Source organism: Streptomyces sp. NPDC056169 (assembly GCF_042268445.1).
Classification (GTDB): Bacteria; Actinomycetota; Actinomycetes; order Streptomycetales; family Streptomycetaceae; genus Streptomyces.
In genome coordinates, this window is sequence record NZ_JBHJUO010000002.1 from 81,314 (window position 1) to 196,656 (window position 115,343).

General features: G+C 72.5%; 72 protein-coding genes. 40 read left to right on the forward strand and 32 right to left on the reverse strand.

Annotated elements, in window-relative coordinates; genetic code table 11:
• Positions 1-137: 137 nt before the first annotated feature.
• On the reverse strand, positions 138-1,424 hold the full coding sequence (locus tag ACFC0G_RS03085) for a helix-turn-helix domain-containing protein (RefSeq protein WP_376396309.1): 1,287 nt from the start codon (positions 1,422-1,424) through the stop codon (positions 138-140).
• A 222-nt stretch (positions 1,425-1,646) separates the two neighbouring features.
• Positions 1,647-2,435: a thioesterase II family protein gene (locus tag ACFC0G_RS03090; protein WP_376396312.1), complete on the reverse strand. Its 789-nt coding sequence runs from the start codon at positions 2,433-2,435 to the stop codon at positions 1,647-1,649.
• Between the two features lie 430 nt (positions 2,436-2,865).
• Here ACFC0G_RS03090 and ACFC0G_RS03095 point away from each other — a divergent pair, with 430 nt between their 5' ends.
• Together ACFC0G_RS03095 and ACFC0G_RS03100 are read left to right on the forward strand one after the other, a co-directional pair.
• Positions 2,866-3,024, forward strand: a complete 159-nt coding sequence (locus ACFC0G_RS03095) for a hypothetical protein (protein WP_376396314.1) — start codon at positions 2,866-2,868, stop codon at positions 3,022-3,024.
• Positions 3,025-3,128: 104 nt separating this feature from the next.
• Positions 3,129-3,281 carry a hypothetical protein gene (locus tag ACFC0G_RS03100; protein ID WP_376396317.1) on the forward strand — a complete coding sequence of 51 codons (153 nt, stop codon included), beginning with the start codon at positions 3,129-3,131 and terminating at the stop codon, positions 3,279-3,281.
• 45 nt (positions 3,282-3,326) lie between these two features.
• Here ACFC0G_RS03100 and ACFC0G_RS03105 read toward each other — a convergent pair whose 3' ends face one another.
• The 3 genes from ACFC0G_RS03105 to ACFC0G_RS03115 form a co-directional block, all read right to left on the reverse strand.
• Complete coding sequence (locus ACFC0G_RS03105; RefSeq protein WP_376396320.1) at positions 3,327-6,371, reverse strand: BTAD domain-containing putative transcriptional regulator; 3,045 nt, start codon at positions 6,369-6,371, stop codon at positions 3,327-3,329.
• Positions 6,372-6,865: 494 nt separating this feature from the next.
• Positions 6,866-7,594 carry an ATP-dependent endonuclease gene (locus ACFC0G_RS03110; protein WP_376396323.1) on the reverse strand — a complete coding sequence of 243 codons (729 nt, stop codon included), beginning with the start codon at positions 7,592-7,594 and terminating at the stop codon, positions 6,866-6,868.
• Between the two features lie 95 nt (positions 7,595-7,689).
• Positions 7,690-8,196: an AAA family ATPase gene (locus ACFC0G_RS03115; RefSeq protein ID WP_376396326.1), complete on the reverse strand. Its 507-nt coding sequence runs from the start codon at positions 8,194-8,196 to the stop codon at positions 7,690-7,692.
• Positions 8,197-8,538: 342 nt separating this feature from the next.
• Between ACFC0G_RS03115 and ACFC0G_RS03120 the strand changes: the two genes are divergently transcribed.
• Positions 8,539-9,906: an MFS transporter gene (locus ACFC0G_RS03120; RefSeq protein WP_376396329.1), complete on the forward strand. Its 1,368-nt coding sequence runs from the start codon at positions 8,539-8,541 to the stop codon at positions 9,904-9,906.
• Positions 9,907-9,966: 60 nt separating this feature from the next.
• On the opposite strand, the gene ACFC0G_RS03125 is transcribed toward ACFC0G_RS03120, so the two are convergent.
• The 6 genes from ACFC0G_RS03125 to ACFC0G_RS03150 form a co-directional block, all read right to left on the reverse strand.
• Positions 9,967-11,859 carry a helix-turn-helix domain-containing protein gene (locus tag ACFC0G_RS03125; protein WP_376396331.1) on the reverse strand — a complete coding sequence of 631 codons (1,893 nt, stop codon included), beginning with the start codon at positions 11,857-11,859 and terminating at the stop codon, positions 9,967-9,969.
• Between the two features lie 80 nt (positions 11,860-11,939).
• Positions 11,940-12,767: a 3-hydroxybutyrate dehydrogenase gene (locus ACFC0G_RS03130; protein WP_376396334.1), complete on the reverse strand. Its 828-nt coding sequence runs from the start codon at positions 12,765-12,767 to the stop codon at positions 11,940-11,942.
• Between the two features lie 55 nt (positions 12,768-12,822).
• Positions 12,823-13,305 (reverse strand): NUDIX domain-containing protein, encoded by a 483-nt coding sequence (locus ACFC0G_RS03135; RefSeq protein WP_376396336.1) that lies wholly within the window; start codon positions 13,303-13,305, stop codon positions 12,823-12,825.
• Positions 13,306-13,334: 29 nt separating this feature from the next.
• A complete protein-coding gene (gene lnt / locus ACFC0G_RS03140; protein ID WP_376396339.1) occupies positions 13,335-14,939 on the reverse strand; it encodes an apolipoprotein N-acyltransferase in 1,605 nt (534 codons plus the stop codon).
• Between the two features lie 187 nt (positions 14,940-15,126).
• Positions 15,127-15,693, reverse strand: coding sequence for a hypothetical protein (locus ACFC0G_RS03145; RefSeq protein ID WP_376396342.1), 567 nt, complete (start codon positions 15,691-15,693; stop codon positions 15,127-15,129).
• 62 nt (positions 15,694-15,755) lie between these two features.
• A complete protein-coding gene (locus ACFC0G_RS03150) occupies positions 15,756-16,550 on the reverse strand; it encodes a glutamate racemase (protein WP_376396344.1) in 795 nt (264 codons plus the stop codon).
• 58 nt (positions 16,551-16,608) lie between these two features.
• Here ACFC0G_RS03150 and ACFC0G_RS03155 point away from each other — a divergent pair, with 58 nt between their 5' ends.
• From ACFC0G_RS03155 to ACFC0G_RS03185, 7 genes are all read left to right on the forward strand, one after another.
• On the forward strand, positions 16,609-18,018 hold the full coding sequence (locus ACFC0G_RS03155) for a glycosyltransferase (RefSeq protein ID WP_376396347.1): 1,410 nt from the start codon (positions 16,609-16,611) through the stop codon (positions 18,016-18,018).
• Between the two features lie 378 nt (positions 18,019-18,396).
• Positions 18,397-20,718 carry a tetratricopeptide repeat protein gene (locus ACFC0G_RS03160; RefSeq protein ID WP_376396349.1) on the forward strand — a complete coding sequence of 774 codons (2,322 nt, stop codon included), beginning with the start codon at positions 18,397-18,399 and terminating at the stop codon, positions 20,716-20,718.
• A gap of 203 nt (positions 20,719-20,921) precedes the next feature.
• The gene (locus ACFC0G_RS03165; protein ID WP_376396352.1) at positions 20,922-22,184 is read left to right on the forward strand and encodes an Nramp family divalent metal transporter; all 1,263 of its coding nucleotides are present in this window, start codon (positions 20,922-20,924) and stop codon (positions 22,182-22,184) included.
• A gap of 193 nt (positions 22,185-22,377) precedes the next feature.
• On the forward strand, positions 22,378-23,103 hold the full coding sequence (locus ACFC0G_RS03170; protein WP_376396355.1) for a LuxR C-terminal-related transcriptional regulator: 726 nt from the start codon (positions 22,378-22,380) through the stop codon (positions 23,101-23,103).
• 250 nt (positions 23,104-23,353) lie between these two features.
• Positions 23,354-24,145: a BTAD domain-containing putative transcriptional regulator gene (locus ACFC0G_RS03175; RefSeq protein ID WP_376396358.1), complete on the forward strand. Its 792-nt coding sequence runs from the start codon at positions 23,354-23,356 to the stop codon at positions 24,143-24,145.
• A gap of 231 nt (positions 24,146-24,376) precedes the next feature.
• A complete protein-coding gene (locus ACFC0G_RS03180; RefSeq protein ID WP_376396361.1) occupies positions 24,377-25,330 on the forward strand; it encodes a ribonucleotide-diphosphate reductase subunit beta in 954 nt (317 codons plus the stop codon).
• A 3-nt stretch (positions 25,331-25,333) separates the two neighbouring features.
• Positions 25,334-25,801, forward strand: coding sequence for a hypothetical protein (locus tag ACFC0G_RS03185; protein ID WP_376396364.1), 468 nt, complete (start codon positions 25,334-25,336; stop codon positions 25,799-25,801).
• A gap of 135 nt (positions 25,802-25,936) precedes the next feature.
• Here the strand turns inward: ACFC0G_RS03185 and ACFC0G_RS03190 are convergent, their stop codons facing one another.
• Complete coding sequence (locus ACFC0G_RS03190; RefSeq protein WP_376396367.1) at positions 25,937-26,461, reverse strand: flavin reductase family protein; 525 nt, start codon at positions 26,459-26,461, stop codon at positions 25,937-25,939.
• Positions 26,462-26,683: 222 nt separating this feature from the next.
• Here ACFC0G_RS03190 and ACFC0G_RS03195 point away from each other — a divergent pair, with 222 nt between their 5' ends.
• Positions 26,684-27,871, forward strand: coding sequence for an acyl-CoA dehydrogenase family protein (locus ACFC0G_RS03195; RefSeq protein ID WP_376396370.1), 1,188 nt, complete (start codon positions 26,684-26,686; stop codon positions 27,869-27,871).
• A gap of 193 nt (positions 27,872-28,064) precedes the next feature.
• Here ACFC0G_RS03195 and ACFC0G_RS03200 read toward each other — a convergent pair whose 3' ends face one another.
• Positions 28,065-28,460 (reverse strand): YybH family protein, encoded by a 396-nt coding sequence (locus tag ACFC0G_RS03200; RefSeq protein WP_376396373.1) that lies wholly within the window; start codon positions 28,458-28,460, stop codon positions 28,065-28,067.
• 248 nt (positions 28,461-28,708) lie between these two features.
• On the opposite strand from ACFC0G_RS03200, the gene ACFC0G_RS03205 reads away from it, so the two are divergent.
• The 6 genes from ACFC0G_RS03205 to ACFC0G_RS03230 are packed head-to-tail and all read left to right on the forward strand — an operon-like array spanning position 28,709 to position 69,615.
• Complete coding sequence (locus tag ACFC0G_RS03205; RefSeq protein ID WP_376396376.1) at positions 28,709-30,310, forward strand: aspartate aminotransferase family protein; 1,602 nt, start codon at positions 28,709-28,711, stop codon at positions 30,308-30,310.
• Positions 30,311-30,363: 53 nt separating this feature from the next.
• Complete coding sequence (locus ACFC0G_RS03210; RefSeq protein ID WP_376396379.1) at positions 30,364-31,692, forward strand: PucR family transcriptional regulator; 1,329 nt, start codon at positions 30,364-30,366, stop codon at positions 31,690-31,692.
• Between the two features lie 53 nt (positions 31,693-31,745).
• Positions 31,746-40,412 (forward strand): type I polyketide synthase, encoded by an 8,667-nt coding sequence (locus tag ACFC0G_RS03215; protein WP_376396382.1) that lies wholly within the window; start codon positions 31,746-31,748, stop codon positions 40,410-40,412.
• Positions 40,413-40,440: 28 nt separating this feature from the next.
• Positions 40,441-51,306, forward strand: a complete 10,866-nt coding sequence (locus ACFC0G_RS03220; RefSeq protein WP_376396385.1) for an SDR family NAD(P)-dependent oxidoreductase — start codon at positions 40,441-40,443, stop codon at positions 51,304-51,306.
• A gap of 4 nt (positions 51,307-51,310) precedes the next feature.
• Positions 51,311-63,169, forward strand: coding sequence for an SDR family NAD(P)-dependent oxidoreductase (locus ACFC0G_RS03225; protein WP_376396388.1), 11,859 nt, complete (start codon positions 51,311-51,313; stop codon positions 63,167-63,169).
• A complete protein-coding gene (locus ACFC0G_RS03230; protein ID WP_376396391.1) occupies positions 63,166-69,615 on the forward strand; it encodes a type I polyketide synthase in 6,450 nt (2,149 codons plus the stop codon). Before ACFC0G_RS03225 ends, ACFC0G_RS03230 begins: the two co-directional genes overlap by 4 nt.
• A gap of 150 nt (positions 69,616-69,765) precedes the next feature.
• Here the strand turns inward: ACFC0G_RS03230 and ACFC0G_RS03235 are convergent, their stop codons facing one another.
• Positions 69,766-70,722, reverse strand: a complete 957-nt coding sequence (locus ACFC0G_RS03235) for an AraC family transcriptional regulator (RefSeq protein ID WP_376396394.1) — start codon at positions 70,720-70,722, stop codon at positions 69,766-69,768.
• Positions 70,723-70,803: 81 nt separating this feature from the next.
• On the opposite strand from ACFC0G_RS03235, the gene ACFC0G_RS03240 reads away from it, so the two are divergent.
• From ACFC0G_RS03240 to ACFC0G_RS03275, 8 genes are all read left to right on the forward strand, one after another.
• Entirely contained in the window at positions 70,804-71,649 is an 846-nt protein-coding gene (locus ACFC0G_RS03240) for an NAD(P)H-binding protein (protein ID WP_376396397.1), read from the forward strand.
• A gap of 373 nt (positions 71,650-72,022) precedes the next feature.
• The gene (locus ACFC0G_RS03245) at positions 72,023-73,510 is read left to right on the forward strand and encodes a flavin monoamine oxidase family protein (protein WP_376396399.1); all 1,488 of its coding nucleotides are present in this window, start codon (positions 72,023-72,025) and stop codon (positions 73,508-73,510) included.
• A gap of 231 nt (positions 73,511-73,741) precedes the next feature.
• Positions 73,742-75,322: a methylmalonyl-CoA mutase gene (locus ACFC0G_RS03250; RefSeq protein ID WP_376396402.1), complete on the forward strand. Its 1,581-nt coding sequence runs from the start codon at positions 73,742-73,744 to the stop codon at positions 75,320-75,322.
• A gap of 40 nt (positions 75,323-75,362) precedes the next feature.
• Positions 75,363-75,575 (forward strand): DUF5988 family protein, encoded by a 213-nt coding sequence (locus ACFC0G_RS03255; protein ID WP_376396405.1) that lies wholly within the window; start codon positions 75,363-75,365, stop codon positions 75,573-75,575.
• Between the two features lie 322 nt (positions 75,576-75,897).
• Complete coding sequence (locus ACFC0G_RS03260) at positions 75,898-76,410, forward strand: DUF6643 family protein (protein WP_376396408.1); 513 nt, start codon at positions 75,898-75,900, stop codon at positions 76,408-76,410.
• A 53-nt stretch (positions 76,411-76,463) separates the two neighbouring features.
• Positions 76,464-77,288 carry an MOSC domain-containing protein gene (locus tag ACFC0G_RS03265; protein ID WP_376396411.1) on the forward strand — a complete coding sequence of 275 codons (825 nt, stop codon included), beginning with the start codon at positions 76,464-76,466 and terminating at the stop codon, positions 77,286-77,288.
• Positions 77,289-77,378: 90 nt separating this feature from the next.
• A complete protein-coding gene (locus ACFC0G_RS03270; RefSeq protein ID WP_376396414.1) occupies positions 77,379-77,987 on the forward strand; it encodes a hypothetical protein in 609 nt (202 codons plus the stop codon).
• Positions 77,988-78,161: 174 nt separating this feature from the next.
• The gene (locus ACFC0G_RS03275) at positions 78,162-80,567 is read left to right on the forward strand and encodes a right-handed parallel beta-helix repeat-containing protein (protein ID WP_376396416.1); all 2,406 of its coding nucleotides are present in this window, start codon (positions 78,162-78,164) and stop codon (positions 80,565-80,567) included.
• On the opposite strand, the gene ACFC0G_RS03280 is transcribed toward ACFC0G_RS03275, so the two are convergent.
• On the reverse strand, positions 80,537-82,966 hold the full coding sequence (locus ACFC0G_RS03280) for a hypothetical protein (RefSeq protein WP_376396419.1): 2,430 nt from the start codon (positions 82,964-82,966) through the stop codon (positions 80,537-80,539). The two genes, ACFC0G_RS03275 and ACFC0G_RS03280, sit on opposite strands and share 31 nt — an antisense overlap.
• A 145-nt stretch (positions 82,967-83,111) precedes the next feature.
• On the opposite strand from ACFC0G_RS03280, the gene ACFC0G_RS03285 reads away from it, so the two are divergent.
• Together ACFC0G_RS03285 and ACFC0G_RS03290 are read left to right on the forward strand one after the other, a co-directional pair.
• On the forward strand, positions 83,112-83,939 hold the full coding sequence (locus ACFC0G_RS03285; protein ID WP_376396422.1) for a DeoR/GlpR family DNA-binding transcription regulator: 828 nt from the start codon (positions 83,112-83,114) through the stop codon (positions 83,937-83,939).
• On the forward strand, positions 83,936-84,373 hold the full coding sequence (locus ACFC0G_RS03290; RefSeq protein WP_376396425.1) for an SRPBCC family protein: 438 nt from the start codon (positions 83,936-83,938) through the stop codon (positions 84,371-84,373). Before ACFC0G_RS03285 ends, ACFC0G_RS03290 begins: the two co-directional genes overlap by 4 nt.
• A gap of 148 nt (positions 84,374-84,521) precedes the next feature.
• Here ACFC0G_RS03290 and bla read toward each other — a convergent pair whose 3' ends face one another.
• Positions 84,522-85,487, reverse strand: coding sequence for a class A beta-lactamase (bla, locus tag ACFC0G_RS03295; RefSeq protein WP_376396428.1), 966 nt, complete (start codon positions 85,485-85,487; stop codon positions 84,522-84,524).
• A gap of 135 nt (positions 85,488-85,622) precedes the next feature.
• Here bla and ACFC0G_RS03300 point away from each other — a divergent pair, with 135 nt between their 5' ends.
• Positions 85,623-86,123: an SRPBCC family protein gene (locus tag ACFC0G_RS03300; protein ID WP_376396432.1), complete on the forward strand. Its 501-nt coding sequence runs from the start codon at positions 85,623-85,625 to the stop codon at positions 86,121-86,123.
• Here ACFC0G_RS03300 and ACFC0G_RS03305 read toward each other — a convergent pair.
• Positions 86,083-87,213 carry a PLP-dependent cysteine synthase family protein gene (locus tag ACFC0G_RS03305; protein ID WP_376396435.1) on the reverse strand — a complete coding sequence of 377 codons (1,131 nt, stop codon included), beginning with the start codon at positions 87,211-87,213 and terminating at the stop codon, positions 86,083-86,085. The genes ACFC0G_RS03300 and ACFC0G_RS03305 overlap by 41 nt on opposite strands.
• A gap of 173 nt (positions 87,214-87,386) precedes the next feature.
• Here ACFC0G_RS03305 and ACFC0G_RS03310 point away from each other — a divergent pair, with 173 nt between their 5' ends.
• Together ACFC0G_RS03310 and ACFC0G_RS03315 are read left to right on the forward strand one after the other, a co-directional pair.
• A complete protein-coding gene (locus tag ACFC0G_RS03310; protein WP_376396438.1) occupies positions 87,387-87,695 on the forward strand; it encodes a hypothetical protein in 309 nt (102 codons plus the stop codon).
• A gap of 209 nt (positions 87,696-87,904) precedes the next feature.
• Entirely contained in the window at positions 87,905-88,558 is a 654-nt protein-coding gene (locus ACFC0G_RS03315; protein ID WP_376396440.1) for an ATP-binding protein, read from the forward strand.
• A gap of 138 nt (positions 88,559-88,696) precedes the next feature.
• On the opposite strand, the gene ACFC0G_RS03320 is transcribed toward ACFC0G_RS03315, so the two are convergent.
• The 3 genes from ACFC0G_RS03320 to ACFC0G_RS03330 are packed head-to-tail and all read right to left on the reverse strand — an operon-like array spanning position 88,697 to position 92,429.
• Positions 88,697-91,264, reverse strand: coding sequence for an FtsX-like permease family protein (locus ACFC0G_RS03320; RefSeq protein ID WP_376396443.1), 2,568 nt, complete (start codon positions 91,262-91,264; stop codon positions 88,697-88,699).
• Complete coding sequence (locus ACFC0G_RS03325; protein ID WP_376396446.1) at positions 91,261-92,145, reverse strand: ABC transporter ATP-binding protein; 885 nt, start codon at positions 92,143-92,145, stop codon at positions 91,261-91,263. The genes ACFC0G_RS03320 and ACFC0G_RS03325 overlap by 4 nt, the downstream gene beginning before the upstream one ends.
• Complete coding sequence (locus ACFC0G_RS03330; RefSeq protein WP_376396449.1) at positions 92,142-92,429, reverse strand: SHOCT domain-containing protein; 288 nt, start codon at positions 92,427-92,429, stop codon at positions 92,142-92,144. The genes ACFC0G_RS03325 and ACFC0G_RS03330 overlap by 4 nt, the downstream gene beginning before the upstream one ends.
• 157 nt (positions 92,430-92,586) lie before the next feature.
• Between ACFC0G_RS03330 and ACFC0G_RS03335 the strand changes: the two genes are divergently transcribed.
• Positions 92,587-93,171, forward strand: a complete 585-nt coding sequence (locus tag ACFC0G_RS03335; protein ID WP_376396451.1) for a TetR/AcrR family transcriptional regulator — start codon at positions 92,587-92,589, stop codon at positions 93,169-93,171.
• A gap of 105 nt (positions 93,172-93,276) precedes the next feature.
• Positions 93,277-93,912, forward strand: coding sequence for a DUF4865 family protein (locus ACFC0G_RS03340; RefSeq protein WP_376396453.1), 636 nt, complete (start codon positions 93,277-93,279; stop codon positions 93,910-93,912).
• A gap of 7 nt (positions 93,913-93,919) precedes the next feature.
• Here the strand turns inward: ACFC0G_RS03340 and ACFC0G_RS03345 are convergent, their stop codons facing one another.
• The 3 genes from ACFC0G_RS03345 to ACFC0G_RS03355 all read right to left on the reverse strand — a co-directional run bounded on the left by ACFC0G_RS03345 (position 93,920) and on the right by ACFC0G_RS03355 (position 96,647).
• The gene (locus ACFC0G_RS03345; RefSeq protein ID WP_376396456.1) at positions 93,920-94,690 is read right to left on the reverse strand and encodes an SAM-dependent methyltransferase; all 771 of its coding nucleotides are present in this window, start codon (positions 94,688-94,690) and stop codon (positions 93,920-93,922) included.
• A 112-nt stretch (positions 94,691-94,802) separates the two neighbouring features.
• A complete protein-coding gene (locus tag ACFC0G_RS03350) occupies positions 94,803-95,306 on the reverse strand; it encodes a GNAT family N-acetyltransferase (RefSeq protein WP_376396459.1) in 504 nt (167 codons plus the stop codon).
• Positions 95,307-95,420: 114 nt separating this feature from the next.
• Positions 95,421-96,647 carry an ROK family protein gene (locus ACFC0G_RS03355; protein ID WP_376396462.1) on the reverse strand — a complete coding sequence of 409 codons (1,227 nt, stop codon included), beginning with the start codon at positions 96,645-96,647 and terminating at the stop codon, positions 95,421-95,423.
• A 265-nt stretch (positions 96,648-96,912) separates the two neighbouring features.
• Between ACFC0G_RS03355 and ACFC0G_RS03360 the strand changes: the two genes are divergently transcribed.
• Together ACFC0G_RS03360 and ACFC0G_RS03365 are read left to right on the forward strand one after the other, a co-directional pair.
• A complete protein-coding gene (locus ACFC0G_RS03360; protein WP_376396465.1) occupies positions 96,913-98,169 on the forward strand; it encodes an MFS transporter in 1,257 nt (418 codons plus the stop codon).
• A 61-nt stretch (positions 98,170-98,230) separates the two neighbouring features.
• A complete protein-coding gene (locus ACFC0G_RS03365; RefSeq protein ID WP_376396468.1) occupies positions 98,231-98,977 on the forward strand; it encodes a maleylpyruvate isomerase family mycothiol-dependent enzyme in 747 nt (248 codons plus the stop codon).
• A gap of 85 nt (positions 98,978-99,062) precedes the next feature.
• Here the strand turns inward: ACFC0G_RS03365 and ACFC0G_RS03370 are convergent, their stop codons facing one another.
• Positions 99,063-99,461 (reverse strand): MarR family winged helix-turn-helix transcriptional regulator, encoded by a 399-nt coding sequence (locus tag ACFC0G_RS03370; RefSeq protein WP_376396471.1) that lies wholly within the window; start codon positions 99,459-99,461, stop codon positions 99,063-99,065.
• An 87-nt stretch (positions 99,462-99,548) separates the two neighbouring features.
• Between ACFC0G_RS03370 and ACFC0G_RS03375 the strand changes: the two genes are divergently transcribed.
• Complete coding sequence (locus ACFC0G_RS03375; RefSeq protein WP_376396474.1) at positions 99,549-101,039, forward strand: MFS transporter; 1,491 nt, start codon at positions 99,549-99,551, stop codon at positions 101,037-101,039.
• A gap of 186 nt (positions 101,040-101,225) precedes the next feature.
• Here the strand turns inward: ACFC0G_RS03375 and ACFC0G_RS03380 are convergent, their stop codons facing one another.
• The 3 genes from ACFC0G_RS03380 to ACFC0G_RS03390 form a co-directional block, all read right to left on the reverse strand.
• A complete protein-coding gene (locus ACFC0G_RS03380; RefSeq protein ID WP_376396477.1) occupies positions 101,226-101,891 on the reverse strand; it encodes a response regulator in 666 nt (221 codons plus the stop codon).
• Positions 101,888-103,165: a sensor histidine kinase gene (locus ACFC0G_RS03385; protein ID WP_376396480.1), complete on the reverse strand. Its 1,278-nt coding sequence runs from the start codon at positions 103,163-103,165 to the stop codon at positions 101,888-101,890. Before ACFC0G_RS03385 ends, ACFC0G_RS03380 begins: the two co-directional genes overlap by 4 nt.
• 97 nt (positions 103,166-103,262) lie before the next feature.
• A complete protein-coding gene (locus tag ACFC0G_RS03390; RefSeq protein ID WP_376396483.1) occupies positions 103,263-103,958 on the reverse strand; it encodes a TetR/AcrR family transcriptional regulator in 696 nt (231 codons plus the stop codon).
• A 138-nt stretch (positions 103,959-104,096) separates the two neighbouring features.
• Here ACFC0G_RS03390 and ACFC0G_RS03395 point away from each other — a divergent pair, with 138 nt between their 5' ends.
• Positions 104,097-104,576, forward strand: a complete 480-nt coding sequence (locus ACFC0G_RS03395; protein WP_376396486.1) for a nitroreductase family deazaflavin-dependent oxidoreductase — start codon at positions 104,097-104,099, stop codon at positions 104,574-104,576.
• 90 nt (positions 104,577-104,666) lie between these two features.
• Here the strand turns inward: ACFC0G_RS03395 and ACFC0G_RS03400 are convergent, their stop codons facing one another.
• On the reverse strand, positions 104,667-106,124 hold the full coding sequence (locus tag ACFC0G_RS03400; RefSeq protein WP_376397259.1) for a geranylgeranyl reductase family protein: 1,458 nt from the start codon (positions 106,122-106,124) through the stop codon (positions 104,667-104,669).
• A gap of 282 nt (positions 106,125-106,406) precedes the next feature.
• Here ACFC0G_RS03400 and ACFC0G_RS03405 point away from each other — a divergent pair, with 282 nt between their 5' ends.
• A complete protein-coding gene (locus tag ACFC0G_RS03405; RefSeq protein ID WP_376396489.1) occupies positions 106,407-107,771 on the forward strand; it encodes a dipeptidase in 1,365 nt (454 codons plus the stop codon).
• Positions 107,772-107,888: 117 nt separating this feature from the next.
• Entirely contained in the window at positions 107,889-108,395 is a 507-nt protein-coding gene (locus ACFC0G_RS03410) for a MarR family winged helix-turn-helix transcriptional regulator (protein WP_376396492.1), read from the forward strand.
• Between the two features lie 48 nt (positions 108,396-108,443).
• On the opposite strand, the gene ACFC0G_RS03415 is transcribed toward ACFC0G_RS03410, so the two are convergent.
• Positions 108,444-108,809, reverse strand: a complete 366-nt coding sequence (locus ACFC0G_RS03415; protein WP_376396495.1) for a YybH family protein — start codon at positions 108,807-108,809, stop codon at positions 108,444-108,446.
• Between the two features lie 98 nt (positions 108,810-108,907).
• Here ACFC0G_RS03415 and ACFC0G_RS03420 point away from each other — a divergent pair, with 98 nt between their 5' ends.
• Positions 108,908-109,798, forward strand: a complete 891-nt coding sequence (locus ACFC0G_RS03420; RefSeq protein ID WP_376396498.1) for a LysR family transcriptional regulator — start codon at positions 108,908-108,910, stop codon at positions 109,796-109,798.
• Positions 109,799-109,839: 41 nt separating this feature from the next.
• Here the strand turns inward: ACFC0G_RS03420 and ACFC0G_RS03425 are convergent, their stop codons facing one another.
• Positions 109,840-110,883 carry an NUDIX domain-containing protein gene (locus ACFC0G_RS03425; protein ID WP_376396501.1) on the reverse strand — a complete coding sequence of 348 codons (1,044 nt, stop codon included), beginning with the start codon at positions 110,881-110,883 and terminating at the stop codon, positions 109,840-109,842.
• 99 nt (positions 110,884-110,982) lie between these two features.
• Positions 110,983-111,975 (reverse strand): ROK family protein, encoded by a 993-nt coding sequence (locus ACFC0G_RS03430; RefSeq protein WP_376396504.1) that lies wholly within the window; start codon positions 111,973-111,975, stop codon positions 110,983-110,985.
• A 225-nt stretch (positions 111,976-112,200) separates the two neighbouring features.
• Between ACFC0G_RS03430 and ACFC0G_RS03435 the strand changes: the two genes are divergently transcribed.
• Complete coding sequence (locus ACFC0G_RS03435) at positions 112,201-113,256, forward strand: LacI family DNA-binding transcriptional regulator (RefSeq protein WP_376396507.1); 1,056 nt, start codon at positions 112,201-112,203, stop codon at positions 113,254-113,256.
• Between the two features lie 117 nt (positions 113,257-113,373).
• On the opposite strand, the gene ACFC0G_RS03440 is transcribed toward ACFC0G_RS03435, so the two are convergent.
• Positions 113,374-115,263, reverse strand: a complete 1,890-nt coding sequence (locus tag ACFC0G_RS03440; protein ID WP_376396510.1) for a protein kinase — start codon at positions 115,261-115,263, stop codon at positions 113,374-113,376.
• Between the last annotated feature and the right edge of the window lie 80 nt (positions 115,264-115,343).

The following is a 115,343-nucleotide window of genomic DNA, read 5'->3' on the forward strand; positions in this document are numbered from 1 at the left end:
CTTCGCCCTCGGCGCCGCCACCGTCCTGCCCGTAGGCCTCGCCGACCGGGCGCGGGGCGCCGCCCGCGGGCCCGGGGTCGCGGGCGGCGCCCCCCGGGGGGGCCCCCCCCCCCACGGGGCCATGGTCCTGCGGGGGCTCACCCGCTCAGCGCCAGGGCCTGTTCCTCCGCGACGGATCTGAGGGGCTCCGCGGCCGGCGCTGCCGCCAGGAAGGCGTGGACGTGCCGCAGCATGCGGTACTCGTACCGGCTCCCCCGGTCCACCTGAAGGAGGGAGGAGTCGACCAGCTCGGAGAGCATGTCGATCGCTGCCGTGTCCCAGGCCTCCTTGCCTGCGGCCCCCCGGCCGTCCGCGGCGAGGACCTGGGCCGCGGGGAGCCGGGCCAGACCGGCCAGGAAGTCCCGCTGACGTTCGTCCAGCAGGTTCAGGCTCCAGCGGACGCTGGCCTCGACCGACTGCTGGTGGGGCAGCATCGAGTGGTCCGCCGAGCCGAGCAGCCTCCGCGCACGGCTGTCGGAGCGCAGCGTGGGCAGCGACACCATCCGCAGCCGCTGGGCCGCGAACTCGACCAGCCGGGGCAGCAGATCCAGGTCCTGGCACAGCTCGCCGAGCTGTGCGCGTTCACCGGACAGGTCCAGCGTCGGGCAGACCCTCTTCAGTCTTTCCAGCAGCAGTTCCACCGCCGCCTCCACCGTCAGCGACGGGATCTCCCAGAGGGTGACCCCGCTCCACCGCGGAGGGCGGCGGGAGGTGATGAGTATGCGCAGCTGTGGATGGCCGGCGATCAACCGGTCCACCAGCCGGTCCGTGGTTCTCGGCAGGTGCTCGGTGTTGTCGAGTACCAGCAGCAGGCGCCGTCCGGTGTCCGGCGTCCCGTCGTCGAGCAGCCCCTCGACGGCTCCCCACGCCAGCTCCATGACCGAGTCGAGGTCCAGGTCCTGTTCCGAGGGGATTCGGCCCATCTCGGCGACGGCCACGCCGTCGGCGAACAGGCGGCAGACCTTTTCGGCGACCGCCTGGGCCACCCGCGACTTGCCGACTCCGCCGGGTCCGGTCAGCACGGTCACCTGATTGTCAGTCACCAGTTCCGCTATTTGCCGCACTTCGCTCTCCCGCCCGATCATCGGTGTGCGCGGCGGTTTCGGCCCTCGCCAGACGCCCTTGCCGGGGCTGACCATGTGCATCCATTCGGCGACGGCGGAGGAGGACGAGTCCGCGCCGTCGGCGGGCAACGCCTGCAATTCCTGGCGCAGGCCGGGGTCGAGAACGGCGAGGAGCATGTCGACGGAGCTGCGGCGCGGCTTGACGATCTGCCCGCGTTCCAGATTCCTGATGGTCCGGACACTGATTCCCGACAGCACGGAGAGTTCCTCCTGCGTGTATCCGCGCATCAGACGCAAACGGACCAGTGCGTTGTTGGACATGTCAGTTCCCCCAGTTCCCTTCGTGCGGCGTTGCCGCAGGCTTCCGGCAGCGGGACGCACCAGCGGGTGCGTCGGCAAGGGGAGTATCCGTCCGACCGTTCCCGTTCGCCTCCCGCGGGGATACCGAAAGGGGCCATTCGGGGAATGGCCCCTCGCCGCGCCGCGGGGAACACCCTGCGACGCGGCGTGCGACTGCTTCGTCCGGCCGCTTCAGCTGTGTGCTCAGCTGTGTGCGGGCTCCCTCCCGGGCCGGACTGCCGCCGGGCCGGTGGGAAGCAGTCGGCCGATCGCGGCCATCATCGCCCCGGGATCGGCGTACGGATATCCGTGGTCGCCCGGAAGCGTCGTGACGGTGAACTCCCCGGCGGCGCAACGCTCCCAGTGCGGCAGGGCATCGGGCGGCGTGACCAGGTCGTCGGCCCCGCCGAAGGCGTACAGCGGAGTGTCGATCCGCGTCGGTTGCGGCACGAGGTAGGACTCCGCGTAGCCGAGGTCCATCCGTACGGCCCGGGTGACCTCCGTCAGGAACGCAGGGTAGTCCAGCAACTCGGCGGGCAGCCCTCCGTTGTCGGACAGCCAGGTGAGCAGGGTCCGTTCGTCGCTGTGGGCGAGCCTGCGACGCGGCGGCACCTGGGGAGCCCGGGTGCCGGAGATCAGGGCGGCCAGTGGGGCGCGCACGTGGTCCCGTTCGGCCCGTACGGCAACCTCGTAGGCGAGCATTCCGCCGAAGCTGTGCCCGAACAGCAGGTACGGCATGTCGAGTTCGGGGCGCAGCCCCTCGTAGAGCGCGTCAGCCAGGGCGCCCATGCCCACCGGCATCCGTTCGCGGGCCCGGGTGCCCCGCTCCGGGAGTTCGACCGGAGCCAGTTCGACACCGTCCGGGAGGTGCGCGCGCCAGCTGGAGAACGCACCGGCTCCACCACCGGACTGCGGTATGCAGATCAGCCGTACCCGCGGCGTTCCGGCGCGGCACCTGCCGGTGATCCAGCGACTCTGGGGCTCAGGTCTCATGCTTTCGGCTCCCTGTTCCTTCTCCTGCTCGGGACGACCGCACCGGCGGTCCGGGACAGGAGCCTCCCAGTGCGGGACGGCGGGCCGCCAGGACAGAGAGGGGCAACTCAACGGCAAATGGCGGCTGTTGTAGGCGAGGTAACGCCGAGGGAGAGAAACGGTATGGCGTGCGGAGATCCTTCCACCCGGAAAAACGTTCACGGAGGAGTACCACATGACACATCCCACGCCCCCTCGCGATGACGGGCTGGTGGAGATCGAACTGAGCGATGTCCTAAGGGAATTCGCGGCGACGGAGCGATGCTCCCGGAGCTCCGCGGCCTTCCGTAGGACCGAAGGCGCCGAGCCCGGCAGAAGATTCACCATCGAGACCATGACCACGGACGGCATGCACCGCGTTGTCGCACTCCGGTCCGAGGATTGTGTGCCTGTGACCGGGGAGGACCGGGCCGTGCTGCGGTCCACGGTCACGGCTCTGCTCGATCTCACCGACCATCAGGAAGGAGCGGCACGGACCGAGGTGACCCTGTCGGCGCACGGCCCCCGCATCGCGGCGTGCTTCCTCGAAGGAGGTCACAAGACCCACTGAATCTCCGGGGGAACGGGGGCGGGAACCGCACAGGAACCGTTCGGGAAGCCCTTCGGCGAATGTCTGTCTCGTCAGCAGGACACCAAGCGGGGGGAAGCGGAATCATGGGACGCAATCTGACGGGACTCATCGCGGTGGCCATGACGGTACTGGTTCTCGGCACGGCGGCCGCGGTGGAGTCCGGTGCGTCGGACGGGCCGGGGAAGGGATACCACGTCATCGCCGAGGACAAGGGACCCACCGCTGTCAGGGTGTGAACTCCGCCCGAAGTCCGCACTCCGCCGCACCCTGCTCCGGTGCGGTCAGCTCCTGCGGCAGGACCCGGGAATCCCCAGTTCCGCGAACAACTCCTCGGCGGACCTGCGATGTTCGTCGGCTGTGCGTCCGTCGCCCAGTGCCCCGGCCGCCTCGGCCATGCCCGCCAGCGCGTACGCCTCCTCGGCCCGGTAGCCGACCGAGGAGGCGAGTTCGTACGCGCGGCGGTGCACGGTCAGCGCCTCGTCGTACTGGTGGTTCCTGCGGAGCAGGCGCGCGACCAGGTTCTCCACCTTGGCCCTGCGGAGCGGGGAAAGGCTCTGCCGGACAAGGGCCCGGGCCTGCTCCGTGAACTCGGACTCCTGCCGGGAGCGGCCGAGCCGGTGGGCACTCTCGGCCGACAGGGCCAGGACCAGGGCCACCTGCCCCGGCTCCCGCGTGCCGTCGCACAGCTCCCGCGCACGCGCCAGCCGTACCTCGGCCTCGGCGTACTCTTCGAGGCCGAAGTGGGCGAAGGCCAGATCGGTGAGCGCCACCAGTTCGTTCTCGTGCTGCTCCAGTTGCCCCGTGAGTTCGACGGCCCGCAGGGCCGCTTCGACGGCCTCGCGGTAACGGCCCCACTGCTCGTACAACGCGCTCAGAATGGTGAGGCTCTCGGCCTCGGCCCGGACGGAGCCCAGCTCCCTTTCCGTCGCGATCGCCTCCTGGAGGTCGGCGAGCGCCTCGGGGAAGCGTCCGAGGAGACTATTGTACAGACCCAGCGTGCTTCCGCAGTGGGCTTCCGTGTGCCGGTCTCCGAGAAGCTGGGCCACCTTGCGCCCCTCCTCGGCCACCTCGATGCCCTCCGCGAAGCGGCCGAGCTTCCAGCAGGCGACGCCCAGGTTGGACAGGGCCACACCCAAGAGAGCCAGGTCGTTGAGGCGACGGGCCGCGGCGACCGCGGTCCGGCTCAGATCCGCGAACTCCTCAAGAGAGCCACGTGCGTTGAGCTGGAACGACAGATTGCGTGCCAGGCAGGCCGCATGCCGGTCGTACCCGCGTGCCTCGGCCAGGCCGACGGTGGCGAGCAAAGTGGTGTGCTCCCGCACGAACCACGCCCCGGCCTGGGCGGCACTGTGGATGTCGGGCAGTTCGGTGGGAGCCTCGGACACCCCGGTGGGCCGCCGCCGACGGCCGGGGAAGAGGAACTCGCACGACACCTCGGTCGCCGCGAGGTAGTAGTCGAGGAGCCGCCCGACCGATGTGGCGTCCTCCTCCTCGGTCGTCCCGCAGAGCAGGCCCCGGGCGAAGGCGCGCACCAGATCGTGCAGGCTGTAGAGGCCCATCTCCGGTTGCTGCAGCAGGTGGACGTCCAACAGGAACTCCAGGACGTCCTCGGCCTCCCGGGTGGCCAGACCCAGCAGCGCCGCTGCCGAGCAGAGGTCGATGTCGCCCCCCGGGTGCAGCGCGAGGACCCGGAAGGCGGTACGGCACTCCTCGTTCAGCGCCTGGTAGGAGAGTCGCAGGGTGGCGGCGACGCTGCGCTCGCCGAGACTCAGCTCGTCCAGCCTGCGGGTCTCGTCACGAAGCCGGTCGGTCAGGTACTGCACGGTCCAACGGGGCCGGTTGTGCAGCCGGGCGGCCGCGATGCGCAGGGCCAGCGGCAGGTGCCCGCAGAGCTGGGCGAGTTCCCTGGCGGCCTCGGGTTCCGCGGCGACCCGGTGTGCGCCCACCGTCTCGGCGACCAGGGCGGCGCTCTCGTCCGGGGCCAGCACGTCGACGGATATCCACTTCGCTCCGTCCAGGTCGACCAGCCGCGCACGGCTGGTCACGATGGCCAGGCAGCCGGGCGACGTGGGCAGCAGGGGGACGACGCCGGCGGCGTCCGGTGCGTTGTCGAGCAGGAGCAGCACCCGCTTTCCCGCAAGAGTGGACCGCCACAGCGCTGTGCGGCCCGGCACGTCCTCCGGGATGCTCCCTCCCGGCACATCCAGTGACCGCAGCAGGATGTCGAGTGCGGTGCCCACGGTGACGGGCAGCTCTCCGGGGGTGTGGCCGCGCAGGTCGATGTGCAGCTGTCCGTCCGGGTGGGCGGCTGCGAGCCGGTAGGCGGCTCGTACGGCCAAGGAGGTCTTGCCGCTGCCGCCCATGCCGTCGATCGCCACGATCCGGCTGCGGTCGTCCGCCTCGTGCGCGCACGCCAGCAGTTCTCTCAGCTCCCGCTCGCGCCCGGTGAAGTCCGCCAGGTCGTACGGCAGGTCGCAGGGCACCCGGTGCGCGGTGGGAGGGGTGACGGCCGGAGTCACTGCCGGAGGGGAGACGGGAGCGGCAAGTTCCGGGCTCTCCCGGAGGATGCCCTCATGGAGCCGGGTCAGCTCCGGTCCGGGGTCGATACCGAGCTCCTCGGCCAGTAACTCGCGGACGGCGCCGTACTCCCCCAGCGCCTCGGCCTGCCTGCCCGACCGGTACAGCGCGAGCATGAGCTGTGCCCGGAAGGCTTCCCGCAGCGGATGGCTGGTGACCAGCTCCCGCAGTTCGACCACCAGCATCGATGCCTCGCCCAGGCGCAGCCGGAGATCGAAGTACCTCTCCGCCGCGGCCAGCCGCCCCTCTTCGAGTGCTACCGCCGAGGCGTCGACAACAGGGCCGCCCTGTCCGGAGAGCACCGAGCCCCTCCACAGCGCGAGGGCCGCGTTCAGTGCCTCGACCGCGTCGGCGGGCGCTCCCGCCGCCGACGCCAGCCTGGCGTCGTGGACCCGCGCCTCGAACTCGCACAGGTCCAGTTGGGGCACCGACACCACGGCGCGGTAGCCCGGCCCGTCGGTGACCAGCACACTGCTGCCTTGAGGAATCCGCCGGCGCAGGTCGGCGACGGCCTTGCGCACCTGATGCGCGGCGGTCGCCGGAGGCTCCTCGTCCCAGACACCGGCCACCAGACGGGAGACGGGCAGTACTTTGCCGTGCTCCAGGAGCAGCATGACGAGCACGCGCTCCTGAATCGCTCCGCCGAGCCGCAGCCGGTTCCCGTCCGTCCACACCTCCAACGGCCCGCAGATGTTGAAGCGCAACAGTCTCTCGTCCGGTTCGGTCCCTGTGGATTCCGATTCCGTCATCCGTAGCCCCCCACGTACCCCATGGTTAGCTGGATGATAGACGCCGCGATCACGCTTGGATACGCAACGTGAAACCGGAGTCGCGCAGGCCTCTGGCAGGACTACCTCCCCTCGTCGAGTGCACGGCCCGGAGGAGATGTCACCGGCTCCAAAGGCGCTGACAGACCGCTGTTTGATGCCTCTGTACGCACCGGGGCCGCGGCCTTACGAGGGGTCTGGCGGGGAGCTGTCCGGCTGCCCCCGGGGGGGCATGGGGTGTGGGAAAGGACGCAAACCCCTTGAGTGGCAGACGTCCAGCCCTGGGCGAGAAGTGCCAGTTTGAGACCGACCAGGCTCGTCTTACCGGAGCCCGGCGCTGCCTGCAGGTCCATGGTGTGGAGGCTCTGGAGGAAGTCCCATTGCTCCTGGTGCGGGAGGGTGAGCCCCATCTCGGCCGCGACCGTCTCGGCCTTGTCCTTGGACAGCGTGTCCGGCGTCAGAGGCAGTTCCATGACTCACGCCGCTCCACAGAGGTAGCCGAACGCGTCGCGCAGGTATGGGGGGAGGTTATCTCGGGCGAGGGACCTCGGCGTGAGCAGCTGGGAGGCGAGGTGCGGGCTGTGTGTGGTGGGGACGACCTGGACCCTCGGGTCACCGGCGCTCGCCCCACCTGCTGCCCGATCGAGCAGCAGATCCATCACGCGTGTCTGCGGGTGAATGTGCGCCTCGGGTTCCTCAATCAGAAGCAGCGGAGCCACATTGTTGTTGCCCAGCAGCAGGAGTTCGGCTGCCATGAACATCGCGTTGGTGTATCCGAGCCCGCGACGGGTCCATTCCGGCTCGCCACTCGCAAGCCCGAGTTCGAGACGCTGCAGAGCGCGGGAGAGAGTGGCATCCCCGGCGACCCCGATCTCGCCTTGGAGGACGTCGCTTCCGATGGAGAACTTCTCCAGGTACCCCTTGTTGATGTCCTCCAGGGCATCCTTCACGGCCCTGTTGGAGCGGATGTGGTGCTTGGCACGGCGCAGGATGCCGACCAGCGTGCTGGCCGAGTCGTCACCGGCTGCGAAATCGTCCGTGCCCTCGGCCTTCATCGTGGGATATCCGGCAAGGATCTGCGACAGCCGGGAACCCCGGCCGGCCCGCAGCTCCCCCTCGGCGTCACGAAGCGGGCGAAGGTGCGTCGCCTTCAAGTGCTCCCGCGCCTTGCCGTCCAGCGTGGGCCCATCGCCATTCGGCCCCATACGAGTCGTGACCGAAACGCGATGTGGGGGCAAGGAATCCAGCAACTCGGCCCTGAAGCTGATGTACAGCGACGACGTTCCCTGCGCGTCGGTGGTCAGATGCTCGAGGAAAATTCCCTGCTCCTCCTCCGAGAGCTCCTGGAAGCGACAGGTGATCGTGAAGAAGTCCGCGCGCGCCCGCCTGACCCAACGTGGAAATCGTCTTTGGTGACGCGGTAGAAATCCGCGGCTGTCGTCAGGAGGCACAACCGAACGGCGTCGACGACGGCCGTCTTCCCGGCGTCGTTCTCGCCCAGGAGAACGGTTACACCGGGCGCCAGGTCTAGTTCGAGCGCATCTCCCGCATCCTCGGGCGAGCTCCGGGCACCGAAGATACGGAAGTTCTCAGCCGTCAGCGTGGCCAGATACATGGCACCCCCACCGAAGGGCAAGTGCCACAGGTGGGCACCGGCGCATCCCCCGCGCCCCACTCCCCAGCTGTGCGCGGCTATTCGGGAAATCGTACGACTCGAACCAGCCTCCGCGGACGGCTGTCCGACCCACGGCACCGGCAGCGTCACGCATGGGGGATCGCAACCTACGACCGGCCTTGGCGCATCCATCGGAACCCGGTCTGTCGCAGATGTCCGAGTTCAACGCTGCGTAGTCAGCACCAAGTCAGCACGGGAGCGGTCGGCAGGGGTGCTGACATGGGATTTCAGTCAGCACCAAACCAGCACGGGAGCCAGCACCGCACCACCAAAACGTGCCCGATCAGCGCAACCCGGACAGCCCCCACGACCGGCTTCTCGCGGGCCTTCGGCGAGTCGCAACAGCAGGCCATGGAGGCCGGGCGCATGCGGAAGCGTCGAACTATGGTGTCCCACCACATACGCCTCTGACCTGCGTCTTCTTACGGTGTGGCGACACGAAAACGTCCCCGTACCTGCCTGGAAGTGGTGCACATGGCCGCCGCAACACCCTCCCCGACGCCACCCAACTCCCTCAAGAAGATCGTCGCCGCCAGCCTCATCGGGACCACCATCGAGTGGTACGACTTCTTCCTGTACGGGTCCGCCGCGGCGCTCGTGTTCAACAAGTTGTTCTTCCCCGAGTCCGATCCGCTGGTCGGGACCCTGCTGTCCTTCCTGACGTACGCGGTCGGGTTCGCCGCCCGGCCGCTCGGGGCGCTGGTGTTCGGGCACTACGGGGACCGGCTCGGGCGGAAGAAGCTGCTCGTGCTGAGCCTGCTCCTGATGGGTGGGGCGACGTTCGCGATCGGGCTGCTCCCCACCCACGCGACCGTCGGCTCCGCCGCTCCGGTGCTGCTGACCGTCCTGCGCCTCGTGCAGGGGTTCGCGCTCGGTGGCGAGTGGGGCGGGGCCGTGCTCCTCGTGTCCGAGCACGGGGACGCGAAGCGGCGCGGGTTCTGGGCCTCGTGGCCGCAGACCGGGGCGCCGGCCGGGCAGTTGCTCGCGACCGGTGTGCTGTCCGCGCTCACCGCGCTGCTCTCGGACGCCGCCTTCGCCTCCTGGGGCTGGCGCGTTCCGTTCCTGCTCTCCGGCGTCCTCGTGATCGTCGGGCTCTGGATCCGGCTCTCCGTCGACGAGTCGCCCGTCTTCAAGGCCGCGCTCGCCGCCGCCGAGGAGCGCAAGGCCGTTGCCGGGCAGGCCGAGAAGACGCCGCTGGTCGCGGTCCTGCGCCACCACTGGCGGGACGTGCTCATCGCGATGGGCGCCCGCATGGCCGAGAACATCTCGTACTACGTCATCACCGCGTTCATCCTCGTCTACGCGACCACCCAGGTCGGCCTCTCCAAGCAGACCGCCCTGAACGCCGTCCTCATCGGCTCCGCCGTCCACTTCGCGGTGATCCCGCTCTGGGGCGCGCTCTCCGACCGGCTCGGCCGCCGTCCCGTGTACCTGATCGGCGCGATCGGCGTCGGCGCCTGGATGTTCCCGTTCTTCACGCTGATCGACCGGGGCACCTTCGGCTCCCTGCTGCTCGCCGTGACCGTCGGCCTCGTCCTCCACGGCGCGATGTACGCGCCGCAGGCCGCCTTCTTCTCCGAGATGTTCGCGACCCGGATGCGCTACTCCGGTGCCTCCATCGGCGCCCAGTTCGCCTCCGTGGCCGCCGGCGCGCCGGCGCCGCTCATCGCGACCGCGCTGCTCGCCGACTACGGCGACTCGACCCCGATCGCCCTGTACGTCATCGCCGCCGCGCTGCTCACCGTCATCGCCATCGCCTGCGCCAAGGAGACCCGCGACCGCGACCTCGGCGAGATCGAGGAGCGCACCCCCCGGGAGTCCCGGGTCGGGGCCGACGTCTGACGGACGGCGAGGAGCCCCGTGCCCCGCTCACCACGAGCGGGGCACGGGGCTCTTCGCGTGTCACTTCGCCGGGACCGCCGCCGAGAGCGCGTGCAGGCGCAGGGCCAGCTGGATCTCCAGGGCGCGGGCCGGGGACTGCCAGTCCGGGCCGAGGAGCCGGCCGACCCGCTCCAGGCGCTGGGCCACCGTGTTGACGTGGACGTGGAGTTCGTCCTTGGTGCGGGCCGGGCTCATGCCGCTCGCGAAGTAGGCGTCGAGGGTGCGGACGAGGTCGGTGCCGCGGCGGCGGTCGTACGCGACGACCTGGCCCACGGTCCGTTCGACGAATCCGTCGATGTCCCGGCTGTCGGCGAGGAGCAGCCCGAGGAAGCCCAGGTCCTCGGCGGCGGCGCCCTGACCGGAGCGGTGCAGGAGCCGGAGCGCGTCGAGGCAGCGGCGGGCCTCCTCGTACGCGACGGCGACCTGGTCCGGGCGGTCGAGGGGGGCTCGTACGGGGGCGGAGGCGCCGACGGTGACCGGCTCGTGCAGGGTGCCGCCGAGGTGGCGGGCGGTCTGGCGGGCCAGGTCGGCGGCGCTCTCGCCGGGGCCGAGCGGCAGCAGCAGGACCGTGCCGCCGTCGCGGGCCGAGGCGAGTCCGTGGCGGGTGGCGGCCAGGTGGGTGGCCGCCGACCAGAGGCGCTGGCGGTCGGCGCTCTCGCGCCCGCCGGTATCGGGGTCGGCCGCGGTGCCGGCCCGGTCGATGCGGGCGGCGAGCACCACGTGCGGGGCCGCGCTGTCGGTACGGAGCCGGGCGGCGCGCTCGCGGAGCAGGCGGCGGTCCCGGTCGGGGGCGTCGAGGAGGTCGTCGAGGAGTTCGCCGCGTACCCGCTGCTCGGCCTCGCCCGCGGAGCGGCGGGCGAGCAGCAGCAGGGAGGTGACCAGGGCCGCCCGTTCCAGGGTGCGCTGGTCGACCGGGTCGAGGTCGGGCTGGCCGTGGAGCACGAGGGCGCCGAGGGTCTCGCCGCCCGCGGAGACGGCGGCGACCCAGTCGTCGCCCTCGCGGACCGCGTGGCCCCCGGCGTGGCGGGCGGCTCCGGCGCCCTCCTCGGTGAACTCGACCGTACCGCCGAGGACCTCGGAGACGGCGTCGGCCACGTCGTGGACGCCGCCGCCGTGCAGGACGAGCTCGGAGAGCCGGTCGTGGACCTCCGAGGCCCGCTCGATCACTCCGCTGTGCTCGCGGATGATGTCGTTGGCGCGCTCCAGCTCCGCGAGGGCGGAGCGGGTCTCGGCGAGGAGGTTGGCCGTGTCGATGGCGACGGCGGCGTGCGCGGCGAAGGAGCCGAGCAGCGCGACCTGCTCGCGCTCGAAGACCCTGGCCCTGCGGTCGGCGGCGAACAGGACGCCGATGACCTGGCTGCCGAGGCTGAGCGGGACGCCGAGGATGGCGACGAGGCCCTCGTCCCGTACGGCCGTGTCGATGGTCCGGGTGTGCTGGAAGCGCGCGTCGTCGAAGTAGTCGTCGGTGACGTACGGGCGGGCCGTCTGGGCGACGAGGCCGCCGAGCCCTTCGCCCATGCCCAGTCTGAGCTGCTGGAATCGGGCGGAGACAGAGCCGTCGGTGACCCGCATGTACGTGTCCCCGGCGGCCGGGTCGTTGAGGCTCAGATAGGCGCACTCGGTGCCGAGCAGCGCGCGGGCGCGCTGGACGATGGCGCGCAGCACGGCGTCGAGGTCGCGGAGTCCCGCGAGGTCGTGGGCGGTCGCGAAGAGCGCGGAGAGCTCCGCCTCGCGGCGGCGCCGCCCCTCCAGCTCGGCCCGGACGCGCAGGGCGAGCAGCTTGGCCTCTTCGAGCTCGGCCAGCGCCTCGGGGCCCGCGCCGCTCGCACGGGCGAGCAGCACGGGCCGGTCGTAGGCCTCCGTCGCGGCTCCTCGGGTGAGGAGTTCCAGGTAGGAGACGTGTTCGTGGGACATGGACACAGGGATACCTGCCGAACGTGTGGTCGCACCACCCCTGTGGACAACCGGTTCCGCGGCATCCGCAGGGGCGTTCCTCAGTGGGCGGTCCAGCCGCCGTCGAGGGTGAGCGAGGTGCCGGTGATGAACGAGGCCTGCGGGGTGCAGAGGTAGAGGACGGCCTCGGCGACCTCCTCGGGTTCGATGAGCCGCTTGAGCGCCGAGTCCTTGAGCATCACCTCGGCCAGGACCCGCTCCGGGGGGATGCCGTGGGCGGTGGCCTGGTCGGCGACCTGCCGCTCGACGAGCGGGGTGCGTACGTAGCCGGGGTTGACGCAGTTGGAGGTGACGCCGTGCGGGGCGCCTTCGAGGGCGGCGGTCTTCGACAGGCCTTCCAGACCGTGTTTGGCGGCCACATAGGCGGACTTGAAGGCGGAGGCACGCAGCCCGTGGACGGAGGAGAGGTTCACGATCCGCCCCCAGCCCTGGGCGTACATGTGCGGCAGCGCGCCCCGGATGAGCCGGAAGGGTGCCTCCAGCATCACCGTGAGCACCGTGTGGAAGACGTCCGGCGGAAAGTCCTCGATGGGGCGGACGAGCTGGAGTCCGGCGTTGTTCACCAGGATGTCGGCTCCCGCGGCGGCGGCCTCGGCGGCGTCCAGGTCGGTGAGGTCGAGAAGCCGGGGTTCGACGCTCCCGGGGAGGCCGGCGGCCTCTCCCGCCAGGGTCTCCAGGCCCTCGGCCGCCCGGTCGACGGCTCTGACCCGGGCCCCTGCGGCGGCGAGCCGCAGCGCGCAGGCCCGCCCGATGCCGCTGGCCGCGCCCGTGACGAGCGCGGTGCGGCCGGTGAGATCGAGGGCGACGACCCCGGGCAGCGGGGAGGGCGAGGCCGAGTCGGACACGGGGGCGGTGATGGGGGCGCTCATGCTCCGCACCCTATGAAGGGGCCACTCCCCCACCGATGTGGTCCCCGCCCATAGTTCAGCTGGTCTCTGTGGTGCGGAACCATGTGGGGTCGTCGGCGAGCGCCTTCTCGATCCGGAGGTACGAGAAACGCTTCATCTCCGGCAGGTCGTCCACCTCGAACCAGCCGACCTCGGTCGACTCGTCGTCGTTGACCCGGGCCTCGCCACCCACCGCACGGCAGCGGAAGGCCACGTCCATGTACTGGCAGGTGTCGCCGTTGGGGTAGACGACGGGCTTGCGCAGGGTCTCGACGAGCAGGATCCGCTCGGGCACGCAGTGCACGGCCGTCTCCTCGTACACCTCGCGCACCGCGCAGTCGGCGGGCTGCTCGCCGGGCTCGACGATGCCTCCGATGACCGCCCACGTTCCGTTGTCGGCCCGTCGCCCGAGGAGGACCCGGCCCCGGTCGTCGAAGACGACGGCGCTCACTCCCGGCAGGAAGAGGAGCTGGTGGCCGGCCGTCTCGCGCAGGGCGCGGATGAAGTCAGGGGTACCCATGACACCGACCCTAGATCATCGGATGATCATCACTCCGCGGGCGTGCGGCGGGCTCGTACGGAACGGAACGCCGACCAGCCGAGGCCGGCGACGGCGAGGGCCGCGAGCAGGGCCTCCGGCAGGGTGCCCATGCGGGTCGCCGGGGTGAGCGAGGAGCGCAGCGGCACCTCCTCGACCAGGACGTCGGGGGTGAACATCTTGGTCTGCGCGACGATCTCGCCGTCGGGGCGGATGACGGCGCTGACGCCGCTGGTGACGGGCACGACCACGGACCGGCTGTGCTCGACGGCCCGCACCCGGGACATGGCGAGCTGCTGGTAGGTCATCTCACTGCGGCCGAAGGTGGCGTTGTTGCTGGGGACGGAGATGAGCTGGGCGCCGTGGGTGACGGTGTCGCGCACGGCCCAGTCGAAGGCCGCCTCGTAGCAGGTGGCGAGGCCGACCTTGGTCCCGGCGAGGTCGAAGACGCCGACCTTCGAACCGGGGCCGAAGTCGCGGCTGACCCGGTCGACGTTGCTGTTGAAGAGGCGGACGAGGGGCCGCATCGGGATGTACTCGCCGAAGGGCTGGACGTGCCGCTTGTCGTACGTGGCCACGGGGCCGCGCTCCGGGTCCCACTCGATGAGGGTGTTGCGGAGCTTGCCGGTCGGCGGGGAGATGACCGCGCCGATCACCGTGGGGACGCCGATGTCGCGGACGGCGTCGTCGATGACGTCGGCCGCGTCGGGGTTCGCGTACGGGTCGATGTCCGAGGAGTTCTCCGGCCACAGGACGAAGTCGGGCTGCGGCTCGCGGCCGGCCTTGACGGCGTCGGCGAGCTCGTGGGTGCGGGCGGCGTGGTTGTCGAGGACGGCGCGGCGCTGGGAGTTGAAGTCCAGGCCGAGGCGGGGCACGTTGCCCTGGACGGCGGCGACGGTCGCGGTGCCGTCCTCCGCCGTGTCGTCGACGAGCGGCAGCGCCGCGAGCGCGCCCGTGACCGGGAGGAGCACGGAGAGCGCGGCGGCGGCGAGCGGACCGCGCGGAACGGTGCCGGTGGCGCGGTAGGCGCGGAGCTGCCGGAACGCCTCGTACAGGCCGAAACCGCAGAGGGCGACCGCGAAGCCGAGCACCGGGGTGCCGCCGACGGCCGCGAGCGGCAGGAAGACGCCGTCCGCCTGCCCGAAGGCGATCTTGCCCCAGGGGAAGCCGCCGAAGGGCACGCGTGCGCGTGCCGCCTCGGCGAGGATCCACACCCCGGCCGCGAAGAAGGGCCACCACGGAAGCCGGGAGACGGCCGCGACGCCGAGCCCGGCGGCGGCCACGAAGAGCGCCTCGATCGCGGCGAGGGCGAGCCACGGGACGGGGCCGACCTCCTCGCCGGTCCAGACGAGCAGCGGGAGCATGAAGCCGAGACCGGCCAGGTAGCCGAGGCCGAAACCGGCGCGGAGGCGACGGCCCCGCAGGGTCCAGCCGAGCAGCGCGAACGCGGGCAGGGCGAGCCACCACAGGGGGCGCGGCGGGAAGCTCAGGAAGAGCAGGAGCCCGGACAGCAGGGCCGTCCCGGGCCGCACGAACCGTCGCAGCGGGGAACCCGGCGCGGACGAGCCTTCGGCTCCGGACGCGGGGGCGGGTGCGGGGGTGATGGTGGCGCTCACCTTGCGGAGTCTACGGGGCTTCCCTGTCGACACCGAGGCGGGTACGAGCCGGGTCACCGGCCGACGAGGTGCGGTCCTGCCGCCGCCGAGCCGCTGTGGTGCCGCGGGTCGAGCCGCCGTCGTGCCCACCGTGGTGCCGCGGTCGCTGGGGCGTCCTGCCGCCGCCCTGCCTGCGGGGACGGTGCGGTCAGACTCCTGTCGGGGCGGACGGTCCCGGCGGGGCCGGGTGGCGGAGGCGGTCGCGGATGACCCGGACCGCGGACTCGGCGTCGTCGACCGTGACCGTGAACGTCAGGCCGTCACCGAGGCGCAGGACCAGGGCCTCGCCCCGCCGGACGATCACCGCCGTGCCCTTCTCGGGGCGCCAGCGGTAGCCCCAGCCGCCCCACTGGCGCGGGGTGACGCTCGGGGCGAAGTCGGCGCCGACGACATGGGAGAGGGGGATGCGCCGGCGCGGCAGGCCGATGTGGCCGCAGCGGACCTCCATGGCGCGGTCGTCGACCCTGACGGCCACGTGGACGAAGGCGAGCGTGCCGAAGAGGACGAGCAGTCCTGCCGCGACGCAGCCGATCACCGCCATGAGGAGGGCCGCGATGCCCGAGGTCCAGGCCGACTCGACGGCGATCGTGATGCCGAGGGCCATACAGGCGGCACCGGCGGCCGCTGCCAGCCACTGCAGGCGATTGGTGGCGCGGCCGGTCCAGACGGCGGGTTTCCGCTCGTCGGCACGCTGGTCCCGCGGGTACTGCCTCATACCAGGAAGCGTACTCAGGTTCGTCCAGTGCGGCGCGTCGGAGCGCGGTCACTCCCTCACGGTCAGTGAGCGGGGGCGGCCGCCGCGAGGAGACGGCCTTCGGCGTAGCCGAGGGCGGTGGCGGGGAGCTGTCCGGGGCGCCCGCTGAGCAGGACGGAGAGGCCGCCGGTCGGGTCCGCGTCGGGCGCGGGCTCGGCGCCGATCCGGCGCAGCGCCTGCGCGGCGACGGCGTCGGCGGAGCCGTGGAAGACGATCGGCGGCAGTCCGCCCCGGTCGCGCGCCTCCAGGGCGGCGACGATGCGCTCCTCGACCAGCTCGTAGTGGGTACAGCCGAGCACGACGGCGCGGACGTCGGCCGGGGTGAGGGCGGCGGCCGCGGCGACCGCCCGGTCCACGGCCTCCGGGTCGGCGTGCTCCACGGCGTCGGCGAGCCCAGGGCAGGGCACCTCGGTGACCTCGGCGCCGCCCGCGAAGTCGCGGATCAGTCCGCGCTGGTAGGCGCTGCCGGTGGTGGCCGGCGTGGCCCAGATGGCGACCTTGCCGCCGCCGGCGGCCGCGGGCTTGATGGCGGGGACGGTGCCGATGACGGCGATGTCCGGTTCGAGTGCGGCGCGCAGGGCGGGCAGGGCGTGCACGGTGGCGGTGTTGCAGGCCACGATGAGGACGCGCGGGCCGTACTCGGCGGCGGCGCGGGCGACCGCGAGGGCGCGCTCGGTGAGGTCCTCGGGGGTGCGCGGACCCCACGGCATGCCGTCGGGGTCGTTCGAGAGGAGCAGATCCGCGTCCGGCCGGAGCCGACGCACCGCGGCTGCTGCCGGGAGCAGGCCGATTCCGGAATCCATGAGCGCGATCTTCACCCGGTCACCCTAGCCGATGGGCCTTGTACACCCGGCGATCTGGGGCAGACTGCGGCAAATGAGCACCCTCGCCTGGTTCGCGATCGCTTCCCTGGCCGTCTGGCTCTGGCTGCTGCTCGGCCAGGGCTTCTTCTGGAGGACGGACCAGCGTCTGCCGCCCGTCGACGAAGGCCGCGATCTGCCGGCCGGGGGCGGATGGCCACGGGTGGTGGTCGTCGTACCGGCACGGGACGAGGCCGAGGTCCTCCCCTTGAGCCTGCCGTCGCTGCTGGCGCAGGACTATCCCGGCGAGGCCGAGGTGATCCTCGTCGACGACGGGAGCACGGACGGTACGGGGCGGCTGGCCGCCGAACTGGCCGAGCGCCACCGGGACGGGCCGACCGATCGGCACCACGGATCGGACGGTCCGCATGCCGGGTCGGACGGGTCGGACGGTCCGCACGACGGGTCGGACGGGTCGGACGGTCCGCACGACGGGTCGGACGGGTCGGACGGTCCGCACGACGGGTCGGACGGGCCGACCGATCGGCACGACGGCTCGGACGAGGCGGCCGGTCGGCGTGGTGAGGTGATCGAGGCGCGCGGCGGGCTGCCGCTCACCGTCGTGTCGCCGGGTGAGCCGGAGCCCGGATGGACGGGGAAGCTGTGGGCGCTGCGACACGGCATCGCCCTGGCGCGCACGCGCGAGCCGGAGTTCCTGCTCCTCACGGACGCGGACATCGCCCACGAACCGGACAGTCTGCGGCTGCTCGTCGCGGCGGCGGTGGCGAACGACCTGGACCTGGTCTCGCAGATGGCGCGGCTGCGGGTCGCGAGCCGGTGGGAGCGGCTCGTCGTGCCCGCGTTCGTCTACTTCTTCGCGCAGCTCTATCCCTTCCGCTGGATCAACCGGGCGCGGCCCCGCGCGACGGCCGCGGCGGGCGGCTGTGTGCTGCTGCGGACGGAGACGGCGGTGGCGGCCGACGTGCCGGACGCGATCCGGCAGGCGGTGATCGACGACGTGTCGCTGGCGCGGGCGGTACGGCGCGCGGGCGGGCGGATCTGGCTCGGGCTCGCGGAGCGGGTCGACAGCATCCGCCCCTACCCGGGCCTCGGCGAGCTGTGGCGGATGGTGTCGCGGAGCGCGTACGCGCAGCTGCGGTACAGCCCGCTCGTGCTCGCCGGGACGGTGGCGGGTCTCGCGGTCATCTATCTCGTGCCGCCGGTGACCCTGGCGGCGGGTGCGGTGACGCGGGACGCGACGGCGGCTTGGGCGGGCGGCGCGGCCTGGGCGGTGATGGCGGGGACGTACCTGCCGATGCTCCGCTACTACCGGCAGCCGCTGTGGCTCGCGCCCCTGCTCCCCTTCACCGCTCTCCTCTATCTCCTGATGACCGTGGACTCGGCCGTGCAGCACTACCGCGGCCGGGGGGCGGCGTGGAAGGGACGGACGTACGCGGGGAACTACGTTTCCCGACCCGAGGAGTAGGGAGGGCATGATCTGAGCCACTTCACGCGGGTGGACTGGTGTGAATGAGCCAGCGTCTTCCGTTGGTGCAGGCCACGGTGAGAGCCTGGTAAGAGACAGCAGCACATGCGTCTTGGCGCAGTGACGAATTGAGGCCCTCTTGACAACGGTAAAGGAGTTGACTCCCCCGCCCGCACCGCTCACGCGATCGCAGGACGGGCCGTTGGATCGCCCTTGCCCAAGAGCCGCTTGACCTCTTCTTGACTGTCCGCCTATCGTCGATGAGTTCGCCTGGCATTTCATTGTTCGTGACGCTCGCGATTTCCGTTTGATGCGGCATCCCGTTGACCGAGACCATCATTCAAGGGAAGGGGGGCAGTCGTCGTGGAGAAAAGCGGCATGCCGTCACCGTTCGTCGAGGAACTGCAGCGTCTGCTGACTCAGCGACACATGTCCTGGCGCCGGCTCGCCGACCTCATCAGCTACCACCCCAGCTGGCTGAGCAAGGTCCGGCACGGCGCTCCCCCTTCGGCCAGCCTGGTCAGACGCTGCGACGAAGCCCTCGAAGCCGGCGGAAAGCTCATCGCACTCGCCGCGGTGAAGTCCGCCCAACGCCCGGCCCAGCTGCCGACGCCGCTGGCCGGTTTCGTCGGCCGGGAAGCCGATCGCCGGCGAATCCGCGAGGTGCTGACGCAGGCAGCAACGGCGCACAGCACACCCGTCGTCTCGATCGACGGTCCGCCCGGTGTCGGGAAGACCGCACTGGCGCTCCGCTGCGCCGACGACATCATCAGGTCGGAGCCCGATGCTTTTCCCGACGGCCAGCTCTACGCGGACCTCAAGGGGTATTCGAAAACGGGCCTTTCCGCGCTTCCCGGAGAAATCCTCGAAGAGTTCCTGACTTCCCTCGGAGTTCCGGTCCACGACATCCCGGCGAAGACCGAGCGAAGGGAGAAGCTGTACCGCTCGCTCCTCTCTTCCCGGCGCGTCATCGTGGTGCTCGACAATGTGGCCTCCTCGGAGCAGGTGGAACCTCTGTTACCGGGGGCGGCCGGGTGCGCGGTCGTCCTGACGAGCCGCCGGAGGCTCGGTGGACTCGCCATGCGGGTGGGGGTGGAGCGGATCCTCCTGCGCCACCTCTCGCAGCAGGAGAGCGTGGAGGTCCTGTCCTCGGTCATCGGCTCCGTCCGCACCACCGCCGAGGCCGACGCCGTCACGGCCCTGACGGAGCTGTGCGGACGTCTCCCGCTGGCCCTGCGGATCGCCGCCGACCGGGTGGCGGCCCACCCCCACCATCCGATCGGCGAGCTCGTCGACGAGCTGGCGGCCGAACGACACCGCCTCGACGGCCTGGCCGTGCACGACTCGGTGACCGTCCGCTCGGCCTTCGAGTGGTCGTACTGCGACCTGAAGCCCGAGGAGGCCCGGACGTTCCGCTTCCTCAGCCTGCATCCCGGTCCGCACGCGAGCGTCGCGGCGACGGCGGCGCTCATCGGCAAGCCGGTCCTGAAGACCCAGCAGCTCCTGCAGCGGCTCCACGAGGTCCATCTCCTGGAGGGCGTGTCCTTCAGCCGCTACCGGTTCCACGACCTCCTTCGGCTCTACGCGGCGGAGCGCCTCGCGTCCGACGAGGAGGAGAAGGACCGTACGGCCGCCGTGGGCCGGCTCGCCGACTGGTATCTGCACTCGAGCCTCGCGGGCGTACGGACACTGGCTCCGTTCCGCCACAACATCCTGGACTTCCGGCAGTCCGCCGGCCGCGTCACCCCGCTCCGCTTCGAGGACGACGAGGCCGCGCTGCAGTGGTTCGACACCGAGGCCGCCAACTTCGCCCAGGTGATCCGGCTCGCCATGGACCACGGATTCCGTGACACGGCCTGGAAGTTGGCCGTCAGCCTCTACGACTACTTCTGTCTGCTCCGCAAGCCCGGAAGCATCTGGCTGGGCATCATGAAGGTGGCGCTGGAGGCGGCACGGGCGTCGGGTGACCGGTTCGCCGAAGGCTGGTTGCAGACCGGGACGGCCGAAGGGTACCGGTGGCAGCGCCAGTACAAGCGCGCCCAGCAGCACTTCGAGCGTTCCCTGTCGGTGTGGCGGCAGGTCCAGAACCGGCACGGTCAGGCGTGGACGCTCGGCGGGATGGGATTCCTCGCCGCCGACCAGAGCGACTGGGACGAGGCTCACGCCCGCGCCCAGGAGGCGAGATCCCTGTTCGCCGGGCTCGACGACCACGACGGATCCGCCTCCGTCCTCCTCACGCTCGCCGACAGCTACCACGGCTGGCACGACGACGACCAGGCGCTGCACACGCTGGGCAAGGCCCTGGACATCTTCGAGGAGATCCGGAACTACGACGGGCAGGGCCGGGCGCTGACCAAGATGGCGGGGATCCACACGGCCCAGGGACGCCACGAGGCGGCACTCGCCTGTCTGGAACGAGCCCTGGAGACCCTCAGGGCGGCCGGCGCCCACGGCGGCGAGGCGGACTGCCTGTACCGGCGCGGGCATGCGCTGGAGAGCCTGGGCCAGGAGAGCCGGGCCATCGCGTCCTGGAAGGCGGCGCTGAGCCTGTACGAGGAGCTCGCCGACGGCCGGGTGGCCGAGCTCCGCTCGCGCATCGCGAGGGCCCGGCGCTGTCCCGGGACGAGAGTCGCGGGGAACTGCCGCTGCGGCCCGAGGCCCGCTGCGCCTCCTGATCCTTTCCCGACCGCCCGGCGGTGACGTGCCTCGGCACGTGACCGCCGGGCTTTTCCGTGCACCTGAATACGCATTCGCACGTGCACGTGCAAATGCATCGGCCGTGTTTCCCCGAACCCTCAACAGGCCAACTCTTGTCGGCGATCGCCCCCGTCATGTCGCATGGAGTCGCGGGTGATTCGCGATTCCCGTGGTGGCCGCCTATTCGGAGGAGCGCTGTTCCGCTGATGACCGATTCATCGACCCTGACCCATGAGACCGGGCCCCCCGCACCGCCCGGAAGTCTCCGGTCCCGGCTCGGAACGGCCTACGGATTCCTGGGGTCGGCGTTCGTCGTCGCGGTCGCCTATGTCGACCCCGGGAATTTCGCCACGAACATGACCGGAGGCGCCCGCTACGGATACCTCCTCCTGTGGGTCATCGCGTCGGCCAGTGTCGCCGCGGTGTTCGTGCAGTACCTCGCCGCGAAGCTGGGCATCGCGAGCGGGCGCAGCCTGCCCGAGCTGTGCCGGGAGCACTACCCGAGGCCCGTGACGTACGGCCTGTGGTTCCAGGCCGAGCTGGTGAGCATGGCCACCGATCTGGCCGAGTTCGTCGGCGCGGCGGTGGCCCTCAACCTGCTGTTCGGCGTGCCTCTGCTGCCGGCCGCGCTGATCACGGCCGCGGTGTCCCTGGTGATCCTGATGCTCGCCCCACTGCGCCGGCGGCGCTTCGAGACCGTGATCCTCGCGCTGATCCTGCTGGTGTCCGCCGGCTTCGCCTACCAGGTGTTCCGCTCGGGTCCGCCGGCCGCGGCGGGCGCGGGCCTGATCCCCGGCTTCGCGGGCACGGACAGCATCCTGCTGGCCACGGGCATGCTCGGCGCGACGGTCATGCCGCACGCCATCTACCTGCACTCGGCCCTCACCCAGGAGCACCACCGAGGCTCGGTCGCGGCCCGCAGGAAGGCGCTGCGCTCCATGCTGAAGGGTCTCGTCTGCGCCCTCGGCATCGCCGCCGTGATCAACGCCTCCATGCTGCTCGTCGCGGCGGCCTCCCTGCACGGGACGTCCCTGCCGCACGAATCGCTGGACGACATGCACGCCGGGCTCGGCCAGGTCCTCGGCAGCGACACCGCCCTCGCCTTCGCACTGGCCCTGCTGGCCTCGGGCATCGCCTCGTCCAGCGTCGGAACCTACGCGGGCCAGGTCATCCTGTCGGGGTTCCTGCGGACACAGATTCCCGTACTCCTGCGCAGACTGCTGACGATGGCGCCGCCCCTCGCTATTCTCGCGCTCGGTACGGATCCCACCCGGGCCCTCATCATCAGTCAGGTCGTGCTGTCCTTCGGGATCCCCTTCGCACTGATACCGCTCGTCCTGTTCGGCCGCCGCAGCGATGTGATGGGACCGCTGACCAACCGACGGCTGACCACCACGATCGGCATGGTGGTGTCCCTGGCGATCTCCGGCCTGAACGTGTTCCTCCTCCACCAACTGCTGGTGGCCTGAGCCGTTTCCGCCGGCGCCGGTGCACGGCCCGCACGGTGAGCCGGGCCGCTGTTGCCCGGAACAGTCAACGGGTCAACACTTGGCCCGCCCGTCGTCACCGTGCCATGTTCGACAGAAGGCAGGTGAGGGTCCGCCACCGCACGGTGCGCGGCGTTCACCTCTGGAATCCTCGTGTGGTGGAGGTCTTCTGTCCGTGGTCGCACGCCGTCGCCTTGAGGTCTACCGCCGGAGCCGATGCGAGGGCGGCTTCCCCCTGAAAGAACTCGCCCCCGCCCGCGACGGGGTCAAGGAGCTGCTGGACCTCGACTCGGCATGTGCCCTCATGCACGAGGTGGCGGCGGAGAGCAAGGACGAGGTCGTCGCCATGCTGCCCGGAGGCGGTCGCCCGATCCTGGAGCTGTTCGAGTGCGAGCCTCCGTTGCTCGCCCCGGGGATCCCGACGCGGCTCCTCTTCCAGCACACCGCCCGATTCGACAGCTCCGCGCGGGAGCAGGCCGAGGCGCTGATCGGGGCGGGGGCCCGGATCCGTACGGTGGCGCCGTCGTTCGGCCAGCTGATCGTCTTCGACGCCGCCATCGCCTTCATCCCCGTCACCGAGGACGACGGGAGTGCGGTGGCGGTGATCCAGGACCCCACCGTCGTCGCCTTCCTGTACTCCTCCTTCGGGCGCTCGTGGGCCGGCGCCCGGGACTTCGCACCCGGCCCCGGCGAGCTCGTCCTGATCAGCGACGACCTCAAGGGCGAGATCCTCCAGATGCTGATGAACGGCGCCAAGGACGAGACGATCGCGCGCAGACTCGGCCTGTCCGTGCGCACCTGCCGGAAATACATCGCGCAGCTCATGCAGAAATTCGGGGCCCGCACCAGGTTCCAGCTCGGATACGCGGTGAGTCAGGGAACGGCACCTCTCGAGGACTGACGTATTCGACGACAAAGTCCAGGCGTGCGACAGCGCGCCTGGACTTTGTCATGTCTGTCCGAACTCTGTCATGTCCGCTTGTTCCGGGCCCAGTTACTGAGATGGATGTGCAGCTTCATGAACGATTCTGAGGTGGACTCCGCACATTTCCCCACGCATAATTCAAGTGCGAACTACGAGGAGTTGACTATGCCTCAGTATTTCAACTGGTCCTCTTGCGTCGGGAAATTCCACCCGATCGAGGTGGGTCATGCGGTTTGAACTGTTGGGCTCGGTGCAGATCCGTGACGGTGACCGCACCGTGCCGTTGGGCGGGGTGCGGCACAGCGCGACGCTGGCGTTTCTCCTGCTGCACAGCAACGAAGTGGTCTCCGTCAGCAAGCTGATGTCCGCCGTGTGGCCGGCCCGAGTGCCGCCCACGGGACGGCAGATGCTGTACAACGCGATCTTCCGGCTCCGTACGATCCTCTCGTCGTACGGCGGTGATGCGGAGCTGCTGCACGAGGGGCCCGGTTACGTGCTCCACGTACGGGACGACAGCCTCGACGTGCGGCAGTTCCAGGCCGGGGTGGCCCGGGGCCGTAGCGAGCTCGCGGCAGGGCTGTGGGGCGAGGCGTCCGACACCTTCCGTGACGCGCTGGGTCTGTGGCGGGGGCCGGCGCTGGCGGACCTGGCGGAGCACGGATACTCGTGGCCGGAGTCCACGGCCCTCGACAACGCCCGCACGGCCGCGCTGGAGAGCCGTATCGAGGCCGACATCACCCTGGGCCGCTACCGGGACGTCATCGGCGACCTGGAGGGGCTCGTCGCGGCCGAGCCGCTGTGGGAGCAGGCCTGCGGGTGGCTGATGCAGGCGCTGTACCACTCCGGCAGACAGGCCGACGCACTGAGCCTGTACCGGCGCACGCGGGCCGCACTCGTCAGCCAGTTGGGGCTCGAACCGAGCCCGCAGCTCCAGGCGCTGGAGCGGGCGGTGCTCAGTCACGACCTGGAGTACGCGAGCACCTCGCCGGCGCTCCACGGGGGTTACGGGCGCCCCTGACGCGCTCTGCCGCTCGCGGCCGCTCCCTGACAGCCACCCACGCCCCCAACGACCTCCCACGCACCACCCCGCACTCCCCACGACCTCACCACGACCGTCTGTCGACCACGCACGGCCGCGCACGCATGCCCACGACCCCGTGCTGGTGTGCCGCACCCTCCGCATCCGGCGCGACGCAAGGTTCGATCCCGTCACTACACGAGGAAACCGGAGAGATATCCGATGGCCCCTATGGACCCATCGCTCGTCACGTCCGTCGAGCAGTCCTCCCTCACCGAGCTGGGGGAGATCAACATCGACGACATGATCGACTACGTGCACAAGGACCTGAAGAAGCTTCCCGAGTACATCGATCTGTACAAGCGCTACTTCAAGCACCGTTGGAACGCCTACGACCTCGACTTCTCCCAGGACGCCATCGACTGGCGCACCAAGATGACGGAGGAGGAGCGGGACGCCTTCAAGGAGATCGCGGCGGCGTTCCACCACGCCGAGCGTCAGGTCGAGATCGAGCTGCCCGTCTTCATGCTCTCGGGCAGCGAGGACGCGAAGCTCTACCTGTCCACGCAGATCGAGGACGAGGCCCGGCACACGCTCTTCTTCGACCGGTTCTACCGGGAGGTCGTGGGGCTGCCCGGGGACTCGGTGGCGGAGCTCCTCGCCGCCTCCTTCGACTACGTCCCCGAGTCCTTCGTCGGATCGTTCGGGCTGATGGCCCACCTCTCGGACGACCTCCGCAAGGACCCGGACAACCAGAAGCTGCGCGTGCGGTACGCCACCGCGTACTTCCTGTGGATCGAGGGCGTCCTCGCGCTCAGCATCATGAAGATCACGCTCACCTACTGCCGGACCCGCGGCTATCTGCCCGGCTACTACACCGGTTTCATCGCCTCCTGCCGTGACGAGGCCCGTCACGTGCAGTTCGGGATGCGGTTCCTGCGCGACGCGATCCAGGAGGACCCGCGGCTCGTGCACGAGGTGTACGAGACCCTGCGTACCGAACTGGCCATGAACGGCGGCGTCAGCAAGCCGGCACCGCTGGAGCCCCTCGGCTGGGACGCCGAGGCGGTCACCGAGTTCATGATCCGTCAGGTGCAGAACAAGCTGTCCGACGTCGGGATCGATCTGCCGCCGGACATCGCGGCCATGGTGCAGAACATCCAGCCCGAGATCGCGGGAGGTTGAGTCATGGGGACGACGATCGACACGCAGACGGTACGGTTCCTCTCCGCGGAGTGGGCGGAGGCGACCCGGGTCCGGGTGGACAGCGGCCCGGACGCGGACGTGGTGGCGACCAAGCAGGAGAGCTACTGGGAGTGGATCGCGGCGACCCGCGCGGCCTGCGACCAGACGTGGGCGCTCGGCGTGCGGGAGCCCGACGGCGCGACCTCGTACCTGCGGCTCGACTGGCAGCGCGGGAAGTGTGCGGAGGCGACGGTGATCCCGCCGGGTGAGCCGGTGGACGCGGACTTCGTGCTCGTGGGCAGCACGGACACGTGGCATCGCATCTACTCGGGCGAGGCGAACCTCCAGCGGACCGTGGTCGACCGGAAGCTCTCGCTGGAGCGCGGGGACACCCTGATCTTCTTCCGCGGCATCTTCTTCTTCGTCGAGTCGCTGGCGGCGCTGCGGCAGGTGCCGACCAGTTTCGCGTGAACGAACGGCTGCCCGCGCCCCTCCGCGGGGAGGGCGCGGGCAGCCGGGCCGGTTCCGGTCCTGGGCCTGGGTCTGGGCCTGGGCCTGGGCCCGGTCCCGGTCCCGGTCCCGGTCCTGGTCCTGGTCCTGGTCCGTTCAGGCTCCCGGGCCGACGACCGGGGCGAGGGCGCCGTCGAGGGAGCCGGCGAACGAGCCGTACCGGCCGCGGTGGAAGACCAGCGGGTCGGCCTCAGCTCCGGCGTCGGTGAGCCCGACCACCCGGGAGACCACAATGGCGTGGTCCCCCGCCGGGTGCTCCGTGTCGAGGACGCACGCGACACGGGCGACGGCTCCCTCCAGTTCCGGACCGTGCTCCGACGGCTTCCACCGCACACCCGCGAACCGGTCGCCGGAGCGCCCGGAGAACCGGCGGCTCAGCGCTTCGCCCCCGCGGTCGAGGATGTTCACACAGAACCGCCCGCGCTTCCGTATGAGCGGCCAGGTCGTCGACGACCACGCCGCGCAGAACAGCACCAGGGGCGGGTCGAGAGACACCGACGTGAACGAGTTGCAGACCATTCCGACCGGCTCGCCCCGGGGACCCGTCGAGGTGATGACGGTGATTCCGGTCGGAAAATTTCCGAGGGTGCGCCGAAAATGTGCTGCATCGATGGCGGTCATGGCACTCCTTAACCGGTGATTTCACACCCGACAGTAGTGGAACGACGATCGTCGAGGATTGGGCCCGACAGCAGAGAGTCGATGCGGTTTTGGTCCGGTGGCGCATTCATTAAATGCGACTCCTGGTCTTCACTGAAGCTGCGCGAGGCGGCGCCCCGGTGACGTCCGAGGCGATTCCGGAAGAAGTGAACTCCCGCAGGGAAACCAACCAAGGAGAATTGCGTGTCCACAGACCTTGAATTCCGTTACGAGCCCGAGGTCCAGGAGGTCGTCGAGCGGGCCCGCACGCTGGTGCCGCTCCTCCGGGAGCACTCGGCCCGCAGCGAGCAGGACCGGAAGCTCGCCGACGAGTCCGTGGAGGCGCTGCGCTCGGCCGGGTTCTTCCGGATGAGCGTGCCGCGCGCCTACGGCGGCGACCAGTTCAGCCTCCGTACCCAGGCCGCGGCCCTCGCCGAGCTCGGCCGGGGCTGTGCGTCGGCGGGCTGGCTCGTCGCCATCACCGGCGCGGCGGAGACGCTCGCGAACCTGATCCCGGAGAAGGGCGCCAAGGAGATCTTCGGGCCCAGCCCCGACGTGTTCGTGTGCGCGAACGGCGGCCACCACTCCGCCACGGCGACCCAGGTGGACGGCGGCTACCGCGTCACCGGTACGTTCCCCACGATCTCCGGCGTCGAGATCGGCGACTGGATGATCCTGCCCTTCATCCCCCTCGTCGCCGACGGCGAGCCCACGGGGGAGCTCATCTCCCTCGCGGCGCCGCCCAAGGAGGGCGTCGTCCACCACACCTGGAACGTGGCCGGCATGCTCGGGACGGGCAGCCACAACGTGGAGTTCGACGGGCTCTTCGTGCCGGAGAGCCGGAGCATCGACCACCCGATCGACCCGGAGCTCGGGCCGCTGAACCTCCCCAAGCTGGAGACGTTCGCCGCGGTCGCGCACCGGACGATCGCGGCCCTGGTCGGCGCCTCCCACGGGGCCCTCGACACGGTGCGGGCCATGCTGGACAAGGGCAAGCCGCTGGGCGACACCATCTACGAGTCGTCGCTCGACTCCCCGCTCGTGCGGCAGTGGCTCGCCGAGGCCACGCACGACGTGGACACGGCGTACCACTATCTGCTGGCCTCCGCCGACATGTTCGACGCCGCCTCCGCGGAGGGCGGCATGTCGCGCGGTGAGCGCACGCGGGCCCGGCTGCACATGACGTCCGCGCTGCAGAGCGCGCGGCAGGCCATGGCGAAGCTGCTCGACCTCGGCGGCACCAGCGGCTTCGCCTCCTCCAACCCGCTCCAGCGGTTCTGGCGGGACCTGGAGACCGGCAGCCACCACATCCACTTCAACCGGCTCGTGAGCTGGGAGGACTACAGCCGCTCCCTGCTGGGCATCGACCCCGCGGTGTCGGTCATCCACTGACGTCCACTGCTCCTCGGCCCGGCCCCGCACGCGGTACGAGTCACGCGGTACGAGACACGCGCTACGAGTCACGCGGTATGAGGCGCGCGGTATGAGGCGCGCGGTACGAGAAACGCGGTACGAGAAACGCGGTACGAGAAACGCCCCGCTTCCCGAAGCTTCCGGGAAGCGGGGCGTTCTCGTGCCGCCACGGTCAGGACGAGCCGAAGCGGTTGTCGATCGCGAAGCGCCACCCGCCGGGCTCGCGGACCAGCACGTCGGTCGCCCGCCCCTGCGTGCTCGTGCGGCCGCCGTCCGGCGCGTTCTCCTCCAGCGTCCACTCCGTGATCACCAGCGCCACGTCGCCGGCGACGTAGGTGTGCGCGTACTCGAACTCGACATGCGGCTGGGCCGTCCGGAAGTAGCCGTCCAGCGCCTCGCGCAGGTCGCCGCTCCTGCCGAGCGCGAGCCCTCGCTCCACCACGGTCAGACCCTCGGCCGTGTAGTTGGCCAGGGTCGCGTCCACGTCTCCCGAGTTGAACGCGGCCTTGTAATTCCGGTTGAGTTCACCGAAGGCCTTCTCGTGTTCCGTTCCGTTCGTACTGGGCACGGGCAACTCCTGTTCGCTCAACGGCCGGCATACGTCGACCTGGTCGATTCCACGTTTCGGAGGCTACCGATTCACCCTAACTTCCGAATAACCCGCGACCCTCGCGACCGGTTTCCGCGGCGTACCTATGCAGGGATTAGAGGGTAGTTATTCACGCCTTGCCATGATGACTTTCGTGTGTGGCGATCGAACGGCCCGCCGCACCCATCACGTCAAGCCGGGAAGCGGACCTGCGGAGGTAACGCCGAATGACACTCCACGCGAACGACCTCGTGGACACCGAACTGCACCGAGCCGTTTCCCAGGTCGGCCTCGACGTCGAGTACACCCGCTCCCGCGGGAACACGATGTGGGCACGCGGCAAGGACGGCGGCGAGATCCCGGTGACCGACTTCATCAGTGGCTACGGCTCGCTGATCCTCGGCCACAACAACCCCGAGATCGTCGCCCGGGCCAAGGAACTCCTCGACCGGGACACCCCCGTGCACGCGCAGGTGTCGCTGCGCCCGGAGGCCGCCTCCGTCGCCGCCGCCCTCAACCGCATCGTCCACCGGGAGTTCGGCACCGACGAGCCGCACCACGCGGTCTTCGCCAACTCGGGCGCCGAGGCCGTCGAAGTCGCCGTCAAGCACGCCGAGATGGACCGGCGCCTGCGCCTGGCCGAGCTGCTCGTGGCGGTCGAGGAGCACATCACGGAGGCGCGGGGCGCGATCGCCCAGGGAACCGCCGTCCTCGCCCCTGCCGTCCTCACCGCCCTCGGCCTGCCGGCCACGGCGGCGCCCGAGGTCGCGCTCGACGCCCTGGAAGCCCGCGTCCGCGCGTTCGACGACCACACGCACCCGGCGATCGCACCGCGCCTGCTCAGTCTGGTGGGCGGCTTCCACGGCAAGCTCATGGGAAGCATCCAGCTGACGCACAACCCGCAGTTCAGGACGCCGTTCACGGAACTCGCCGCGCAGTCCCGCTTCGTCCCTGTCGACCGGCCGGACGCGCTCCGTGCGGTGTTCGAGGCCGAGCGGACGCCCCTGCTCGACGTATCGGTGGAGGACGGGGTCGTGGACGTCGTCGAGCGCGACGCTCCGGTGTTCTGCGCGCTGCTGGTCGAACCGGTGCAGGGCGAGGGCGGCATCGTCCCGATCTCCCCCGAGTTCGCCAAGGAACTCCATTCCCTGTCCGCGGAGTTCGACTGCCCCCTCGTGATCGACGAGGTGCAGACGGGCGCCGGACGCTCCGGCGCCTTCTTCGCCGGCTCGCTACTCCCGCTCCGCGGCGACTACTACACCCTCGCCAAGAGCCTGGGCGGCGGACTCGCGAAGACCGCGGTCACGTTGATCCGGGAGGCGCGCTACCGCCCCCAGTTCGAGCTGGTGCACAGCTCCACCTTCGCCAAGGACGCCTTCTCCAGCGGCATCGCCCTCAAGGTCCTCGAACTCCTGGAGGCCGACGGCGGAGCCGCCTACGGTGTCGCCGCGGAGCGCGGCGCCCGCCTCGTCGAGGCACTGGAAGCGGTACGCGCCGAGTACGGCGACATCATCTCCGACGTCCGGGGCGTCGGCCTGCTGGTCGGGGTGGAGTTCGCCGACCGGTCCGCCGTCGGCTCGCCCATGGTCAGGCAGACCCAGCCCGCCGGCCTCTTCGGGTTCCTCGTCAGCGGGTTCCTGCTGCACGAGCACCGGATCCGGGTGATGCCGACCGGCAGCGCCCCGAACACCCTCCGCCTGGAGCCGTCGATAGCGCTGACCGACGACGAGATCTCCCGTCTCGCCGAGGGGCTGCGCGAGGTGTGCGCGATCCTCCGCGACCAGGACGACGCGCGGCTCACCGCCTTCGTCGGAGCCCGCACGTTCTAGGACGCGGCCCGCCCGCGATCCACCAGCCCCACTGTGTTCACGGAGAGGAAGCCATGCCCATCCATGGTGACGCGCACCGGCTCCGCCGGTTGCTGCTGGTACCGGGGGACGAGCGGTCGCCGTCGCGCGGCGTCTGCCGTGCCGAGGTGCTCGACGAGGTCGTCGCCCGGTGCGGTCCCGACGCCGCCGCGTGGGCCGCCGAGACCGGCCTCGGGCTGCTCGACGTCACCACCCGTGAGCTCGCCGGCTGCGAGAGCGCCGTCCTGACCCCCAAGGACCACGAACTGCTCGAACTCGTCGCCGCGTGGATCGCCCTGCGCCTCGGCGGGGAGACCTCCCCGCCCGCCGCGCTCACCACCGACGTCGAGGACGTGGTGCGCACCCACGTCGAGCGGGGCTTCGAGCTGGACAGCGTGCTGACGCTCGTCCGCATCGCCCACGGGCGGATCGCCGCGGATCTGCTCCGGGCGTGCGAGAAGGCCGTGCCCGCGCAGGACCTGCCCTCGGCCATGCGGGACGTGTCCACGACGCTCTTCGACGCGGTCGAGGTCCTGTGCCGGCTGGTCTCGCGCCGGTTCTCCGTGGAGCGCGAACACTGGCTCACCGGCCAGGACGCCCAGCGGCGGAGCATCGTCTGGGACATCCTGCGCGGCGCCCACGTCGACACGGACAAGGCGAGCCGCCGGCTGAGCTACGACCTCCGCCAGAACCACGTCGGCCTCGTGCTCCGGTCCGACGACTCCACCCGCGCCGACGGCCTGGAGCGGACCGCCGCGCGGGTCCTCGAACGCGCGGGCGCCACCTCCACGCTGCTCGTCGCCGCGGGCGCCGGACGCCTCTGGGCCTGGGGCGCCGTACCCACGACGCGGCCCCAGGACCTGTCGGGCCAGCCGCTGCCCCTCCACGTACGGGTCGCGGCGGGGCTGCCCGGGCCGGGACCTGCCGGGCTGCGCCTGACGCACGACCAGGCGGCCACGGCGGCGCGCATCGGCGGCTCCACACGGGCCGCCCACCGCATCCACGAGTACCGCACGCTGGAACTGGTGGCCCTGCTGATGGCGGACGAGGCCGCGGCCGCCGACTTCGTACGCCGTGAACTGGGCGCCCTCGCCGATGCCTCGCCCTCGGCGGCGACCCTGCGGACCACGCTGAAGTGCTACCTGGACGAGGACCGGAGCCTGGCGGCGGCCGCCCGGCAGCTCCACGTCGCCAAGAACACCGTCCTGTACCGGGCGCGCAAGGCCGCGCAACTGCGCGGGCGGCCCCTCGACGAGAACCGGCTGCACCTGCACGCCGCGCTCTGCCTCGCCGAGGCGCTGGGCCCGGTGCTGCTGCGGCCACAGGACGACAGCGGCCCGGCTCGGCTCCACGCGACGGCCTGACCGAGACAGCCCGACCGAGAGACAGCCCGACCAGAGCGAGAACGGGGAAGCTGATGAGCACTGGCACCACTGGATCCGGTCCCGACCTCACCGCCGTCGCCATCGTGGGCGTCGCCTGCCGGCTGCCCGGGTCCGACGACCCGGACGCCTTCTGGGAGCTGCTGCGCGCGGGACGCAGCGCCGTCACCGAAGTGCCCCCCGAGCGGCGCCGGCACCTCGGCAGCGCGCGGTGGGCGGGGCTCCTGGCCGACGTCGACCGGTTCGACGCGGAGTTCTTCGGCATCTCGCCGAAGGAGGCCGCCGCGATGGACCCCCAGCAGCGGCTCATGCTGGAACTGGGCTGGGAGGCACTGGAGGAAGCGGGCGTACGGCCGCCGGATCTGCGCGGCTCCGCCACCGGCGTCTTCGTCGGCGCGATGGCCGACGACTACGCCCTCCTCGGCGCACAGGCCGGCGGCCGTGCCACCACCCGGCACACCCTGACCGGTGTGGGCCGGGGCATTCTCGCCAACCGGCTCTCGTACGTCCTCGGCATCCACGGCACCAGCCTGACCGTCGACACCGGCCAGTCCTCCTCGCTCGTCGCGGTCCACCTGGCGTGCGAGGCGGTGCGGCGCGGCGAGGTCGGCCTGGCCATCGCCGGAGGCGTCAGCCTCGGCCTGGCTCCGGAGAGCACCCTGCGGGCGGAACGGCTCGGCGCGCTCTCCCCCGACGGCCGCAGCCACACCTTCGACGCCCGCGCCAACGGATACGTCCGGGGCGAGGGAGGCGCCGCCCTGATCCTGAAGCCGCTGGCCGCCGCGCTCGCCGACGGCGACACCGTGCACGGCTGCATCCTCGGCGGGGCCGTGAACAACGACGGGGCCGGCGCCACGCTGACCGCGCCGAACAGCGTCGCGCACGCGGCCGTCCTCACCGCCGCGTACGAGCGGAGCGGCGTCGACCCGGCGGAGGTGGCCTACGTCGAACTCCACGGCACCGGCACCAAGGTGGGCGACCCGGTCGAGGCCGCGGGGCTCGGTGCGGTGTTCGGTCCCGAACGGCCCGTACGGGTCGGCTCGGTGAAGACGAACATCGGCCACCTCGAAGGTGCGGCGGGCATCGCGGGGCTGCTCAAGGTCGTCCTCTCCCTGCGCCACCGCGGGCTCCCGGCGAGCCTGAACTACGACACGCCGAACCCTGACATCCCGCTCGCGGAGCTGGGCGTCGAGGTCCAGCGCGCCTTCGAGGCCCTGCCCTCGCGGGGCCGTCTCGTCGCGGGCGTCTCGTCGTTCGGCGTGGGCGGCACCAACTGCCACCTGGTCGTCACGACGGCCCCGGAGGGGGCCGGCGCGGGAGCGAAGGACAGTGCGGGGGCGGGGGACGGTGCGGGGACGGGGGCCGGTGCGGGAACGGGGGCCGGTGCGGAGTCGGAGGCCGGCGCCGGGACGGAGGCCGACGTTGCGGCGGAGGCTGGCGCCGGGACCGAGGCCGGTATCGAGTCGTCGGCCGGTGTCGAGTCGTCGGCCGCCGCGGTGGCATGGCCCGTGTCGGCCCGGTCTGCGGCGGCGCTGCGCGGGCAGGCGGCCCGGCTGCACGCCTTCGTGACCGCACGCCCCGAACTCGACCTCGCCGACATCGGCTTCTCCCTCGCCACGGCCCGGACCTCGTTCCGCCATCGCGCGGTCCTGTCCGGCACCACGCGCGAGGACATGCTCGGCAGCCTGAGCGCGCTGAGCGAGGGCCGGCAGGCCGCCCACCTGGTGCGCGGCGAGAGCCGCGCCACCACGGGCGGCACCCTCTTCGTCTTCCCCGGCCAGGGCAGCCAGTGGCCCGCCATGGCCCGGGACCTCATCGCCCGGTCCCCCGTCTTCGCCGAGGCCGTGGAGCGCTGCGCCCGGGCCCTCGACCCGTACGTCGACTGGTCGTTGACCGACGTCCTCCGGCAGGTGCCGGGCAGCGCGTCCCTGGACCGGGTCGACGTCGTCCAGCCGGCGCTCTTCGCCGTGATGGTCTCGCTGGCGGAGCTGTGGGGCTCCGTCGGCGTCCACCCCGACGCCGTCGTCGGCCACTCCCAGGGCGAGATCGCCGCCGCGTACGTCGCGGGCGCCCTGTCGCTGGACGACGCGGCGGCCGTGGTGGCCCTGCGCAGCCGGGCCATCATCGCGATCGGCGGAGCCGGCGCGATGGCGTCGGTGCCCCGGCCCGTCGCCGAGGTCCGCACGCGACTCGCCGAGCACGCCGCGGCGGTGAGCGTCGCCGCGGTGAACGGACCGTCGTCGACCGTGGTCTCCGGTCCCGCCGCGGACCTGGAGCGCCTGGTCGCCGAGTACGGAGCAGCGGGCGTCGACGCGCGCATGATCTCCGTCGACTACGCGTCCCACTCCGCGTACGTCGAGGAGATCCGGGACGAGGTGCTCGCGGTGCTCTCCGACATCCGTCCCCGCAGCTCCGACCTGCCGTTCTACTCCACGGTGACCGGTGGTCTCGTCGACACCGCAGGGCTGACCGGCGAGTACTGGTACCGCAATCTCCGGCAGACGGTGGAGTTCGAGCAGGCGATCCGGTCGGCGTCCGCCGATGGTCACCGGACGTTCGTGGAGTGCAGCGCCCACCCGGTGGTCGGGGTGGGCATCGGCCAGATCCTCGACGAGGTCGACGCGGACCGCTCCCCCGCCGACCGGTCGTTCGTCACGGGCACCTTGCGCCGCGACCACGGCGACCTGGCGTCGTTCTTCGACGCCCTCGGGCGCCTGCATGTCAACGGGGCACCGGACACGGACATCGTGGACTGGCACGCCGTCCACGCGGACCGGAACGTCCGTCGCGTCTCCCTGCCAACGTACGCCTTCCAGCGCAGCAGGCACTGGCTCGACGTCCCGGAGACGTCCGAGCTCACCGGAGAGGGTGATGGGTACGAGTACGCAGACGAATACGGGCACGACCTCGGCGTCGGCGTCGGCATCCACGTCGACGGGAGCGCGGAAGCCACCGGGAGGCCCGAGGCCGGGCTTTCCGCCGACGACTTCCTCGCCGTCGTCCGCGAAGCCGCCGCGGTCGTCCTGGGCCACTCCGCCCCCGCATCGGTACCCGTGGACCTGTCGTTCAAGGAGCTGGGCTTCGACTCGGCGGGAGCCCTGGAGTTCCGGGTCGCCCTGGGCGAGGCGACCGGCCTGCGACTGCCCGCGACACTGACCTTCGACCACCCCACCCCCACCGCCGTGGCCCGCCACCTCGTGGCACTCGCCGGCGGCACAGCGGGGAACACCGCACAGGAACACGCCCGGCCGGCCGCCTCGGACGACGAACCCATCGCGATCGTGGCGATGAGCGGCCGCTGGCCCGGAGGCGCCGACGACCCCGATCAGCTGTGGCAACTCGCGCTCGACGGGGTGGACGCCATCACGCCCTTCCCCTCCAACCGAGGCTGGGACACCGAGGGCCTCTACGACCCCGAGCCCGGAAAGCCGGGCAAGACCTACACGCGCCAGGGCGGATTCCTCCACGACGCCGACAGGTTCGACGGCGCGTTCTTCGGCCTGAGCCCGCGTGAGGCGACCGCGATGGACCCGCAGCAGCGGCTGCTCCTGGAGTCCGCCTGGGAGGTGGTGGAACGGGCGGGCATCGACCCGGCCTCCCTGCGGGGCAGCAACACGGGTGTGTTCGTGGGCCTGATGCCACAGGAGTACGGCCCCCGGCTCCAGGACACCCCGGAGGAGCATCAGGGGCACGCGCTCACCGGGGGGACGTCGAGCGTGGCCTCCGGCCGGCTGTCCTACGTGCTGGGGCTTGAGGGCCCGGCGATCACCGTGGACACGGCGTGCTCGTCGTCGCTCGTCTCCCTGCACCTGTCGGTGCAGTCGCTGCGCCGGGGCGAGTGCGAACTGGCGGTCGCGGGCGGTGCGACGGTGATGTCGACACCGGGGATGTTCACCGAGTTCGGCCGCCAGCGCGGCCTCGCCCCGGACGGCCGCTGCAAGTCCTTCTCGGACACGGCCGACGGCACCGCGTGGGCGGAGGGCGTCGGGCTGCTGCTCCTGGAGCGGCTCTCGGACGCGCAGCGCAACGGACGTCAGGTCCTGGCCGTCATCCGGGGCAGCGCAGTCAACCAGGACGGCGCGAGCAACGGCCTCACCGCACCCAACGGACCCGCCCAGGAACGCGTCATCCGAGCCGCGCTCAACGACGCCGGCCTCACCGCACGCGACGTGGACGTCGTCGAAGCACACGGCACCGGCACAACACTCGGCGACCCGATCGAAGCCCAAGCCCTCCTCGCCACCTACGGCCAGGACCGCCCCGAGGACCAACCCCTCTACCTCGGCTCCCTCAAGTCCAACATCGGCCACACCCAGGCCGCCGCAGGCGTCAGCGGCGTGATCAAGATGGTGCAGGCGATACGGAACGGCACGGTTCCCGGCACCCTCCACATGACCGAGCTGTCGCGCCACGTGGACTGGTCCGCAGGAACGGTCGCGGTCCCGAAGGACGCCGTTGCGTGGCCGGAGACGGGGAGGCCGCGCCGGGCGGGTGTGTCGTCCTTCGGCATCAGCGGGACGAACGCCCACGTGATCGTGGAGCAGGCACCCGAGGTGGACCTGCCGATGCCGATGGCTTCCGGTGTAGTGGTGCCGTGGGTGCTGTCGGGGCGTACGGACGAGGCGGTACGGGAGCAGGCCGCCCGGCTGACGGAATGGGTCGGGAAGTCTCCCGAACTCGACCTGACAGGTGCCGGGTTGGCACTCGCCACCGCACGCAGCCGCTTCGAAAAGGGCGCTGTCGTCGTGGGCGCCGACCGCGACGAACTCCTCTCGGCCCTCGCCGAGATCACCGACGGCCGCACGCCGCTCGTTGGCCCCGCCGGACGCGGAGTGGCGATGCTGTTCGCCGGCCAAGGCGGACAGCGAGCAGGCATGGGCCGGGAGTTGTACGCAACCTATCCAGTGTTCGCCACAGCCGTCGACGACGTCCTGACCGCCGTCGACAAGGAACTCACCGGGTTCGTCGACCACCCGGTCCGCGACGTCCTCCTCGGAGACACCGACCCCGACCTCCTCAACCAGACCGTCTACACCCAGACAACCCTCTTCGCCATCGAGATCGGCCTCTACCGACTCCTCGAATCCTGGGGCGCACGACCGGACTGGCTCGTCGGCCACTCCATCGGCGAAATCGCAGCCGCCCACATAGCCGGAGTGTTCTCCCTGGAGGACGCGGCCCGCCTGGTCGCCGCCCGAGGCCGGCTCATGCAGGCACTGCCGGAGGGAGGTGTCATGGCAGCCGTCGAAGCCACCGAAGCCGACGTACTCCCGCTCCTCGACGATGCCGTGGGACTGGCAGCGGTCAACGGACCCACCTCCGTCGTCATCTCCGGCACACACACCGCCGCCGAACGCGTCACCGCACACTTCGAGAACACCGGCCACCGGGTGAAACGGCTCAAGGTCAGCCACGCCTTCCACTCACCCCTGATGGAACCGATGCTCGACGACTTCGCCGCGATCGTGGAAGGCCTGACCTACCAGGAACCGTCGATACCCATCGTGTCGACCGTCACCGGGATCCCCGTCGAACCCGACACCCTCACCGACCCCGCCTACTGGGTCCGACATGTCCGCAACACCGTCCGCTACCACGACGCCATCACCCACCTCGCCCACGAACACGTAGGCGGATACGTCGAGATCGGCCCCAGCGGCGTACTCGTCGCCCAGACCCAACAAATCCTGGACGCCACCGGCCACGAAGGACACCTCGTCCTCCCCACCCTCAGGGCCGGACAGCCGGAAGCCCACACCACCCTCACCGCCCTCAGCCAACTCCACCTCGCCGGCACCGGCACCACCCCCGACTGGCAAACCGTCTTCGCCAACCGCACCCCCCAAACCGACCTCCCCACCTACCCCTTCCAACGCCAGCGCTACTGGCTCAACGCCCCCACCCCCGCCGCAGACGCCGCCGCTCTCGGCCTCACCCCGCTCGGGCACACGCTCCTGCACGGTGGTGTGGAGTTCGCCGAGGGCGAGGGAGCGATCCTTACCGGCCGGTTCTCTTTGGACTCCCACCCCTGGCTGGTGGACCACACCGTGCTCGGCCGGGTCCTGCTGCCCGGGACGGCCTTCGTCGAACTCGCCTTGCGTGCAGCCGATTTCATTGGCTGCGATCGCGTCGAGGACCTGACTCTGTCCGCGCCGCTGATCGTGCCCACCGACGGTGACGTCCAGGTCCAGGTGTCCGTCGGCCCGGCCGACGAGCGGGGCGGGCGGTCGCTGACGGTGCACGCGCGGTACGACGGCGGGGAGTGGACCCGCCATGCCGAGGGGTTGCTCGGGGCCGACGCGGTGCCGCCGGCCGGAGCCCAAGGGGCCTGGCCGCCTCCGGAAGCGGTTCCTGTGGATGTCGACGCCCTCTACGACACCTTGCGGAACAGCGGGTACGCCTACGGTCCCGCGTTCCGCGGCCTGCGGGCCGCCTGGCGGGTCGGCGACGAGCTGCTCGCCGAGGTCGCGCTGCCCGAGGGTTCCCCGGACGGGTTCGGGCTGCACCCGGCTCTCCTCGACTCGGCCCTGCACCCGGTCGTGGGTCTCGCCCTCGGCGAGGAGGAGCCGACCGTACGGCTGCCGTTCGCGTGGACCGGGGCGACGCTTCACGCCACGGGCGCTGCCGAGCTGCGGGTGCGCATCACTCCGGACGGCGACGGCACCGGGGGCGTGACGATCAGCGCGGTCGATCCGGCGGGCGCGCCGGTCGCCTCCGTACGCTCGCTGCGTCTGCTCCCCGTCCCCCTGCACCGCATCGAGGCTGCCGACCGGGCGCTGCCGTACCGCCTGGAGTGGGTGCCAGGCACCACGGCGGATTCGGAGACGGCCACACCCACGGCCACGGCCACAGCCCCGGCCCCGGCCCCGGCCACCGAGCAGGCCGCGACGCCGACCGGTTCGTGGGTCCTGATCGGCGAGGGTGTCGGCGCGGGCCTGCCAAAGGTTCCCGTCCACCGCGGCCTGGGCGCGCTCGGCGACGACGTACCCGACGTCGTCCTGTTCGATGCCCGTGGCGGGCAGAACGGGTCCGGGGCGGACGAGGACCACGTGGTCGCGGACGTGCACGCCGCCCTGGCAAGGACGAGCGGCTTCCTGCGGTCCTGGCTGGAGGACGAGCGCTTCTCCGCGTCGACGCTCGTCGTCGTCACGGGCGGTGCCGTCGCCGTCGGCGAGGGGGACGTGCCGAACCTCTCCACGGCGCCGCTGTGGGGCCTGGTGCGGTCCGTACAGGCCGAGCACCCGGGCCGGATCGTGCTGCTCGACGTGGACGAGCACGCCGCGACGCCCGCGGCCGTCGCGGCCGTCGCGGCCGGAGGCGAGCCCCAACTGGCCGTCAGGGAAGGCTCGGTGCTCGTGCCCCGGCTCGCCCGTCTGAAGCCGCGCGAGGTGGAGCAGGACGCCGGGCTCTCGCCGACGGGCACGGTCCTGATCACCGGCGGCACCGGAACGCTCGGTGCGCTCGTCGCCCGCCGACTCGTCACGCGGCACGGTGCCCGGCACCTCCTGCTGACCGGCCGGCGCGGCCCCGCGGCGCCCGGCGCCACGGAGCTCGCGGAGGAGCTGGCCGGGCTCGGAGCGCACGTCCGGATCGCGGCGTGCGACGTCGCGGACCCCGACGAGCTCGCCGCACTGCTGGCGGGCGTTCCCGAGGAGCATCCGTTGACGGCGGTCGTCCATGCCGCCGGCGTCCTGGCCGACGGCGCCTTCACGTCGCTCTCCGACGAGTCCTACGCGACCGTGCTGCGCCCCAAGGCCGACGCCGCCTGGAACCTGCACCGGCTCACCGCCGACGCCGATCTCGCCGCGTTCGTCCTCTTCTCCTCGGCCGTGGGCGTGCTGGGCAATGCCGGCCAGGCCAATTACGGCTCCGCCAACGCCTTCCTCGACGCCCTCGCACAGCACCGCGCCGCACACGGCCTGCCCGCGACGGCGGCCGCGTGGGGGCTGTGGGCGGAGGAGGGCGGGATGACCGACGCCATGACGCAGGCCGATGTGGTCCGCATGGGCCGCCGCGGACTCGCCGCCATGTCCACGGCGCGGGGACTCGACCTGTTCGACACCGCCCTGACGGAACGGGACCCGGTCCTGGTGACGGCGGTCGTCGACACGGCGGCGTGGGACCCCGACACCGGTTCTCCGGTGGTACGGAGTCTGGTCCGCGGGCGGCGGCGCCCGGAGGCGGCCACCGGCACGGCGCCCGTCCGCTCGCTGGAGCAGGACCTGGTGGGCCGGTCGGCCGAGGAGCAGCACGCCGTGCTCCTCGACCTGGTCCGGCGTACCGCCGCGGGCGTGCTCGGGCACGGCAGTCCGGACGCAGTACCCCCCCGGACCGGCTTCCTCGAAGGCGGGTTCGACTCCCTCGGCGCGGTCGAGCTGCGCACCCGGCTGAACCTGGCCACGGGCCTGCGACTGCCGACGACTCTGATCTTCGACTATCCGACTCCGGACGCCGTCGCCGACTACCTCCGCACCCGGCTCGTGGGCGAGACCACGGTCTCCGTCATGGCCGAGCTGGAGCGCTTCGAAGCCGTCGTGGCGACGCTCGCCTCGGCATCGGAGGGCGGCGCCGAGCGCGCCGCCGTCGCCGGCCGCCTCGGCGAGCTGCTCCGGCGCCTCGACTCCGAGGCGGAGGCGGAGATCTCGGCGGCGACCAACGACGAACTCTTCGCACTCATCGACGAGGAGCTCCAGCTCCCCTGACCGCGCGATCCCTGGACCGCGTATCCGCATGACCGCGCGATCACCCGATCGCTTGATCGCTGGACCGCGTGATCGCGCTCAGCGGTCAGGAACTCCAGCCCCCGATCTGCCGGACCCGGCGCCCCACTTGGCAAGGAGATTGATTTCCGTGGCGGACGACCAGAAGCTGCGTGACTACCTGAACCGGGTCACCGTCCAGCTCAAGCAGGCCCGTGCTCGCCTGCACGAACTGGACGAGCCCATCGCCATCGTCGGCATGGCCTGCCGGTACCCGGGTGACGTGCAGTCGCCGGACGACCTCTGGCGGCTGGTGGACGAGGGTCGCGACGCGGTGACCGGCTTTCCCGCCAACCGCGGCTGGGACCTCGACGCCCTGTACGACCCCGACCCCGCCACCACGGGCACGTCGTACGTGCGCGAGAGCGGGTTCGTGCACGACGCCGACGAGTTCGACGCGGAGTTCTTCGGCATCTCCCCGCGCGAGGCGCAGGCGATGGACCCGCAGCAGCGGCTCCTCCTCGAATCCGCCTGGGAGGTGCTGGAGAACGCCGGCATCCGGCCCGGTCCGCTGCGCGGCAGCGCCACGGGCGTGTTCGTCGGCATCATGGCCCAGGAGTACGGCCCCAGCCTGCTGAACCCGTCGCTCGACGCCGTCGACGGCTATCTGGTGACGGGCAATCAGCTCAGTGTGGCCTCCGGACGCATCTCGTACACGTTCGGCTTCGAGGGTCCTGCGATGACCGTCGACACCGCGTGCTCGTCGTCGCTGGTCTGTGTGCATCTCGCCGCACAAGCCCTGCGCAACAGGGAGTGCGACCTGGCGCTGGCGGGTGGCGTCGCGGTGCTCTCGACGCCCGGCTTCTTCATCGACTTCAGCCGGCAGCGCGGGCTCGCCGCGGACGGGCGCTGCAAGGCGTTCGCCGCGTCCGCGGACGGCACGAGCTGGAGCGAGGGCGTGGGCATGCTCGCCCTGATGCGTCTCTCCGACGCCGAACGCCGGGGCCACCGGGTGCTCGCCGTGATCCGGGGCAGCGCGGTGAACCAGGACGGCGCGAGCAGCCAGCTCAGCGCGCCCAACGGTCCTTCCCAGCAGCGGGTCATCCGACATGCCCTGGCCGACGCCCGGCTGACCCCGGCCGATGTGGACGCCGTCGAGGCCCACGGTACGGGCACGCCGCTGGGCGATCCGATCGAGGCGCACGCCCTGCTCTCGACGTACGGGCAGGACCGTCCCGCGGACCAGCCGCCGCTCTACCTCGGTTCGCTGAAGTCGAACATCGGTCACACGCAGGCCGCCGCGGGGGTCGGCGGCATCATCAAGTCGGTCATGGCCATGCGCCACGGCGTCCTGCCGCGCACCCTCCACGTCGACGCGCCCACACCGCACGTGGACTGGGCCGAGGGGGCGGTGGACCTACTCACCGAGGCACGGCCGTGGCCCGAGACGGACCGGCCCCGGCGGGCCGCCGTCTCGTCGTTCGGGATCAGCGGCACCAACGCCCACATCATCCTGGAACAGGCACCGCCCGCAGCGGCCGATGACCAGGAGACGGAGCCCGGTGACAGCCCCGTGGCGGCGGGCGTCGCCGACGACACGGACGTGACCGCCCCTTCCTCCCTGTGGGTCCTCTCGGGAGGCACCGAGCAGGCGGTTCGGGACCAGGCGGCACGGCTCCTCGCGCACGTGACCGGTGCCCTCGCCGCCGACCCCGCGCTCCGTCCCGCGGACATCGGTTTCTCCCTGGCCGACACGCGGACCCACTTCGACCGGCGGGCCGCTGTGGCGGGCGGTCACGAGGAGCTCCTCAGCGGCCTCGCGGCCCTCGCGGAGGGGCGGCGTGACGTGGGCCGGGTGCCCGCGTCCGACCCGCGCCCGGTGTTCGTCTTTCCCGGCCAGGGCTCGCAGTGGGTGGGCATGGCGACCGAACTCGCCGCGACGTCCTCCGTGTTCGCCGAGTCTCTCGACGCGTGCGAGCGGGCCTTGGCTCCGTTCGTGGACTGGTCCCTGACCGACGCGCTGTCCGACCCGGAGCTGCTGGAGCGCGTCGACGTGGTGCAGCCGGTGCTGTTCGCGGTGATGGTGTCGTTGGCGCGGCTGTGGGAGTTCCACGGGGTGGTCCCGGCCGCGGTGGTGGGGCATTCACAGGGCGAGATCGCCGCCGCCGTGGTGGCGGGAGCACTCTCCCTGGACGACGGCGCCCGCGTCGTGACCCTGCGCAGCAAGGCCATCGGCGAACTGCTCAGCGGACACGGCGCCATGATGTCCATCGCCGCCTCCGCGTCCCGAGCCGCAGAACTCATTGCGCAAACAGGCGAAGCCGCCGGAACGACGGAGGGACGCGATCCGACGGAGCGCGTCGGCGTCGCCGTCGTCAACGGCCCCGCCTCCGTCGTCCTCGCCGGCGAACCCCACGCACTGACCCTGATCGCCGCCACCTGCGCAGACCAGGGCATCCGCCACCGCCTCCTGCCCGTCGACTACGCCTCCCACAGCCCCCAGGTCGCCACCATCGAGGAACGACTCCTCACCGACCTCAAGACCATCACCCCCCGCCCCTCCACCACCCCCTTCTACTCCACCGTCACCGGCACCCTCCTCGACACCACGGAGCTGGACGCCGCGTACTGGTACCGCAACCTCCGGCAGACCGTCCTCTTCCACGACACCACCCGCACCATCGCCGACAGCGGATCCCGCGTCTTCATCGAGATCAGCCCCCACCCCGTCCTCACCTCCGGCATCCAGGACACGCTCGCCGAACACGCCCCCGATGCGGCGGCCTTCGGCACGCTGCGCCGCCACAACGGCGGCCTCGGACGGTTCCTGGCCGCTGTCGGCGAGTCGTACACCCACGGTCTGACCCCGGACTGGTCGACGGTCTTCGGCGACCGGCCCCGCCGCGTGGACCTGCCCACGTACGCCTTCCAGCGTCGCCGCCACTGGCTGGATCCGGTCGCCTCGGCCGACCCCACGCAGCTGGGGCTCGCCGTCACCGGCCATCCCCTGCTCGGTGCGGTCGTGCACGCGGCCGACAGCGACACCGTCCTTTTCACCGGCCGCGTCTCGCTGACGGCCGATTCCTGGCTGGACGACCATCAGGTCTTCGGCACGGTCCTCGTTCCGGGCGCCGCCCTGGTCGAGCTCGCCGTCCACGCCGGTGACCACGTCGGGGCGTCGGTCCTCGACGAACTGGTCATCGAGGCACCCCTCGTCCTCACGCCGGACCGGCCTCGCCGGCTCCAGGTGTCCGTCGGCGCCGAGAGTGACGGCACCCGCACGATCGCCGTGCACAGCCAGGCCGATCAGGACCCCGCCGAGTGGACCCTCCACGCCACGGGAACGCTGGGGATGGGCACGAGTACGAGTACGAGTACGGGTACGGGCACGGGCACGGGCACGGGTACGAGTACCGGTACGGGTACGGGTACGGGCGCGGCTACCGGCGCGGGCTCGCACGAGCCGTTCGTCTGGCCGCCGGAGCGGGCGAGCGAGCTGGACCCCGCCGCGATGTACGACACCCTCGCCGACCTCGGCCTGACCTACGGCCCCCTGTTCCAGGGAGTCCGCGCCGCGTGGCGTGCCGGCGACGCGCTCTACGCGGAGGTCGTCCTGGGCGAGGAGGCGACCACCGGCTTCGGCATTCATCCCGCGCTGGTCGACGCGGCCCTGCACACCTACGCCCACGAGGCCTTCTCGGACGGCGCGGTCCGGCTGCCCTTCGCCTGGAGCGGTGTCCGGCTCCACGCGACCGGAGCCACCACCCTCCGCGTACGCCTCACCCCCACCGGCGACAACACCGTCAACCTCCACGCCACCGACCCCACCGGCCAACCCGTCCTCACCATCGACGCCCTCACCACCCGCCCCATCGCCCCCGACCAACTCGCCACCGCCGCCCGCGCCCCCGGCCAGGAGACGCTGTACGAGGAGTCGTGGACCGCCACGACCCTGACCGCGGCCGAGACGGCCACGCTCTTCGCGGCGGACGACGTCCTGAACGGCGCCGAACCGGGCGACGGCGTCGTCGTCCTGGACGTGCCGGCCACGCCGGGCGAACCGCTTTCCGCCACCCGCACGGCCGTCCACCGGGTCCTCGACGTCCTGCGACGCTGGCTGACCGAAGAGCTCTGCGCCGAGTCGACCCTGGCCGTGGTCACCCACGGACACCTCGACGCCGATCCGGCCGCCTCCGCCGTCTGGGGCCTCGTGCGGTCCGCGCAGTCGGAGCACCCCGGCCGGATCGTGCTCGTCGACGCCGTGTCCGAGGCCGGGCCGCCGACGAACCTCACCACGCTGGTGCCGGCGGCTCTCGCGCTCGGCGAACCGCAGCTCGCGCTCCGGTCCGACGAGGTCCTGGTGCCACGTCTCGCACGCTTCGCGCCCCCCGGCGATCCCACGCCTGCGCCGGCCTCCGAGCCCACATCCGATCCCACGCGCTGGCGGGCGGACGGCACGGTCCTCGTCACGGGCGGCACCGGGACGCTCGCCACCCTCGCGGCGCGGCATCTGGTGACCGTGCACGGGGTCCGTCACCTGCTGCTGACGAGCCGGCGCGGCATCGCCGCGGCGGGCGCCCCCGAACTGGTGGCGGAGCTGGAGGAGCTGGGCGCGAGCGTGACGGTGGCGGCCTGCGACGTCGGCGACCGCGACGCCGTCGCCGCGCTCCTCGCGAGCATCCCCACCGAGCACCCGCTCACCGCCGTCGTCCACACGGCGGGTGTCCTGGACGACGGCCTGGTGACGTCCCTGACCGAGGCCATGACCGAAGCGGTCCTGCGTCCGAAGGCCGACGCCGCCTGGCACCTGCACGAGCTCACCCGGGACCTCGACCTGTCGGCCTTCGTCCTCTACTCGTCGCTGTCGGGCCTGATCGGAGGACCCGGGCAGGCCAACTACGCCGCGGCCAACTCCTTCCTGGACGCCCTGGCACGGCACCGTACCGAGCTGGGCCTGCCCGCGGTCTCCCTCGCCTGGGGCCTGTGGGCCGACGCCAGCGCCATGACCGGTCAGCTCTCCGACCTCGACCACCGGCGCCTCACCCGCACGGGCCTCGCCCCGATCGACGGCAAGGCGGGCATGGCGGCCTTCGACGCCGCGCTGGCCCTCGGGCGGCCGGTCGTCGCGATCACCCCCCTCGACCGGGAGGCGCTGCGCGCCGCCGACCCCGTGCCGGCCCTGTTCCGCGGCCTCGTCCGCAGTACGCGCCGACGGGCCACCGGTGGCGCCTCCGACGCGGGCCCGCTCGCCGACCGGCTGCTCCGACGGCCGCCGGCCGAGCAGCGGGAAGCCCTCCTCACCGTCGTACGCGAGCAGGTCGCCCACGTCCTCGGGCACACCGACGCGGCGGCCGTCCCGATCGGGCAGGCGTTCCGGGACCTCGGCTTCGACTCCCTCACCTCGGTCGAACTGCGCAACCGGCTGACCAAGGCCACCGGCACCCGGCTGCCCGCCACGCTCGTCTTCGACCACCCCACCCCCGAAGCGCTCGCCCTGTTCCTGGGGGCCAGGCTGGGGCTCGGCGAGACCAGGACGATCGAGGCCGCCCCGGCCACGGCGACCGACGAACCCCTCGCGATCGTCGGCATGGCCTGCCGCTTCCCCGGAGACGTACGCACCCCGGAAGAGCTGTGGCAGCTGCTCGAATCCGGTACGGAAGCCCTATCGGACCTGCCGGGCGACCGCGGCTGGGACCTCGGCAGACTGCGCGACGACCCCGCGAGCCCGGAGGCCGTCGCCATCTTCCGCGGCGGGTTCCTGCACGACGCCGCGGAGTTCGACCCGTCGTTCTTCGGGATCTCGCCCCGCGAGGCGACGGTCGTCGACCCGCAGCAGCGGCTGCTCCTGGAGACCGTGTGGGAGGCGATGGAGCGGGCGGGCATCGACCCGGCCTCGCTACGGGGCAGCAACACCGGTGTGTTCGCGGGCTCCATGCACCGTGACTACAGCGCCCGCTTCACCGGCAGCCCGGACGGCTACGACGAGGTGCTCGGCACGAGCAACGCGGGTGGTGTCGTCTCCGGCCGAATCTCCTACACCTTCGGATTCGAGGGTCCCGCGGTCACGCTGGACACGGCCTGCTCGTCGTCGCTCGTGGCCATGCACATGGCCGGTCAGTCGCTGCGCTCGGGCGAGTGCGACCTCGCCCTGGCCGGCGGTGTCACCGTCATGTCCACCCCCGAGACCCTTCAGGAGTTCAGCCGCCAGCGCGGCCTCTCCGCCGACGGCCGCTGCAAGGCGTTCGCGGCCGGAGCCGACGGCACCATCCTGTCCGAGGGTGTGGGGGTGCTGCTCCTGGAGCGGCTCTCCGACGCGCAGCGCAACGGCCATCGCGTACTCGCGGTGCTCCGGGGCAGCGCCGTCAACCAAGACGGCGCGAGCAACGGCCTCACCGCACCCAACGGACCCGCCCAGGAACGCGTCATCCGCCGAGCCCTCGCCAACGCCGGCCTGACGGCCGCAGACATCGACGTCGTCGAAGCACACGGCACCGGCACGACACTCGGCGACCCGATCGAAGCCCAAGCCCTCCTGGCGACGTACGGCCAGGACCGCCCCGAGGACCAGCCGGTACTGGTGGGCTCACTGAAGTCCAACATCGGCCACACCCAGGCCGCCGCAGGCGTGGGCGGCGTGATCAAAATGGTCGAGGCGCTGCGCCGTGGCGTCGTACCGAAGACCTTGCACGTGGACGAGCCCAGCCCCCACGTGGAATGGGACAGCGGAGCGGTCGAACTCCTCACGGAGAACCGCACCTGGCCCGACACGGGAAGGTTGCGCCGAGCGGGCGTCTCCTCCTTCGGCATCAGCGGGACGAACGCCCACGTGATCGTGGAGCAGGCACCGGAGGTGGACCTGCCGACGCCGGCGCCTTCCGGTGCGGTGGTGCCGTGGGTGCTGTCGGGACGGACGGACGAAGCGGTACGGGAGCAGGCCGCCCGGCTGACGGAATGGGTCGGGAAGTCACCCGAACTCGACCTGGCAGGTGCTGGGTTGACACTCGCCACCGCACGCAGCCGCTTCGAACGAGGTGCCGTCGCCGTCGGCGCCGACCGCGAGGAACTCCTCTCGGCCCTCGCCGAGATCACCGACGGCCACACGCCGCTCGTCGGCCCCGCCGGCAGCGGGGTGGCGATGCTGTTCGCCGGCCAAGGCGGACAACGCTTCGGAATGGGGCAGGAGTTGTACGCGACCTATCCGGTGTTCGCCACGGCCGTCGACGACGCCCTGACCGCCATCGACAAGGAACTCACCGGACACGTCGACCACCCGGTCCGCGACGTCCTCCTCGGAGACACCAACCCCGACCTGCTCAACCAGACCGTCTACACGCAGACAACCCTCTTCGCCATCGAGATCGGCCTCTACCGGCTCCTCGAATCCTGGGGCACACGACCGGACTGGCTCGTCGGCCACTCCATCGGCGAGATCGCCGCCGCCCACATAGCCGGAGTGTTCTCCCTGGAGGACGCGGCCCGCCTGGTCGCCGCCCGAGGCCGGCTCATGCAGGCACTGCCAGAGGGAGGTGTCATGGCGGCCATTGAAGCGGCAGAAGCGGACGTCATCCCTCTGCTCGACGACGCCGTCGGAATCGCCGCCGTCAACGGACCCACCTCCGTCGTCATCTCCGGCACACACACCGCCGCCGAACGCGTCACCACCCACTTCGAGAACACCGGCCACCGGGTCAAGCGACTGACCGTGAGCCACGCCTTCCACTCACCGCTCATGGAACCGATGCTCGACGACTTCGCCGGCATCGTGGAAGGACTCACCTTCCACGAGCCCTCGATACCGATCGTGTCGACCGTCACCGGGCTCCCCGTCGAATCGGACACCCTCACCGACCCCGGCTACTGGGTCCGACACGTCCGCAACACCGTCCGATTCCATGACGCCATCGCGCACCTCGCCGACCAACACATCGGCGGATACATCGAGATCGGCCCCAGCGGCGTACTCGTCGCCCAGACCCAACAAATCCTGGACGCCACCGGCCACGAAGGACCCCTCGTCCTCCCCACCCTCAGGGCCGGACAGCCGGAAGCCCACACCACCCTCACCGCCCTCGGCCAACTCCACCTCGCCGGCACCGGCACCACCCCCGACTGGCAGACCGTCTTCGCCAACCGGACCACCCTCACCGACCTCCCCACCTACCCCTTCCAACGCCAGCGCTACTGGCTCAACGCCCCGACCCCCGGGGATCGTTCAGGGTCCGGCACGGGTCATCCCCTCCTCGCCTCGGTCGTCGACGTCGCCGACAGCGGCAGCCTCGTCCTGTCGGGCCGCCTCTCCACAGCGACACACCCCTGGTTGACCGACCACCTCGTCCTCGGCTCCGTCGTCGTCCCCGGCTCAGCCTGGATCGAAGTCGCTCTGTACGCCGCCGGCCAGAGCGGAGCGACCACCCTCCAGGAACTGGTGATCGAGCGACCCCTCGTCATCAACGAGGACGAATCCGTACGCCTCCAGGTCCACATCGGCACCGACGACGCAGGCGTACGGTCGATCAGCATCCACTCACGCCCCGACGACGAAGACACCACCTGGACACGACACGCCACCGGCGTCCTCGGCACCGAACCCCCTCCCCCCGCCGACACGTTCACACAATGGCCGCCCGCCGGAGCCACCGCCCAGGACCCCGATCAGCTCTACACCGCGCTCGCGGAGTCCGGTCTCCTCTACGGCCCCGTGTTCCAGGGGGTGGAGGCGTTCTGGCGCAGGGGTGACGAGCTCTTCGCCGAGGTCGCGCTGCCTGAGGCTGCCGAGGCCGACGGCTTCGGTATCCATCCGGCGCTGCTCGATGCCGCGTTGCACCCGCGTGCCCACGACGTACTCGCCGACGGCGGCGTCCAGTTGCCCTTCGCGTGGAGCGGAGTCCGTCTGGACACAGCCGGGGCCACCCGCCTCCGGGTCCGGCTCGCTCCTGCGGGCGACGACGGGGTGTCCCTCCAGGCGGCCGACATCACGGGCGCGCCTGTGCTGACCGTCGAATCGGTGACGGCGCGTCCCGTCGCGGTGGAGCAACTCTCCGCGCCCGGCGGGCAGTCCGAGGGGGCGTTGCTGGAGCTCACCTGGTCGGCCCTATCTGTTCCGACCACCGCCGCCTCGGTCGTCGTGACCCCGCTGGCGGACGCCCTGGTCTCGACCGAGCCGCTCGACGGCGTGGTCGTCCTGGACGCGGGGGACGTTTCGCACACAGGGGACGACGAGGAAGCGTCCGGATCCGGCGCTCCCGCGGACGTGCCGACCGTAGTGCGTGCCGCCACCGCTCAGGTCCTCGATCTGTTGCGGCGCTGGCTCGCCGCGCCGCACCTGGAGGGGACCCGGCTCGTCGTACGTACCACCGGTGCTGTGGCCGTGGAGCCGGCGGAGTCACCGGACTTGGTCACCGCCACGGTGTGGGGGCTGGTGCGTTCGGCGCAGTCCGAGCATCCCGGACGCATCGTCCTCCTCGATGGAGAGAAGGGCACTGAGACGGACCTCGCGTCGGTCCTGTCCTCCGATGAGCACCAGGTGGCCGTGCGCGGCGGGCGCCTGCTTCGGCCTCGTCTCGTCCCTCTGCCGGTGCCGGTGCCGGATGGTGCTGCCCCCTGGACCACGGAGGGCACCGTCCTGATCACCGGAGGCACCGGCTCACTCGGCGCCGCCACAGCCCGACACCTCGTCCACCATCACGGCATCCGCCACCTCCTCCTCACTAGCAGGCGCGGACCCCACGCCGAAGGAGCCACCGAACTCCACACCGAACTCACCCGAGCAGGCGCCCACATCACCATCACCGCCTGCGACACCACCGACCCCTCTCAACTCGCCGACCTCCTCACCACCATCCCCACCCACACCCCCCTCACCGCCATCATCCACACCGCAGGCACCCTCGACGACAGCGTCATCACCACCATGACCCCCACCCAACTCCACGACGTCCTCCGCCCCAAAGTCGACGCCGCCTGGAACCTCCACCACCAAACCCAACACCTCAACCTCACCGCCTTCGTCCTCTACTCCTCCGTCGCAGGAGTCCTCGGCACCCCCGGCCAAGCCAACTACGCCGCCGCCAACTCCTTCCTCGACGCCCTCGCCCAACACCGCACCACCCACCACCAACCCGCCACCTCCATCGCCTGGGGACTCTGGGCCGATACAAGCGGCATGACCCGACACCTCTCCGACACGGACCGGTCCCGGCTCACGCGGAACGGGCTGGGCCCGATCAGTACCGCCGTGGGTACGGCGCTGCTCGACGCCGCGCGTGCGACGGGCCGGCCCGCCGTCGCCGCGTCGGCGGTACTCGGGGTCGCGCGCGGTGAGGTGCCCGTCGTCCTGCGGGATCTCGTCCGCACGGCACGGCGCCGCGAGACAGCGGTGCCCGATGCCGGGGGTTCGTTCGCCGAGCGGTTGCGGCCGCTCACGGGGGCCCAGCGGACCGCGTTCCTGATCGGCCACGTACGCGACCAGGTCGCCCAGGTGCTCGGGCACGACGATCCGGCCGCGATCGGCCAGGACCAGCCCTTCCAGGACCTCGGGTTCGACTCGCTGACCGCCGTCGAGCTGCGCAACCGCCTCTCCGAGGTCGCCGGTGAACGGCTCCCCGCGACGGTCGTGTTCGACCACCCCACGCCCCACGCCCTCGCCACGTTCCTGCTCGACCGTCTCGTCCCGCACCCGCACGTGGCGGCACGGGCCAAGGTCGACGAACTCGACGTCTTCCTGGCCGAACTCGCCCTTGCCGACGAGGACAGGTCGCAGATCACCACACACCTGGAACGCCTGATCGACCGCTGGCGCGACCGTGCGCCGGACACGCCCGGAGACCCGGAGGCCGATCTGGACTCCGCCTCCGACGAGGAACTGTTCCGCCTGGTCGACACCAGCCGAAAGGAATGACGGGATGTCCAACGAGGCCAAGCTCCGCGAATATCTGAAGAAGGCCATCGCCGACACCCGCGAGGCACAAGGACGACTGCGGGACCTGGAGGACGCCGCCAGCGAGCCCATCGCCATCGTCGGCATGGCCTGCCGTTACCCCGGCGACATCCGCTCGCCGGAGGACCTGTGGCGGGCGGTGTCCGAAGGAGTCGACTGCATCGGCGAGTTCCCCGGTGACCGGGGGTGGAACGCCGACCGCCTGTACGACCCCGATCCGGACGCCGGCGGCACCACGTACACCCGGCACGGCGGTTTCCTCCACGACGCCGGGGAGTTCGACGCGGGCTTCTTCGGGATCTCGCCCCGGGAGGCGACCGCCATCGACCCCCAGCACCGTCTGCTCCTGGAGACGGCGTGGGAGGCGGTCGAGGACGCGGGCATCGCTCCCCGGACGCTGCGCGGTAGCGGTACGGGAGTCTTCGCCGGCGCCATGTACCAGGACTACGCCCCTCGCCCGGCCGAGACCCCGCCCGCCCTCGAAGGGCTGATCGCGGGCGGCACCGCGGGCAGCATCGCCTCGGGGCGGGTGGCATACACCCTGGGTCTCGAAGGGCCCGCGGTCACCATCGACACCGCGTGCTCGTCGTCCCTGGTGGCGCTGCACCTGGCCGCCCAGGCCCTGCGTTCGGGCGAGTGCGACCGGGCGCTCGCCGGGGGCGTCACGGTGATGGCCACCCCGACCGTGTTCGTGGAGTTCAGCCGGCAGCGCGGGCTCGCCCCGGACGGACGGTGCAAGGCGTTCGCGGCCGGCGCCGACGGCACCGGCTGGGCGGAGGGCGTCGGCTTCCTGGTGCTCGAACGGCTCTCCGACGCGGTCCGTGACGGCCACCGGGTCCTCGCCCTCGTACGGGGCAGCGCCGTCAACCAGGACGGTGCGAGCAACGGCCTCACCGCGCCGAACGGGCCCTCCCAGGAGCGCGTCATCACCGCGGCGCTCGCCAACGCCCGGCTGACCACCGGCGACGTCGATGCCGTCGAGGCGCACGGCACCGGTACGACGCTCGGCGACCCGATCGAGGCCCACGCGCTGCTCGCGACCTACGGCCGGCACCGCCCGGCGGACCGGCCGTTGTGGCTGGGCTCCCTGAAGTCGAACATCGGCCACTCCCAGGCCGCGGCGGGCGTGGGCAGCGTGATCAAGATGGTGCAGGCGATGCGCCACGGCGTCCTGCCGAAGACCCTGCACGTGGACGAGCCGAGCCCCCACGTGGAATGGGACAGCGGAGCGGTCGAACTCCTCACGGAGAACCGCACCTGGCCCGAGACGGGCAGGCCGCGCCGAGCCGGTGTGTCGTCGTTCGGCATCAGCGGCACCAACGCCCACGTGATCGTCGAGCAGGCGCCTGAACCTGAGCCGGCCGGCGTCGGGCCCGACCGGACGGGTGCGGATACCGACGGGGCCGCCGCCGCGCCGGCCCCGGTGCCGTGGGTCCTGTCCGCCCACACCGACGACGCCCTGCGCGCCCAGGCCACCCGACTCGCCGCGCACCTGGCACGCCACCCCGAGCTGCGCCCCGCGGACGTGGGGTTCTCCCTCGCGACGACCCGCGCGCACCTCGACCGGCGCGCCGTGGTCGTCGGTCAGGACCGGGAGGCACTCGTGGCGGGCCTGTCCGCCATCGCGTCGGGCACCACGCCCGGCACGGCGGCGGTCGACGGCGCGCAGCCGGTGTTCGTCTTCCCGGGCCAGGGGGCCCAGTGGGTGGGCATGGCGGCACCGCTCCTCGACGCCTCCCCCGAGTTCGCGCGGGCGATACGGGAGTGCTCCGCCGCTCTCGCCCCGTACGTCGACTGGTCCGTCGAGGACGTCCTGCGGTCGGCCCCCGGCGCGCCGGGTCTGGAGCGGGTCGACGTGGTGCAGCCGGTGTCGTTCGCGGTGATGGTGTCGTTGGCGCGGTTGTGGGAGTTCCACGGCGTGGTGCCCGCCGCCGTGGTGGGGCATTCGCAGGGCGAGATCGCGGCCGCAGTCGTGGCGGGAGCCTTGTCCCTCGACGACGGCGCCCGCATCGTGACCCTGCGCAGCAAAGCCATCGGCGAGCTGCTCAGCGGACACGGCGCGATGATGTCCATCGCCGTCTCCGCGGAACGCGCCGCCGAACTCATCGCCGAACTCACCGCCGAAACCACTGAAACCTCCGCAACAGGCTCAACAGGCGCAACAGGCGGAGCAACCGGCGCCTCAGAGGGTGCTGACCTGGCAGGACGCGTCGGAGTCGCCGTCGTCAACGGCCCCGCCTCCGTCGTCCTCGCCGGCGAACCCCACGCCCTCACCCGGCTCGCCGCCACCTGCGAGCACCACGGAATCCGCCACCGTCTCCTCCCCGTCGACTACGCCTCCCACAGCCCCCAGGTCGCCACCATCGAAGACCGACTCCTCATCGACCTGGCACCGGTCACCCCCCGTCCCTCCACCGTCCCCTTCTACTCCACCGTCACCGGCACCCTCCTCGACACCACCGCACTCGACGCCGCGTACTGGTACCGCAACCTCCGCCAGACCGTCCTCTTCCACGACACCACCCGGACCATCGCCGACGCCGGATCCCGCGTCTTCATCGAGATCAGTTCCCACCCCGTTCTCGGCTCCGGCATCCAGGACACGCTCGCCGACCGGGGGGCGGTGGCGACGCTGGGCACGCTGCGCCGCGACCACGGTGGCCTCGACCAGTTCCTCACCGCTCTCGGCCAGGCCCACGCGCACGGCGTCTCCCCCGACTGGTCCACCGTCTTCGGCGACCGGCCCCGCCGCGTCGACCTGCCCACGTACGCCTTCCAGCGCGACCGTTACTGGTGGACGCCGACCCGGTCGGCCGACCCGGCCCACTTCGGTCTGACGCCCACCGACCATCCGTTGCTGGGGTCGGTCGTGCACACGGCCGACGGCGATTCCGTCCTCTTCACCGGAAGCCTCTCCCTCACCGCCCACCCCTGGCTGGCCGACCACGGCGTCCTGGGCTCGGTGATCCTCCCGGGGACGGCGCTCATCGAGATGGCCGTCCACGCCGGCGATCACGTCGGGGCATCCGTCCTGGACGAACTCGTCATCGAGGCGCCGCTGTTGCTCGGCGCGGACCAGCAGGTCCAGCTCCAGCTCGCCGTCGGCGCGGCCGACGCCGACGGCAGCCGGCCCGTGACCGTCCACAGCCGGCCCGATCGGCCGGACGCCTCATGGGTCCTCCACGCACGCGGTGTCCTCGGCACCGAAGGCGCCGAAGCCGCCGCCACCGGCGACTCCGCCGGTTCCCGCGACTCCGGCGATTCCACCGGTTCCGGCGACTCCGCCGCCGACACCGTATGGCCGCCGTCCGGCGCCGCGCCGCTCGACGTCTCCGACGCCTACGAGGTCCTCGCCGCGACCGGCCTGGACTACGGACCCTTCTTCCAGGGGCTGAAGGCGGCCTGGCGCTCCGGGGAGCATCTGTACGCCGAGGTCGGCCTGTCCGCCGACGACGCCACCGGCTTCGGGATTCACCCCGCGCTCCTGGACGCGTCCCTGCACGCCTTCGCCCACGACAACCTCACGTCCGGCACCGAGGTGTCCCTCGCTTTCGCCTGGAGCGGTGTCCGGCTCCACGCGACCGGAGCCACCACCCTCCGCGTACGCCTCACCGCCACCGGCGACAACACCGTCAGCCTCCACGCCACCGACCCCACCGGCCAACCCGTCCTCACCGTCGCCGCCCTCACCACCCGCCCCATCGCCCCCGACCAACTCGCCACCGCCGCCCGCGCGGCGCGCCCCGACGCCCTGTTCGACCTCGTCTGGGCGCCGCTCGACCCGGCCCGCGGCGAGCCCGCCGCCCTGACCGTCGCCGACACGGTGGCCCAGGACGGCCCCGTACCCGATTTCCTCCTCCTCGCCCCCGACGTCTCCGGTGCCGATGTCCTCGCCGCGACGCACTCGGCGGCACGGTCCGTACTGGCCCGGCTGCAGGCGTGGCTGGCCGACGAGCGGTTCGGCTCCGCCCGCATCGCCGTCCTGACCTCCGGCGCGGTCGCGGTGGACGACGGCGAGGACGTCGACCCGGCGGCGGCCGCCGTCTGGGGCCTGGTCCGCTCCGCCCAGGCCGAGCACCCCGACCGCATCGTCCTGGTCGACGGCGAGCCGGGAGCCGTACCCGACCTGTCCGCCGTGCTGGCGGCGGCCACGGCGGCCGGTGAGCCCCAGGTCGCCGTGCGCGGCGGCGCCGTCCGCGTACTCCGGCTGGCCAGGCCCGCCGGTGATCCGTCCACCCCGCCCGCCGACGACGCCTGGCGCTTGCGCGTCCTCGTCCCGGGCGACCTGACGAGCCTGGCGCCCGCGCCGGACCCGGCCCCCCGGGCCGAGCTCGCGCCCACCGAGGTGCGTGTCTCCGTCCGGGCGGCGGGGGTCACGTCCCGCGACATGACCGTCGCACTCGGCCGCCCCACCGACGACCGCTCTGCCGCCGGCCCGTCGACACCCGGTGACGACCTCGGCGACGACCTCGGCGACAAGCCCGACGGTCGGCTCGACGGTCGGCTCGCCGGCGAACTCACCGGTGAGGACCGGTTGGCCGGTGAGCTGGGTGGCGAACTCGCCGGTGTGGTCATGGCTGTCGGTTCCGAGGTCACCGAACTCGCCCCGGGAGACCGGGTCATGGGACTGGCCACCGGAGCCTTCGGCCCCTCGGTCGTCACCGACCACCGACTCCTCGCGCGCATTCCCACGGGCCTGACCTTCCCCCAGGCGGCCTCCGTCCCCATCGCGTTCCTCACCGCCCTTCACACCCTGCGCGACCTCGGCGGCCTCGCCGCCGACGAGAGCGTCCTGATCCACGCGGGTCCCGACGGCACCGCCCTGGCGGCCGTGCAGGTCGCCCGGCACCTCGGCGCACACGTCCACGCCACGGCCGGACCCGCCGGGCGCGCCGCCCTGCTCGACCTCGGCGTCGACCCCGAGCGCATCGCCGGCTCCGGGGCCCCGGAGTTCGAGGAGGCCGTCCTGCGCGCGACCGAAGGCCGCGGCGTCGACGTGGTCCTGAACTCCCACACCGGCGATTCCGTCGACGTCGACGCCTCTCTGCGGCTGTTGCCGCGCGGAGGACGCTTCCTCGAACTCGGCGAGAGCGAGCGTCGCGACCCCGGCGAGACCGCCACCCTGCATCCGGGCGTCGAGTACGCGGCACACGACCTGGGGCGGACGGACCCGGACCTGCTCCGGACGCTCCTCGCCGAGCTCGTCGCGCTCTTCGAGAGCGGAGTGCTGCACCCGCTGCCCGTGGCGGTGTGGCCGCTGACCCGGGCCGAGGCCGCTCTCCGGCACATGGCCACGGCACGGCACTCCGGCAAGGCGGTCGTACTCACCGTGGACCGCGCCCCCGACTCCGAAGGCACGGCGCTGGTGACGGGCGGAACCGGCGCCCTGGGCAGGGTCGCCGCCAGGCATCTCGTGACCGCGCACGGCATACGCCATCTGTTGCTGACGAGCCGGCGCGGCATCGCCGCGGCCGGCGCCCCCGAACTGGTGGCGGAGCTGGAAGAGCTGGGCGCGAGCGTGACGGTGGCGGCCTGCGACGTCGGCGACCGAGACGCCCTCGCCGCGCTCCTCACCACCATCCCCGCCGCACACCCGCTCACCACGGTCGTCCACACCGCCGGCGTCGTCGACGACGGCCTGCTCGCCTCGCTGACCGACGAGCAGTTCGCCACGGTGCTGCGCCCGAAGGCCGACGCCGCCTGGCACCTGCACGAGCTCACCCGGGACCTCGACCTGTCGGCCTTCGTCCTCTACTCGTCGCTCGCGGGCACCCTCGGCGGTCCCGGCGTCGCCAACTACTCGGCGGCCAACGCCTTCCTCGACGCCCTCGCCCAGCGGCGCCGCGTCCAGGGCCTCCCCGCCGTCTCCATGGTGTGGGGCCTGTGGGAGGAGGAGGGCGGCATGATCCAGCGTCTCTCCGCGGGCGACCGGACCCGGATGGCCCGCGACGGCCTGCGCCCGATCACCGGCGACCACGGCATGAGCATGCTGGACTCCGCACTCGCCCGGTCCCGACCGGTGGTCGTGGCCACCCCGTTCGACCCGTCCGCCGTACGCGGCGAGGTCGCTCCCGCGCTGCGCGGCCTCGTCCGTACGACGGGCCGGCGCACCGCCGCAGGGCACGGCGCCGTCGACGGCACCCTGGCCCGCCGGCTGGCCGCACTCGGGACGGACGATCAGCGCGCCCTGCTCGCGGAACTCGTCGGCGAGCACGCCGCCGCCGTCCTCGGACACGCCGACGCGTCGGCCGTCCGGGCCGGACAGGCGTTCCGCGACCTCGGCTTCGACTCCCTCACCGCGGTCGAACTGCGCAACCGCCTCGGCGCCGCGACCGGCATACGCCTCCCGGCCACCCTCGTCTTCGACCATCCCACGCCGGAGGCCCTCACGGACTTCCTGCACGTCAAGCTGGGCGGAGCCGCGGTGATCGCCGCCGAAGCGGCGCCGGTGACGACGACGGACGAGCCCATCGCGATCGTGGGCATGGCCTGCCGCTACCCCGGAGGGGTGACCGACAGCGAAGGCCTGTGGCGCCTGGTCGCCGACGGCGTCGATGCCATCACGGAGTTCCCCACCAACCGCGGCTGGGACATCGACGGCATCTACGACCCCAGCGGCGAACGACCCCGCAGCACGTACGCGCGCACCGGCGGCTTCCTCCACGACGCCGACCGCTTCGACAGCGGCTTCTTCGGCCTCAGTCCCCGCGAGGCGGCGATCATGGACCCGCAGCAGCGGGTCCTGCTGGAGAGCGCGTGGGAGGTGGTGGAGCGGGCGGGCATCGACCCCGCGTCGCTGCGGGGCAGCAACACCGGCGTGTTCGTCGGCCTCGTACAGCAGGAGTACGGCCCCAGGTCGGACGTGATCGGCGAGCAGCACGAGAGCCACTTCCTGACGGGCGGCACGGCCAGCGTCGCCTCCGGCCGGATCGCGTACACCATGGGCTTCGGCGGTCCCGCGGTCACGCTGGACACGGCCTGCTCGTCGTCGCTCGTGGCCATGCACATGGCCGGTCAGTCGCTGCGCTCGGGTGAGTGCGACCTCGCCCTGGCCGGCGGCGCGACCGTCATGGGCACTCCCGGGCTCTTCACCGGCTTCAGCCGGCAGCGCGGCCTCTCCTCCGACGGCCGCTGCAAGGCGTTCGCGGCCGGGGCGGACGGGACGGGCTTCGGCGAGGGCGTGGGGGTGCTGCTCCTGGAGCGGCTCTCGGACGCGCAGCGCAACGGTCATCGCGTGCTCGCGGTGATCCGGGGCAGCGCGGTCAATCAGGACGGGGCGAGCAACGGCCTCACCGCACCCAACGGACCCGCCCAGGAACGCGTCATCCGCCGAGCACTCGCCAACGCCGGCCTGTCAGCCGCGGACATCGACGTCGTCGAAGCACACGGCACCGGCACGACACTCGGCGACCCGATCGAAGCCCAAGCCCTCCTGGCGACGTACGGACAAGACCGCCCCACGGACCAGCCCCTCTACCTCGGCTCCCTGAAGTCCAACATCGGCCACACCCAGGCCGCGGCGGGCGTGGGCAGCGTGATCAAGATGGTGCAGGCGATGCGCCACGGCGTCCTGCCGAAGACCCTGCACGTGGACGAGCCCAGCCCCCACGTGGAATGGGACAGCGGAGCCGTGGAACTCCTCACGGAGAACCGCACCTGGCCGGAAACGGGAAGGTTGCGTCGGGCGGGCGTCTCCTCCTTCGGCATCAGCGGGACGAACGCCCATGTGATCGTGGAGCAGGCACCCGAGGTGGACCCGCCGACGCCGGCGCCTTCCGGTGCGGTGGTGCCTTGGGTGCTGTCGGGACGGACGGACGAAGCGGTACGGGACCAGGCGACCCGACTGGCGGACTGGATCCGACAGTCGCCCGAACTCGACGTCGCCAGCGCGGGATTGACCCTGGCCACCGCACGCAGCCGCTTCGAAAAAGGCGCTGTCGCAGTCGGCGCCGACCGCGACGAACTCCTCTCGGCCCTCGCCGAGATCACCGACGGTCACACGCCGCTCGTCGGCCCCGCCGGCAGCGGGGTGGCGATGCTGTTCGCCGGCCAGGGCGGACAACGCTCCGGAATGGGCCGGGAGTTGTATGCGGCGTATCCGGTGTTCGCGGCGACCGTCGACGACGTCCTGACCGCCGTCGACAAGGAACTCACCGGACACGTCGACCACCCGGTCCGCGACGTCCTCCTCGGAGACACCGACCCCGACCTGCTCAACCAGACCGTCTACACGCAGACAGCACTCTTCGCCATCGAGATCGGCCTCTACCGGCTCCTCGAATCATGGGGCACACGACCTGACTGGCTCGTCGGCCACTCCATCGGCGAAATCGCCGCCGCCCACGTAGCGGGAGTGTTCACGCTGGAGGACGCGGCCCGCCTGGTCGCCGCCCGAGGCCGACTGATGCAGGCGCTGCCGGAGGGGGGTGTCATGGCAGCCGTCGAGGCCACGGAATCCGACATACTCCCGCTCCTCGACGACGCCGTCGGAATCGCCGCCGTCAACGGACCCACCTCCGTCGTCATCTCCGGCACACACACCGCCGCCGAACGCGTCCTCGCACACTTCGAGAACACCGGACACCGCGTCAAGCGACTGAAGGTCAGCCACGCCTTCCACTCACCGCTCATGGAACCGATGCTCGACGACTTCGCCGGCATCGTGGAAGGACTCACCTTCCACGAGCCCTCGATACCGATCGTGTCGACCGTGACCGGGCTCCCCGTCGAACCCCGCACCCTCACCGACCCCGCCTACTGGGTCCGCCACGTCCGCAACACCGTCCGCTACCACGACGCCATCACCCACCTCGCCGACCAACACATCGGCGGATACGTAGAGATCGGACCCAGCGGCGTACTCGTCGCCCAGACCCAACAAATCCTGGACGCCACCGGCCACGAAGGACCCCTCGTCCTCCCGACCCTTCGCCCCGGCCACAGTGAAACCCGCACCATCCTCACCGCCCTCGGCCAACTCCACGCAGCAGGCACAGGCATCACACCCCGATGGCGAATCGTCCTCGGTCAGCACACCCACCTCGTCGAACTACCCGCCTACCCCTTCCAGCGCCAGCGCTACTGGCTCAACGCCTCACCTTTCAACGCCGATTCAGGGACCGGCACGGGCCACCCCTTGCTCGGATCGGTCGTCGATGTCGCCGACAGTGGCAGCCTCGTCCTGACGGGCCGCCTGTCCACAGCAGCACAGCCCTGGCTGACCGACCACCTCGTTCTCGGCTCCGTCGTCCTGCCGGCGTGGACCTGGGCCGAAGTCGCTCTGTACGCCGCCGGCCAGAGCGGAGCGACCACCCTCAAGGAACTGGTGATCGAGCGCCCCCTCGTCATCAACGATGACGAATCCGTACGCCTCCAGGTCCACATCGGCACCGACGACGCAGGCGTACGGTCAATCAGCATCCACTCACGCCCCGACGACGAAGACACCACCTGGACACGACACGCCACCGGCGTCCTCGGCACCGAACCCCCGCCTCCCACCGACACGTTCACCCATTGGCCTCCCGCCGGAGCCACCGCCCAGGACCCCGACCAGCTCTACACCTCACTCGCGGAGGCGGGAGTGGACTGGGGTGCGCGTGCGCTGACCGCCGCGTGGCGTCGCGGCGACGAATTCTACGCCGAGGTCGGCGTGGCCGACGGCATCGCCGACGGCTTCGGGGTCGCACCGATGCTCCTCGACAACGCCCTGTACGTCAGTGGGGACGTGTCGCAAGAGGGGGGTGTGTGGTCGCCGTCCGCGTGGCGGAACGTCCACCTGTACGCGAGCGGCGCAACCACACTGCGCGTCCGCGTCACGGCGTCCACCAGCGCCGTCACCGACGGCGACGGCGACGGCGACGGATCGGTTTCCGTGTACGCGGAGGACACCACGGGGCAGACCGTGCTCACGGCGGAGTCCGTCCGGTCCCACCCGGTGACGCCCGAGCAGGTGGCCGGCGGTCGGCCGTCCCCTCGGGACGCACTGTGGGAAGTCACCTGGCAGCCCGTGGACCGGCGCGACGAGACGCTCTCCGGTCTCGTCGTACTGGAGCTCGACGGGTCCGGCGACTCCGAGCCGCTCGTGGCGGCGCGCAAACTCGTCGAACAGGTCGTGGACCGTCTCCAGCACGCACTGGAGACCGGTGGGCGCCTGTTGGTGGTGACCCGGGGCGCCGCTTCCACGAGGCCCGGGGAAGCAGCGGATCCGGCCGGGGCGGCGGTGTGGGGCCTCCTCAGGTCCGTCCAGCTTGAGCACCCGGACCGTGTCGTCGTGGTCGACGTCGAACCGGACACCGAGTGGCAGCCCGGCCCACTGCCGGACGGAGAGCCTCAACTCTCCTTCCGGCAAGGAAAGATGCTCGCTCCACGCCTGACCGCGGCCACTCCCGTTCCGGGCGTGCCCGTCACCTGGAGTGCGGGAACAGTCCTCGTCACCGGGGCCACGGGCACGCTCGGCGCGGCTGCGGCCCGGCATCTGGTGACCGAGCACGGGATACGACACCTGTTGCTCACCACTGGCCCGACCACTGGCTCGGCCACTGGCTCGGCCACTGGCCCGACCGCGAACCCGGTCGCGTACTCGGTCGCGTACTCGGTCGCGAACTCGGTCCCCGGCCTGGTCCCCGACGCGATCGCGGACCTGGTCGCGGAGCTGGCAGGCCTCGGCGCCGACGTGCGGGTGGCCGCGTGCGACCTCACGGACCGAGCGGCCGTCGCCGCACTCGTCGCGGGCGTGTCCACGGAGCACCCGCTCACCGGCGTGATCCATGCAGCGCCCAGGCCGGCCGTCGGGAACGCGGACGCAACGGCCGAGGGCGGGGAGAACGGGATCGAGCCGGCGCTGCTGGAAAGGGCCGAAGCGGCCTGGAACCTGCACGAGCTGACGAAGGACCTCGGCCTCACGCGCTTCGTGCTGTTCTCCTCGCCGGGCGGCACCGTCGGCGACCTGGGCGCGGGCGAATTCGCGGCGGCTGACGGGTTCCTCGACGCGCTGTCGGCGTACCGGGTGGCCCTCGGTCTGCCCGCGCTGACCGTTGCGTACGGAGACGACCGTTCCGGGGCGTACAGGCTGCGGCCCCTCTCCCCCGAGGAGGCGCCCGCGCTGCTCGACGCCGCACTCGCGACGGGCCGGCCCGCTCTCGTGGCCGCCCCGCTCGACAAGGCGCTCCTGCGGGCGGGCCACGACGTCCCGCCGCTCCTGCGCGACCTGACTCCCGCGCGTACCTCCCGTATCCCCCGTGCCTCGCACGGCCCCGCTTCCGGCGGAGAGACACTGGCCGACCGGCTGGCACGGCTCACCGTGCCGGAGCGGGACGCGCTGCTGGTCGGCCTCGTCAGCGAGCACGTCGCCACCGTCCTCGGTCACGCCGACGCCGACGGCATCGACCACGATCACGCCTTCCAGGAGATCGGGTTCGACTCCGTGACGGCGGTCGAGCTCCGCAATCGGCTCGGCGCTGTCACCGGCGTACGGCTGCCCGCCACCGTCGTCTTCGACCACCCGACGCCCGGCGCGCTCGCCCGGTGGCTCCGGGACCGTCTCGTACCCGTCTCGGACCCGGCCGTGGCCCTGCAGAAGGAACTCGACGACCTGGAGGCACGCCTCACGGGCGCGGCAGACCTGGCTCCCAGCGGACGCCGGGCCGTGGCCACCCGCCTGCGCGGCATCCTCGACCACTGGTCGCGCTCCCAGGACTCGGAGGCGTACGGGACGCAGGAGGCGTCCGAGGCGGAGGACGCCCTGGAGTCCGCGCTGGAGTCCGCGTCGTCCAGCGACCTCTTCGACTTCATCGACAACGAACTCGGCCGTGCGGCCGGATGACCCGCCCAGGTCAGACGGAACCAACACAAGGGGAGTCCAATCCGATGTCCGACGAGCAGAAGGCTCTCGAGTACCTGAAGTGGGTCACCTCCGATCTCAAGAAGACCAGGCAGCGCCTGGCCGAGGTCGAGGCCGCACAGCACGAACCCCTCGCGATCGTCGGCATGGCCTGCCGGTTCCCCGGCGACGTCACGTCCCCCGAGGACCTGTGGCGGCTCGTGGCCGAAGAGGGGGACGCCATCACGGAGTTCCCCACCGACCGCGGCTGGGACATCGCCGGCCGCTACGACCCCGAGCCCGGTAAACCCGGCAAGACGTACACCCGGCACGGCGGATTCATCCGCGACGCCGCCGAGTTCGACCCCGAGTTCTTCCGGATCTCGCCGCGCGAGGCGACCGCGATGGACCCGCAGCAGCGGCTGCTCCTGGAGACCTCCTGGGAGGCCGTCGAGCGGGCCGGGATCGCCCCGAGCACGCTGCGCGGTGCACCGGTGGGAGTGTTCACCGGGATCGCCGCGCAGACGTACAACCTCACCTTGGACCAGGAGGAGTACGCGGGCTACCTGGCCACGGGCGTGCTCGGCAGCATCGCCTCGGGCCGGATCTCGTACACGTTCGGTTTCGAGGGGCCCGCGGTCACGCTGGACACGGCCTGCTCCTCGTCGCTCGTGGCCATGCACATGGCGGCGCATTCGTTGCGCTCGGGCGAGTGCGACCTCGCCCTGGCCGGCGGCGCGACCGTGGCCGCGAGCATGGACGGCTGGCTGGAGTTCAGCCGCCAGGGGAACCTGGCGAGCGACGGCCGCTGCAAGGCGTTCTCCGCCGCCGCGGACGGCACCGGATGGTCCGAGGGCGTGGGGGTGCTGCTCCTGGAACGGCTCTCGGACGCCCAGCGCAACGGACGTCAGGTCCTGGCCGTCATCCGGGGCAGCGCAGTCAACCAGGACGGCGCGAGCAACGGCCTCACCGCACCCAACGGACCCGCCCAGGAACGCGTCATCCGAGCCGCACTCACCGACGCCGGCCTCACCGCACGCGACGTGGACGTCGTCGAAGCACACGGCACCGGCACAACACTCGGCGACCCGATCGAAGCCCAAGCCCTCCTCGCGACGTACGGACAAGACCGCCCCGCGGACCAGCCCCTCTACCTCGGCTCCCTCAAGTCCAACATCGGCCACACCCAGGCCGCCGCAGGCGTCAGCGGCGTGATCAAGATGGTCGAGGCGCTCCGTCGTGGGGTGGCGCCGAAGACCCTGCACGTGGACGAGCCGAGCCCGCACGTGGAGTGGGACAGCGGAGCCGTGGAACTCCTCACGGAGAACCGCGCCTGGCCGGAGAGGGGCAGGCCGCGCCGGGCCGGTGTCTCCTCCTTCGGCATCAGCGGCACCAATGCGCATGTGATCGTCGAGCAGGCACCCGAGGTGGACCTAGCAGCACCGGTTGTCGATGGCGGTGTGGTGCCGTGGGTGCTGTCGGGGCGTACGGACGAGGCGGTACGGGAGCAGGCGGCGCGGCTGGCCGAGTGGATCGCCCAGGTTCCCGAGCTCGACGTCGCCGGTGTGGGCTCGACCCTGGCCACCGCCCGCAGCCGCTTCGAACGCGGCACGGTCGTGGTCGGCGCCGACCGCGAGGAGCTCCTGACCGCGCTGGCCGAAGTAGCGGACGGCCGGACGCAGCCGGTCGGTCCCGCCGGGAGCGGCGTGGGCATGCTGTTCGCCGGCCAAGGCGGACAACGCGCCGGAATGGGGCGGGAGTTGTATGCGGCGTATCCGGTGTTCGCGGCGGCCGTCGACGACGTCCTGACCGCCGTCGACAAAGAACTCACCGGGTTCGTCGACCACCCGGTCCGCGACGTCCTCCTCGGAGACACCGACCCCGAGCTGCTCAACCAGACCGTCTACACCCAGACAGCACTCTTCGCCATCGAGATCGGCCTCTACCGACTCCTCGAATCCTGGGGCACACAACCGGACTGGCTCGTCGGCCACTCCATCGGCGAAATCGCCGCCGCCCACGTAGCGGGAGTGTTCTCCCTGGAGGACGCCGCGCGCCTGGTCGCCGCCCGGGGCCGGCTCATGCAGGCGCTGCCGGCGGGAGGTGTCATGGCAGCCGTCGAAGCGACCCAAGCCGATGTCACCCCGCTCCTCGACGATGCAGTGGGACTGGCCGCGGTCAACGGTCCCACCTCCGTCGTCATCTCGGGCGCGCACACCGCCGTCGAACGCGTCATCGCGCACTTCGAGAACACGGGACACCGGGTGAAGCGGTTGAAGGTCAGCCACGCCTTCCACTCACCGCTCATGGAACCGATGCTCGACGACTTCGCCGCGATCGCGGAAGGCCTGACCTACCACGAGCCGTCGATACCCATCGTGTCGACCGTGACCGGGCTCCCCGTCGAATCGGACACCCTCACCGACCCCGGCTACTGGGTCCGCCACGCCCGCAACACCGTCCGATTCCACGACGCCGTCACCCACCTCGCCGACCAACACGTAGGCGGATACGTCGAGATCGGACCCAGCGGCGTCCTCGTCGCACAAACCCGACACATACTCGACGCCGCCGGCCGCGAAGGCCACCTCGTCCTCCCCACCCTCAGGGCCGGCCAGTCAGAAGCCCGTACCGCCCTCACCGCCCTCGCCACCCTCCACCTCGCAGGCACGGGCCTCACCCCCGACTGGCAGACCGTCCTGGGCCGGCACGCCACCACCCTCACCGACCTCCCCACCTACCCCTTCCAGCGCCGTCGCTACTGGCTGAACGCCTCGTCGCTGAGCGGCGATCCGGCCGATCTCGCGCTGAGTCCGTCCGGGCACGCGCTCCTCGGCGCCGCCGTGTACCCCGCAGGCAGTGACACCGCTCTCTTCACCGGGAGGCTGTCGACGGTCACCCAGCCGTGGCTGGTCGACCGTACGGCCCCGGAGGGGGGCGCCGTACCCCACGGCGTCCTCGTCGACCTCGCCCTGCACGTCAGCGACCAGCTCGACTGCGACGTCCTGCGGGAGCTCACCGTCGAGACGCCGATGGTCCTGTCGGATCGTGACGGCGGGGCGCTGCACGTTCAGGTGGCCGTGGCGGCGCCCGACGCCGACGGCGTGCGCACGTTGACCGTTCACTCCCGGCCCGACGACCCGGACAGCGTGTGGACCCTGCACGCCACGGGTGCCGTCCACCGCGGTGCCCCGGAGGCGGGGCGCTCCGACGCGGAATGGCCCGGATCCGGAGCGGAGACCGTCGATCCCGGTACGGCGCTCCCGCAGGGCGTGACCGCGATGTGGCGACGCGGCGAGGAGATCCTCGCCGAGATCGCCCTGCCGGACGAACTGACGGAGTCTGTCGCGGACTTCGGGATCCATCCGCTCCTGGTGGACAGTGCGCTCCGTGTGGCGCCCTCGGAGGAAGCGGACGGCGACGACGGCGCCCCGTACCAGTGGACCGGTGTCCGGCTGCACGCCGTCGGCGGCACCAAGCTCCGGGTGCTCCTGACGCCGCGCGGCGACGGGGTGTTCGCGCTCCACGTCGGCGACGCCGCCGGGCAACCGGTCCTGACCGTCGAGTCCGTCACTCTCCGGTCCGTCACTCTCCGATCCGGCGTACCTGCTACCGGGGGGGTGCAGCGGTCCGGCTCGCAGCAGTCCGTCGTACTCCGGCCGACGCCCTCTCGGGCGGCGACGAAGGACTCCCTGTTCCGCATCACCTGGTCCCCCACCATGCTCCCGGCGGTGGACGGCGACGCCGCGAACGTCCTCGTCCGGCCCGTGCCCCCCGCCCTCCCCGATGCCGATCCCGTGGCAGCCGCCCACACGGCGGCCATGAACGCGCTCGCCCTCGTACAGGAGTGGCTGGCCGACGAGCGGCAGGCGGAGACCCGTCTCATCGTGCTCACGGCGGGCGCCGTACCGGTGGAGGAAGGCGCTCCCGTGGACGTCACGCACGCCACGGTGTGGGGTCTGTTGCGGTCGGCGCAGGCCGAGCATCCCGGTCGGCTGGTACTGGTGGACGGTGAGACGGGATCCGAACCGGAACGGCGTGACGTCCTGGCGGCGGCCGAGCTCGGGGAGCCGCAGGTCGCCCTGCGGGGCGGCCGGGCATTCGTCCCGCGCATGACGCGTCTACCGGTGTCGGATGGTGCGGCCCCGTGGACCACCGAGGGCACTGTCCTGATCACCGGCGGCACCGGCTCACTCGGCGCCGCCACAGCCCGACACCTCGTCCACCACCACGGCATCAAGCACCTCCTCCTCACTAGCAGGCGCGGACCCCACGCCGAAGGAGCCACCGAACTCCACACCGAACTCACCCGAGCAGGCGCCCACATCACCATCACCGCCTGCGACACCACCAACCCGTCTCAACTCGCCGACCTCCTCACCACCATCCCCACCCACACCCCCCTCACCGCCATCATCCACACCGCAGGCACCCTCGACGACAGCGTCATCACCACCATGACCCCCACCCAACTCCACAACGTCCTCCGCCCCAAAGTCGACGCCGCCTGGAACCTCCACCACCAAACCCAACACCTCAACCTCACCGCCTTCGTCCTCTACTCCTCCGTCGCAGGAGTCCTCGGCACCCCCGGCCAAGCCAACTACGCCGCCGCCAACTCCTTCCTCGACGCCCTCGCCCAACACCGCACCACCCACCACCAACCCGCCACCTCCATCGCCTGGGGACTCTGGGCCGACGCAACCGGCATGACCCGACACCTCTCCGACACGCAGCTGAACCGCATGGCACGTGAGGGAATGCGGCTCCTCCCCACCGACCTGGGCATGGAGCTCCTCGACACGGCGACCGGCACGGATCACCCCTCGGTGATCGCGCTTCCCGTGGACCTGGCCGCCGCGCGTACGCATCCCCGGCAGCCCGCGGTCCTCCGCGCCCTGACGAGGGTGCGGCACCGGCCGATGGCCGTGGCCGACGACGGACCGGCCGGCGCGAGCCTCGGCCTCGACGGCCTGGCCGGGCTGGACGAGCGGGAGCGACACCGTGTCCTGCTCGACCTCGTCATCGAGCAGGCGACGGCGGCACTGGGGCGCCGGCCCGATGCGCCGATCCGTGCGGACCAGTCGTTCCAGGACGTCGGGGTCGACTCGCTGACCGCCGTCGAGCTGCGCAACCGGCTTTCACAGGCGGTGGGTCTGCCGCTGCCCGCAGGCCTCGTCTTCGACCATCCCACCCCCGAGGACCTCACGCAGCGGCTCCTGGCCGATGTGGCCGGAGGCTCGGCGGACCCGCGGAGCACGGTCGACTTCGCGGCGGAGATCCGTCTCGCACCGGACATCGTCGCCGCGCCGGACGTCCACCTCACCGATGACCCTCGGCACATCCTGCTGACCGGAGCCACCGGCTTCCTCGGTTCCTTCCTGCTGCGGGACCTGCTGCGGAGCACGTCGGCGCGGATCCACTGCCTGGTCCGCGGCGCCGACGCGTCGGACGCCCGCGCGCGCCTGACCGCCGCGGCGGCGTGGTACGAGACGGGGGCGGAGCTCGACTTCGACCGGATCGACATCGCCGTCGGTGATCTCGCGGAGCCGGCGCTCGGGCTGGACGAGGCTGTCTTCGACGAGCTGGCCCGGAACGTCGACGTCGTCTACCACGCGGGCGCCAGCGTCAACTGGCTCTATTCGTACGAGGCGTTGAGGCCCGCGAACATCGCCGGAACCGAAGAGGTGCTGCGGCTGGCGGCCCGGCACCGGACCGTACCCGTCCACTACATCTCGTCCACGGGCGTCTACGCGCAGGAGCCCGCCGAGGGGCGCCGCGTCGCCGTCGACGACCCGATCGGCCCGCCGGAGCTCCTGTCCAACGGGTACCGGCAGGCGAAGTGGGTGGCCGAGGGGATCATCGGCATCGCCCGGTCGCGCGGCATCCCCGTCTCGGTGTACCGCGTCGACGTGGTCTCCGGCGACCAGGTCAACGGGGCCTGCCAGACACAGGACTTCGTGTGGCTGAGCATCCGCGGCATGCTGGAGGCTGGTGCGGCTCCCGCGGGGATCTCCGGCTTCTTCCATCCGACGCCGGTCGACTACGTGAGCGCGGCGATCCGGTGGCTCTCCTCCCGGGTCACCGGTGTGGGAGACACGTTCAACCTGTCCAATCCGCACCGCCTGCACTTCGCCGAGGTCGTCGAGCGGCTCCGCGCCCTCGGCCACACGCTCGTGGACCTCGACCCGGCGGAGTGGAGCCGGTCCGTACGGAAGGATCCGGAGAACTCGCTGCTGCCGCTGCTCGACGTCTTCGAAGCCGCGATCGCGGGCACCGGGGGCTATCCCGACATCGACACGGACGGGACGGAGGCGGCTCTGGCCGGCAGCGGCATCGACTGCCCCCAAGTGACGGGTGACCTGCTGGTCCGGTACCTGACGTTCTTCACCGAGAAGGGCTACTTCCCGAACCCTGACCGGGACGGAGCCGTATCCGTGGAGGCGTAACACCCGGCCCCGCGCAAGACCGACACCCACACCCACAGCGACATCCACACCGACACCGACACCGACACCGACACCGACACCGAGACTCAAGGACCCCGGCGGCCCGCGTGGCCGCCGGGGTCCTCGCACGCGCTGCACGCGCGCCGCGGGTCAGGCGCTCAGCCCGCGGCTGTGCAGAACCGCCGCACGGTGTTGTGTGGGGGTGATGCCGCGGCAGCGCTTGAAGGCGACGCTGAGGGCGAAGGTGTTGGAGTACCCCACCTTGTGGGCGATGGAGCTCACCGTGTCGTCGGTGTCCCGGAGCAGGTCGGCCGCCAGGGCGACGCGCCACGTGGCCAGGTAGGTCATGGGCGGCTCGCCGACGTGGCGGGCGAAGCTGCGGGCGAGACCCGACCGGGAGGCACCCACCTTGGCGGCGAGGGTCGCCACGGTCCACGGGTGCGCCGGGTCGTCGTGCATCAGCCGGAGGGCGCTCGCGACGACGGAGTCGTCCGTGGGCCGGTACCAGACGGGTGCGTGGTTCTTGGGCCGGTCGAACCAGGCGCGCAGGGTGGAGACCAGCATCAGGTCGAGCAGTCGGTCCAGGACGGCCTGCTGGCCCGCCTTGTCGTGGCGCACCTCCGCCGCGATCAGGGCGAGGAGCGTACGGTCGCTGTCGGCCTCCGGTACGACGAGGACGTCCGGCAGGGCGTCCAGGAGGCGGTCGCTGATGCCGGTCCGGTCCTCGTAGGCGCCGCTGATCAGGAGGGCCGAGCCGGGCTCGTCGACACCGCACGTCCGCGGGTCGGGGGCCGGCTCGCCGACCACGACCGCGCGCGCGGTGCGGGCGCAGTAGTCCGCGCTGGTGATGACGCGTCCGGGCGGCGACGCGGGGTCCTCGGCGACGGTGTACGGGGCGGGGCCTCGCAGGACGGCGATGTCACCGGAGCCGAGTTCCATCGGCTCGCCGTCGGCCGGGGTGATCCAGACCCGCCCGTTCAGCGCGGCGACCAAGGTCAGGTGGGCGCCGCTCGCGAAGCGCAGGGACCATTGTGGGGTCATGACCGTCCGGGTGAACACGGCACCGCGTGCCCGTACCCCGTCCAGCAGTTTCGCTAACGTGTCCACCCCTCCAATGTAGACGCTCGAACATCGACCTGGGTGTCTCAGCCATGGCTCCGTCCCCCCGCCGGAGGATTTAGTTGCCCCATGACTGAGCACCCGATTCTGATCACTGGTGGTACGGGCAAGGTCGGCGGACGCGCCGTGGCCCAACTTGGCGCGAAGGGTGTCGCGGTGCGCGTGGGTTCGCGTTCCAGCGACCCCCGTTTCGACTGGACGGACCGGAGCACGTGGGACGCCGCGCTGGACGGCGTGAAGAAGGTCTTCATCGTTCCTCAGGACGGCGAGCAGCTGACGCGGCCGTTCGTGCAGCGCGCGAAGGAGCTGGGGGTCGAGCGCATCGTGCTGCTGTCGGGCCGCGGCGCCGACGTCCCCGGCTACGCCAAGGAGGACAGCATCGCGGGCAGGACCCACATCGACGGCGAAGACGCCGTGCGCAACAGCGGTCTGGAGTGGACCGTCGTGCGGCCGGCGTGGTTCGCCCAGAACTTCAGCGAGGGCTTCTTCCGCGACTCGGTGCTCGGCGGGGAGCTGCGCCTGCCCGCCGGTGACGGCGCGGCGAGCTTCGTGGACGCCGAGGACATCGCCGCGGTCGCGGTCGCGGCGCTCACCGAGGACCGGCACGTGGGCAAGACCTACGAACTGTCCGGGCCCAGCGCGCTGACCATCGGCGAGGTGGTGGACCTCATCTCCGACGCCACCGGCCGCTCGGTGCGCTACGTGTCCCTGTCGCCCGAGGACTTCGTGGCCGAGCTGGTCGCCGAGGGCTGGCCCACGGCGGACGCCGAGGACTACGCCGACTCGGTCGGCCCGATCCGGCGGGACATGGACAGCCACCTGTCCGACGGCGTGCAGACCGCGCTCGGCCGGCCGCCCCGCTCCTTCGCCCTGTTCGTGAAGGAGGCCGCGGCCGCCGGCGCCTGGCGCGACTGACGTGGAGGACGGTCGGTAACCGTCACCTCCCGAGAGAGAAGGCCCCCGCGGTCGCAACACGCGGGGGCCGCACCACCCGCACCACCCGCACTGCAGGTACACACGGGGAATTGCACGAGTTTACGGGGGAGCTGCACCGGGGGCAGACCGACGCGACCGCGCACGCGGAGTCGCCTCGGTCCCGTCACCGTGAGGGATCCGGGAGGTTCACCTGGGTCCCATCCGCACTGAGTTGGCATCACTTCCGATCGCCCTGCCTCGCGAACGCGGGCTGCGTCCGCGGTTCCAGAGCCGCACGGGCAGCCGTCGATTCCTCACGTCGCCCTTCCACGCTCCATGTACGAGCGATCACAGGAAACTTGAGGACAACCCAGTGAGTGAAGACAACCAGCCCGCCATACGTCGCGCCGTCGGGCTCTCCCGTCGGCGACTGCTCAAGGCCGGCGGGCTCACCACCGCTGCCGCCGCGATCGGCGCGATCCCCGGTCCCCTCGGCAGCACGGACGCACATGCCTCCGCGGCCAGTGGCTGCTACGACGCGATCGTCGTGGGCCTCGGCTTCGCGGGCGCGATTGCCGCGCGGGAGCTGAGGGCCAAGGGCCTCAACCCGCTCCTGCTGGAGGCCCGCGGCCGGGTCGGCGGCCGCACCTGGACCGACACGTTCGTCAACCAGCCCGTGGAGATGGGCGGACAGTTCGTCGACGAGTCCCAGCCGCTCATCACCGCCGAGCTCAACCGCTACGGCATCGCCACCGCCCACGGCCTCCTCCCGGCGAAGGCGATCATGCCGACCGCGGACGGCCCCGCGCCCTTCTCCCTCGCCGAACTGCAGACCCGGCAGGGTGCGCTCCTGGAGAAGCTCTTCGAGGGATCGAGGACCTTCTTCCCGGACCCCAACAACCCCCTGGCCCGGCGTGACCTGGTCCGCGAGGTCGACGGCCTCTCGCTGCGCAACCGGCTCGACCAGCTGAACCTCAGCGCCGCCGACGAGAGCTGGATCAACGGCATCACCGCCGGGCAGTCCGGCGGATCGAGCACCTACGGCGCCTACACCGCGCTCGCCCAGTGGTGGTCCCTCGCGGGCTGGAGCACCGACACGTGGTACCGCGCCCAGAGCAAGCGCGTCGCCACCGGCATGAGCAGCGTCATCCGGGCGATCCTCGCCGACGCCAGGGCGGAGATCCGGCTGAACGCCCCGGTCGCGTCGATCACCGACACGGGTACGTCGGTGAGGGTCGTGACGGAAGCGGGCCAGGCCTTCACGGCGCGTACCGTCGTCGTGGCGGTACCGGTGAACGTGTGGAAGACCATCACGTTCAACCCCGGCCTGCCCGCGGTGCACAGCACCGCCACGCAGCAGGGCGTGGGCGTGGCGAACAGCCGGAAACTCTGGCTCCACGTACGCGGCATGACCGAGGCGAAGGTCGTCAGCGGCGCCGAGGGCGATCCCTTCATGACCGTGCTCTCGCACAGCGAGACCCCGGAGGGCCAGCTCCTGATGGCGCTCAACAGCAAGCCCGCGATCGACGTCTCGAACCGGGCGGACATCGAGGCCGCGCTGCGGACCGTGCTTCCCGAGGCGCAACTCATCGACTACCGGGCCCAGGACTGGGGCGCGGCACGCTACTCGCTCGGCGGCTGGGCGCTGCGCCGCCCGGGGCAGATGCTGAACCAGCTGCCGGCGATCCAGCGACCGCACGGCAGGATCGCGTTCGCCACCAGTGACATCGCCAGCGGCTGGGTGGGCTTCGTGGAAGGCGCGATCGAGGCCGGCTTCCGCGCGGCGGGCCAGGCCGCCGGCATCGCGGGGACCACGAGGACCGGCTCGGCACGGACCCAGCACCGCCTCAGCACCGTCTGAGCATCGGCGGGCCGGAGAGTACGACGGCGGGCGTCTGCCGGGGGTGTCCCCCGGCGGGCGCCCGCCTCCGTTGTCGCGCAGTCGCATCACGAACCGCGCGAAGTCCCTCGCCAAGTCCCTTGCGAAGTGCCGGGATTAGATCGGCGGGAGCACCGCATTAGCCCGCCCGTCGATGCTCGTAACCATGGGCTTCGGCTCCTGTGGACCCGTCGAGGAGGGAAGGCACAACACATGGCGCGCGAGTCGGAGTCGGGGCTGCCGATCGAGCCGGTCTACGGGCCGGGGGCTCTGGAGGGGTGGGATCCCGCCGGGAAGCTGGGCGAGCCGGGCGCGTACCCCTTCACGCGTGGTGTGTATCCGTCGATGTACACGGGCCGTCCCTGGACGATGCGGCAGTACGCGGGCTTCGGCACGGCGGTCGAGTCCAACGCCCGCTACAAGCAGCTGATCGCGAACGGCACGATGGGCCTGTCGGTGGCGTTCGACCTGCCGACGCAGATGGGTCACGACAGCGATGCGGCGATCTCCTCGGGCGAGGTCGGCAAGGTGGGTGTCGCGATCGACTCGATCGACGACATGCGGGTCCTGTTCGACGGCATCCCGCTGGACAAGGTCTCGACGTCGATGACGATCAACGCCCCCGGTTCCCTCCTTCTGCTCCTGTACCAGTTGGTGGGTGAGGAGCAGGGTGTTCCGGCGGACAAGCTGACGGGCACGATCCAGAACGACGTGCTGAAGGAGTACATCGCGCGGGGGACGTACATCTTCCCGCCGAAGCCGTCGCTGCGTCTGATCGCGGACATCTTCAAGTACTGCCGGGCCGAGATCCCGAAGTGGAACACCATCTCGATCTCCGGCTATCACATGGCCGAGGCGGGTGCCTCGCCCGCGCAGGAGATCGCGTTCACCCTGGCCGACGGCATCGAGTACGTGCGTACGGCCGTCGCGGCCGGCATGGACGTCGACGACTTCGCCCCGCGTCTGTCGTTCTTCTTCGTGGCGCGGACGACGATCCTGGAAGAGGTCGCGAAGTTCCGTGCGGCGCGCCGGATCTGGGCGCGGGTGATGAAGGAGGAGTTCGGCGCGAAGAACCCCAAGTCGCTGATGCTCCGTTTCCACACGCAGACGGCGGGTGTGGCCCTCACGGCCCAGCAGCCGGAAGTGAACCTGGTCCGGGTGGCGATCCAGGGCCTGGCGGCCGTCCTCGGCGGCACGCAGTCCCTGCACACGAACTCCTTCGACGAGGCGATCGCGCTCCCGACGGACAAGTCGGCCCGTCTCGCCCTGCGTACGCAGCAGGTCCTCGCCTACGAGACGGACGTGACGGCCACGGTCGACCCGTTCGCGGGCTCGTACGTCGTCGAGAAGATGACCGACGACGTCGAAGCGGCGGCCCTTGAGCTGATGGCCAAGGTCGAGGACATGGGCGGCGCGGTCGCGGCGATCGAGCGTGGTTTCCAGAAGAGCGAGATCGAGCGCTCGGCCTACCGGATCGCGCAGGAGACCGACAGCGGCGAACGGGTCGTCGTCGGCGTCAACCGCTACACGATCGACGTCGAAGAGCCCTACGAACCCCTCCGCGTCGACCCCGTCATCGAAGAGGAACAGGCGGCGCGTCTCGCGAAGTTGAGGGCCGAACGCGACCAGACGGCCGTCGACGTCGCCCTCATCGAACTGAAGAAGGCGGCCGAGGGCACGGACAACGTCCTCTACCCGATGAAGGACGCCCTCAAGGCCCGCGCCACCGTCGGCGAAGTCTGCAACGCCCTGCGCGAAGTCTGGGGCACGTACGTCCCCACCGACGCCTTCTGACAGCACCGACCCGGCGATTCGAACTGGAGGAGAGTTCTTCATGAGCAACCGACCCAACGTGATCTTGCAGGGTGGCCGCGCCGTTCCGGACGGGGAGAGGATTCGCTACGTCGAGAACACCGAGGAAACGTTCAAACTCTTCCTCGGGAACCGCTACGAGCACTACAAGGCCAACGGCTCCACCCACGCGCACCACGACGGCAGCGGGCTCCTGGTGTTCGAATGGATGTACCGCACCTACGTCGCCGAGTGAACGGCCGGGCCGGGGCCGGAGCCGGATCTTCTGTGCCGGGCATTCGCCCCGACCGGAGAGAACCGGAGAGAACCGGAGAGGACCGAAGAGAGACGGCTTTCCGTTCACGTCCCGGAAACCCACGCCCGCCGCGCGGGCGTAGCCCTTTGTAGCCCTTCCGACACTTCTCGTTACCCACGGGTACCGACGGCGGGAAAACCCTCGTTGTTAACGCAGCCTTTAACGTTGTTTTGGCAGGTCAGGCGGACAAAAACAGCGTAAATCGGATGACCCTGAGATGGGGACTCCCCAACCAGCACATCGTGGGCTTAACTTATGTGCCATGACCTCCCCCCGCTCCACCTATGGAGGCGGTTACCACACCGCGCCGTCCTTCCCGGACACCCCGATCTACGACTCCCTGGTCGCGGAGCGGGGCACGCCTCAGATCGCCCCGATCCGAGTGCCCGCCGCCTACGACACCGGCAGCAGCTTCCCCACGAGCGGTTCCTACCTGCCGGCGCTCCCCGCGGCACTGCCCGCCCTCCCGGCGGCGCCCAGCCCGCACCCCGCCCCCGCCTACGGCGGCGGGTACGGCTATCCGCAGCCCTCCCCGCAGATGGCCCCCGTACCGCTCCAGCACGCCCCCACCCCGTACATCCCGCAGCAGCCGGTGGCCCCGCGCGGCTACCAGGGCGGCGGCTACCCGCAGCAGCCGCGCCCGGCCGCCGCGGGGTACGAGGCGATGCGCCCGGCCGCCCCGCGGCCCGTACCGGCACCGGCGCCCGTCCCGGCCCCGGCACCGGCGATGTATCAGGACCCGTACAACCGCCCCTACCAGGGCGGGGGTTACTGACCGGGCCGGAGGTTCCGGACGACGAGGTCCGGAGCGGCTGGCAGGATGACCGCATGTCCACTCCTGTACTCCGCTCCGTCCACGTCCATCCGGTGAAGGCCATGCGTGCGCTGGCCCCCACGGAGGCCGAGGTGCAGCCCTGGGGGCTCGCCGGGGACCGCCGCTGGGCCGTCGTCGACGCCGCGGGCAAGGTCGTGACCCAACGCCGTCACCCCCGGATGGCGTTGGCCACGGCCGAGCCGCTGGCGGACGGCGGCGTCGCGCTGTCCGCGCCCGGGCACCCGACGCTCAAGGTCGAGGTGCCGTCCCCCACGGCCACGGTCACGATGGAGATCTTCGACAAGTACGTGGAGGCGGTCCCGGCCGGCGGCGAGGCGGCCGCCTGGGTCTCCGCGTACCTGGAGACGGACGCCCGGCTCGTCCACATGGACGCGCCCGAGCACCGGCGGCCCGTCGACCCGGAGTACGCGCTGCCCGGCGAGACGGTGAGCTTCGCGGACGGCTACCCGCTCCTCGTCGCCGCCACGGCCTCGCTCGACGCCCTCAACACCCTCATCGCGGGCGGCGACCACGCCCACGAGGGCCCCCTGCCGATGAACCGGTTCCGGCCGAACCTGGTGATCGAGGGGACCGAGCCGTGGGCGGAGGACGGCTGGACCCGGCTCGCCGTCGGCGAGGTCACCTTCCGCGTCGCCAGGCCCTGCGGGCGCTGTGTCGTCACCACGACGAACCAGTTCACCGCCGAGCGGGGCAAGGAGCCGCTGCGCTCCCTCGCCCTGCACCGCAAGCGCGACGGCCGCGTCATCTTCGGGCAGAACCTCGTCCCCGAGCACCGCGGCACGGTCCGGGTCGGCGACCCCGTGAAGATCCTCGACTGAGAATCCCGCGAATCCCGCGCCCGACAGGCGGGGAAAGCGGCCCCGGGGCACACTCGTTGGAGGAGCGGCGATCAACGAGGGGGTCCTGACGTGCGGGCAGCCACCGGAGTCTGGCGCTGGCGGCGCAATCCCCTGCGCCGGACCACGGACCTGGTCGAGGCGTGGGTCGCCCTCACCGCCGCCGCGCTCCTCTGTCTGCTCGTGCCCCTCGCCGGCTGGGCCGCCGGCTCGTCGGCGCACGGCTCGCTCCAGCGTGCGGTCCGCACGCAGCAGGAGCAGCGGCTGCCGACGACGGCCCGGGTCGTGCGCCTCGAAGACAGGCCGGCGAGCGGCCCCCGTACCGCCGAGTCCGGCGGGGAGGAGCGGCTGCGCCGCTCCGTGGTGGCGCGCTGGACCGCGCCCGACGGCACGGCCCGCACGGGAGTCGTGGCCATCGCGAGGCGCCACTCCGCCCCCGGCGACACGTTCTCCCTGTGGACGGACCGCGAGGGGCATCCGGTGTCCCCGCCGATGCCGGCGGGCACGGCCCGCGCGCACACGGTCATCGCCGGTCTGATGGCCGCGCTCCTCGCCGGGCTCCTCGTGGAGATCGTCCGCCGCCTGGCGGTCCGCCGCCTCGTCCTGCGGCGGTACGCGCGCCTGGACCGCGCGTGGGCCTCGGCGGGCCCCGACTGGGGCCGTGCCGACACCGGCAGCTGACACCTCGCGGCGGGGGTGCCGGTACCGGCACCGGCAGTCGACCCGTACACCTCACTCCACCTCCCTCGCATGCGGACGAGCAGCCCTCTCGACCCGTCATCCCCCACCCACCGCGCGCGCTACGGTGGGGCATCGACACAGCGGCGAGGCATCAGGCGGGGGCAGGGCACACCCATGGCACAGGGCACGGTCCAGGTGACGCACACCGGCACATCGCGGTGGCGGCGCCGCACGGGTGAGTACGCCTCTCTCGCCGCCGCCCTGGAGGCCGCGAGCGACGGGGACGTCCTCACCGTCGCGCCCGGCACCTACCGGGAGAACCTGGTCGTGCGGCGGGCCGTCACCCTGCGCGGCCCCGAGGGTGCGGTCGGCTCGGTGCGGATCGCGCCGCCGGACGGGGTGGCGCTGACCGTCCGCGCCTCCGTCACCATCCAGGACCTGCACATCGAGGGGCAGGACGTCGCCGCGCCCGCGCTGCTCGTCGAGGACGGCACGCCCGAGCTGCTCGATCTGCGGATCATGACGCGCTCGGCCGCCGGGATCGAGGTGCGGGGCGCCGCCCGCCCGACCGTCCGCCGCTGCACGATCGACAACCCGGCCGGCGTCGGCATCGCCGTCGTCGACGGCGCGGGCGGGGTGTTCGAGGAGTGTGAGGTGGTGTCCGCCGGGCAGGCGGGCGTATCGGTGCGCGGAGGGGCGCATCCGCGCCTTGAGCGCTGCCGGGTGCACCATGCTTCCGGCGCCGGGATCGCGGTCACCGGCGAGGGCAGCGGCCTGGAGGGCATCGGCTGCGAGGTGTACGAGATCAAGGGCGCCGGTGTCCAGATCGCGGCGCGCGCCACGGCGCACCTCACCGACTCGTCGGTGCACCGCACGTCCGGGGACGGCATCACGCTCGACACGGACGCCGTCCTGACGCTGTCGGACTGCGACATCCACGACGTCCCGGAGAACGCGGTCGACCTGCGCTCGCGTTCGGTGCTGACGCTGACCCGGTCGACGGTCCGCCGTTTCGGCCGCAACGGCCTGTCGGTGTGGGACCCGGGCACGCGCGTGGACGCCAACCAGTGCGAGATCCACGACAGTACGGGCGACTACCCGGCGGTGTGGGTGAGCGACGGCGCGACCGTGGTCCTCGACGCCTGCCGGGTGCACGACGTGCCGGACGCGCTCTTCGTCCTCGACCGGGGTTCGCGGGTGGACGTGGTCGACAGCGACCTGTCGCAGGTGCGGAACACGGCGGTGTCGGTGAGCGACGGGGCGACGGCCCAGCTCGACGACTGCCGGATCCGGGAGGCCTCCACCGGTGCCTGGTTCCGGGACCACGGCAGCGGCGGCACCCTGGCGGGGTGCACGATCGACGCCGTGCAGACCGGGGTCATCGTCACCAAGGGCGCCGACCCGACGATCGACCGGTGCACGGTCACCTCGCCCGCCGAGGCCGGCTTCTACGTGTCGGCAGAGGGCCGCGGCTCCTTCACCGGCTGCCGGGTCACGGGCAGCGGCGGCTACGGCTTCCATGTGACCGACGGCTGCCGGACGAGCCTGCGCAAGTGCCGTACGGAGCGGTGCGCGCGCGGCGGGTACGAGTTCCCGGAGGAGGGTGCGGTCGCGGAGGACTGCACCAGCGACGAGAGCGCGGTCCGCTCCTCGGTGCCCGACGGCGGCACCGTCCTGGCGGCCACGCAGTCGGCGGGGCTCCTCGGGGCGGTTCCCGTGCCGCGTACCCAGCCGGCCGCCCCGGCTCCGGTGGTTCCGGTGCCCGAGGCCCGCTCCTCGCAGGACGTGCTCGGGGAACTGGACGCCCTGGTGGGCCTGGAGAGCGTCAAGCACGAGGTGCGGACGCTCACCAACATGATCGAGGTGGGGCGCCGGCGTCAGGAGGCGGGGCTCAAGGCGGCCTCGGTCCGCCGCCATCTGGTCTTCACGGGCAACCCCGGCACCGGCAAGACGACCGTGGCCCGGCTGTACGGCGAGATCCTCGCCTCGCTGGGTGTCCTGGAGCGGGGCCACCTGGTGGAGGTCTCGCGGGTGGACCTGGTCGGCGAGCACATCGGGTCGACCGCGATCCGTACGCAGGAGGCCTTCGACCGGGCGCGCGGCGGGGTGCTGTTCGTCGACGAGGCGTACGCGCTGTCGCCGGAGGACTCGGGACGGGACTTCGGCCGCGAGGCGATCGACACGCTGGTGAAGCTGATGGAGGACCACCGGGACGCGGTGGTCGTCATCGTCGCCGGGTACACGGCGGAGATGGAGCGCTTCCTCACCGTCAACCCCGGTGTGGCCTCCCGATTTTCACGGACCATCAGTTTCGGCGACTACGCGCCGGACGAGCTGCTGCGGATCGTGGGGCAGCAGGCCGACGACCACGAGTACCGGCTCGTGCCGGGCACGGACGACGCACTGCTCACGTACTTCACGAAGCTGCCGAAGGGCCCGGCCTTCGGCAACGGCCGTACGGCGCGCCAGACGTTCGAGTCGATGGTGGAGCGGCACGCGGGCCGGGTCGCCGCGCTCGCCGAGCCGAGCACGGACGACCTGACGCTGCTCTACCCGGAGGACCTCCCCGAACTCCCCTGACGGTCGCCGTCGTTCGGCTCGCGCTGGCGGGGCAGGGCGGGCGGCAGCCGGTCGAGGAGCGCGGAGCGCCGCTGGGCGAACGCCGGGTCGGCCTGGTAGTCGGAGTGGCCCAGGATCGGTTCCGGCAGCGGATGCTCACGGGTGCGGCCGTACGCGACGGGGTCGAGCAGCACGTCCCCGTCGACGGCCGGCCGGTCCGCCTCTGCGGGGACGCGGACGGGGCCTCCGATGGGGTCGGTGGCGCGGTGGAGGTTGCTCCAGCAGTGGACCGTACGGTGCAGGGCGCGCAGCGCCTCGGGGCCGAAGTAGGCGGGGAACCAGCGCCCGTAGAGCCGCTCCAGGGGTGAGCCGTAGGTGAGCAGCGCGACCCGGCCGCGGGTGGCGGGCGGCAGTTGCCAGACGGCGGCCGCGGCGAGGACGCTGCCCTGGGAGTGGCCGGAGATGACGAGCCGGCCGCCGGTGCCCCGGGTCCAGGAGCTCATCCGCCAGGTGAGGTCGGGGACGGCCCGTTCGGCGTAGCAGGGCGGGGCGAACGGGTGGGCGGCGCGCGGCCAGAAGGTGCCGACGTCCCAGAGGATGCCGATGGTGCGGCGGGCCGAGGCGTCCTTGTAGGCGCGGCGGCCCCAGGTGACGAAGAGCAGGAAGCCGAGGCCGATCATCCAGGAGCCGACGGCCTGGGCGGCGGAGGCGGCGGAGGCGATCGCGGGGTGGGCGCCGTCGAAGGCCCGGCCGGGGACGTTGCCACTGGCCCAGGCGCCCGCGACGGACGCGGCCCCGAGGAGCAGGGTGGCGCCGGAGACGACGCCGACGAGGACGGGTGCGGAGTCGGTGAGCGCCGCGCGGGCCCGGCCGGCCGCGATCTGTCCCGTACGGACGGGGTCCGGTTCGCCCGCGGTGCCGTAGTCGGCCTCGACGGCGGGCCGCAGCCGCCGGGCGTCGAGCACGGTCCGTACGGCGAGGAGGGCGGCGGGGACGAGCAGCAGCAGGAGCAGGACGGGGATGACGGACGCCTGCCAGCTGAGCAGGACGGGCGGGCCGATCCGGGGGCCCGGCCCCGCCCCGGAGCCGTCGAGCCAGTCGGCGACGCGCTGGGCGACGCCGCCGGACATGACCCCGGCGAGGGCGCAGGCGAGCATGGAGACGGCGGGGCCGCCGAGTCCGCGCAGCGCGGTGCGCGGGTCCCTGCGGGGGCGCTGGAGGAGCAGGGCGACCACGCCGAGGGCGACGACCAGGCCTCCTTGGGCGAGGGTGAGGGCGCCGAAGGCGGCGTCTCCGGGGAGGGTGCCGCTGGAGGCCCAGCCGGGGCGGGACCAGCCGGCGTGCAGGGCGGTGAGGGCGAGGAGGGCGAGGGCGGAGCCGGGCAGCCAGGACACCAGGGCGCGCTCGACGCGCAGGTCGAGGCGGCGCTCGCTGCGGCCCCGGCGGCAGACGACCCAGAGGACGACGGCGCCGAGGGCGACGAGTGCGGTCCGGAGTACGAGGCCGAAGGCCGCGGCCGCCCCCGTGTCGTGGCGGGCGGTGGCGGTGGCGAGGGCCGCGGCGACGGTCAGGAACCCGGCGGCGGTGTGGGCGGCGCGGAGCCGGGCGACGAGGCGGCGCCCGTACCAGAAGCCGGGACGCCCGAGGGCGGGACGGAGCTCGACGGGGGTGGGCGGAGTGGGGCCCACGGGGCCTTCGGGTCCCGGCTCCTCGCTGTCGGCGGCCTCCGTGTCGGGCGGCGTGTCGGCCTGCGGATCGGACTGCGGGTCCGGTGTCGGCGCGTCGTAGCCGGTGGGCGGGCGTTGGGCCTCGTACGCGCTCCAGGTCCGGTTGGACAGGTACCAGAGCAGGCCGACGAGTGCCGTCGGGACGAGCGCGGCGAGGGCGAGGCGGCGCCCCGGCGCGGACCACCAGCCGCCCCGGTCGGCGGCGAGGAAGCCGAGCCAGGAGTACGCGTCGGAGCAGGCCGCGGTGCCGGCGCACTGCCAGGCCGTCAGGTCGAGCGCGACCTCGCAGGCCGCGGCGGTGAGAAGCAAGGTGAGGGTGAGGGCGACGAGCCGGACGAGGACCCCGTACAGCCGGACGAGTCCCGGCCTGCCCTGGGCCGGCGGGCGCATCCAGTGGGCCAGATTGGCGACCATGAAGGGCAGGAGCAGCAGCCACAGGGCGCGGGTGCCGTCGCCCGAGGTGAGGTTGGACCAGCAGTACGCCTCCGGTACCGGCCGCGCGGCGTACCGCTCGGGGTGGTCCTCGGCGTCGAGGTCCTCGGCCCGCCGGTACACGGCGGCGGTGCGGTCGCCGGTGACCCGTACGGTCCTGGGGTCGTCGAGCATGGACTGCGGGGTGGCTCCGCCGACTCCGTGGACGAGGAGTTCGAGCGCCGCGCCCCCGGTCTCCGGGGCGGGTGTGGCAGGGGACACTTAGGGGACTTCCTCTCTGGGTGGGAGGATGCGACGTCGGAAACAGGATCGCGGACAGTCGTGCGCCAGCGCACGGACTCTCACCGAATCCGACGGTGTTCCGACACTGATCCCCTAGTTCCCTGCGGAAGGACCGGCCCCGGCGGTGACTGACAACCAGAACCTCCTCGCGGAGCAGCGGCGCGCCCTGATCCTCGACGAGGTCCGGCGGCGCGGCGGTGTGCGAGTGAACGAGCTGACCCGCCGGCTGAACGTCTCGGACATGACGATCCGCCGCGACCTGGACGCGCTGGCCCGGCAGGGCATGCTGGCGAAGGTGCACGGCGGGGCCGTGCCGGTGGTCGAGGCGAGCACCCACGAGCCGGGCTTTGAAGCGAAGTCGGTGCTCGAACCGAGCGCCAAGGACGAGATCGCGCGGGCCGCGGCGGCGCTGGTCGCGCCGGGTACGGCGATCGCCCTGTCCGGCGGGACGACGACGTACGCGCTGGCCCGGCATCTGCTCGACGTGCCGGATCTGACGGTGGTGACGAACTCGGTGCGGGTCGCGGACGTGTTCCACGAGGCGCAACTGACGGGCGGCGGGGGCGAGGTGCGGCGCGGGGCGGCGACCGTCGTCCTGACGGGCGGGGTCCGGACGCCGTCCGACGCGCTGGTCGGCGCGGTCGCGGACCGGGCGATCCGCTCGCTCCACTTCGACCTGCTGTTCCTCGGGGTGCACGGCATCTCGGTCGAGGCCGGTCTGTCGACGCCGAACCTCGCGGAGGCCGAGACCAACCGGTGCCTGATGCGGTCGGCGCGCCGGGTGGTCGTGGTCGCCGACCACACCAAGTGGGGGACGGTGGGCCTGAGTTCCTTCGCCGACCTGGGCGAGGTGGACACCTGGGTGACGGACCGAGGCCTGGGCGAGGGGGTACGCGGCGAAGTGACGGAGCAGCTGCCGGGGCTGGTGGTGGCGGGCGAGGAGCCCGCGTGACGCTGTTCCGGGTCGAGCGGGCCGTTCCGCTGCCGCCGCGCGAGGCGTGGCGGCGGCTGACGGACTGGCCGGCGCACGGCCGCCAGGTGCCGCTGACCCGGACGAGGGTGCTCACTCCGGGCCCGAACGGAGCGGGGACGCGGTTCACCGCGCGGACCGGCATCGGCCCGCTGGCCTTCGACGACCCGATGGAGGTCGTGCGCTGGGAGCCGCCGGAGGCCGGCCGGGCGGGCGTGTGCCGCCTGGAGAAGTCCGGGCGGGTCGTGCGGGGTTGGGCGGCGGTCGAGGTGACGGGAGCGCCGGGCGGCGGCTGCCGGGTGGAGTGGACGGAGGAGCTGTCGGTACGAGGCCTGCCGCGCGCCTTCGACCCGGTCCTGGCGCGAGCGGGGCGGTTCTTGTTCGGCCGGGCCGTGGACGGATTGCTCCGCTCTTAGCCACTCCTCGGGCGCTCGGCACGGGAGTCGGCGGCGGCGCGGCAGGCGGACTCGTCGGCTCGTCGGGCTCGGGCTCGTCGGGCTCGGGCTCGTCGGGCTCGTCGGGCTCGTCGGGCTCGTCGGGCTCGTCGGGCTACGGACTTACGGGCTACGGGCGGAGTTCCGCCGCGACCAGGGCCGCCGCCTTGGCCACGAGCGGGTTGTCGGCCTCCGCGTCCTCCTCGGGCTTGGCCGTCAGGACGGCCAGCAGGACCGGGCCTCCGTTCGGCGGCCAGGCGATGCCCGCGTCGTTGTTGCCGCCGTACCGCCCGCCGCCGGTCTTGTCGGCAAGGATCCAGTCGGCGGGCAGTCCCTTGCGGAACCGTTCGCCGCTGGTCGTGTTGGCGAGCATCCAGGCGGTCAGCCGGTCGCGGTCCCGGGGCGCCAGCGCGGCGCCGAGGACGAGGCGCCCGTAGGTCCGGCCGATGGCCCGGGGTGTGGTGACGTCGGTGTCGCGCCAGGGCTCGGCGGAGTTCAGCTCGGGCTCCCAGCGGTCCAGCCGGGTGACGCCGTCACCGATCGACCGGGCGAACCGGGTGACAGCCGTCGGCCCGCCCAGCTCCCGCAGCAGCAGGTTCGCGGCGGTGTTGTCGCTGTAGCGGAGGGTCGCGTCGCAGAGCCCGGCGACGGTCATCCCGGCGGCGAGGTTCTCCGGGAGCCCGGTCCTCGGCGAGAAGCCCGACCGCTTGACGTACGCCTCCGTGTACCGGATGCGCTTCGCCAGGAAGGAGCCGTCGTGGTCGAGGTCGCGGAGGACGGCCGCGACGGCGAGGGTCTTGAACACCGAGCACATCGGGAAGCGTTCGTCGGCGCGGTACGCCACGGACCGGCCGGTGCGGACGTCGTACGCGAACACGCCCAGCCGCGCGGAGTGTTCGTCCTCCAGCTCGCGCAACCGTCCGGTGAGGCGGCCCGTCGCGGCGTGGGCCGCCCCCGCGAGCGGGAGGACGGAGGCGAGCACGGTGCCGGTGGCGAGCGCGAGCACGGTGCGGCGGGACGGGTGTGGCGCTGAGGCGGACTCGGGGTGCAGGGAGGACGTGGCGGGGGTGGTGGGCGTGGTGGGCGTGGTGGACACGGGGGTTCCCCTTCCGGCGCGGCGAGATCCTTGCGGAGTCGAGTCCATCATGCGCAACGGCCCACGGCACTCTGTGCCATTGACAAGCCGTCAGCTAGGGTGCACTTCCGCGTCCGTCCTGGGGAGGTTCGGTCCATGGCACGCCGACTGAGGCCGGTGGAGCTCGACTTCACCGCAACCGCACCTGTCCGACTCGCCTACACGGCGACACTGGCCGCACCGCCGTCGGCCGTCTACCGGTCGCTGGCCGTGGAGGTGGGCAGCATGCCCGCGTGGTTCACGGCCGTCGTCTCCGCCGTCCCGACGGCGGACGGCGCGGGCCGGACCATCCGGCTGCGGGGCGGAATCGTCTTCGAGGAGACGATCCTCGCCGCCGAACCCGATGTCCGGTACGCCTACCGGGTCGACCTGACGAACGCACCTGGTGTCACGGCCCTGGCGGAGGAATGGGCCCTCTCCCCCGCCGGGAAGGGCACGCACCTGCGGTGGACGATGGCCGTCGACGGGGCGGCGCCGTTCCGGCTCGCGCTCCTCCTCGCCCGCCCCGGCCTCGGGCTGTCCTTCCGGGACGCCGCGCGCCGCCTGGACCAGCGGCTCACTCCGGCCAGGCCCCCGTCTCCAGGAACCGATCGATAGCGGCGCTGTGCGGGGCGATGTCCAGGCCCTGGGCGGCCAGCCAGGTGTCGGAGTAGTACTTGTCGAGGTAGCGCTCGCCCGGGTCGCAGATCAGCGTCACGATGCTGCCGGTGCGCTCCTCCTTGACCATCTCGGCCACGATCTTGAAGGCGCTCCACAGACCGGTGCCGGTGGAACCGCCCGCCTTGCGCCCTATGGCCGTCTCCAGGGCGCGGACGGCGGCGACGCTGGCGGCGTCGGGAACCTTCATCATGCGGTCGATCGCGCCGGGGACGAAGCTCGGCTCCATGCGGGGGCGGCCGATGCCCTCGATGCGCGAGCCGCAGTCGGAGGTGGCGTCCGGGTCGCCCTGCGTCCAGCCGTCGAAGAAACAGGAGTTCTCCGGGTCGGCGACACAGATCCGGGTGTCGTGCTGCATGTAGTGGACGTAGCGGGCGATGGTCGCCGAGGTGCCGCCGGTGCCCGCGGTGGCCACGATCCAGGCGGGCTCCGGGTAGCGCTCCAGCTTCAGCTGCTGGTAGATCGATTCGGCGATGTTGTTGTTGCCGCGCCAGTCGGTGGCCCGCTCCGCGTACGTGAACTGGTCCATGTAGTGGCCGCCGGTGCGCGCGGCGAGGGCCGCGGACTCCTCGTACATGGTCCGCGAGTCGTCGACGAAGTGGCACTCGCCGCCGTGGAACTCGATCAGCCGGCACTTCTCGGGGCTGGTCGTGCGGGGCATGACGGCGATGAAGGGGACGCCCACGAGCTTGGCGAAGTACGCCTCGGAGACGGCGGTCGAACCGCTGGAGGCCTCGATGACGGGCTTGCCCGGGCGGATCCAGCCGTTGCAGAGCCCGTAGAGGAAGAGCGAACGGGCGAGCCGGTGCTTGAGGCTGCCGGTGGGGTGGGTCGACTCGTCCTTGAGGTAGAGGTCGATGCCCCACTTCTCGGGGAGCGGGAAGCGCAGCAGGTGGGTGTCGGCGGAGCGGTTGGCGTCGGCCTGGACCTTGCGGACGGCCTCCTTCAGCCAGGCCCGGTACGCCGGATCGCTGCGGTCGACGTCGATGGTCGCCGGCGCGGCGGTCGCACTGTTCTCGGTGGTGCTCATCCGTCCCACTCCTCGCTCACTGCCACTGGTGCCCGTTGCCGACAATACCCCTCCCACCTGGGCAAACGTTCCCTTTGATGTCCCATAGGCCTCCCTTGTGGCAGGGCCACTGGTGCGGGCGCGGGCCGCCCGGCACACTGGTGACGGCAACCGGGTGAAAGGGGTGGACCGGCATGGAGGAACCCGAGTTCAGCGCGCGGGGTGTACGGATCGCACGCTGGCCGCGCGCCTTGACGCGCGCGGGCGAGGTGCGGATCGAGGACGGCCGGCTCGCGCTGCTCACGAGCTATGGCAGCGAGATCGACAGCGCGCCCGTGAGCGCCGTACGGGCCGGGCGGCCGTGGTTCGCGAAGGCGGACGAGGCGGTGGCGACGGTGAACGGGACCCGGTACCGGCTGACCCTGCACCACCGGGCCGGCGACGGGACCGAGGAGTCGGGGAGTTTTCTCGCGGCGCTCAGGCGGGCGGCCGGCCGCGGCTGACCGGACGCGCCTCGCCTCGGCCCTGACCTGGCACGGATCGCCGCGAGTTGCGGCACGGTCACCACTGGCTCACGCTGGAACCACCTCACCGAGGGTTCACCGGTGGTGACGTTGCGCTTCGGTCGCCACCGTGCTGTACCGCAGTACCGCCGTACGCATGAGAGATCCGAATCTTCGTCTTCTTCCGAACTACTTCGGGGAGTCGCAGCGTGATCAGCGAGCCGAGCAGGTATTACGCGGTGGAGCTCCATGCCCTGCCGTCGCGGATCGGACAGGTCCGCAGAATCGTCTCCGCGCATCTGCGCCATTGGCATCTCGACGCTTTGATCGACCATGCCGCGCTCGGGGTCACCGAGCTTCTGACGAACGTCCACCGACACGCGCAGCCGGACAAGCGCTGCACGGTCGAGATCGAGCTGCTGCTCGACCGGCTGACGGTGTCGGTCAGGGACCACGATCCCCGAATACCGCGCGCCGGGACCCCGGACGGCGGCGACGGGCTCGACGCACTCGACGCCTTCGGCGCTCTCGCCACCTCCGGCCGGGGCCTCGCCATCGTCGGTGCGGTCAGCGAGAGTTGGGGCGTCCGCCCGTGCGGCGCCGAGGGCAAGGTCGTGTGGTTCACCCTCACGGCGCCGCCGTCGCCCGTCCCGGTCGAGGAGCACGCACACGCCGTGCACGGCTCCTCGCCCGAGCTCCCCTTCGGGACGTACGGCCCGTTCCCGGGCGTCCCCGCCGTCGCCGCCGTCCCCGCCGTCCCGTTGGGCACGCCGGCCGACCCGGTCCTGGCCCCGGTCGTCGCCGGGCCGGTCCTCGCGGGCCGGGTCCTCGCCGGCCCGGTCCTCGCGGGCCGGGCGGGCTGAGGACCGGCCGGACGCCACGGCCCGGATGCCACCGGCCTGTGGTCACTGGCCCCAGGTCACCGGCCCGAGGTCACTGGCCTGACGTCACCGGCCCGACGTCACCGCCTGACGTCGGGCCGAGGTCATTCCGTCCCGAGGTCATTCCGTGCCGATCGCCCTGAGGATCTCCAGGCGCGCCGCGCGGCGGGCCGGACGCCAGGCCGCCACGACGCCCGCCGTCAGGCCGATCAGGGCCACGGCCGCCAGTCGCACCGCCGGCACGGCGAAGGCGAGCGCGCTGTCACCGGATCCCTCCGAGGCGCGGACGAGCACCCAGCCGAGGAAGCCGCCGAGGGTGAGCCCGCCGAGCGTCCCGAAGGCGGCGACGAGGACGGACTCCCAGCGGACCATGGCCCGCAGCTGGGCGCGGGTCTGTCCGACGGCCCGCAACAGGCCCAGCTCGCGGGTCCGTTCGTGGACGGCGAGGGTCAGCGTGTTGGCGATGCCGAGCAGGGCGATCAGGACCGCGAGCGCGAGGAGCGCGTAGACGAGGGTGAGCATCATGTCGATGCCGCCCGCCGAGGCCTCCGCGTACTCCTCCCGGGTCTGCACCTCCGGTTGGCCGTACCGGTCCGCGACCTCGGTCACGGCCGCCTTGCCGTCCGCCGCGGACACGCCGTCCGCGAAGGCGACGGCGACCAGCCGGTCGGCGTCCTGGGTGCGGTGCGGGGCCCAGGCCTCCCGGGTGACGAGGTAGTCCCCCGCGAGGTCGGCCCGTTCGTAGACCGCGCGGACGGTGAAGGTGTGCCGGGTGCCGTCCGTGAACGTCAGCTCGGCCGTGCGCCCGGGCGCCAGGCCGGCGGCGGCGGCCTCGTCGGCGGCGACGGCGAGCCCGTCCGCACCGAGTCCGGTGAGGGTGCCGCGTACCTCCCCGAGGTCGAGGGTGCGGGCGAGCGCGGCCGGGTCGGTGACCGTCAGGGCGCGGCCCCGGCCGTCGACCTCCGCCACTCCGCTGCCCAGGCCGACGGCCGTGTCGACCTCGGGGAGTGCCGCGACCGCCGGGGCGAGCCGGGGGCTGAGCCCGCTGCCGCCCGCGCCGAAGGAGGGCGCGCCGATGGCCACGTCGCCCGCGAAGGAGCGGTCGACCGTACGGTCCATGGTCGCCTTGAGGGAGGCACCGAAGACGGTGAAGAGGGTGACGACGGCGACCCCGATCATCAGGGCGGTGGCGGTCGCGGCCGTCCGTCCGGGGCTGCGCAGGGCGTTGCGGCGGGCGAGGCCGCGGTTGGCGCCGCGCAGGGGCCGGCCGAGGGCCCGCACGGCGACCGAGGCGGCCACCGGTCCGAGGACCACGAAGGCGGCGACGGCGAGCCCCGCGCCGGTCGCGGCGAGCCACAGCGAGGGGTCGCCGAGCACTCCCGCGAGGACCGTGCCGACGGCGGCGGCCAGGAGGGCGCCGCCGGTCAGCGCACGGGCGCGGGAGGTGCCCGAGCCGTCCACGTCGTTCTCGCGGAGCGCGGCGAGCGGAGCCGTGCGGCCGGCCCGTACGGCGGGCAGGAGCGCCGAACCGGCGCAGACCGCGAGTCCGACGCCGAGCGGGAGCGCGAGGGAACCGGCCGTGACGACCAGGTCGCCCTCGGGGAACGGGAACCCGACGGCCGGGAAGAGGGCCTGGAGGCCGGCGGCCACGCCGATGCCGGCGAGGAGCCCGGCGGCGGAGGCGAGCAGCCCCACGACGAGCGCCTCGGCGAGCGTGCCGGTGACGACCTGGCGGCGGGCGGCGCCGACGGCGCGGAGCAGGGCGTTCTCGCGGGTCCGCTGGGCGACGAGGACGGCGAAGGTGTTGTGGATGGTGAAGACGGAGACGAGCACCGCGACTCCGCTGAAGACCAGCAGGAAGGTGGTGAAGAGGCCGAGGAACCGGCCGGAGACCATCTCGGTGTTCTCCTCGGCCGCGCGCTGCCCGGTGATCGCCTCGACCCCTTCGGGCAGGGCGGGGGCGAGCGCGGCGACGAGCTCCTCCTGGCTGACGCCGGGCCCGGCGCGTACGGCGATGCTCGTCGCCTCGCCGGGGCGGGCCGTCAGGTACCGCTCGGCGTCGGCGCGGGTCAGGCCGGTCCAGGTGACCTGGCCCATGCCGTCGGCGCCGCCGAAGGTGGCGAGACCGACGACGGTGATCCGTACGGGGTCGGGGGTGCGCAGGACGGTCGTGTCGCCGATGCTGAGGCCGGCGGCCTTCGCCGCGCCCCGGTTGACGACGGCCTCGCCGGGCGCGTGCGGAGTGCGTCCCTCGGCGAGCCGGTACGGGTTGAGGGCCTCGTCCTCGATCCAGTTCGCGGCGAGGGTGGGCGGGCCCTTGCCGCCGACGGGGGTCCCGTCGGCGGTGAGGAGCTGGCCGGCGCCCTCGATCAGGGGCGCGGCGGCGGCGACTCCGGGGACCTGGGCGATCCGGTCGGCGAGGTCGGCGTCGACGGGGCCGCGGGTGCCCTGTGCCGCGCCGGCGGCCGTGACGGTGGTGGCGCTGCGGACGACGGCGTCCGTGCCCCGGGTGGCGCCGGTGAACATGGCGTCGAAGCTCGCGCGCAGGGTGTCGCCCATGACGAGGGTGCCGGTGAGGAAGGCGACCCCGAGGAGGACGGCGGCGAAGGTGCCGAGGAAGCGGCGCCGGTGGGCGCGGAGGGATGCGAGCGTGAGCCGGAGGGTGGCGGGGGTGGCGGGGGTTCTCATGTCGCCCCTCCTCGGGTCGTGGCGGAGGCCGTGGCGGAGGTCGAGACAGGCGTGGCGACGGACGTCGTGGCGGAGGCCGGGTCGGTCGTCGGGGCGGAGGGCCGGCCGGTGTCGGTCTCGAAGGCCTTCATGCGGTCGAGGACGCGGTCGGCCGTCGGGGCGGTCATCCGGTCGACGAGCCGCCCGTCCGCGAGGAAGACCACCTCGTCGGCGTGGGCGGCGGCGACCGGGTCGTGGGTGACCATGACGACGGTACGGCCGGTCTCCCGCACCGTACGGCCGAGCAGGCGCAGGACCTCCTCGCCGGAGCGCGAGTCGAGGTTGCCGGTGGGTTCGTCGGCGAAGACGACGTCCGGGTCGCCGACGAAGGCGCGGGCGACGGCCACGCGCTGCTGCTGTCCGCCGGAGAGTTCGCCCGGCCGGTGGTGCAGGCGGTCGCGCAGGCCGACGGTGTCGACGAGCCGGTCGAACCGGGCCCGGTCGGGGGCTCGCCCGGCGAGGTCGAGCGGGAGGGTGATGTTCTCCGCGACGGTCAGGGTCGGCAGCAGGTTGAAGGCCTGGAAGACGAAGCCGACGCGGTCGCGGCGCAGGAGCGTCAGACGGCGGTCGTCGAGCGTGGAAAGGTCGGTGCCGCCGACGAAGGCGGCACCGGAGGTGAGGGTGTCGAGCCCCGCGGCGCAGTGCAGGAGCGTGGACTTGCCGGAGCCCGAGGGGCCCATGACGGCGGTGAAGCGGCCGGCCGGGAAGTCGACGCTCACCCCGTCGAGGGCCCTGACCTCGGTGTCGCCGCGCCCGTAGACCTTGACGGCGTCCAGGACCCGGGCGGCTTCGGTGTGCGCGGTGGGGGTGCGGGCGGCGGGGGTGCGGGCGGCGGCGGTCATGCCCGGCGCTCCTTGCCGGTCGCGGTGCGGCCGAACTGCTCCTCCAGGACGGTGAGCCGGCGCCAGTACTCGTCCTCGTCGATCTCCCCGGCGGCGAACCGGTGGCCGAGCAGGGCGATCGGCGAGTGCTCGTCGGGCCGGCCGTCCCGGTAGGGGCGGCCGCCGCGGCCCGGGCGCCAGCCGGCACGGCGGGCCAGGGTGACGATCCCGGCGATGACGACGGCCCAGACCAGGGGGAAGAGGAGGATCCACGGGCCGGGGCCCGCGTAGGCGAGGGTGTTCATGAGGGTTCAGCTCCTCGGTGTGCGCTGTGGTGATGTCCGTGCTTCGAGACTCGCTCGGGGAGGGGGTCCGGGGCGTCGTACGGGCAGCGGCTTCGCACGTACGACAGCGGGAGTACGGCGGGCGGTCCGGACGGCCTTCCTCTCTGTACCTACTGGTATGTACAGTGCGGTCATGAGCACTCCGAAGACCACCGCCGAACGTCTCGTCGAGGCGACCCGCGAGCTGCTGTGGGAGCGCGGCTACGTGGGCACCAGCCCCAAGGCCGTCCAGCAGGCGGCGGGCGCGGGTCAGGGCAGCATGTACCACCACTTCTCGGGGAAGCCGGACCTGGCGCTCGTCGCGATCCGGCGCACGGCCGAGGAGATGGGTACGGCGGCCGAGGCCGTGCTGGGCGGCGAGGGCTCGGCGTACGCCCGGATCGAGGCGTACCTGCTGCGCGAGCGCGAGGTCCTGCGCGGCTGCCCGGTGGGGCGGCTGACCATGGACCCGGAGGTGATCGCCCACCCGGAACTCCGCGCCCCCGTCGAGGAGGCGCTCGGCCGGCTGCGCGGCCGGCTCGCCGACGTGGTCCAGGAGGGGCTGGACAGCGGTGAGTTGAGGGCCTCGCTCGATCCCGAGGAGATCGCGGCGACGGTCGTGGCGACCGTCCAGGGCGGCTACGTGCTGGCCCGCGCCACGGGCTCGCGGGCTCCGTTCGACAGCGCCGTACGCGGTCTGCTGGCGCTCCTCGCGACACCCTGATCTACGCCCTGATCAACGCCCTGATCAACGCCGTGATCAACGCCCTGATCGACGCCCTTCACCGAGAAGATTCCCGCGAATCGCCAGAGAACCGGAGACCGTTCCGTGCACGCGATGCAGTACGAGATCACTCTGCCCGCCGACTACGACATGGGGATCATCCGCGAGCGGGTCGCGACGAGGGGCCACCTGCTCGACACGTTCCCCGGGCTCGGCCTGAAGGCCTATCTGATCCGGGAGCGGGAGGCCGGATCGCCGGTCAACCAGTACGCGCCGTTCTATCTCTGGGCCACCCCCGAGGGCATGAACTCCTTCCTCTGGGGGCCGGGTTTCCAGGGCATCGTGAACGACTTCGGCCGGCCGGTGGTGCAGCACTGGACGGGCCTGGCGTACGAGGAGGGGCCGGCGGCCGCGTCGGCTCCCGGGACCGCCACGCGCCGCAGGACGCCGCTCGGCGAGGCGGTGCCGCCGGGCGAGGCCGTGGCGGAGGCGGTGGCCCGGCACGCGCGGGAGGCCCGCCGGGACGGCGTGGTCGCCTCGGCCCTGGCCGTGGATCCACGCCACTGGGAGCTGCTCACCTTCACGCTGTGGGCGGACGGGACGGGTACCGATGGGGCGGGTTCCGACGGGACAGGCGCCGACACGGCGGAAGCGCCCGCCGGCGAGGGCGAGCGCTTCCGGGTCCTGCACCTCTCGGCCCCCGGACGTGGAGAGTTGGGGGCCGGACGGCGGCAGTGGTGACGTGGTCTCAGGCCACGGCGACCAGGGTGAGGTACGTGATCCCGAGGGCCCGGCGGTAGCCGTTCAACCAGTTCGACCGCTGGCTGTCGGCGCGCTCGCGGGTCTCGGCGGCGAGCGGGTGCCCGGGGTTCGCGGCGAGCCAGACCTCGGTGTCGTACCGGTAGCCGGACTCGAACTCCTCCCACTCCTCGGCGCTCGCCGTCTCGATCCGCGCGGGCCGGAAACCCGCCTCGATGGCGAGGTCCACGAGGGCGCCGAGGGAGAAGTGCTCGCCGGCGTGCGCGTCGGGCCACATTCCGGCCAGCTCCTCCTCCGTCGGAGTGCGCTCCCAGAAGCCCTCGCCGAGCACGACCCGGCCGCCGGGCCGGACCAGTCGGCGCAGCTCCCGGAGGGCGGCGGCGGGGTCGTGCGGCAGCTCGGGGTCGCAGAGCGCCTGGCTCGATCCCAGACAGAGGATCGCGTCGACGGGGCCCCGCTCGGTGCCGAGCGCCGACTCCTCGACGAAGACCACACGGTCGGCGAGACCGCGCTCTTCGGCGAGGGCCCGGCCGCGGGCCAGGTCCTCGGCGTTGATGTCGATCCCGATGCCCTTGGCGCCCGGGGCGCTCTCCAGGACGCGGAGGAGCAGTTCGCCCCAGCCGCAGCCGATGTCGAGGACATCGGCGGGCTGTTCGGCGGCGAGTCGTTCGATCATGCGGGTGGCGCGGGCCTCGGAGAGGGGGCCGTGGAAGGTGAGGCTGCCGAGGCGTGGGGGGAGACCGGAGTCCGAAGTGATCATGAGGCGGAACGCTACGGCGTACGGCCTCTCCCGCCCAGCGATTTTCCGCCAACACCCCACCGGATACGTCACACGTCAGGGAGCACAAGCGACCGAACCGGACACCCTCGTGTCACGGCAACGGGCGGTTGAGCCAGACCACTTCACCGTTGTCCTCCATGGTGACGCGATCCCGCTCGAACCCGAGCTTCTCCAGGACACGGAGCGACGGCGTGTTCCACGAGCCGACGGTCGACCAGAGCCGTTTCCGTCCGGTCGCGACGGCGGCTTCGAGTACCGCGCCGGCCGCCTCGGTGGCGTAGCCGCGCCCGTGCGCGCGCTGGAACAGCTCGTACGCGATCTCGGGCTCCTCCAGGGTGGTGCGGCCGATGATCAACCCGCAGTAGCCGATGAAGTCGCCCTCGTCGCGGCGCTGGATGGGCAGCAGGGCGATCCCCGTCTCCTCCGTCGCGGTGAGGAACCCCGCGATGGCCGTCCGGATGCGCTCGACCGGAGGCGTCCCCTTGCCGCGCTCGCCGAGGAGGGCGCAGAACTCGGCTGCGTCCGACTCGGCCCACGGCCGCAGTATCAGCCGCTCGGTCTCCAGGTGGAACGACATCGTCTCGTACGTAGCCATGCCCCTACTCTGCCCCACGGATCATCGGACGAACGCCTTCGGAGCGCGAGCGGACGCCCTGGTCGGGCACCTCGGGGACTTCCGGCCGACGGAACCGGTCCGGCCGGGAGTCGCTCAGACGGACTCCCGGCCGAGCGCGGCCAGCGGATCGTCGAGCACCGGCTGCCAGGCCAGCTCGGCGGCGCCCACCAGGCTGTTGTGGTCCAGCGTGCAGGGCAGGATCGGGACGCCGCCGCTGCGGCCCCAGAGGCTGCGGTCGGCGACGACCGCACGGAGACGCTCGGGGTCGGCGTCGAGGAGCTCACGGTGGAGCCCGCCGAGGATGATCCGGTCCGGGTTGAGGATGTTCACCAGACCGGCGAGGCCGAGGCCGAGCCGGTCGATCAGCTCCCCGACGGCCACCCGGACACCCGGGTCGTCCCGGCTGGTCCGCAGCAGGTCACGGGCCTGCTGGAGCAGGGAGACCTCGGGGCCGGGATCCCGGCCCGCGACCGTGAGGAAGGCGAGCGGGTCGGTCTCGACGTCGAGGCAGCCGCGGCTGCCGCAGTGACAGGGGCGCCCCTCCGGATTGACCGTCAGATGGCCGACCTCCAGGGCGAGGCCCGCGCTGCCCGTGTGCAGGCGCCCGTCGAGGACGAGCGCGCCGCCGACGCCCCGGTGGCCGGTGGCCACGCAGAGCAGGTCGCGGGCGCCGCGCCCGGCGCCGTGGCGGTGCTCGGCGAGGGCGGCGAGGTTGACGTCGTTGCCGGTGAAGGCCGGGCCCTCGATCCCGGCGGCCCGTACCCGCTCGGCGAAGATCTCCCGTACCGGCGCACCGGCGGGCCAGGCGAGGTGGAGCGGATTGAGCGCGGTGCCCTCGGGCTCGGCCACGGCTGAGGGTGCGGCGAGTCCGGCGCCGACACAGCGGCGGCCGCTCTCCCGGAGCAGCGCCGCTCCCGCGTCGACCACGGCGCCGAGGACCTGGGCGGGGTCGGCGGAGACGGTGACGCAGCCGGGTGCCGTGGCGACGATGGTGCCGCCGAGGCCGACGAGCGCGGCGCGGAAGCCGTCCGCGTGGACCTGGGCGGCGAGGGCGACGGGGCCCTTCTCGTCGACGGCGAGCCGGTGGGAGGGGCGCCCCTGGGAGCCGGCGGCGGCACCGGGGTTGGAGTCGACGCGAATGAGGCCCAGCGCCTCCAGCTCGGCGGCGACCGCGCCCGCGGTGGCCCGGGTGACGCCGAGTTCGGCGGTGAGGACGGCCCGTGTCGGCGCCCTTCCGGTGTGCACCAGCTCCAGCGCGGGGCCGAGCGCGTTGCGCCCCCTGTCCAGCCGTGTCCGGGTCGTCGTCGCCTTGCCGTTCATGGGGGCGAGTCTCCCATGATCGGACGACACGCCGAACCCGCACCCGGCCGGGCACGGCGCACGACCGGCCACGCACCCGCCGCATCCCTGCCGCCGTCCCTGCTGCATTCCCGCCACGGTGCCGGCGCACCCCCGCCCCGCGCCCCGGCCGCATCCCCGCCGCGGTGCCGCCGCGCCCAGGCCCGCGGTGCCGACGGCCGGCCGGCCTGCCGCCGATCCCGCCCGGCGGTTGAATCCCGGGCCCGGCGCCCCCTATCCTGAGTTTGTGCCGCTACTAAACAAAGTACGGACGGCCGCATCGGGGGGCTTCGGCGGAGACACCGCCCACCACTCCCTGACCCGCCTCCGCTCCGCCCTGACCCTCTTCTTCGCCCTCGACGGATTCCTCTTCGCCGGCTGGGTGGTCCGCATCCCCGCCGTCAAGCAGCAGACCGGCGCCTCGGCCGGCGACCTCGGGCTCGCCCTCCTCGGCGTCTCGGCGGGCGCCGTCGTGACCATGACGCTGACCGGCCGGCTCTGCCGCCGCTTCGGCAGCCACGCCGTCACCGTCGCCACCGCCGTCCTGCTCTCCCTCTCGGTCGCGCTTCCGGCGCTCACCCGGTCCCCGCTCGCCCTCGGCCTCGTCCTGCTGGTCTTCGGCGCCGCGTACGGCGGGATCAACGTCGCCATGAACAGCGCCGCCGTCGACCTGGTGGCCGCACTGCGCCGCCCGGTGATGCCGAGCTTCCACGCCGCGTTCAGCCTCGGCGGCATGCTCGGCGCGGGCATCGGCGGGCTCCTCGCCGGGAGCCTGTCCCCCACCGCCCACCTCCTCGGCCTGACGGTCGTCGGCCTGGCACTGACGGCCGCCGCCGGTCCCGTACTCCTCCGCCACACCGCCCCCGGCCGACCGGAATCACTCCCGACGCGGGATGCGGGGAATCAGCGGGATGCCGGGAGACGATCGGCCTCCGGGAAGCCGTCGCGGGCGGCCCGCCGTACGGTCCTCGTCTTCGGCGTGATCGCGCTCTGCACGGCGTACGGCGAAGGGGCGCTGGCCGACTGGGGCGCGCTCCATCTCGAACAGGACCTGGGCGCCCACCCGGGCGTGGCCGCCGCCGGTTACTCCGTCTTCGCGCTGACCATGACCGCCGGGCGGCTCTCCGGCACGCTGCTCCTGGAACGGCTCGGCCAGACCCGTACGCTCGTCGCGGGCGGGGCCACGGCCGCGGCCGGCATGCTCCTCGGCGCGCTCGCCCCGACCGTCTGGGCCACGCTCCTCGGCTTCGCGGTGACCGGCCTCGGCCTGGCCAACATCTTCCCCGTCGCCGTGGCCCGCGCCGGCGCCATCGCCGGCCCCGACGGGGTGGCGACCGCCTCCACCCTCGGTTACGGGGGCATGCTGCTCGGCCCGCCGTCCATCGGGTTCCTCGCCGACTGGTTCTCCCTTCCGGTGGCGCTCACGACCGTCGCGGTCCTCGCCGCCGGAGCCGCGGCGATGGGCTACTGGGCACGGAACGCGGGCACCCGAACCGCGAGTTGATCACCTGCGGGCGCGCGAGCTGTCAGACTCCGCCCCAAGGGAAACGATCAACGGGGGCACGATGAAGATCACTGAACACATCACCGCACTGGAAGCGGCCGGCCTGGCGCTCGCGGAGGCGGCGGCCGCGGCCGGGCCGGACGCGGAGGTCCCGACCTGTCCGGGGTGGCGCGTCCGCGACCTCCTCCGGCACACGACGACGGTGCACCGCTGGGCCACGGCCTTCGTGGTCGAGGGACACACCGCCTACCACCCGGACGGCGGCGAACCGGACCTGGACGGCGACGAGTTGCTCGCGTACTACCGGGAGGGTCACACGGCTCTCGTCGCGGCCCTGCGCGCGGCGCCGGAGACTTTGGAGTGCTGGACCTTCCTCCCGGCGCCTTCGCCGCTCGCCTTCTGGGCGCGGCGGCAGGCGCACGAGACGGCCGTCCACCGCGCGGACGCCGAGTCGGCGCTCGCGGCCGGGCCGGGAGCGGTCGACCCGGCGCTGGCCGCCGACGGGATCGACGAGCTGCTGCGCGGCTTCCACGCCCGCGACAACAGCCGGGTGCGCACGCCCGAGCCGCGCATCCTGCGGGTGCGGGCCACGGACACGGGTGACGTCTGGACCGTACGCCTGTCGGCGACGGAACCGCCCCGGACGGAACGGGCGGCAGCCGAACAGGAAGCGGCGGACGCGGAGTTCAGCGGGGCGGCCGACCGTCTGTACCTGACCCTGTGGAACCGGCTGCCGGCCGAGACCGTGACGCTGACCGGGGACGACACGATCGCCCGGCTGTGGCGGGAGAACTCGGCAGTCACCTGAAACTGAGGGGAGCTGGGTCGCGCGGAGGGGGGATCGCCTCGACCGAGGCGATCCCGCGGTCCGCGATCCCGCGACTCAGGGAACTTCAGGAACTGCGGTCCAGCATCCTCGTCAGCACCTCGCGCTGGAGGGGCTGCGCTTCGGCGTGGCGCGCGAGGCCCTTCTCCGTGAGCTTCACCTGGACGCCCCGCCGGTCCTCGGCGCACATCCCCCGCAGGACCAGGCCGTCCTTCTCCAGGCGCGCGACCGTCCGGGACAGCGCGCTCTGGCTGAGGTGGACCCGCCCGGCGAGCTCCTGGACGCGCCAGGAGCCCGGGCCGTCCTCGGCCGCGCCCTCGGCGAGGACGTCGAGGACCTCGAAGTCGCTGGCACCGATCCCGTACGGATGGAGGGCCCGGTCGACCTCACAGGTCGTCCGGGCGTGCAGGGCGAGGACGTCACGCCACTCGTCCACGAGCGCGCGTTCGGACTTGTTCGCTGCCATGACCGCACGTTAGCAGAAACGACCCACTTTGTTGCACGGGAATTAAATGCACTTGCATTCAATGCATGTGCATGTACCGTGCTGCCCATGACCTCTCCGCTCACCGCCGCACCCACGGCCGCCGTGCAGAACCGCTGGAGTCCGCGGCTCTGGGGCACCCTGCTCGTGCTCTGTGCCGCGATGTTCCTCGACGCCCTCGACGTCTCCATGGTCGGCGTCGCCCTGCCCTCGATCGCCACCGACCTCGGCCTGTCCACCGCCACGCTCCAGTGGATCGTCAGCGGCTACATCCTCGGCTACGGCGGCCTGCTGCTCCTCGGCGGTCGCGCTGCCGACCTCCTCGGCCGCCGGCGCGTCTTCCTCATCGCCCTCGCCGTCTTCGCGATCGCCTCGCTCCTCGGCGGACTCGTCGACTCCGGCCCGCTCCTGATCGCCAGCCGGTTCATCAAGGGCCTCAGCGCGGCCTTCACCGCCCCCGCCGGCCTGTCGATCATCACCACGACCTTCAAGGAGGGCCCGGAGCGCAACCGGGCCCTGTCGATCTACACCACCTGCGCCGCCACCGGCTTCTCCATGGGCCTGGTCCTGTCGGGGCTGCTCACCGAACTCAGCTGGCGCTGGACCATGCTCCTGCCCGCCCCCGTGGCCCTGATCGCCCTGGTCTTCGCGCTCCGCCTCATCCCGCACAGCGCCCGCGAGGACTCCTCCGGCGGCTACGACCTGCCGGGCGCCGTCACCGGTACGGCCGCGATGCTGCTGCTCGTCTTCACCGTCGTCCAGGCGCCCGAGGTCGGCTGGACCTCAGCCCGGACCCTGCTGTCCTTCCTCGTGGCCGCCGTCCTCCTCGTCTCCTTCGTCCTGGTGGAACGGCGGAGCGCGAGCCCGCTCGTACGGCTCGGGGTCCTGCGCTCCGGCTCCCAGGTCCGCGCCCAGCTCGGCGCGGCGGCGTTCTTCGGCTCGTACGTAGCCTTCCAATTCATCGTGACCCAGTACATGCAGTCGCTGCTCGGCTGGTCCGCGCTCCAGACGGCGCTGGCCTTCCTGCCGGCCGGCGTGCTCGTGGCGCTCTCCTCCACGAAGATCGGTGGCATCGTGGACCGCTTCGGCACACCTCGGGTGATCGCCGCCGGCTTCACGCTGCTCGTCGTCGCGTACGCGCTCTTCCTGCGGATCTCGCTGACCCCGCAGTACGCGGCGGTGATCCTGCCCTCGATGCTGCTCCTCGGCGCCGCCTGCGCCCTGGTCTTCCCCTCGCTCAACATCCAGGCCACCAACGGCGTGGACGACCGCGAGCAGGGCATGGTCTCGGGGTTGCTCAACACCTCGATCCAGGTCGGTGGCGCGCTCTTCCTCGCCGTCGTCACCGCCGTCATCACCGCGGACGGCGACACGTCGGCCTCCCCGCAGGCCACGCTGGACAGCTTCCGCCCGGGACTCGCCGTGGTCACGGTCATCGCCCTGGCCGGACTCCTGATCACCCTGCCGGGCCTCCGGAAGCGGCGGAGCACCACCGAATCGGTCGTCGTGGCACGCTCCGCACCCACGGACTCCCCGGAGAAGGTCGCCGCCCGCGACTGAGCACGTCCGCCGGCCACCTCTCCCCGTACGGGATCAATCGCCGTCCCGTGCCGCGTCCGCCGGAAGGCGGAGCGGGGCGGGGCGAGGCGAGGCGAGGTCGGGCTCGACTCAGGCCCGGCCGGCCGGCCGGCCGTGGCGTGGTGTTTCTGCGGCGCTCCCGCGTAGCGGGCGGTGCGCCGGATGCCGTCAGCCCAGCCAGCCGGGTCGGACGAGGCCCGACTCGTAGGCGAGGACGACGAGTTGGGCGCGGTCCCGGGCGGCCAGCTTCACCATCGCTCGGCTCACATGCGTCTTGGCGGTGAGCGGGCTGACGACCAGCCGGCGGGCGATCTCCTCGTTCGAGAGGCCGATCCCCACGAGGGCCATCACCTCGCGCTCCCGTTCGGTCAGCGCGCCGAGCGCGGCCGTGGCCGCCGGGGCCTTGGAGCGGGCCGCGAACTCCTCGATCAGCCGCCGGGTCACGCCCGGGGAGAGCAGCGCGTCCCCGTGGACGACGGCCCGCACCGCCCGCAGCAGCTCCTCCGGTTCGGTGTCCTTCACCAGGAAGCCGGAGGCACCGGCGCGGATCGCCTCGAAGACGTACTCGTCGAGCTCGAAGGTGGTCAGCATGACCACCCGGACCCCGGCGAGGTCCGGGTCCTCCGTGATGCGCCGGGTGGCGTCGAGGCCGTCGAGCCGCGGCATCCGGATGTCCATGAGGACGACGTCGGGGCGCAGCTCCCGCACCCGCTCCACGGCCTCGCCGCCGTCCGCGGCCTCCCCCGCCACCTCGATGTCCGGCTGGGCGTCGAGCAGCGCCCGGAACCCCGCGCGGACCAGCGACTGGTCGTCGGCGAGCAGCACGCGGATCACGGGGTCTCCTCGGGACTGAGCGGACTGGTCGGACTGGGCGAACCAGGTGAACCGGGCGCACCGCGTGGACCGAGCGGGAGGACGGCGTGGACGCGGAAGCCGCCGTCGGGCCGGACGCCCGCCTCGATCGTGCCACCGAGGGCGGCGGCCCGCTCCCGCATTCCGGCGAGGCCGTTGCCGCTGCCGCCCGCCTCGGTGCCGGTGGCGGGGCCGTCGTCGTCGACGCGCAGGTCGAGGCGGGCGGGGCCGTGCGCGATCTCCACCCGGGCGGTGCGCGAGCCGGAGTGCCGGACCACGTTGGTGAGCGCCTCCTGCACGATCCGGAAGGCGGCCAGATCGGCGCCGGGAGGCAGGCCGGCGGCGGGCGGGCCGCTCGCCGTGACCGTGACGGTCAGGCCCGCGGCGGCGGCCTGCTCGACGAGTTCGGGGAGGCGGCCGAGGCCGGGGGCCGGGGCGCGCGGGGCGTCGCCGGGGGCACGGAGGGTGTCGAGGACCTGTCGCACCTCGCCGAGCGCCTCCTTGCTGGCCGCCTTGATGGTGGTCAGGGCGGTGCGGGCCTGCTCGGGGTCGGCGTCGAGCAGGGCCAGGCCGACCCCCGCCTGCACGTTGATCACGGAGATCGAGTGGGCGAGCACGTCGTGGAGTTCACGGGCGATGCGGAGCCGCTCCTCGTCGGCGCGGCGCCGCTCGGCGGCGGCGCGCTCCGCCCGCTGCTGCGCCCACTGCTCGCGCCGTACCCGTACGAGCTCGGAGGCGGCGAGGACGGCGACGGCGAACGCGCCGGCGGGCAGCTCCTGCCCCCAGGGGGCGGGGCCGTCGCCGGCCGGAGGCAGCCACCGGTAGAGCCAGTGCGAGAGCACCAGATGGCCCGCCCACAGCAGGCCGAGGGCCCACCAGGCGGCGGTGCGGTGCCCGTGGACGACGGCGGCGAAGCAGGCCACCGCGACGAACACGAAGACCGGGCCGTACGGGTATCCGGCCGCCAGGTAGGCGAGGGTGACGGCCGCGACGCCGAACACCACGGGCACGGGCCTGCGGTGACGGAACACCAGCGGCGCCGCCCCCAGGAGCAGCAGGGCCCGCCCGAGGACGTCGAGCGCCTCCCGGTCGGGCTGGTTCCGCGCGGCGAAACCGGTGCCCGCCATGACGAGTACGGCGATCACCAGCGTCGACCGCCACGGCAGCCCGCCGGCGTGCCGCTCCCCGGCCCACCACCCCCACGGTGCCCGGCCCGGGCCTCCGACACCGCGCCCGGCGGTCCGCTCCACGTCCATACCCGCCACGCTAACCGCGCCCGCCCCACGAGGACGTCACCCCGGCGGGGTGGTCGCCCGTACTCCCGCCGGAGTACGCGGGTGGGGTACGGGGTCCTCAGCCGCGCGGGAGGAGGCCCACGTCCTGGCCCAGGCGGCGGGCGGCGTGCGTGAAGAAGACGTCGCGGTCCTCGACGAGCCGGTGGAACTGGCCGAAGACCTCGAAGGACACCAGACCGAAGAGCTGCGACCAGGCGGCCACCAGGGCGACGACGAGCGCCGGGGGCAGGTCCGGGGCCATGTCTGCGGCGATCCGCACGGCCTCGGGGCGGAGGGCGTCCGGAAGCGGAGGGAGGGCTACGCCCTCGCCCTCGTGGGCCGCGCGGACGATGCCGATGAGGACGAGGCCGACGCGGGCGGCGGGGACGTTGGTGTCCTGGGGTGCGGTGTAGCCGGGGACGGGGGAACCATAGATCAGGGCGTACTCGTGCGGGTGCTCGACGGCCCAGGCGCGGACGGCCCGGCAGACGGCGGTCCAGCGGACGAGCGGCCGCTCGCCCGCGGCCTCGGCGGCGGCGCCCTCGGCGGCGGCTCCGACGGCGTCGTAGGCGTCGACGATGAGGGCGGTCAGCAGGTCGTCGCGGCTGGGGAAGTACCGGTAGAGCGCGGAGGACACCATGCCCAGCTCGCGGGCGACGGCGCGCAGCGACAGCTTGGCCGCGCCCTCGGCGGCGAGCTGGGTGCGGGCCTCGGCCTTGATGGCTGCGGTGATCTCGGCACGTGCGCGGGCGCGGGCTCCTCTAACGGTTGTCATGAGGAGCAGTGTGCCATTTACAGAGCACCGACCCGAAACGAGAGCACTGCTCTTGCATGAGAGCGCCGCTCCGTGCAGACTGGAGACAAGCGAGAGCACTGCTCACGCTTTGCTCCCACCGTTCCACAGGAGGAACCCATGTCCGCTCAGCCCGCCGCCCACGTCATGAAGCCCGGCTGGTTCACGGTCAACGTCCTCAACCGCGCCGTCGCGTGGATGACCCGCCGGGGCATCAGCGTCTGGGGCTCCCGCGTCCTCGCGGTCCGCGGCCGCAAGAGCGGCGAATGGCGCCGCACGCCCGTCAACCTCCTGACGGTGGACGGCGTCCAGTACCTGGTGGCCCCGCGCGGCCACGTCCAGTGGACCCGCAACATGCGCGCCGCCGGCGGCGGACAGCTGCACCTCGGGAAGCACGCGGAGGCCTTCACCGCCGTCGAACTGGCCGACGACGACAAGCCCGCACTGCTCCGCGCCTACCTCAAGCGCTGGAAGGCCGAGGTCGGCGTCTTCTTCGGCGGGGTCGGCCCCGACTCCTCCGACGCGGAACTCCGCGCCATCGCGCCGAAGCACCCCGTCTTCCGCATCACGACGACGGGCCCCGCCACCCCGGCCGTGTGAACCGGCCGGGGCGGCGGAGCCCGTACGCGTCATCAGGTCGCCGACGCCCGTCGCGCCCCTGATGCCGAGGACCGCTCTGGTGGCGATCCGTCAGAACTGCTCCGCGGCCTCCGCGGAATCCGAACCGGCCGAACCGGTCGAACCAGTCGGTCCGGCCGAGCCAGCCGGACCGGTCGAACCGGTCGAGGCCTGCGACGCCGGTGACGCCGCCGACGTCCCCGGGCCGTCCGCTCCCGTGTCGGCTCCCGTGTCGGCTCCCGGCTCGCTCCCCGTCTCGGCCTCGGACGCCGCGCGTTCGCGCGCGGTGACGCCCCGGCCGGCGGGGCCGACACCGGACGAGGTGTCCATCCGCTTGTCCAGGATCTCCAGCGCCCGCCGGGCCATGCCGTTCGAGCGGACCATGCCGCCGAGGGTGGCGGAGCCACGGGTGATGTCGGCGAAGGCGTTCCAGGCGGGACGGAACCCCGTGATCGTGGCGTGCAGCAGCCCCGGTCGCCGCTCGAACAGCGCGAGCATCCGGCGCCCGACCGCCATCTCCACACCGAGACCTGCCTTGATGGCGAACGCGTAGTTCAGGGCCTGCCGCCGGGCGTCGACCGCGTCGTTCGCCTCCGCGACCCGCACCGCCCACTCCCCCGCGAGCCGCCCCGAGCGAAGCGCGTACGAGATGCCCTCGCGGGTCCACGGCTCCAGGAGCCCGGCCGCGTCGCCGCAGACGAGGACCCGGCCGCGGGAGAGCGGCGAGTCGTCGGTGCGGCAGCGCGTCAGGTGCCCGGAGGAGATCGTCGGCTCGAAGCCGGCGAGGCCGAGCCGGGCGACGAAGTCCTCCATGTACCGCTTGGTGGCGGCGCCCTCGCCGCGCGCCGAGATGACGCCGACGGTCAGCGTGTCGCCCTTGGGGAAGACCCAGCCGTAGCTGCCGGGCATCGGACCCCAGTCGATGAGGACGCGGCCCTTCCAGTCCTCGGCCACGGACGGCGGCACCGGGATCTCCGCCTCCAGGCCCAGGTCGACCTGACCGAGCTTCACCCCGACATGCGCTCCTATGCGGCTCGCACTGCCGTCGGCACCGACGACCGCGCGCGCGAGGACCGTCTCTCCGTCGGCCAGGACGACGGCGACCGTCCGCCGGTCCGGGACGGAAGGACCGTGCTGCTCCACCCGGATCACCGAGGCGCCCGTCCGCAGCTCCGCGCCGGCCTTCTGCGCGTGCTCGACGAGCTGCGCGTCGAACTCCGGCCGGTTGATGAGCCCGAAGAGCATCCGGCGCGAGCGGCGGGTGCGGGCGAAACGGCCGTCGAGCGAGAAGGTGACGGCGTTCACCCGGTCCTGGAGGGGCAGTTCGAAGCCGGGCGGGAGGGAGTCCCGGGAGGGGCCGATGATGCCGCCGCCGCAGGTCTTGTACCGGGGCAGCTCCGACTTCTCCAGGAGCAGGACCCGGCGGCCCGCGACCGCCGCCGCGTAGGCCGCGGACGCGCCGGCCGGACCCGCGCCGACCACGACCACGTCCCAGACCTCCGCCCCCTCGTCCGCACCCGTGTCCTCGATTTCGGCGGCGGTGGCGATGTCGTCGGCGGCAGCGTCGGCGGCGTCGACAAACTCGGCGGCGTCGTCAGCGTTGGCGGCGTTCTCGGGACCGGCGTTCTCTGCGTGCTCGCTGCTCACGGTGTGCTTCTGCTCCTGATCCGACCGGTGGTCTGCTCTCGACGCATCCTACGGCGCGGTAGCCGGAGCCCCGCGCCGTAGGATCTACGGTGCGTTCGCCGTACCACGACATACGACGAACGCCCTCCCCTACGTCGTAACGTCGCACCCACCAGGAGCGTGCCCATGACCGCGAACCCGATCGCCGACACCGTCCGGTCCCTGATGCCCCGTGCGAAGGCCGAGCTCACGGAGCTCGTGGCCTTCGAGTCGGTCGCGGACGAGGCCGTGGCGCCCCGCAGCGAGTGCGAGGGGGCGGCGAACTGGGTCGCGGACGCGCTGCGCGCCGAGGACTTCCAGGACGTGGCGCTGCTCGACACGCCCGACGGTTCGCAGGCCGTGTACGGCATCCTTCCCGGCCCGGCCGGGGCGCCGACCGTCCTCCTCTACGCGCACTACGACGTGCAGCCGAAGCTGGACGAGTCCGCCTGGCTCACCCCGCCGTTCGAGCTGACCGAGCGGAACGGCCGCTGGTACGGGCGCGGCACGGCCGACTGCAAGGGCGGCTTCATCCTGCACCTGCTCGCGCTGCGCGCCCTCAAGGCGAACGGCGGCGTGCCGGTGACGGTCAAGGTGATCGTCGAGGGTTCGGAGGAGCAGGGCACCGGCGGTCTGGAGCGGTACGCGGAGCAGCACCCCGAGGTGCTCACCGCCGACACGATCGTCATCGGCGACGCGGGCAACTTCCGCGTGGGCCTGCCCACGGTGACCGCGACGCTGCGCGGCATGACGATGATCCGGGTGCAGATCGACACCCTGGAGGGCAATCTGCACTCCGGTCAGTTCGGCGGCGCCGCGCCGGACGCGCTGGCCGCGCTGATCCGCGTCCTCGACTCGCTGCGCGGCCCCGACGGCTCCACCGTCATCGACGGCCTCCCGGGCGACAAGCCGTGGGACGGCCTCCAGTACCCGGAGGAGGACTTCCGCCAGGACGCCAAGGTCCTCTCGGGCGTGGACCTGCCGGGCGCCGGCACCGTCGCGGACCGGATCTGGGCGCGCCCGGCCGTGACCGTCATCGGCATCGACTGCCACCCGGTGGCCGGGGCCACCCCGTCGATCCCCGCGTCGGCCCGCGCGCAGATCAGCCTGCGGGTGCCGCCCGGCCAGGACGCGGTCGAGGCGACGAAGCTGCTCTTCGCCCACATCGAGAAGCACACGCCGTGGAACGCCCGGGTGTCCCTGGAGCAGGTCGGCCAGGGCCAGGCCTTCCAGGCGGACACGTCGAGCCCGGCGTACGCGTCGATGGCCGAGGCGATGAGCATCGCGTACCCCGGTCAGGAGATGCAGACGGCGGGCATGGGCGGCTCGATCCCGCTGTGCAACACGCTGGCCTCGCTGTACCCGGAGGCGGAGATCCTGCTCATCGGTCTGAGCGAGCCGGAGGCGCAGATCCACGCGCCCAACGAGTCGGTCTCGCCCGAGGAGCTGGAGCGGCTGTCGGTGGCCGAGGCGCACTTCCTCCTCAACTACGCCCGCTCGAAGGAGAGCTGACGGTCCGGTCGGGCGCGGGGACCGCAACCTGGCCCCGGATGAACGGGGCGTCCAGGCGGTGGGCGGGGCGCTCGGCTTCGGTGACGGCGCCGCCGGCCAGGGGGCACCATAGTGATCATGACTTCTCCGACCCCGTCCCGGACCGACCAGGCGCCCGCCGACCCGGCCGCCGCCGACGACGCCCTCGCCACTCAGCCCATCGGCTACTGGAGCGGCCTCGCCCACGCGGCCGTCACCCGGCACCTGCGGGACGCCATGGCCCGGATCGACGTCACGCAGCCGCAGTACTGGGTGCTCAACCGTGTGCACAGCGGGCCCGCCGCGCCGAGCCGCGAGGAGGTCGTCAGCCAACTGACGCCCCTCGCGGACGGGCCGCACGAGATCGCGCGCGTCGTCGACCAGCTGCTGCACCGCGGCTGGCTCCGGGAGGACGCTTCGCGACTGCACCTGACCGACGCGGGCGAGGCCGCCCGCGTACGGCTCCGCGACCTGGTGACCGGCCTGCGGGCCGAGGTCCACGCGGGGATCAGCGACGTGGAGTACGTGGCCGCGCTGAAGGTCCTGCGCCGGATGGTCGCCAACGTCGAGGGCGACGGGGCCCCTTGGAACCCCCTCACGAAATGACCTCCGACGTGATCGGATCGCTCCGGGAACTTTGATCCCGGAGCGGGATCAGCGGGTGGGCGGGACGAACTCGGGCTGGTCGAGCAGGCGCAACCAGCTGCCGTCGGGCTGGCGTCGGACCACCTGCGCCCGCGCACCGGCCCCGTCCCTCGGCGGGGTCGAGGTGAGGGCGATGTCGCCGCTGATCACCGTCGGCAGCGGTTGTTCCTGCTCGAAGTGGGGGCGGTCGGCCAGCACCTTCTCCCACAGCACACGGATCGCCTCCCGGCCCACCGTCCGATGGCCGGGCGGGTAGGCCAGCACCGCGTCCTCCTCGTAGAGCGCGGCGACCCCGGCCGCGTCACCCGCGTTGGACCGCTCGACGAACAAGCGGGTGATGTCCTCAGGTCGCATGGCCTTCTCGTACTCCGGCATGGGTTCCTCCTGCTGGCGTGCTGTGGTGCTTATCAGCATGGTCAGCCCCCAACCAGAAGTCCAACAGATGGATCTACTGGAAGCTAGAATCACCAGTCATGGAACTGAGACAGCTGGAGTACTTCGTCGCGGTCGCCGAGGAACGGAACTTCACCCGCGCGGCCGAGCGGGTGCACATCAGCCAGTCCGGTGTCAGCGCTCAGATCCGCCAGTTGGAACGCGAACTCGGTGCCGAACTCTTCGACCGCTCGTCGCGCACGGTCACGCTCACCGTCGCGGGAAAGGCCGCGCTCGAACACGCCCGCGCGGCGCTCGCCGCGGCCGGTGCGGTCGGCCGGGCCGTGGGTGATGTCAGCGACCTGATCCGGGGTCGGCTCACGGTGGGCATGGTCAACGGCTGCACCGTCACGCCGCTGTTCGACGCCCTCTCCGTGTTCCACCAGGCACATCCCGGAGTGGAGATCTCGCTCCTGGAGGACAACTCCGACCGCCTCGTCGAGGGGGTGCGCGCCGGAACCCTCGACGTGGCCCTCATCGGGACCGCCGGCGCCACCCCCGACGGGCTGGAGGCGCTGACCATCATCAGCGAGCGGCTCGTCGTAGCAGTGCCCCCAGGGCACCCTCTGGCGACACAGCGGCGGGTCACTCTGCGCGACCTGGTCACGTTCCCCATCGTGTGCATGCCCCCCGGCACCGGCCTGCGCACCGTCTTCGACCAAGCCTGCTCCGCACGAGGACTGCAGCCCGCGATCGCGTTGCAGGCCAGCGCAGGTGATGCCATCGCCGACCTCGCCGCCCGCGGACTCGGCGTCGCCGTCCTCAGCGAATCGATGGCCGCGAGCCATCACGACCGCATCGTCGCCCGCACCATCGACGACGTGGAGACACCCGCCCTGCTGGCCCTGATCTGGAAGGGCACGCACAGCCCCGCTGTGCGTGAGCTGCTCGTGCACGGCCGACGAGCGTTCGGCAAGCCCGGCCCCGGGTAGGGGAATCGGGGGCCTCCGGCGCCGCTCCGCCGGACGGCCCCTCAGGCGTCCTGCCCCACCGGGATCCCCGCCTCCAGGTTGAGCACCGTGCCGCGTTCGCGGGCGCGCAGGGCCCAGCGGAGGCGGTCGTACCGGACGGGTGGCAGGAGGCCGGCGGCCTCCTCCTCGGTGACGAAGCGCCACTCGCGGAGCTCTGCGCCGGGGAGGCGGAGGCGCGCGGTGTCGGCGGCGCGGAGCGTGCCACCGTCGAAGAGGAGGCGGAGCCCGCCGTATCCCGGGGGCTTGGGCCGCTCCCAGTCGACGAGCAACAGGCGCGGTACGACGTCGAGTTCGAGCCCGACCTCCTCCGCGACCTCGCGCATTCCGGCGCGGGCCGGCGGTTCGCCCGCCTCGACGACGCCGCCGGGGAACTCCCAGCCCGGCTTGTACGTGGGGTCGACGAGCAGGAAGCGGTCCTCCTCGTCGAAGAGCAGGACGCCGGCGGCGAGGGTCTCGCCGGTCGGCTCGGGCGTCTGGACGATCCCGCAGGGCGCGGCCCGGTCGGCCTTGACCGCGTCGGCGACGGCCAGGGCGGCCTCGGCCACGGTGAGCACCGAGGTGTCGACGACGTACGCGTCCTCCGCGAGCCAGCCGAGCGCGGCGCGGTACGGCGGGATGTGGCCGTGGCACCACTGCCGGACGCGGGCGTCGGCCTCGGCCTCGCCGTACTCGCTCCGGCCGTCGATCCGCTGCCGCAGGATCGTTTCCTCGGGAGCGAGCAGGACATGCCGCACCTCGATCCGGCGGGCGGCGAGCCCGCCGAAGATCTCGTCCCGGTACTCCTGCCGGAGCAGGGTCATGGGGACGATCAGGACCCCGCCGACCTCGGCGAGGAGGGCGGCTGCGGTGTCGACGACCAGGCGCCGCCAGATCGCCAGGTCCTGGAAGTCCTCGACTTCGGCGAGCCGTTCGGCCGGGAGGAGCCGGCTCATGGCCCCGCCGACGAGCTCGGGGTCGAACAGAGTGCTCTGCGGGATCAGATCGACCAGTTCGCGCGCGGTACTGGTCTTCCCCGCACCGAACGTACCGTTGATCCAGACGATCACGATTCCCCCTCTTGGGTAGCCCCCAGTGGATTGCCCGCAACACCCTGCCACGAAAACCACGAACGCATGTCCGGCACGTGTACGGGCGGGCCGTCGCGGTCAGGAGCGGGGGCCCGGCCAGGCCGCCCCGCTCCCGGCGCTCCCCCCGCGCCCGGCCGCCGCGGCGGCGCCCAGCAGGCCTGCGTCGGTGCCCGTGACGGCCGGGACGACCGTCAGGTTCCGGACGAAGGAGAGCGTCGCGTAGGTCGCGAGAGCGCGCCGCAGCGGACCGAACAGGACGTCGCCCGCGCCCGCCACCCCGCCCCCGACGACCGCGATGTCGATCTCGACGAGCGTCGCCGTGGCGGCGATGCCCGCCGCGAGCGCTTGCGCGGCCCGTTCGAAGGAGGCGACGGCGATCGGGTCACCGGCGTGCGCGGCGACGGCCACCGCCGCCGCGGAGGCGTCGCCGTCCGGACCCGGCCGCCAGCCGTTCTCCAGGGCGCGGCGCGCGATGTGCGGGCCGCTGGCGAGTCGTTCGACGCAGCCGCGGCCGCCACAGGCGCAGGGATCGCCGTCCAGGTCGACGGAGATGTGGCCGAGGTGACCGGCGTTGCCGGTGGGGCCCGGGTGGAGCCGGCCGTCGAGGACGAGGCCGCCGCCGACGCCGGTGGAGACCACGAGGCAGAGGGCGTTGTCGTGGCCTCGGGCGGCGCCGAGCCAGTGCTCGGCGGCCGTCATGGCCACCCCGTCGCCGACCAGGGTGACCGGACGCCCGCCCGACGCCCGGCGGACCCGCTCGACGAGCGGGAAGTCGCGCCAGCCGGGCACGTTCACCGGGCTCACGGTCCCGCGCGAGGCGTCGACCGGGCCCGCGCTGCCGATGCCGACGGCCCGCGCCGCCTCCCACAGCGGCGACGCGGCGAGCTCCTCAAGGACGGCCTCGACGGCCTTCATCACCGTCTCGCCGTCCTCGCGGGCGGGGGTGGGCCGCTGGGCCCGCACCCGGACACGCCCCTCGCCGTCGACCAGCGCCCCGGCGATCTTGGTGCCCCCGATGTCGAGCGCGACGACGGGACCCGGGACGGGGCCGGTTGCGGGGTCGGTGTGCATGGGCACGGATCCTCCAGTCGGCGGCCGGGGACGGCCGGGGGCGATCCGTACAGTCTGCCCAGTCTCCCGCCGTCTGACAACGTTGTCCAGGTCCTATGCTCGACCTGAGACCGAGATCCGGAATCCCCACCGGAACCGGAACCGGAACCCGAACCGGAACGGGATCCCGGACCGGAACCCGGACCGAACCGAACCGGACCGGACCCGAACCGGACCGGTACCGACATGACGGAGGAACCCCGCACCGTGGCCGACATCGCCCGCCGCACCGATCACCGCTACGGCAACCGGCCCACGATGAAGGACGTCGCCGCCCGGGCGGGTGTCGGCCTCAAGACGGTCTCCCGGGTCGTCAACGGCGAGCCGGGCGTCACCCCGGACACCGAGCGCCGCGTCCAGGAGGCCATCGAGGCCCTCGGCTTCCGCCGCAACGACAGCGCACGGGTCCTGCGCAAGGGCAGGACGGCCACGGTCGGCCTGGTCCTGGAGGATCTCGCCGACCCGTTCTACGGGCCGCTGAGCCGCGCCGTCGAGGAGGTCGCGCGGGCGCACGGCGCACTCCTCATCAACGGTTCGAGCGCCGAGGACCCGGACCGGGAGCAGGAGTTGGCGCTCGCCCTGTGCGCGCGCCGGGTCGACGGCCTCATCGTCATCCCGGCCGGTGACGACCACCGCTATCTGGAACCGGAGATCGCGGCGGGCGTCGCCACGGTCTTCGTCGACCGTCCGGCGGGGCGGATCGACGCCGACGCCGTCCTCTCCGACAGCTTCGGCGGGGCGCGCGACGGCGTGGCCCATCTGATCGCCCACGGACACCGCCGGATCGGCTTCGTCGGGGACCGTCCTCGCATCCACACGGGCGCCGAGCGGCTGCGCGGCTACCGTGCGGCGATGGAGGACGCGGGCCTGCCGGTCCGGGACGCCTGGGTCTCGCTCGGGTCGACGCACCCTGAGCGGGTGAGCGCGGCCGTACGGGAGATGCTGACGGGGCCGGAGCCGGTGACGGCGCTGTTCGCGGGGAACAACCGGGTCACCGTGACGGCGGTCCGGACCCTCGCCGGGCACGCGCCCCCGGTCGCGCTCGTCGGCTTCGACGACATCGAACTGGCCGATCTGCTCGGCATCACGGTCGTCGCCCAGGACGCCGCCGCGCTGGGTCGGACGGCGGCGGAGCGGCTCTTTCGGCGTCTCGACGGGGCCGGCGGGGCGCCGGAGCGGGTGGTGCTCGGCACGACGCTCGTCGCCCGCGGCTCGGGCGAGATCGCGCCGCCGACCGCCTGAGAGCGACGCTGCGGCCCGCGCGACCCTGCGGCTTGCGGCCCCGCGCGACGCTGCGGCCTGGGGGCCCTCGCGGCCCCGCAGCGCCCCGGCCCCGCGGCCCCGCGGCTCATCCCCCTGTCAGCAGATCCGCAGCCCCTCCACGGGACCACCGCCCGCACCGCCCGCGAGGTGCAGCACGCTGAGGTACACGTTGGTGTTGCCGCTGTCGTCGTCGGTCCTCGCGAACCACCGGCTGGTCCGTCCGCCGTACGTCTCGCTGCGGTCGAGGTCGACCTGGCAGTAGAGGACGTGCGGACCCGCGCCGACCGTCCCCATCTCGCCGCCGTCGTAGCGGGTCGTCGTCGCGCTCCGCACGACCTGGCAGGTCGAGGAGGAACCCGCGGACTCGCATCCCGCGGGCGCCGGGGCCTCGGTGGCCGGCGCGGTCGTGCCGCCGCCCCCGGCGGCGTCCCCGGAGGGGGCGTCCGTCGTCGCGGTGCCGGTGCCCGGGGCGCTCGGGGCCGTCGTGCCACCGGTGGCCGAACCACCCCCGGAAGCGGAGCCGGAACCGTCGCCGCCACCCGCCCCCGCCGCCGTATCCCTCGTACTCGTGCCCGTGCCCGTACCGGACCCGTCACCGGGTTCCGAGCCGTCGTGCCCGGTGCCGTCGGTGGCCGGTCCCCGGTCGTCGCCCGGCTCGCCGGACTCCTGGCCCGAGGGGCTCGCCCCGCCGGATCCCGTAGGGGAGGGCGCGCCGCTGCCACCGGTCGTGCCGGAGGACGGCGTGCCGCTGCTCCCCGCATCCAGTACGCGGCCGGTGTCCTCGTCCGGGACGTCGCCCGGGCCCCCGCCCGCAAGGTTCCCTTCGGAGGCCTCCTGCGTCGTGCCGCGCTCCATGAGGACGTACGTGAGGCCGCCCCCGGCCAGCAGGACGGCGGCCACGGAGGCCGCGACCAGCGCGCTCCCCCGGCGTCGTTTCGCCGCACCCCGCCGTCCGGCGCGGGCCCGTCGGCCGCCCGCGCCGACGGTGTCGGGCCCGGAGAGCACCGGTGGCACGGGCGGCGCCGGCATCACGGGTGCGGGCGGCGTCAGTGGCGCCACGGGCATCACCGGCGGGCCGAAGCCCTCGACCGGCACGGCGGGCGGACCGGCCACCGCTCCGGAAACCGGCCCCGGCCCCGCCTCTGCCTCTGCCTCTGCCTCCACCACCGAAGCCGGCTCCACCACCGGCTCCGACTCGGCCATCGCCACCGCTCCAAGGAGGCGTGCCGCCTCGCGGGCGCCCGGCCGCGTGGCCGGGTCCTTGTCGAGGAGCCGGATCAGGACCGGGGCCAGGGGCCCGGCGCGCACGGGTTCCGGGAGGGGTTCACTGACGATGGCCGCGAGGGTCGACCACGTCGACGTACGGCGGAACGGAGAGGCGCCCTCGACCGCCGCGTACAGGGTGGCGCCGACGGCCCACACGTCCGAGGCGGGGCCGGGATCCTGTCCGCGCGCCCGCTCGGGGGCGAGGAAGTCGAGGGAGCCGACGATCTCGCCGCTGCGCGTGAGGTGGGTCGCGGAGCCGTCGCCCGGGTCCTCCATGGTCGCGATGCCGAAGTCGGTGAGGACGATCCGGCCCGAGCGGTCGAGCAGGATGTTGCCGGGCTTCACGTCCCGGTGGAGCACGCCGACGTCGTGCGCGGCGGCCAGCGCCTCCAGGACGTGGGCACCGATCCGGGCGGCCTCGACCGGGTCCAGACTGCCCCGCTCCCCCAGGACGTCGTCGAGGGAGGGTCCGTCGACGAGTTCCATGACGATGACGGGCCGGCCCTCGTGCTCGGTGACGTCGTGGACGGCCACGACTCCGGGGTGGCGGACCCGGGCGGCGGCCCGCGCCTCGCGCGTCATCCGCAGGCGCAGATCGGCCAGTTCGGGCGCGGCCGCGTCCGTGAACGTGCGGAGTTCCTTGACGGCGACCTCCCGCCCGAGGACCTCGTCGACGGCGCGCCAGACGACTCCCATGCCGCCGCGCCCGAGTCTGCGCACGATTCTGTAGCGGCCCGCGAGCCGCTCGTTCTCCCCCGATGACACTACTGCCCCGTTCCCCTGTCGAACACGTGCGCGTG

Coding starts and splice junctions, on each gene's coding strand:
- ACFC0G_RS03085 (WP_376396309.1), bottom strand. CDS start 1,424: ATGTCCAACAACGCACTGGTCCGTTTGCGTCTGATGCGCGGATACACG.
- ACFC0G_RS03090 (WP_376396312.1), bottom strand. CDS start 2,435: ATGAGACCTGAGCCCCAGAGTCGCTGGATCACCGGCAGGTGCCGCGCC.
- ACFC0G_RS03100 (WP_376396317.1), top strand. CDS start 3,129: ATGGGACGCAATCTGACGGGACTCATCGCGGTGGCCATGACGGTACTG.
- ACFC0G_RS03105 (WP_376396320.1), bottom strand. CDS start 6,371: ATGACGGAATCGGAATCCACAGGGACCGAACCGGACGAGAGACTGTTG.
- ACFC0G_RS03110 (WP_376396323.1), bottom strand. CDS start 7,594: ATGGGGCCGAATGGCGATGGGCCCACGCTGGACGGCAAGGCGCGGGAG.
- ACFC0G_RS03115 (WP_376396326.1), bottom strand. CDS start 8,196: ATGGATGCGCCAAGGCCGGTCGTAGGTTGCGATCCCCCATGCGTGACG.
- ACFC0G_RS03120 (WP_376396329.1), top strand. CDS start 8,539: ATGGCCGCCGCAACACCCTCCCCGACGCCACCCAACTCCCTCAAGAAG.
- ACFC0G_RS03125 (WP_376396331.1), bottom strand. CDS start 11,859: ATGTCCCACGAACACGTCTCCTACCTGGAACTCCTCACCCGAGGAGCC.
- ACFC0G_RS03130 (WP_376396334.1), bottom strand. CDS start 12,767: ATGAGCGCCCCCATCACCGCCCCCGTGTCCGACTCGGCCTCGCCCTCC.
- ACFC0G_RS03135 (WP_376396336.1), bottom strand. CDS start 13,305: ATGGGTACCCCTGACTTCATCCGCGCCCTGCGCGAGACGGCCGGCCAC.
- ACFC0G_RS03145 (WP_376396342.1), bottom strand. CDS start 15,693: ATGAGGCAGTACCCGCGGGACCAGCGTGCCGACGAGCGGAAACCCGCC.
- ACFC0G_RS03155 (WP_376396347.1), top strand. CDS start 16,609: ATGAGCACCCTCGCCTGGTTCGCGATCGCTTCCCTGGCCGTCTGGCTC.
- ACFC0G_RS03160 (WP_376396349.1), top strand. CDS start 18,397: ATGCCGTCACCGTTCGTCGAGGAACTGCAGCGTCTGCTGACTCAGCGA.
- ACFC0G_RS03165 (WP_376396352.1), top strand. CDS start 20,922: ATGACCGATTCATCGACCCTGACCCATGAGACCGGGCCCCCCGCACCG.
- ACFC0G_RS03175 (WP_376396358.1), top strand. CDS start 23,354: ATGCGGTTTGAACTGTTGGGCTCGGTGCAGATCCGTGACGGTGACCGC.
- ACFC0G_RS03180 (WP_376396361.1), top strand. CDS start 24,377: ATGGACCCATCGCTCGTCACGTCCGTCGAGCAGTCCTCCCTCACCGAG.
- ACFC0G_RS03185 (WP_376396364.1), top strand. CDS start 25,334: ATGGGGACGACGATCGACACGCAGACGGTACGGTTCCTCTCCGCGGAG.
- ACFC0G_RS03190 (WP_376396367.1), bottom strand. CDS start 26,461: ATGACCGCCATCGATGCAGCACATTTTCGGCGCACCCTCGGAAATTTT.
- ACFC0G_RS03205 (WP_376396376.1), top strand. CDS start 28,709: ATGACACTCCACGCGAACGACCTCGTGGACACCGAACTGCACCGAGCC.
- ACFC0G_RS03210 (WP_376396379.1), top strand. CDS start 30,364: ATGCCCATCCATGGTGACGCGCACCGGCTCCGCCGGTTGCTGCTGGTA.
- ACFC0G_RS03215 (WP_376396382.1), top strand. CDS start 31,746: ATGAGCACTGGCACCACTGGATCCGGTCCCGACCTCACCGCCGTCGCC.
- ACFC0G_RS03220 (WP_376396385.1), top strand. CDS start 40,441: ATGACCGCGCGATCACCCGATCGCTTGATCGCTGGACCGCGTGATCGC.
- ACFC0G_RS03225 (WP_376396388.1), top strand. CDS start 51,311: ATGTCCAACGAGGCCAAGCTCCGCGAATATCTGAAGAAGGCCATCGCC.
- ACFC0G_RS03230 (WP_376396391.1), top strand. CDS start 63,166: ATGACCCGCCCAGGTCAGACGGAACCAACACAAGGGGAGTCCAATCCG.
- ACFC0G_RS03240 (WP_376396397.1), top strand. CDS start 70,804: ATGACTGAGCACCCGATTCTGATCACTGGTGGTACGGGCAAGGTCGGC.
- ACFC0G_RS03250 (WP_376396402.1), top strand. CDS start 73,742: ATGGCGCGCGAGTCGGAGTCGGGGCTGCCGATCGAGCCGGTCTACGGG.
- ACFC0G_RS03255 (WP_376396405.1), top strand. CDS start 75,363: ATGAGCAACCGACCCAACGTGATCTTGCAGGGTGGCCGCGCCGTTCCG.
- ACFC0G_RS03260 (WP_376396408.1), top strand. CDS start 75,898: ATGACCTCCCCCCGCTCCACCTATGGAGGCGGTTACCACACCGCGCCG.
- ACFC0G_RS03265 (WP_376396411.1), top strand. CDS start 76,464: ATGTCCACTCCTGTACTCCGCTCCGTCCACGTCCATCCGGTGAAGGCC.
- ACFC0G_RS03275 (WP_376396416.1), top strand. CDS start 78,162: ATGGCACAGGGCACGGTCCAGGTGACGCACACCGGCACATCGCGGTGG.
- ACFC0G_RS03300 (WP_376396432.1), top strand. CDS start 85,623: ATGGCACGCCGACTGAGGCCGGTGGAGCTCGACTTCACCGCAACCGCA.
- ACFC0G_RS03305 (WP_376396435.1), bottom strand. CDS start 87,213: ATGAGCACCACCGAGAACAGTGCGACCGCCGCGCCGGCGACCATCGAC.
- ACFC0G_RS03310 (WP_376396438.1), top strand. CDS start 87,387: ATGGAGGAACCCGAGTTCAGCGCGCGGGGTGTACGGATCGCACGCTGG.
- ACFC0G_RS03320 (WP_376396443.1), bottom strand. CDS start 91,264: ATGAGAACCCCCGCCACCCCCGCCACCCTCCGGCTCACGCTCGCATCC.
- ACFC0G_RS03325 (WP_376396446.1), bottom strand. CDS start 92,145: ATGACCGCCGCCGCCCGCACCCCCGCCGCCCGCACCCCCACCGCGCAC.
- ACFC0G_RS03330 (WP_376396449.1), bottom strand. CDS start 92,429: ATGAACACCCTCGCCTACGCGGGCCCCGGCCCGTGGATCCTCCTCTTC.
- ACFC0G_RS03335 (WP_376396451.1), top strand. CDS start 92,587: ATGTACAGTGCGGTCATGAGCACTCCGAAGACCACCGCCGAACGTCTC.
- ACFC0G_RS03345 (WP_376396456.1), bottom strand. CDS start 94,690: ATGATCACTTCGGACTCCGGTCTCCCCCCACGCCTCGGCAGCCTCACC.
- ACFC0G_RS03350 (WP_376396459.1), bottom strand. CDS start 95,306: ATGGCTACGTACGAGACGATGTCGTTCCACCTGGAGACCGAGCGGCTG.
- ACFC0G_RS03355 (WP_376396462.1), bottom strand. CDS start 96,647: ATGAACGGCAAGGCGACGACGACCCGGACACGGCTGGACAGGGGGCGC.
- ACFC0G_RS03365 (WP_376396468.1), top strand. CDS start 98,231: ATGAAGATCACTGAACACATCACCGCACTGGAAGCGGCCGGCCTGGCG.
- ACFC0G_RS03370 (WP_376396471.1), bottom strand. CDS start 99,461: ATGGCAGCGAACAAGTCCGAACGCGCGCTCGTGGACGAGTGGCGTGAC.
- ACFC0G_RS03375 (WP_376396474.1), top strand. CDS start 99,549: ATGACCTCTCCGCTCACCGCCGCACCCACGGCCGCCGTGCAGAACCGC.
- ACFC0G_RS03385 (WP_376396480.1), bottom strand. CDS start 103,165: ATGGACGTGGAGCGGACCGCCGGGCGCGGTGTCGGAGGCCCGGGCCGG.
- ACFC0G_RS03390 (WP_376396483.1), bottom strand. CDS start 103,958: ATGACAACCGTTAGAGGAGCCCGCGCCCGCGCACGTGCCGAGATCACC.
- ACFC0G_RS03395 (WP_376396486.1), top strand. CDS start 104,097: ATGTCCGCTCAGCCCGCCGCCCACGTCATGAAGCCCGGCTGGTTCACG.
- ACFC0G_RS03405 (WP_376396489.1), top strand. CDS start 106,407: ATGACCGCGAACCCGATCGCCGACACCGTCCGGTCCCTGATGCCCCGT.
- ACFC0G_RS03410 (WP_376396492.1), top strand. CDS start 107,889: ATGACTTCTCCGACCCCGTCCCGGACCGACCAGGCGCCCGCCGACCCG.
- ACFC0G_RS03415 (WP_376396495.1), bottom strand. CDS start 108,809: ATGCCGGAGTACGAGAAGGCCATGCGACCTGAGGACATCACCCGCTTG.
- ACFC0G_RS03420 (WP_376396498.1), top strand. CDS start 108,908: ATGGAACTGAGACAGCTGGAGTACTTCGTCGCGGTCGCCGAGGAACGG.
- ACFC0G_RS03430 (WP_376396504.1), bottom strand. CDS start 111,975: ATGCACACCGACCCCGCAACCGGCCCCGTCCCGGGTCCCGTCGTCGCG.
- ACFC0G_RS03435 (WP_376396507.1), top strand. CDS start 112,201: ATGACGGAGGAACCCCGCACCGTGGCCGACATCGCCCGCCGCACCGAT.